Annotated in this window: 96 protein-coding genes and 1 pseudogene (2 of these 97 only partly in view); 45 read left to right on the top strand and 52 right to left on the bottom strand. The window is 70.2% G+C overall.

Annotation, left to right across the window (positions count from 1 at the left end; genetic code table 11):
• The 7 genes from ACFVQ0_RS11860 to ACFVQ0_RS11830 all read right to left on the bottom strand — a co-directional run.
• Positions 1-145, bottom strand: partial view of an ABC transporter permease gene (locus ACFVQ0_RS11860; RefSeq protein WP_390087780.1) — the beginning only. The gene continues 788 nt to the left of window position 1, outside the view; 145 of the gene's 933 nt are visible here — the first part of the coding sequence; it begins with the start codon at positions 143-145; the stop codon falls past the left edge of the window.
• 168 nt (positions 146-313) lie between these two features.
• Positions 314-1,954: an ABC transporter substrate-binding protein gene (locus tag ACFVQ0_RS11855; protein ID WP_390086940.1), complete on the bottom strand. Its 1,641-nt coding sequence runs from the start codon at positions 1,952-1,954 to the stop codon at positions 314-316.
• A gap of 601 nt (positions 1,955-2,555) precedes the next feature.
• On the bottom strand, positions 2,556-4,427 hold the full coding sequence (gene typA / locus ACFVQ0_RS11850) for a translational GTPase TypA (protein ID WP_390086938.1): 1,872 nt from the start codon (positions 4,425-4,427) through the stop codon (positions 2,556-2,558).
• Positions 4,428-4,955: 528 nt separating this feature from the next.
• Positions 4,956-7,373 (bottom strand): ABC transporter family substrate-binding protein, encoded by a 2,418-nt coding sequence (locus ACFVQ0_RS11845; protein ID WP_390086936.1) that lies wholly within the window; start codon positions 7,371-7,373, stop codon positions 4,956-4,958.
• A gap of 317 nt (positions 7,374-7,690) precedes the next feature.
• Positions 7,691-8,242 carry an isochorismatase family protein gene (locus ACFVQ0_RS11840; protein WP_390086934.1) on the bottom strand — a complete coding sequence of 184 codons (552 nt, stop codon included), beginning with the start codon at positions 8,240-8,242 and terminating at the stop codon, positions 7,691-7,693.
• Positions 8,243-8,277: 35 nt separating this feature from the next.
• The gene (locus tag ACFVQ0_RS11835; protein ID WP_390086932.1) at positions 8,278-9,726 is read right to left on the bottom strand and encodes an MFS transporter; all 1,449 of its coding nucleotides are present in this window, start codon (positions 9,724-9,726) and stop codon (positions 8,278-8,280) included.
• Positions 9,723-10,178: a MarR family winged helix-turn-helix transcriptional regulator gene (locus ACFVQ0_RS11830; RefSeq protein WP_390086930.1), complete on the bottom strand. Its 456-nt coding sequence runs from the start codon at positions 10,176-10,178 to the stop codon at positions 9,723-9,725. The genes ACFVQ0_RS11835 and ACFVQ0_RS11830 overlap by 4 nt, the downstream gene beginning before the upstream one ends.
• 158 nt (positions 10,179-10,336) lie before the next feature.
• Between ACFVQ0_RS11830 and ACFVQ0_RS11825 the strand changes: the two genes are divergently transcribed.
• Entirely contained in the window at positions 10,337-11,392 is a 1,056-nt protein-coding gene (locus ACFVQ0_RS11825) for a LacI family DNA-binding transcriptional regulator (RefSeq protein ID WP_390086928.1), read from the top strand.
• A gap of 124 nt (positions 11,393-11,516) precedes the next feature.
• Here ACFVQ0_RS11825 and ACFVQ0_RS11820 read toward each other — a convergent pair whose 3' ends face one another.
• Positions 11,517-12,497 carry an acetylxylan esterase gene (locus ACFVQ0_RS11820; RefSeq protein ID WP_390086926.1) on the bottom strand — a complete coding sequence of 327 codons (981 nt, stop codon included), beginning with the start codon at positions 12,495-12,497 and terminating at the stop codon, positions 11,517-11,519.
• Between the two features lie 257 nt (positions 12,498-12,754).
• On the opposite strand from ACFVQ0_RS11820, the gene ACFVQ0_RS11815 reads away from it, so the two are divergent.
• The 5 genes from ACFVQ0_RS11815 to ACFVQ0_RS11795 all read left to right on the top strand — a co-directional run bounded on the left by ACFVQ0_RS11815 (position 12,755) and on the right by ACFVQ0_RS11795 (position 18,986).
• Positions 12,755-14,005, top strand: coding sequence for a sugar ABC transporter substrate-binding protein (locus ACFVQ0_RS11815; RefSeq protein ID WP_390086924.1), 1,251 nt, complete (start codon positions 12,755-12,757; stop codon positions 14,003-14,005).
• 5 nt (positions 14,006-14,010) lie between these two features.
• Positions 14,011-15,003 (top strand): carbohydrate ABC transporter permease, encoded by a 993-nt coding sequence (locus ACFVQ0_RS11810; protein ID WP_390086922.1) that lies wholly within the window; start codon positions 14,011-14,013, stop codon positions 15,001-15,003.
• Entirely contained in the window at positions 15,000-15,911 is a 912-nt protein-coding gene (locus ACFVQ0_RS11805) for a carbohydrate ABC transporter permease (RefSeq protein WP_390086920.1), read from the top strand. Before ACFVQ0_RS11810 ends, ACFVQ0_RS11805 begins: the two co-directional genes overlap by 4 nt.
• 114 nt (positions 15,912-16,025) lie before the next feature.
• The gene (locus ACFVQ0_RS11800; RefSeq protein WP_390086918.1) at positions 16,026-17,228 is read left to right on the top strand and encodes a glycoside hydrolase family 1 protein; all 1,203 of its coding nucleotides are present in this window, start codon (positions 16,026-16,028) and stop codon (positions 17,226-17,228) included.
• Between the two features lie 249 nt (positions 17,229-17,477).
• The gene (locus ACFVQ0_RS11795) at positions 17,478-18,986 is read left to right on the top strand and encodes a glucoamylase family protein (protein WP_390086916.1); all 1,509 of its coding nucleotides are present in this window, start codon (positions 17,478-17,480) and stop codon (positions 18,984-18,986) included.
• A 28-nt stretch (positions 18,987-19,014) separates the two neighbouring features.
• On the opposite strand, the gene ACFVQ0_RS11790 is transcribed toward ACFVQ0_RS11795, so the two are convergent.
• Positions 19,015-20,058 carry a hypothetical protein gene (locus ACFVQ0_RS11790; RefSeq protein ID WP_390087778.1) on the bottom strand — a complete coding sequence of 348 codons (1,044 nt, stop codon included), beginning with the start codon at positions 20,056-20,058 and terminating at the stop codon, positions 19,015-19,017.
• Positions 20,059-20,272: 214 nt separating this feature from the next.
• Between ACFVQ0_RS11790 and ACFVQ0_RS11785 the strand changes: the two genes are divergently transcribed.
• Together ACFVQ0_RS11785 and ACFVQ0_RS11780 are read left to right on the top strand one after the other, a co-directional pair.
• Positions 20,273-22,411: a TPM domain-containing protein gene (locus tag ACFVQ0_RS11785; protein WP_390087776.1), complete on the top strand. Its 2,139-nt coding sequence runs from the start codon at positions 20,273-20,275 to the stop codon at positions 22,409-22,411.
• Positions 22,412-22,545: 134 nt separating this feature from the next.
• On the top strand, positions 22,546-23,259 hold the full coding sequence (locus ACFVQ0_RS11780) for a PspA/IM30 family protein (RefSeq protein ID WP_390086914.1): 714 nt from the start codon (positions 22,546-22,548) through the stop codon (positions 23,257-23,259).
• 36 nt (positions 23,260-23,295) lie between these two features.
• On the opposite strand, the gene ACFVQ0_RS11775 is transcribed toward ACFVQ0_RS11780, so the two are convergent.
• The 6 genes from ACFVQ0_RS11775 to ACFVQ0_RS11750 form a co-directional block, all read right to left on the bottom strand.
• The gene (locus tag ACFVQ0_RS11775; protein ID WP_390087775.1) at positions 23,296-25,989 is read right to left on the bottom strand and encodes a SpoIIE family protein phosphatase; all 2,694 of its coding nucleotides are present in this window, start codon (positions 25,987-25,989) and stop codon (positions 23,296-23,298) included.
• Between the two features lie 193 nt (positions 25,990-26,182).
• A complete protein-coding gene (locus tag ACFVQ0_RS11770) occupies positions 26,183-26,611 on the bottom strand; it encodes an ATP-binding protein (protein ID WP_390086912.1) in 429 nt (142 codons plus the stop codon).
• Positions 26,612-26,801: 190 nt separating this feature from the next.
• Entirely contained in the window at positions 26,802-27,206 is a 405-nt protein-coding gene (locus ACFVQ0_RS11765) for a (deoxy)nucleoside triphosphate pyrophosphohydrolase (RefSeq protein ID WP_390086910.1), read from the bottom strand.
• Between the two features lie 54 nt (positions 27,207-27,260).
• Positions 27,261-27,488: an SPOR domain-containing protein gene (locus tag ACFVQ0_RS11760; RefSeq protein ID WP_390086908.1), complete on the bottom strand. Its 228-nt coding sequence runs from the start codon at positions 27,486-27,488 to the stop codon at positions 27,261-27,263.
• A 234-nt stretch (positions 27,489-27,722) separates the two neighbouring features.
• Positions 27,723-29,540: a purine-cytosine permease family protein gene (locus ACFVQ0_RS11755; RefSeq protein WP_390086906.1), complete on the bottom strand. Its 1,818-nt coding sequence runs from the start codon at positions 29,538-29,540 to the stop codon at positions 27,723-27,725.
• 193 nt (positions 29,541-29,733) lie between these two features.
• Positions 29,734-30,486: a GntR family transcriptional regulator gene (locus ACFVQ0_RS11750; RefSeq protein ID WP_390086904.1), complete on the bottom strand. Its 753-nt coding sequence runs from the start codon at positions 30,484-30,486 to the stop codon at positions 29,734-29,736.
• Positions 30,487-30,685: 199 nt separating this feature from the next.
• Between ACFVQ0_RS11750 and ACFVQ0_RS11745 the strand changes: the two genes are divergently transcribed.
• On the top strand, positions 30,686-31,786 hold the full coding sequence (locus ACFVQ0_RS11745; RefSeq protein WP_390086902.1) for a threonine synthase: 1,101 nt from the start codon (positions 30,686-30,688) through the stop codon (positions 31,784-31,786).
• A gap of 69 nt (positions 31,787-31,855) precedes the next feature.
• Here ACFVQ0_RS11745 and ACFVQ0_RS11740 read toward each other — a convergent pair whose 3' ends face one another.
• Complete coding sequence (locus tag ACFVQ0_RS11740; protein WP_390086900.1) at positions 31,856-32,500, bottom strand: hypothetical protein; 645 nt, start codon at positions 32,498-32,500, stop codon at positions 31,856-31,858.
• 213 nt (positions 32,501-32,713) lie between these two features.
• Between ACFVQ0_RS11740 and ACFVQ0_RS11735 the strand changes: the two genes are divergently transcribed.
• Both ACFVQ0_RS11735 and ACFVQ0_RS11730 read left to right on the top strand, forming a co-directional pair.
• Positions 32,714-35,380 carry a discoidin domain-containing protein gene (locus ACFVQ0_RS11735; protein ID WP_390086898.1) on the top strand — a complete coding sequence of 889 codons (2,667 nt, stop codon included), beginning with the start codon at positions 32,714-32,716 and terminating at the stop codon, positions 35,378-35,380.
• A gap of 78 nt (positions 35,381-35,458) precedes the next feature.
• A complete protein-coding gene (locus ACFVQ0_RS11730) occupies positions 35,459-36,349 on the top strand; it encodes an LLM class F420-dependent oxidoreductase (RefSeq protein WP_390086896.1) in 891 nt (296 codons plus the stop codon).
• 40 nt (positions 36,350-36,389) lie between these two features.
• Here ACFVQ0_RS11730 and ACFVQ0_RS11725 read toward each other — a convergent pair whose 3' ends face one another.
• Together ACFVQ0_RS11725 and ACFVQ0_RS11720 are read right to left on the bottom strand one after the other, a co-directional pair.
• The gene (locus ACFVQ0_RS11725; RefSeq protein ID WP_390086894.1) at positions 36,390-36,929 is read right to left on the bottom strand and encodes an SRPBCC domain-containing protein; all 540 of its coding nucleotides are present in this window, start codon (positions 36,927-36,929) and stop codon (positions 36,390-36,392) included.
• Entirely contained in the window at positions 36,926-37,246 is a 321-nt protein-coding gene (locus tag ACFVQ0_RS11720; protein WP_390086892.1) for an ArsR/SmtB family transcription factor, read from the bottom strand. The genes ACFVQ0_RS11725 and ACFVQ0_RS11720 overlap by 4 nt, the downstream gene beginning before the upstream one ends.
• 190 nt (positions 37,247-37,436) lie before the next feature.
• Here ACFVQ0_RS11720 and ACFVQ0_RS11715 point away from each other — a divergent pair, with 190 nt between their 5' ends.
• A complete protein-coding gene (locus ACFVQ0_RS11715; RefSeq protein WP_390086890.1) occupies positions 37,437-38,399 on the top strand; it encodes a LysR family transcriptional regulator in 963 nt (320 codons plus the stop codon).
• A gap of 41 nt (positions 38,400-38,440) precedes the next feature.
• Here ACFVQ0_RS11715 and ACFVQ0_RS11710 read toward each other — a convergent pair whose 3' ends face one another.
• Together ACFVQ0_RS11710 and ACFVQ0_RS11705 are read right to left on the bottom strand one after the other, a co-directional pair.
• Entirely contained in the window at positions 38,441-39,295 is an 855-nt protein-coding gene (locus ACFVQ0_RS11710; RefSeq protein ID WP_390086888.1) for an SDR family oxidoreductase, read from the bottom strand.
• 203 nt (positions 39,296-39,498) lie between these two features.
• Entirely contained in the window at positions 39,499-40,494 is a 996-nt protein-coding gene (locus ACFVQ0_RS11705; protein ID WP_390086886.1) for an aldo/keto reductase, read from the bottom strand.
• A gap of 138 nt (positions 40,495-40,632) precedes the next feature.
• On the opposite strand from ACFVQ0_RS11705, the gene ACFVQ0_RS11700 reads away from it, so the two are divergent.
• From ACFVQ0_RS11700 to ACFVQ0_RS11685, 4 genes are all read left to right on the top strand, one after another.
• The gene (locus tag ACFVQ0_RS11700) at positions 40,633-41,493 is read left to right on the top strand and encodes a helix-turn-helix transcriptional regulator (RefSeq protein WP_390086884.1); all 861 of its coding nucleotides are present in this window, start codon (positions 40,633-40,635) and stop codon (positions 41,491-41,493) included.
• 163 nt (positions 41,494-41,656) lie between these two features.
• The gene (locus tag ACFVQ0_RS11695; RefSeq protein WP_390086882.1) at positions 41,657-42,658 is read left to right on the top strand and encodes a hypothetical protein; all 1,002 of its coding nucleotides are present in this window, start codon (positions 41,657-41,659) and stop codon (positions 42,656-42,658) included.
• Entirely contained in the window at positions 42,648-46,205 is a 3,558-nt protein-coding gene (locus ACFVQ0_RS11690; protein WP_390086880.1) for a CHAT domain-containing protein, read from the top strand. Before ACFVQ0_RS11695 ends, ACFVQ0_RS11690 begins: the two co-directional genes overlap by 11 nt.
• 1 nt (position 46,206) lies before the next feature.
• Complete coding sequence (locus tag ACFVQ0_RS11685) at positions 46,207-46,704, top strand: hypothetical protein (RefSeq protein ID WP_390086878.1); 498 nt, start codon at positions 46,207-46,209, stop codon at positions 46,702-46,704.
• 39 nt (positions 46,705-46,743) lie between these two features.
• Here ACFVQ0_RS11685 and ACFVQ0_RS11680 read toward each other — a convergent pair whose 3' ends face one another.
• Positions 46,744-48,573, bottom strand: a complete 1,830-nt coding sequence (locus ACFVQ0_RS11680) for an alkyl/aryl-sulfatase (RefSeq protein WP_390086876.1) — start codon at positions 48,571-48,573, stop codon at positions 46,744-46,746.
• 87 nt (positions 48,574-48,660) lie between these two features.
• Between ACFVQ0_RS11680 and ACFVQ0_RS11675 the strand changes: the two genes are divergently transcribed.
• Together ACFVQ0_RS11675 and ACFVQ0_RS11670 are read left to right on the top strand one after the other, a co-directional pair.
• Positions 48,661-49,359, top strand: coding sequence for an ArsR/SmtB family transcription factor (locus tag ACFVQ0_RS11675; RefSeq protein ID WP_390086874.1), 699 nt, complete (start codon positions 48,661-48,663; stop codon positions 49,357-49,359).
• 77 nt (positions 49,360-49,436) lie between these two features.
• Positions 49,437-50,003 (top strand): nuclear transport factor 2 family protein, encoded by a 567-nt coding sequence (locus tag ACFVQ0_RS11670; protein WP_390086872.1) that lies wholly within the window; start codon positions 49,437-49,439, stop codon positions 50,001-50,003.
• 73 nt (positions 50,004-50,076) lie between these two features.
• Here the strand turns inward: ACFVQ0_RS11670 and ACFVQ0_RS11665 are convergent, their stop codons facing one another.
• The 8 genes from ACFVQ0_RS11665 to ychF form a co-directional block, all read right to left on the bottom strand.
• On the bottom strand, positions 50,077-51,057 hold the full coding sequence (locus tag ACFVQ0_RS11665; protein WP_390086870.1) for a tyrosine-type recombinase/integrase: 981 nt from the start codon (positions 51,055-51,057) through the stop codon (positions 50,077-50,079).
• Between the two features lie 413 nt (positions 51,058-51,470).
• Positions 51,471-51,872, bottom strand: coding sequence for a hypothetical protein (locus tag ACFVQ0_RS11660; RefSeq protein ID WP_390086868.1), 402 nt, complete (start codon positions 51,870-51,872; stop codon positions 51,471-51,473).
• A gap of 390 nt (positions 51,873-52,262) precedes the next feature.
• Positions 52,263-53,108, bottom strand: coding sequence for an endonuclease NucS domain-containing protein (locus ACFVQ0_RS11655; RefSeq protein ID WP_390086867.1), 846 nt, complete (start codon positions 53,106-53,108; stop codon positions 52,263-52,265).
• Between the two features lie 59 nt (positions 53,109-53,167).
• A complete protein-coding gene (locus ACFVQ0_RS11650; RefSeq protein WP_390086865.1) occupies positions 53,168-53,914 on the bottom strand; it encodes a hypothetical protein in 747 nt (248 codons plus the stop codon).
• Positions 53,915-54,334: 420 nt separating this feature from the next.
• The gene (locus ACFVQ0_RS11645; RefSeq protein WP_390087773.1) at positions 54,335-55,924 is read right to left on the bottom strand and encodes an N-6 DNA methylase; all 1,590 of its coding nucleotides are present in this window, start codon (positions 55,922-55,924) and stop codon (positions 54,335-54,337) included.
• 32 nt (positions 55,925-55,956) lie between these two features.
• The gene (locus ACFVQ0_RS11640) at positions 55,957-57,456 is read right to left on the bottom strand and encodes a restriction endonuclease subunit S (protein WP_390086863.1); all 1,500 of its coding nucleotides are present in this window, start codon (positions 57,454-57,456) and stop codon (positions 55,957-55,959) included.
• A gap of 62 nt (positions 57,457-57,518) precedes the next feature.
• Positions 57,519-61,031: a DEAD/DEAH box helicase family protein gene (locus tag ACFVQ0_RS11635; RefSeq protein WP_390086861.1), complete on the bottom strand. Its 3,513-nt coding sequence runs from the start codon at positions 61,029-61,031 to the stop codon at positions 57,519-57,521.
• 439 nt (positions 61,032-61,470) lie between these two features.
• The gene (ychF, locus tag ACFVQ0_RS11630; protein ID WP_390086859.1) at positions 61,471-62,559 is read right to left on the bottom strand and encodes a redox-regulated ATPase YchF; all 1,089 of its coding nucleotides are present in this window, start codon (positions 62,557-62,559) and stop codon (positions 61,471-61,473) included.
• Between the two features lie 358 nt (positions 62,560-62,917).
• Here ychF and ACFVQ0_RS11625 point away from each other — a divergent pair, with 358 nt between their 5' ends.
• Positions 62,918-63,475 (top strand): DUF6542 domain-containing protein, encoded by a 558-nt coding sequence (locus tag ACFVQ0_RS11625; RefSeq protein ID WP_390087771.1) that lies wholly within the window; start codon positions 62,918-62,920, stop codon positions 63,473-63,475.
• A 63-nt stretch (positions 63,476-63,538) separates the two neighbouring features.
• On the opposite strand, the gene ppgK is transcribed toward ACFVQ0_RS11625, so the two are convergent.
• Both ppgK and ACFVQ0_RS11615 read right to left on the bottom strand, forming a co-directional pair.
• A complete protein-coding gene (gene ppgK, locus ACFVQ0_RS11620) occupies positions 63,539-64,276 on the bottom strand; it encodes a polyphosphate--glucose phosphotransferase (RefSeq protein WP_390086857.1) in 738 nt (245 codons plus the stop codon).
• Between the two features lie 79 nt (positions 64,277-64,355).
• On the bottom strand, positions 64,356-65,345 hold the full coding sequence (locus tag ACFVQ0_RS11615; protein ID WP_390086855.1) for a 4-hydroxy-3-methylbut-2-enyl diphosphate reductase: 990 nt from the start codon (positions 65,343-65,345) through the stop codon (positions 64,356-64,358).
• A gap of 74 nt (positions 65,346-65,419) precedes the next feature.
• Between ACFVQ0_RS11615 and ACFVQ0_RS11610 the strand changes: the two genes are divergently transcribed.
• From ACFVQ0_RS11610 to ACFVQ0_RS11595, 4 genes are all read left to right on the top strand, one after another.
• Entirely contained in the window at positions 65,420-66,814 is a 1,395-nt protein-coding gene (locus ACFVQ0_RS11610; protein WP_390086853.1) for an APC family permease, read from the top strand.
• 60 nt (positions 66,815-66,874) lie between these two features.
• A complete protein-coding gene (gene xseA, locus ACFVQ0_RS11605; protein WP_390086851.1) occupies positions 66,875-68,086 on the top strand; it encodes an exodeoxyribonuclease VII large subunit in 1,212 nt (403 codons plus the stop codon).
• Between the two features lie 87 nt (positions 68,087-68,173).
• Positions 68,174-68,449: an exodeoxyribonuclease VII small subunit gene (locus ACFVQ0_RS11600; protein WP_390086849.1), complete on the top strand. Its 276-nt coding sequence runs from the start codon at positions 68,174-68,176 to the stop codon at positions 68,447-68,449.
• Between the two features lie 200 nt (positions 68,450-68,649).
• Positions 68,650-69,240: a malonic semialdehyde reductase gene (locus ACFVQ0_RS11595; protein WP_389219408.1), complete on the top strand. Its 591-nt coding sequence runs from the start codon at positions 68,650-68,652 to the stop codon at positions 69,238-69,240.
• Positions 69,241-69,339: 99 nt separating this feature from the next.
• On the opposite strand, the gene ACFVQ0_RS11590 is transcribed toward ACFVQ0_RS11595, so the two are convergent.
• Positions 69,340-69,858 carry a DUF4245 domain-containing protein gene (locus tag ACFVQ0_RS11590; RefSeq protein ID WP_390086847.1) on the bottom strand — a complete coding sequence of 173 codons (519 nt, stop codon included), beginning with the start codon at positions 69,856-69,858 and terminating at the stop codon, positions 69,340-69,342.
• Between the two features lie 141 nt (positions 69,859-69,999).
• On the opposite strand from ACFVQ0_RS11590, the gene glpX reads away from it, so the two are divergent.
• Complete coding sequence (glpX, locus tag ACFVQ0_RS11585) at positions 70,000-71,031, top strand: class II fructose-bisphosphatase (RefSeq protein WP_390086846.1); 1,032 nt, start codon at positions 70,000-70,002, stop codon at positions 71,029-71,031.
• Positions 71,032-71,152: 121 nt separating this feature from the next.
• On the opposite strand, the gene ACFVQ0_RS11580 is transcribed toward glpX, so the two are convergent.
• Together ACFVQ0_RS11580 and ACFVQ0_RS11575 are read right to left on the bottom strand one after the other, a co-directional pair.
• On the bottom strand, positions 71,153-71,524 hold the full coding sequence (locus ACFVQ0_RS11580; RefSeq protein WP_390086844.1) for a WhiB family transcriptional regulator: 372 nt from the start codon (positions 71,522-71,524) through the stop codon (positions 71,153-71,155).
• Positions 71,525-71,685: 161 nt separating this feature from the next.
• A complete protein-coding gene (locus ACFVQ0_RS11575) occupies positions 71,686-72,357 on the bottom strand; it encodes a DUF1707 domain-containing protein (RefSeq protein ID WP_390086842.1) in 672 nt (223 codons plus the stop codon).
• A gap of 358 nt (positions 72,358-72,715) precedes the next feature.
• Between ACFVQ0_RS11575 and ACFVQ0_RS11570 the strand changes: the two genes are divergently transcribed.
• Positions 72,716-74,383 carry a fumarate hydratase gene (locus ACFVQ0_RS11570; RefSeq protein WP_390086840.1) on the top strand — a complete coding sequence of 556 codons (1,668 nt, stop codon included), beginning with the start codon at positions 72,716-72,718 and terminating at the stop codon, positions 74,381-74,383.
• Positions 74,384-74,423: 40 nt separating this feature from the next.
• Here the strand turns inward: ACFVQ0_RS11570 and ACFVQ0_RS11565 are convergent, their stop codons facing one another.
• On the bottom strand, positions 74,424-75,452 hold the full coding sequence (locus tag ACFVQ0_RS11565; protein WP_390086838.1) for a LuxR C-terminal-related transcriptional regulator: 1,029 nt from the start codon (positions 75,450-75,452) through the stop codon (positions 74,424-74,426).
• Positions 75,453-75,609: 157 nt separating this feature from the next.
• Between ACFVQ0_RS11565 and ACFVQ0_RS11560 the strand changes: the two genes are divergently transcribed.
• Positions 75,610-76,854: an MFS transporter gene (locus ACFVQ0_RS11560; RefSeq protein ID WP_390087769.1), complete on the top strand. Its 1,245-nt coding sequence runs from the start codon at positions 75,610-75,612 to the stop codon at positions 76,852-76,854.
• A 298-nt stretch (positions 76,855-77,152) separates the two neighbouring features.
• The gene (locus ACFVQ0_RS11555) at positions 77,153-78,454 is read left to right on the top strand and encodes a M18 family aminopeptidase (RefSeq protein WP_390086836.1); all 1,302 of its coding nucleotides are present in this window, start codon (positions 77,153-77,155) and stop codon (positions 78,452-78,454) included.
• Between the two features lie 56 nt (positions 78,455-78,510).
• Here the strand turns inward: ACFVQ0_RS11555 and ACFVQ0_RS11550 are convergent, their stop codons facing one another.
• A complete protein-coding gene (locus ACFVQ0_RS11550; RefSeq protein WP_390086834.1) occupies positions 78,511-80,037 on the bottom strand; it encodes a ricin-type beta-trefoil lectin domain protein in 1,527 nt (508 codons plus the stop codon).
• A 107-nt stretch (positions 80,038-80,144) separates the two neighbouring features.
• Between ACFVQ0_RS11550 and ACFVQ0_RS11545 the strand changes: the two genes are divergently transcribed.
• The 3 genes from ACFVQ0_RS11545 (at position 80,145) to ACFVQ0_RS11535 (ending at position 84,590) form a co-directional block, all read left to right on the top strand.
• Positions 80,145-81,548, top strand: a complete 1,404-nt coding sequence (locus ACFVQ0_RS11545; protein ID WP_390086832.1) for a class II fumarate hydratase — start codon at positions 80,145-80,147, stop codon at positions 81,546-81,548.
• Positions 81,549-81,589: 41 nt separating this feature from the next.
• Positions 81,590-82,309 carry a DUF402 domain-containing protein gene (locus ACFVQ0_RS11540; RefSeq protein WP_390086830.1) on the top strand — a complete coding sequence of 240 codons (720 nt, stop codon included), beginning with the start codon at positions 81,590-81,592 and terminating at the stop codon, positions 82,307-82,309.
• A gap of 385 nt (positions 82,310-82,694) precedes the next feature.
• Positions 82,695-84,590 carry a SpoIIE family protein phosphatase gene (locus ACFVQ0_RS11535; RefSeq protein WP_390086829.1) on the top strand — a complete coding sequence of 632 codons (1,896 nt, stop codon included), beginning with the start codon at positions 82,695-82,697 and terminating at the stop codon, positions 84,588-84,590.
• Between the two features lie 141 nt (positions 84,591-84,731).
• On the opposite strand, the gene ACFVQ0_RS11530 is transcribed toward ACFVQ0_RS11535, so the two are convergent.
• Entirely contained in the window at positions 84,732-87,026 is a 2,295-nt protein-coding gene (locus ACFVQ0_RS11530; RefSeq protein WP_390086827.1) for a transglycosylase domain-containing protein, read from the bottom strand.
• 222 nt (positions 87,027-87,248) lie between these two features.
• Here ACFVQ0_RS11530 and ACFVQ0_RS11525 point away from each other — a divergent pair, with 222 nt between their 5' ends.
• From ACFVQ0_RS11525 to ACFVQ0_RS11505, 5 genes are all read left to right on the top strand, one after another.
• Positions 87,249-88,220 (top strand): SPFH domain-containing protein, encoded by a 972-nt coding sequence (locus ACFVQ0_RS11525; RefSeq protein ID WP_390086825.1) that lies wholly within the window; start codon positions 87,249-87,251, stop codon positions 88,218-88,220.
• Positions 88,221-88,261: 41 nt separating this feature from the next.
• A complete protein-coding gene (locus tag ACFVQ0_RS11520) occupies positions 88,262-88,450 on the top strand; it encodes a hypothetical protein (RefSeq protein ID WP_390087767.1) in 189 nt (62 codons plus the stop codon).
• A 114-nt stretch (positions 88,451-88,564) separates the two neighbouring features.
• Positions 88,565-89,089, top strand: coding sequence for a PadR family transcriptional regulator (locus tag ACFVQ0_RS11515; RefSeq protein ID WP_390086823.1), 525 nt, complete (start codon positions 88,565-88,567; stop codon positions 89,087-89,089).
• Positions 89,086-89,772 (top strand): ABC transporter ATP-binding protein, encoded by a 687-nt coding sequence (locus tag ACFVQ0_RS11510; RefSeq protein WP_390086821.1) that lies wholly within the window; start codon positions 89,086-89,088, stop codon positions 89,770-89,772. Before ACFVQ0_RS11515 ends, ACFVQ0_RS11510 begins: the two co-directional genes overlap by 4 nt.
• Entirely contained in the window at positions 89,769-92,165 is a 2,397-nt protein-coding gene (locus ACFVQ0_RS11505) for an ABC transporter permease (RefSeq protein ID WP_390086819.1), read from the top strand. The genes ACFVQ0_RS11510 and ACFVQ0_RS11505 overlap by 4 nt, the downstream gene beginning before the upstream one ends.
• 30 nt (positions 92,166-92,195) lie before the next feature.
• Here the strand turns inward: ACFVQ0_RS11505 and ACFVQ0_RS11500 are convergent, their stop codons facing one another.
• Complete coding sequence (locus ACFVQ0_RS11500; protein ID WP_390086817.1) at positions 92,196-93,161, bottom strand: hydrogen peroxide-inducible genes activator; 966 nt, start codon at positions 93,159-93,161, stop codon at positions 92,196-92,198.
• Between the two features lie 132 nt (positions 93,162-93,293).
• Between ACFVQ0_RS11500 and ACFVQ0_RS11495 the strand changes: the two genes are divergently transcribed.
• Both ACFVQ0_RS11495 and ACFVQ0_RS11490 read left to right on the top strand, forming a co-directional pair.
• Positions 93,294-93,848 carry a peroxiredoxin gene (locus tag ACFVQ0_RS11495; protein WP_073744729.1) on the top strand — a complete coding sequence of 185 codons (555 nt, stop codon included), beginning with the start codon at positions 93,294-93,296 and terminating at the stop codon, positions 93,846-93,848.
• Positions 93,849-93,858: 10 nt separating this feature from the next.
• Positions 93,859-94,392 (top strand): alkyl hydroperoxide reductase, encoded by a 534-nt coding sequence (locus tag ACFVQ0_RS11490; RefSeq protein ID WP_356418744.1) that lies wholly within the window; start codon positions 93,859-93,861, stop codon positions 94,390-94,392.
• Between the two features lie 83 nt (positions 94,393-94,475).
• Here the strand turns inward: ACFVQ0_RS11490 and ACFVQ0_RS11485 are convergent, their stop codons facing one another.
• The 4 genes from ACFVQ0_RS11485 to ACFVQ0_RS11470 all read right to left on the bottom strand — a co-directional run bounded on the left by ACFVQ0_RS11485 (position 94,476) and on the right by ACFVQ0_RS11470 (position 99,567).
• Positions 94,476-95,885: an AI-2E family transporter gene (locus ACFVQ0_RS11485; RefSeq protein ID WP_390086815.1), complete on the bottom strand. Its 1,410-nt coding sequence runs from the start codon at positions 95,883-95,885 to the stop codon at positions 94,476-94,478.
• Positions 95,886-96,036: 151 nt separating this feature from the next.
• Complete coding sequence (locus tag ACFVQ0_RS11480) at positions 96,037-96,747, bottom strand: transglycosylase SLT domain-containing protein (protein WP_311303499.1); 711 nt, start codon at positions 96,745-96,747, stop codon at positions 96,037-96,039.
• A 390-nt stretch (positions 96,748-97,137) separates the two neighbouring features.
• Positions 97,138-98,460, bottom strand: a complete 1,323-nt coding sequence (locus ACFVQ0_RS11475) for a PhoH family protein (RefSeq protein WP_024492152.1) — start codon at positions 98,458-98,460, stop codon at positions 97,138-97,140.
• 345 nt (positions 98,461-98,805) lie between these two features.
• Positions 98,806-99,567 (bottom strand): isoprenyl transferase, encoded by a 762-nt coding sequence (locus tag ACFVQ0_RS11470; protein ID WP_024492153.1) that lies wholly within the window; start codon positions 99,565-99,567, stop codon positions 98,806-98,808.
• 190 nt (positions 99,568-99,757) lie between these two features.
• Here ACFVQ0_RS11470 and mgrA point away from each other — a divergent pair, with 190 nt between their 5' ends.
• Entirely contained in the window at positions 99,758-100,798 is a 1,041-nt protein-coding gene (gene mgrA, locus ACFVQ0_RS11465; RefSeq protein WP_390086813.1) for an L-glyceraldehyde 3-phosphate reductase, read from the top strand.
• A gap of 322 nt (positions 100,799-101,120) precedes the next feature.
• Here mgrA and ACFVQ0_RS11460 read toward each other — a convergent pair whose 3' ends face one another.
• The 3 genes from ACFVQ0_RS11460 to ACFVQ0_RS11450 all read right to left on the bottom strand — a co-directional run bounded on the left by ACFVQ0_RS11460 (position 101,121) and on the right by ACFVQ0_RS11450 (position 103,398).
• On the bottom strand, positions 101,121-101,579 hold the full coding sequence (locus ACFVQ0_RS11460) for a hypothetical protein (RefSeq protein ID WP_390086811.1): 459 nt from the start codon (positions 101,577-101,579) through the stop codon (positions 101,121-101,123).
• 62 nt (positions 101,580-101,641) lie between these two features.
• Positions 101,642-102,463, bottom strand: coding sequence for a class I SAM-dependent methyltransferase (locus ACFVQ0_RS11455; protein ID WP_390086809.1), 822 nt, complete (start codon positions 102,461-102,463; stop codon positions 101,642-101,644).
• A 62-nt stretch (positions 102,464-102,525) separates the two neighbouring features.
• Positions 102,526-103,398: a prepilin peptidase gene (locus ACFVQ0_RS11450; protein WP_390086807.1), complete on the bottom strand. Its 873-nt coding sequence runs from the start codon at positions 103,396-103,398 to the stop codon at positions 102,526-102,528.
• A gap of 58 nt (positions 103,399-103,456) precedes the next feature.
• On the opposite strand from ACFVQ0_RS11450, the gene ACFVQ0_RS11445 reads away from it, so the two are divergent.
• Entirely contained in the window at positions 103,457-103,855 is a 399-nt protein-coding gene (locus ACFVQ0_RS11445) for a DUF192 domain-containing protein (protein ID WP_390086805.1), read from the top strand.
• Positions 103,856-103,868: 13 nt separating this feature from the next.
• On the opposite strand, the gene ACFVQ0_RS11440 is transcribed toward ACFVQ0_RS11445, so the two are convergent.
• Both ACFVQ0_RS11440 and ACFVQ0_RS11435 read right to left on the bottom strand, forming a co-directional pair.
• Positions 103,869-105,086, bottom strand: a complete 1,218-nt coding sequence (locus ACFVQ0_RS11440; RefSeq protein WP_390086803.1) for a glycosyltransferase family 39 protein — start codon at positions 105,084-105,086, stop codon at positions 103,869-103,871.
• Positions 105,087-105,144: 58 nt separating this feature from the next.
• A pseudogene (locus tag ACFVQ0_RS11435) lies at positions 105,145-105,739 on the bottom strand (hypothetical protein).
• Positions 105,740-105,993: 254 nt separating this feature from the next.
• Here ACFVQ0_RS11435 and ACFVQ0_RS11430 point away from each other — a divergent pair.
• On the top strand, positions 105,994-106,497 hold the full coding sequence (locus tag ACFVQ0_RS11430; RefSeq protein ID WP_390086801.1) for a DinB family protein: 504 nt from the start codon (positions 105,994-105,996) through the stop codon (positions 106,495-106,497).
• Here the strand turns inward: ACFVQ0_RS11430 and ACFVQ0_RS11425 are convergent.
• Both ACFVQ0_RS11425 and ACFVQ0_RS11420 read right to left on the bottom strand, forming a co-directional pair.
• Positions 106,494-107,453, bottom strand: coding sequence for a YihY/virulence factor BrkB family protein (locus ACFVQ0_RS11425; RefSeq protein WP_390086799.1), 960 nt, complete (start codon positions 107,451-107,453; stop codon positions 106,494-106,496). The genes ACFVQ0_RS11430 and ACFVQ0_RS11425 overlap by 4 nt on opposite strands.
• Positions 107,454-107,611: 158 nt before the next feature.
• Entirely contained in the window at positions 107,612-108,574 is a 963-nt protein-coding gene (locus ACFVQ0_RS11420; RefSeq protein ID WP_390086797.1) for an SMP-30/gluconolactonase/LRE family protein, read from the bottom strand.
• 187 nt (positions 108,575-108,761) lie between these two features.
• Here ACFVQ0_RS11420 and ACFVQ0_RS11415 point away from each other — a divergent pair, with 187 nt between their 5' ends.
• Positions 108,762-109,679, top strand: a complete 918-nt coding sequence (locus ACFVQ0_RS11415; RefSeq protein ID WP_390086795.1) for a helix-turn-helix domain-containing protein — start codon at positions 108,762-108,764, stop codon at positions 109,677-109,679.
• 49 nt (positions 109,680-109,728) lie between these two features.
• On the opposite strand, the gene ACFVQ0_RS11410 is transcribed toward ACFVQ0_RS11415, so the two are convergent.
• Positions 109,729-110,655, bottom strand: a complete 927-nt coding sequence (locus ACFVQ0_RS11410; RefSeq protein ID WP_390086792.1) for a nitroreductase/quinone reductase family protein — start codon at positions 110,653-110,655, stop codon at positions 109,729-109,731.
• Positions 110,656-110,974: 319 nt separating this feature from the next.
• On the opposite strand from ACFVQ0_RS11410, the gene ACFVQ0_RS11405 reads away from it, so the two are divergent.
• A complete protein-coding gene (locus ACFVQ0_RS11405; protein ID WP_390086790.1) occupies positions 110,975-111,358 on the top strand; it encodes a VOC family protein in 384 nt (127 codons plus the stop codon).
• Positions 111,359-111,367: 9 nt separating this feature from the next.
• Here the strand turns inward: ACFVQ0_RS11405 and ACFVQ0_RS11400 are convergent, their stop codons facing one another.
• A complete protein-coding gene (locus ACFVQ0_RS11400; RefSeq protein WP_390086788.1) occupies positions 111,368-111,811 on the bottom strand; it encodes a hypothetical protein in 444 nt (147 codons plus the stop codon).
• 91 nt (positions 111,812-111,902) lie between these two features.
• Positions 111,903-112,367: an ATP-binding protein gene (locus ACFVQ0_RS11395; protein WP_390086786.1), complete on the bottom strand. Its 465-nt coding sequence runs from the start codon at positions 112,365-112,367 to the stop codon at positions 111,903-111,905.
• A gap of 369 nt (positions 112,368-112,736) precedes the next feature.
• On the opposite strand from ACFVQ0_RS11395, the gene ACFVQ0_RS11390 reads away from it, so the two are divergent.
• From ACFVQ0_RS11390 to ACFVQ0_RS11380, 3 genes are all read left to right on the top strand, one after another.
• Positions 112,737-113,603: a helix-turn-helix domain-containing protein gene (locus ACFVQ0_RS11390; protein WP_390086784.1), complete on the top strand. Its 867-nt coding sequence runs from the start codon at positions 112,737-112,739 to the stop codon at positions 113,601-113,603.
• Positions 113,600-113,851, top strand: a complete 252-nt coding sequence (locus tag ACFVQ0_RS11385) for a DUF397 domain-containing protein (protein ID WP_024494753.1) — start codon at positions 113,600-113,602, stop codon at positions 113,849-113,851. Before ACFVQ0_RS11390 ends, ACFVQ0_RS11385 begins: the two co-directional genes overlap by 4 nt.
• A gap of 82 nt (positions 113,852-113,933) precedes the next feature.
• Positions 113,934-114,130 carry the 5' portion of an SAM-dependent methyltransferase gene (locus tag ACFVQ0_RS11380; RefSeq protein ID WP_390086782.1) on the top strand. 619 nt of this gene lie beyond the right edge of the window, so the window shows 197 of its 816 coding nt (coding positions 1-197); its start codon is at positions 113,934-113,936; its stop codon lies off the right edge, out of view.

The raw sequence follows: 114,130 nt of genomic DNA, 5'->3' as shown, positions 1-114,130 counted from the left end.
GTGTGGCCGGATCGACACCCTTGTCCCCGAAGAGCCCGCGCACGGGGTCGCCGGGCAGCGTGTAGACCATCAGGAAGATCAGCAGCGTTGTCCCGAGGAAGACCGGGATCATCTGGAGCAGTCGTCGTGCGACATAGCGCCCCATCATGCCTCCATGTAATAGGCAAGCAGCAGCCAACGGGCCCTCCCCCGCACCCGACTTCCCCCTGAGGGTTCGTCGGATGCGTGGAAGGGCCCCCCGGCCACGGCGTGCGGACAGGCGCGGACCGTCTTTCAGCGGCCCCGCGCCCGCGCGCGGACTACGTCGGTGTGGTTACTTCTTGACTTCGATCTTGGTCAGGATCGGGTCGCCGTCCTGCGCGTAATCGACGTTCTGGACCTTCTCCGAGTAACCGGCGTTGACCTTGTAGTACCAGAGCGGGATGGAGGGCATGTAGTTCACCAGCTCCTTCTCGATCTTCTGGTAGGCCGCGACGGACGCGTCGAGGGAAGCCGCGGAGTCGGCCTTCTTGATCTCCGCGTCAAGGCCCTTGTTCGAGAAGTCACCCTGGTTACCGGCTGCGCCGGTACGGAACAGGTCCGAGATGAAGTTCGCGTTCACCGGGTAGTCGAGCACCCAGCCGGAGCGGTAGAGGGACTTGACCTCCTTGGCGTCACGCGCGTTCGTGTCGGCCTGGAAGTCGGCCTTCGAGTCGGTGGTGCAAGCGACTCCGGTGGACTGCTTGATGCTGTTGCAGACCGCCTCGACCCATTCCTTGTGGCCGCCGTCGGCGTTGAACTGGATCGAGATCTTGTTGCCCGGAACGCCGCCACCCTCCTTGATGAGAGCCTTGGCCTTCGCCGGGTCGTACTTGGTGACGTCGCCCGCGGCGTCCTTCTGGTAGCCGAGAACACCCTGGGCGACCCAGCCGGTGGCCGGCTCGCGCGTGCCCTGGAGCACCGTCTTGGTGATGGTGTCGCGGTCGATACCCATCGACAGGCCCTGCAGGACCTTCGGGTCGATGTCCTTGAACTGCTTGGTGTAGAACGCGACGGCGATCGTCTGGATGGACGAGTACGGCTTGTCCACCGCGCGGTCACCGAGGTCGGAACGGTAGACCGGGAGGTCCTTCGGGCCGATCTGACGCAGGACGTCGACGTTGCCCGACTTCAGGTCCTCGTAGGCGGTTTCGAGGGTGGTGTAGTTCTTGAAGATCACACCACCGTTCTTCGCCTTGTCGGCACCCTTGTAGTCGTCGTTGCGGACGACCTTGATCTGCTTCTTGTGGTCCCAGCTGACGAACTTGTACGCGCCGTTGCCGACCGGCTTCTCGCCGGCGGCCTTCGGGTCCGCGTAGAAGGACTCGGGCAGCGGGGAGAAGACCGTGTAGCCGAGCTTGTACGAGAAGTACGGCAGCGGCGAGTTCAGCTCGATGGTGAACGTGTAGTCGTCCACCTTCTTCAGACCGGACATGGCGTCCGACTTCGGCTTGGCCTTGGCGTCATCGGGGTGGACGTCGGAGAAGCCCTTGATGTCACCGAACCAGGACGCGTTGGTCTGGTTGTTCTTGATGTTCGCGGCCCAGTTCCAGGCCTTGATGTACGACTCGGCCGTGACCGGGGTCCCGTCGTGGAACTTCCAGTCCTTCTTGAGCTTGACCGTCCAGAGCTTGCTGTCCTTGGTGTCGACAGACTCGGCGTTGATCATCTCAAGCTTGCCGGACGGGTCGTAGTCGACCAGCTGCGAGAAGATCGAGTCGGTGACGATGCTGCCGTTCGACTCCATCGTGTTGGCCGGCTGCAGCGGGTTCTGCGGCTCACCGACCTCGACGGAGAAGATGCCGTCAGCGTTGACAGCTCCCTTGGAGCCGCCCTTGCCCTTGTCGGCGTCGTCATCCCCGCCGCCGCAAGCGGTCGCAGCCAGGGCGATGATGGCCGCTCCCGCGACCCACTTGGCGCTCTTGGCACCACGCATGGGTTCCTCCTCATGAGTCCACTTTTGACTACAAGAAGGGCACTGGATTGATACACCGACACCCCTGACGGTGATCGTTTCAGTGCCCTGAGTGTGCTCGTGAGTCGGCACTCCCCACAGTGCGTGACCCATTGACCCGAGCTCAATGGAGCCAACTATTAAGTACGACTGGGCTGTAAACCACACTTAAAGGGTCTCGGTTTGACAACATCCCCTGGGCGCGCGGATCAAAATACGGACAAAATGACCCCAGACAGACACACCCGAAACGGACTGTTAACACATGTTCCGGAGAGCGACGCCCGATATCCGGACGGATGGTCCACAAAATCGGGTTGACCTCGCGAGCACATCGGCACTGCCCGGCACCCGGCGAATCACGGGGGGCGGCGCGGCCGGCCGGCGGCCTGAAGCGGACTGAGGCCCGCCGGTTACGGATAGTTCCAGGGTAAGCCAATGGGCGGGCGCTCATGGCTTGTTCACGTCCGTCCCGCACCCCGTCACGCGTCTGTCACGCCGCCCGCGCGGCGGGCACGGCAAAGGGGCCCGGCACCGCGTGGTGAGCGGTGCCGGGCCCCTTCTGGCGTGCCGTGCGACGGGGTCAGCGCTTGGCGCGCGACGCGGAGCGGCCGCGCTCCTTCTGGTCCAGGACGACCTTGCGGATACGCACGGTCTCCGGGGTCACCTCGATGCACTCGTCGTCGCGGCAGAACTCCAGGGACTGCTCAAGCGACAGCTTGCGGGCCGGCACCACGTTCTCCGTGGTGTCCGCGGAAGCCGCACGCATGTTGGTGAGCTTCTTCTCCTTGGTGATGTTCACGTCCATGTCGTCGGAGCGCGAGTTCTCACCGATGATCATGCCCTCGTAGACCTCCGTGGTGGCCTCCGTGAAGATGACACCGCGCTCCTGGAGGTTGACCATCGCGAACGGCGTCACGACGCCCGCGCGGTCCGCGACCAGCGAGCCGTTGTGACGGGTACGCAGGTCACCGAACCACGGCTCGTGACCCTCGAAGAGCGAGTGCGCGATGCCGGTGCCGCGGGTCTGGGTCAGGAACTCCGTACGGAAGCCGATGAGGCCGCGGGACGGGACGATCCACTCCATGCGGACCCAGCCCGAACCGTGGTTCGTCATCGTCTCCATGCGGCCCTTGCGGGTCGCCATGAGCTGCGTGATCGCGCCGAGGTGCTCCTCGGGCGAGTCGATGGTCATGCGCTCGATGGGCTCGTACGTCTTGCCCTCGACCTGCTTGGTGACGACCTGCGGCTTGCCGACCGTCAGCTCGAAGCCCTCGCGGCGCATGGTCTCGATGAGGATCGCCAGCGCGAGCTCACCACGGCCCTGGACCTCCCAGGCGTCGGGGCGCTCGGTGTCCAGGACGCGCAGCGAGACGTTACCGACCAGCTCGCGGTCCAGACGGTCCTTGATCTGACGGGCGGTGACCTTGTGGCCCTTGCCGCCCTTGCCGACCAGCGGCGAGGTGTTCGCACCGATGGTCATCGAGATGGCGGGCTCGTCGACCGTGATCAGCGGCAGCGCGATCGGGTTCTCGGGGTCGGCCAGGGTCTCGCCGATCATGATGTCCGGGATACCGGCGATCGCGCAGATGTCGCCGGGGCCGGCCTTCTCCGCGGGCTTGCGGGTGAGCGCCTCGGTCATCAGCAGCTCGGTGATGCGCACGTTGGAGATCGAACCGTCGCGCTTGATCCAGGCGACCGTCTGGCCCTTGCGCAGCTCGCCCTGCTCGACACGGCAGAGCGCGATACGGCCGAGGAAGTTGTCGGCGTCGAGGTTGGTGACGTGGGCCTGGAGGGGGGCCTCGTCGTCGTACTCGGGGGCCGGGACCGCCGAGAGGATCGTGCTGAAGAACGGCTCCAGGCTGTCGCTGTCCGGCGGGACGGAACCGTCCTCCGGCTTGGTCAGCGAGGCGACGCCGTCACGGGCGCAGGCGTAGACGATCGGGAACTCGATCTGGTCCTCGTCGGCGTCCAGGTCCAGGAAGAGGTCGTACGTCTCGTCGATGACCTCGGCGATCCGGGAGTCCGGGCGGTCCGTCTTGTTGATGCAGAGGATGACCGGGAGCTTGGCGGTCAGGGCCTTGCGGAGCACGAAGCGGGTCTGCGGGAGCGGGCCCTCGGACGCGTCGACCAGCAGGACGACCGCGTCCACCATCGACAGGCCGCGCTCGACCTCGCCACCGAAGTCGGCGTGGCCGGGGGTGTCGATGATGTTGATGGTGATGACGTCGCCGCCATCCTTGGGGTGGTACTTGACGGCCGTGTTCTTGGCCAGGATCGTGATGCCCTTCTCACGCTCCAGGTCGTTCGAGTCCATCATGCGTTCGTCGAGGTTCTCGGCGGCGTGCGCGGCGAAGGCGCCGGCCTGCCTGAGCATGGCGTCGACCAGCGTGGTCTTGCCGTGGTCGACGTGGGCGACGATGGCTACGTTACGGATGTCGTGGCGCGTGGGCATGGGTGGCTTGCGCTTCTCTCGGATCGGGGATTCAGGCGTCTTAGTCGGTCTTGAGTCCTCGTACGCCCGCCGGGCGGACGCGCCACGGCTAGTCCCATGGTACGGGCCGGTCGCCCCTGCGGCTTCCCGGGCAAGTCATACCGGCCATGGAGGGGGCCCTGTGCCACGCGGGAGAGCGCGTGTCCACTTCGTGTTCGCGCCCCCGTGATCAGGCGTTCCGGCGGTTTTCACCGGTGGCCGTGCAGGTGGCCGGGTACGTGGCCGGCCGGGCGAACTCGGATGCGAACGGGAGCACGGAGGCGGGTGCGGACGCGGCCCGGCGGCCTCGGAGGTGGGGCTCCGAGGCCGCGGCTCCGAGGGGGAGCTCGGAGCGCTGCCTGTGCGCCGCGGCCGTCGGGGTTGGGGCCCCGAGGCCGGGAGGCGGAGCGGCTACCCGGGTCAGCGGGTGCACACAGCCTTGCCCGCCGGCAGGCCGGCGGGCAAGGGAATTGAGCCAGTTCTGAGCTTTCGGAACCCCGCGCTGACCTGCTATTTCCTGGGAGCGGCGGGGGCGCCGGCCGCCTGCGGCTTCTTGAAGCCGATGTCCTGGTAGTGGGGCACTCCGAAGCCGAAGGCGCCGACGTTGGCCAGCTTCTTGTCGGTCGCGACGAGCTGCGGTCGCTGGTAGAGCGGAATCGATCCCGCCGCGGCCCAGATCCGGGCGTCGGCCTGCTTCATCAGCTTCGTGGCCGCGCTCTCGTCGAGTTCCCCGGCCGCCTGGTCGAAGAGCTGGTCGATGTGGTCGGAGCCGACGCGGGTGTAGTTCTGCTCGACGAGCAGCGAGCCGTCGGTGGCCGGTACCGGCTTGGCGAAGATCGGGCGGTCGTCGGTGGCCGGATAGGCGGTCGCGGGCCAGGAGTAGAGCGCCATGTCGTAGTCACCGGAGGCGACGTGGTCCCGGAAGTAGCTCTCGTCGGAGACCTTGGTGATCTCGGTACGGATCCCGATCGTGTCGAGCATCGCGGCGATCTTCTCCCCGACGCTGCGCAGCGACTCGGAGCCCGGCCCTGAGGGCAGGACGAACCTCAGGGACAGCGGCTTGCCGTTCTTGCCGAGCGGGCCGCGGGCCGCGTCGGGCGCCTGGGCGGGCGCCGCGGTGCCGACCGGTGCGTAGGCTCCGGCGGCGCCACCGGGCTGCCGGTCCTGGGCGGCGATCCTGGCCGGGGCGTCCTCGGAGGTGCCCGTCTCGCCCAGCCGTCCGGCCTGGCGCAGCAGCGCGGCGCTCTGCACGGCGGCGGCGGGGGCCGGGGCGATGACGCGGGTGACGGCGCCCTCGGCCTCACCGGGCTTGCTGTCGTCGCCGACGATGTACAGGCCGTCGTCTTTGGCGGGCTCGCGGCCGGCGGCGTCGTCCTTCTTGCCGTCGTCGGTCTTGCCGTCGTCCTTCTTGCCGTCGTCCTTCTTCTCTTCTTCCTTCTTTTCCCTGGCGGCCTTCTCGTCCGCGGCCTTCTTGTCCTCGGCCGCCTTCTTGTCGGCCTCTGTCTTCTTGTCCGTCTGCTTCTCGCCCTCGCTGCCGGCCTTGGTGCCCTCCGTCTTTCTGAGGGCGCCCTCCCGCGTCCAGCCCGCGTCGGCCAGCAGGGCCTGCGCCTCCTTGGTGTCCTGACCGCCGAGTGCGCCGCTGCTGTCCTTGTAGCCGGGCTGTCCGGCCAGGGCCAGGTGACTGCCGAGCGGGGTCGCGGGCAGGCCGAGGGGCTTGAGTACGGTGTCGACGAGCTGCTGACGGTCCAGAGCGCGGGCCACCGCGCGGCGTACCCGGTCGTCGGCGAGCGGGCCGGTCTCGCCGTTCAGGGCCAGCTGGGTGTAGGCGGGTTCCAGGGACTTGCGGACCACGTAGCCGCGCAGGTCCTTCTGCTCGGTGGCGTACGCCTCTGCCGCCCGCGCCTGCTCGTCCCTGGCCGCCTGTGCCCGCGTGGCCGCTTCCTCGTCGGAGCCGTGCGCCAGTGCCCAGGACCGCAGGGCCGCGGCCGGGGTGGTCCCGGAGCCGGGGCCGTGGGCGGGCGGTCCGCTGTTGCCGGCGTCCCGGGCGGCCTGGGCGATGCGGTGGGCCGCCGCCGGGTCGATGTCCGCGACGTCGATCTTTCCCTCGGTGAGCGCCTCGGTGCGGTCCTGCGGCTTGACCGCCTTGAAGACCAGCGAGTCGAGCTTGGCGGGACTGCCCCACCAGCGCGGGTTGCGGGTCAGCGTGACGGAGCCCGTCTCCTTGTCCACGTCGCGCAGCCGGAAGGGTCCTGCGGTCGCCTTGATCGTGGACCGCGCCCCCTCGTTGAAAGCGTCCGGTGAGCCCGTCACCTGCTTCGGGTACAGCGGCGAGAAGAGGGAACGCCAGTCCGCGTACGGCTTGGCGAAGGTGACCCTGACCTCAAGGTCGTCGGCGCCGCGCTCGATCTTCTCGATGCGCTCGTAGCCGGCGTTGCGGGCCGTCCAGAACGCGGAGTCCTTGCCGCTCAGCGCCCGCCACTGCGCGACGAAGTCCGGTGCCCCGATCTCCCGGCCGTCGCTCCAGACCGCCTGCTGGTTGAGCCGGTAGAGCACCACCTGCCGGGGCTCGTTCTCGACGACCTTCGCGGATTCCAGGTAGTCGGGGTTCAGCTGCGGACGGCCCTTGGCGTCCAGTGGGAAGAGCGTCGGCAGCAGGGCGCCGGTGATCCGGCCGGTGGCGCTGTCGGCGTCCGCCTGGAAGGCGTTGAGGGTGGCGGGCATCGCGTCGATCGCCCAGTTGACCGTGCCGCCGTCCGCGACCTGGGTACGGGCGGCGGGCGCGACGTCCTGCGGGACGGCGGAGGTGGGCGCTTCCTCGGTGCCGGAGCTGCAGCCTGCCAGCACGGGGAGCGTGAGCACTCCCGTGGTCAGGAGCGCGAGCGAGCGGCGCTTTCGGGCTGCCCCGCGCGGGACGCCGACGTGGGACATGGCTGATACCTCCGGAGACGACCCGGACCACCCGTACGCGAATGGACCGGAATATGCGTGTTTGGTGGCATTTGCAGTTGATCACACTGGTTCCGTTCATCCACTGAAGGCGCCCACGCGCGAGGGGTGCCGCAGACACGGCGCAGCCGGGCCGAAGCTCACCCGGGCGGCGGAACCGGACACCGGCCGGAATCCGCCGTTCCAGGTAGCTGCAACTAGCATGCCCATGTCAATCAATGACTGCGGAAGTGCCGCCACGACCCGCCGGGATCCGGCGGCGGGACCCGTCGTCCTGAGGGGTCCCGCCGCGCGGTCGGTCAGCCCAGGAGCTTGATGATGGCGTCGGTGGTGTCGGTCTCACCGAGGCGCGGGAAGATCCGCTGGACGCTGTTGTCGTGGGCCTCGGCGCTCATGTCGGTCACCGCGTCCGTCGCGACGGTGACGTGGTAGCCGTGCTCGTACGCCGAGCGGGCGGTGGACTCGACGCCGATGCTCGTCGCGATCCCGGCCACCACGACCTGGGTCACGCCGCGCCGGCGCAGCTGAAGGTCGAGGTCGGTGCCGTAGAAGGCGCCCCAGGTCAGCTTGGTGACGACGATGTCGCCCTCCTGCGGGCCGAGCTCGGGGACGATGTCGGCCCAGTCGGCGGCGGGCTGACCGGAGCGGGCGGGACCCTCGGTGCGGCCGGGGGCGCCGCCGGTGACGCGGACCAGGACGACCGGGAGGCCCTTGGCCCGGAACGCGTCGGCGAGGGTCGCGGCGTGTGCGACGACATCGGCGCTGGGGTGGGCGGTGGGCAGACCGGTGATGCCCTTCTGGAGGTCGACGACGACCAGCGCGGTCTTCGGGTCGAGAGTGGTGGCGCTCATGGTGGTGCTCCTTGCTGAGTGGTGCGGAACGGTTGTCAGGTACGGCCGCGCAGGGCGCGGTCGGTGACGGTGAGAACGATGAGGAGGACGCCCAGCACGGCGGCGACGCCGGCCATCAGGTGCAGGCCCCGGTCGCCGGTGGACTGTCCGTACGCGAGGGCGATCAGGCTGGACGCGGTGATGGCCCCGATGTACTGGGCGGTGCGCTGGAGGCCCGCGGCGGAACCGATGGACTCGGCCGGGGCGTAGGCCTGCACGGCGGCCTGGTTGCTCGTACCGATCAGCCCCTGCGGGATGCCGAAGCAGGCCCCGGCGAGCAGCAGGACGGCGAGCGGGGTGTCCCCGGAGAGGAACATCAGCAGGCCCGCGCCGGCGGTGAGCAGTACGCAGGCCAGGGTGAGCGGGCCACGGATGCCCTTCGTGCGGGCGCCGAGCAGTGAGCAGACGAGCGCGGCGACGGACATCGGCAGCATCAGCAGGCCGGTGTGCCCGGACGAATAGCCACGGGCTTCCTCCAGCCACTGGGTGTATCCGTACATCACGCAGTAGATCAGCAGATAGCTGACTCCGTGCCGCAGGTACGTCCGCGACAGGGCGGCGTTTCCCGCCAGCATCCGCAGGTCGATGAAGGGGTTCGGGCGTCGCAGCTGCCACCGCACCAGCGCGGCGCCGAGCACCGCGAAGGGCGCGAGGAGCCACCACATCGGGTGGGCGAGGTCGAGCAGGAAGAAGACGAGCACGGTCAGGGCGGTGGTGAAGAGCCCGATGCCGAGCGGGTCGAGGTCGAGCCGTGGCCTGCTGCCGTCGGCGGCCCGTCGGCGCGGCGGGTCGGCCGGGATCCAGAGCAGGGCGGCACCGAAGGCGATGAGCGCGACGGGCACGTTGACGGCGAAGATGCCGCGCCAGCCGACGACCATGACGAGCAGCCCGCCGAGCGTGGGACCGACGGCCGCGCTGCCGAGCGCCGCGAAGGAGAGCCGGGCCAGGACAGAACGCGGGGTGGCCCGGCCGATCCGGGCGGACTCGTCGCGCAGCACCGCCATCGCGGCCGGATAGGCGGCCGACGTACCGATGCCGAGCAGCAGCCGGGACACGATCAGCCAGCCGAAGCCCGGCGCCACCGTCCCGACCAGTCCGGACGCGATGACGACGAGCAGCCCGGCGAGGAAGACGCGGCGGGGGCCGAGCACGTCGGCGAGTCTGCCCAGTACGGGCTGGGCCACGGCGCTCGCGAGATACAGGACGGAGATCAGCCACGCGGTGTCGGCCGCTCCGATGTCGAAGTGGTGCCCGATCGCCACCAGGGCCGTGGAGATCATGGTGGTGTTGAGCGGGTTGAGCAGCGAGCCGATCAGCAGCGGGGCGGTGAGCCGGCCACTGAACCCTGGCACGACGCCCCGGTCCGGTGCCGGTGCGGGTGTCCGTGGCGCCTGGGATACCGCCGGCGCCTGGGGTATCGCGGGGACGGGGCCGCTGCCGGTCATGAACCGACCAGGCGGTCGAGGAGGACCGTCGCCTCGGCCACGGTGCGGCGCTCGGCCCCGTCGAGTTCGGCGGCGATGGCCTCGGCGAGCCAGTTGCGCTTCGCGGCCCGGACCTGGGCGAGCGTCGCACGTCCGTCGACGGTGATCGACATGACCGACTTGCGCCCGTCGTCCGGATCGGGCGCCCGTTCGACGAGCCCCTGCTCCTCCAGCGCGCCCAGGGTGAGCCGCATGGACTGCGGACGTACGAACTCCGCGCGGGCCAGTGCGGCCGTGGTGGCCGGGCCCCCGTCCTCCAGCCGGGCCAGCACCGATCGCTGGGTCGGCGTGAGCAGACTCTCCGAGGACGACGAACGCAGCCGCCGCAGCAGCCTGCCGACAACACCCGCGAGATCGTTCGCGACCTGCTCGGCCGTGGGGTCGACGGGGGTGGCAGCGGGCGGTCGTGTCATGCGACCACCGTAAAGATGTACAGGCCATCTTGCAAGGTTGCCTGTCGATTCCGGGATGGCCTTGCTCCCGTCCGGCCCCGCGATCTAGGGTGAATGCGCTTTCAAAAGGCGTATGCCGATATGTGTCGGCACGGAAGAAGAAGCGGACGGACGGTCGAGTGAGCGCCCCAACGGTGTACGACGTCGCCGAGCGGTCGGGCGTCTCCATTGCCACGGTTTCACGGGTCTACCGCACCCCCGATTCGGTGCGCGCCCAGACCCGTGAGCGGGTCCTGGAGGCGGCGCGCGAGCTCGGCTACGTACCGAGCGGGAACGCCCGGGGCCTGGCCAGCCGTACCACCGGTGTGCTCGGGCTCTGTTTCCCCGACTACGCCGACCCGGACGCCGAGGCCGACGCGGAGGCGGACAGCGACGCCGACGACGCGGTGATGCTCTACTCCGACCAGATCATCCGCGGCATGGAGCGGGCCGCGCGGCGGCACGGGTACGCCCTGCTGATCGCGGCGTCGTTGGAGGGCGGACCGGAGAGCCTGGTCGCGAAGGTCGCGGGACGGGTCGACGGCTTCGCCGTCCTCGCGCAGACCGTGCCGACCGAGGACCTTGAGGTGATATCGCGCCGGCTGCCGGTCGTGATGCTCGCCGGCCCCCGCGAGATCGACCACCTCGACCACATCGTCGTCGCCAACGCCGACGGCGAACGCGAACTGACGCGCCACCTGATCGAGGATCACGGGCTGCGCCGACTCGCCTTCATCGCCGGCGACACCGACTCCCCGGACGCCGAGGCACGCTTCCGCGGCTTCCGGGAGGCGTGCCGGGACGCCGGGATCCCGGTGCCGGACGCGCCGAGCGTGCGGACGACGATGATGACGCAGGCCGAGGGCGCGGGGGCCGCGGAACAGCTGCTGGACGCGGGCGGGGAGCGGCCGGAGGCGATGCTCTTCGCCAACGACCAGATGGCGGTGGGCGCCCTGCGCGCACTGGCCAGACGCGGCGTGCGGGTGCCCGAGGACATGGCGGTGACCGGCTTCGACGGCATCCCGCTCAGCCGGATCGTCCAGCCGCCGCTGACGACGGTGCGCCAGCCGATCCGGCAACTCGGCGAGCAGGCGGTCGAACTGCTGGTGCAGCGGCTGAACAACGCGGGCCGCGAACCGGTCTCGCTCACCCTCCCGGTCGCCCCGATCCGCCGCAGGAGCTGCGGCTGCGGCTGACCGGCCCGGGGCGCGTGACACCGGCCGGGCAGCGCGCGGCCCCCGTGCCCTGCGCGCACGCCCCCGTCCCACGTCACCCGTCACCCCTGGCTCAGAGGTCTCCTCCCTCTCACGCGCACGCCCGTCACCGCCCCAGCCGCTCCCCGAAGAACCGCGTACGGCCGGCACTGAGCGCGGCCGCCTCTTCGGCCAGCCCGGGATGCTCGAAGTGCCCCGCGCTCAGCACCAGCAACTCACGCTCCCCCGCCAGCGCGTTGTACACCGCGAACTGCCCCGGCGGCGGCACGGACGGGTCGAACAGAGCCGCGGCCACCAGTGTCGGCTGCTCCAGGAACCCGGCGGCCGTCGCGGCGTCGAAGTAGCTCAGCACCTCGGTGACCTCGGGATGCTCCCGGTGATACCCCCGGACCGACTCCCCGCTCCCCGCGCACGGCAGCGTGAGCCGCAGCGGGTGGTTCCCGAACGTGGGGACCGTCAGCTGCGCGGCACCGAAGCGGTCGTCCCACGGCAGGGCCAGCGCGCCGAGGCCCCCGCCGAAGCTCTCCCCGAGGTAGCCGAGCGGACCCGCCCCCGCGAGCTCGGGGACCAGCTCCCGCAGCGCGGAGGCCGCGCACCACAGGTCCGCCACGCAGTCACCGATCACATACGTCTCGCGTGACTCGATGCCGTGCAGCACATGCGCTCCGGAGACGTCCGGGACGCCCGGCACGAGACCGCGCGCCCCCATGCCCCGCACACAGGGCAGGATCGCGGCGGAGCCGGGCAGGGGCAGCGGCACATCGGGCCCCGGCTCCTGCCGGCCGCCGTATCCGTGACCGATGACGAACCCGTGGCGCGCCGGCCCGTCCGCGGGCAGCGCCAGCCAGCCCCCCAGACGCACCCCGCCGACCGAGGTGAACGTCACTCCGTGGATCCGGACACCGTCGCGTTCGCTCTCCAGCGGCCCGATCTCCGGTGCCGTGGCGACCTCGCGGGCCGCCGCGTGCCGGGATCGCCAGAAATCCGCGAAGTCGTCCGGTGCGGAGGGCGCCGGGATGGCCAGCAGTTCGTCGAGCGTGCGCCCGTAAGACGGGTCAAAAGGGAATTCATGGACGAATGAAGACATGGTCACGACAATATCGCCTCTCGCTCGGCGCGCTCCGGGCCGCAGGCGACCATGTTTCCTAAGCGTGCGAAATCGGTCACATCGCTCTCTTTTTCGCAAACAGCACACTTACCGTTCCAAGTTGAACATTCAGATATCCAATACGTTGCACGAGTGTGACCTAGCACCCTCTTGCGGATTCCCGAATCTCTGCCGCAGAGTGATGTATGCGCTTACAGGCAGCGCATACATCCGGATTGCTCAAGGAGGAGCCCTCCATGCCCCGCATCGCCAGAACCGCCTCCACCGGTATCGGTATCGCCGTCGTGCTCGCTCTCGGTCTGACCGCGTGCGGCAGCTCCGGTGGCGACGATGTCGCCGCGGACAAGAAGCAGACGCTCACTGTCTGGGCCATGGGGGCCGAGGGCGAGAAGCTCGCGGATGTGGCCAAGGTCTACGAGAAGGCCAACCCGAACGTCACCGTGAAGGTGACCCCGGTCGGCTGGGACGTCGCCCACCAGAAGCTGGTCTCCGCGGCCGCCGCCGGCAGCATGCCGGACGTGGCGCAGATGGGCGGCAGCTACATGGGCGAGTTCTCCGAGCTCGGGGTCCTGGAGCCGGTCGACACCAAGACCTTCCAGGAGAAGGACTTCTTCCCGGCCGGCTGGAAGCAGGGCGAGGTGGACGGCCAGGCGTACGGCGTGCCGTGGTACGTCGACACCCGCGTCCTCTACTACCGCACCGACCTGGCCGAGAAGGCCGGCATCACCAAGGCTCCGACCAACTGGAAGGAGATGCAGGACCTCGCCACCGCCTACCAGAAGAAGGCGGGCACCAAGTGGGGCCTGTCCATCCAGCCCAGCGGACTGGACACGGTGCAGAACTTCTACTCCTTCCTGTACTCGGCCGGCGGCGAGATAGTCAACGACAAGGGCGATGTCGTCATCGACAGCACCGCGGCCGTCAAGGCGCTCAAGGAGTACGGCTCGTACTTCTCCAAGGGCCTCTCCAACAAGTCCGTACAGCCCGGCTACGACGTGGTGAAGGACTTCGGCAACGGCCGTGTCCCGATGTTCTTCGGCGGCCCCTGGCACGTCACCCTGCTGAACGAGGGCCAGCCGCAGCTGAAGGGCAAGTGGGCGGTGGCCAACGTCCCCACCGACAAGTCCTCCGTCTCCATGGCCGGTGGCTCCTCCCTGGTGATCTCCAAGGACAGCGAGCACAAGGCCGCCGCCACCCAGTTCATCAAGTACCTGACGGACACCAAGGGCCAGGCCGACTGGTACAAGCGCACCAAGGACCTCCCGGCCAACACCGCCGCCTGGACCTCCGGTGCCCTCGCCAACGACGCTGATCTGCAGATCTTCAAGAAGCAGATGGACACCGCCAAGTCCTCCCCGTCGCTGTCCAACTGGACCGAGGTCACCGACAAGGTCGACCAGGCCATCGCGAAGGTGACCCAGGGCAAGGCGTCCGCCGAGGACGCGCTGAAGACGGCGCAGTCCCAGATCGAAGGCCTCGTGAAGTAGGAGCCATGAGCACCACGACCGGAAAGGCCGAAGAGTCGGCCAAGGTGCAGGCCGGACCGGGGACCGCGAAGTCCCCGGCCGCCGGGCCCAAGGGTTCGCGAAGCCGCAGGAAGCCCTCGCTGGGTATGCAGAACATGGCCGGCTGGCTGTTCTCCACTCCCTTCCTCGTTCTCTTCCTCGTCTTCATGGCCGTCCCGATCATCGCCACCCTGGTGATGAGTTTCACGGACTTCGGGCTGCGCAATGTGACGCACCCGCTGGACGCGAACTTCATCGGATTCGAGAACTACACCAAGCTGTTCAGCGACGAGAAGTTCCTCAAGTCGCTGTTCAACACGGCGTACTTCGTGGTCATCGGCGTCCCGCTGACGATCTTCCTCGGACTGATCGTCGCCGTGCTGCTGAACAACGGCATCGACCGGGCCCGGACCTTCTTCCGCGTCGGCTTCTACGCCCCGGTCGTCACCACCATCGTCGCCGTCGCCGTCGTCTGGCGCTTCGTGCTCGATCCGAGCGACGGTCTCGTCGCGGGCCTCTTCTCCGAAGTGGGGCTCACCGCTCCGGACTTCCTGGGCTCCGAGAAGCTCGCCATGCCGTCGATGATCGCGATGGCGGTCTGGCGCAACGTCGGCACGGTCATGGTGCTCTTCATCGCGGGTCTGCAGGCCATTCCCACCGAGGTACGGGAAGCCGCGCGACTGGACGGTGCCGGCATCTGGCAGGAGTTCAGGGGCATCACCATTCCGCTCCTGCGGCCCACGATGCTCTACGCCACCGTGATCACCACGATCGGCTACCTCAATGTCTTCGAGGAACCCTTCGTGATGACGCAGGGCGGGCCCTCGGACTCGACGCTCACCGTCTCGCTGAACATGTACCGCGAGGGCTTCAACTTCTTCCACATGGGCTATGCGAGCGCCATGGCGTATGTCCTCTTCGTAGTGATCATGGGCATCACGGTGCTGCAGCTCCGACTGCTGAAGGACAACACGAAATGAGCGCCACCAATGCACCGGGCGCCGTCTCGACGGCGCCGTCGAAGGAGCCCGGGAAGTCGGCGCGGAAGGCCGGCGGCCGGGAGCCCAGGTCCCTGAAGCGGATCTTCGTCTACGTCCTGCTGTCGATCGGTCTGCTGATCATGTCGGCGCCGTTCCTGTGGATGGCTCTGTCCTCGTTCAAGACGACCAGCGAGCTGACCGCGAGCCCGCCCGTCTGGATCCCGACCGAATGGACCCTGGACAACTTCCGGGACCTGCTCGACAAGCTCGATCTGCCGCTGTACTTCATGAACTCGGTGATCGTGGCGGTGCTGGTCACCGTCTCGAACCTGGTCTTCTGCTCGATGCTCGGCTACGCCCTGGCCAAGCTGAAGTTCGCCGGCCGCAACAAGATCTTCGGTCTGGTTCTCGGCGCCCTCATGGTGCCCGGCAACCTGATGCTGCTGCCGCTCTTCGTCCTGATGAGCAAGCTGCAACTGATCGACTCCTACGCCGGGCTGGTCCTGCCGTTCGCAGCCGGGGCCTTCGGCGTCTTCCTGATGCGGCAGTTCATGCAGTCGATCCCGGACGAACTGCTGGAAGCGGCCCGGATGGACGGCGCCGGTGAGTGGTACATCTTCTGGCGCATCGTGATGCCGCTGGTGAAGCCCGCCCTGGCGACGCTGTCGATCTTCACGTTCCTCGGTTCCTGGAACAACTTCGTCTGGCCGCTCATCGCGACGAACGACCCCGACAAATACACCCTTCCGGTCGCCCTGGCCACCTTCGCCACCGACCCGAACAAGGCGGGTGGCTCCAACGGCATGCTGATGGCCGGCTCCTTCCTGATCGTGCTGCCGGTCCTGGTCGTGTTCATCGCGCTCCAGCGGCACTTCACGCAGGGCATCGCCACCGCGGGCATGAAGTAGTCCGCTACCGGGGGCGGCCCTGACCCGCCCCCGGCCGCCCCTCCCATACGCAAGTGGCCCGCACCCGCACACCCGCCGGCCGCTCCCCTCACTGCACCAGAAAGACAGTTTGCGATGACTCACACCCAGGTCCCGTTCCCCGAAGGCTTCCTGTGGGGCGCCTCCACGGCCGCCCACCAGATCGAGGGCAACAACACCAACAGCGACTGGTGGGTCAAGGAGCACACCGCGGGCACCCACATCCAGGAGCCCAGCCTGGACGCCTGCGACAGCTACCACCGCTGGCACGAGGACATGGACGTCCTGGCCGGACTGGGCTTCACCGACTACCGGTTCTCCATCGAGTGGGCCCGTATCGAGCCCGCCGAGGGGCAGTTCTCCCGGGCCGAGATCGCCCACTACCGCCGTATGGTCGAGGGCGCCATCGAGCGCGGACTGCGCCCCATGATCACCCTGCACCACTTCACCGTGCCGCAGTGGTTCGAGGCCCGCGGCGGCTTCACCGCGGAGGGCGCGACGGAGCTGTTCGCCCGCTACGTCGCCGCCTGCGCACCCGTGATCAGCGAGGGCGTCAGCCACGTCTGCACCATCAACGAGCCGAACATGATCGCCGTAATGGCGGGCCAGGCCAAGCGCGGCGACATCGGCTTCCCGCCCGCCGGTCTGCCGACCCCCGACGACGAGACCACTCAGGCCGTCATCGCCGCCCACCACGCGGCCGTCAAGGAGGTCAAGGCGATCAACGCCGACATCCAGGTCGGCTGGACCATCGCCAACCAGGTCTACCAGGCCCTGCCCGGCGCCGAGGAGATCACCGCCGCCTACCGCCACCCGCGCGAGGACATCTTCATCGAGGCCGCCCGGGGCGACGACTGGATCGGGGTGCAGTCCTACACCCGGACCAGGATCGGCACGGACGGACCGATCCCCACCGCCGACGACGTGGAGCGCACCCTCACGCAGTGGGAGTACTACCCCTCCGCCGTGGGACACGCGCTGCGCCACACCGCCGAGGTCGTCGGCCACGACATGCCTCTGATCGTCACCGAGAACGGCATCGCGACCGACAAGGACAGCCGCCGGATCGACTACTACACCGGTGCCCTGAACGAGGTCGCGTCCGCCATCCAGGACGGACTGCGCGTCGAGGGCTACCTCGCGTGGAGCGCCCTGGACAACTACGAGTGGGGCTCCTACGCGCCGACCTTCGGCCTCATCGGGTGGAACCCGGAGACCTTCGAGCGGCTGCCGAAGCCGTCCGCCGCCTGGCTGGGCGAGATGGGCCGCACCCGCACGCTGCCGCGTATCGCCGACTGACGTCGGTCCTCCGACCGGGAGCCCCCTGACGGCTCCCCACCGTGCGGGGTCCGGCGTCACCTGACAGCCGCCGGGCCCCGCACCGGTATTCCGGGCGTGACCCCAGCCCCACAGCACGGGACACACCGAAAGCCACGCCCGCGAACTGCGCCACAGGCGCAGCACCACCCCCGGGCGGCACTCCTCCGCCGCATCGAGCACGCCACGAAAATCCCCCATCCCCCTTCTGCCAACGGGAGCTGGACCTTCATGGACCGTCGCACGTTTCTCACCACCACCGGGACCGGGGCTGCCGCTCTGTCCCTCGGGGCCGCGCCCGTGTCCCCGGCGCATGCCGTTCCCACCGCTCGGTCCGTGCCATCGGCGGACGCCGCTCATCTTGTTCATGCCTTGGATACACCGCTGCTGCTGCGCTGGTTCCGCGATACGTATCACTCGATCGAGGCAATGACGACCGACCTGGGTCTCGCCGTCGACAAGATCGACGTGACCGGTCCGGGCGGTCCCGTTCAGTCACGCCAGACCTCGCCCACCAATATCGGCTGCGGCCTGTGGTCGACCGTCGCCGCCGGCGGCCTCGGGGTGATCAGCGACGCCACGATGCGGCGCAGGCTGGAGCGTACGGTCCGGTCCGTGGAGAAGCTGGAGCGTCATCACGGCTTCTGGCTCAACTGGTACGACGCGCACGACGGTTCGGTACTGACCGAGTGGCCCGGTACCGGGGACCCCGTCCGTCCGTTCCTCTCCTCCGTCGACAACGCCTGGCTGATCACCGGTCTGCGCATCGCCGCGGATGCCGCGCCGGCGCTGCGGCCCCGCATCGGCCGCATCCTGGCGGACGCCGACTGGTCCTACTACTACACGCCCTTCGATCCGGCCGACCCGGTCGCCGGACCCGGCCAGCTGCGCGGCGGCTTCTGGACCGACACCGGGGAACCCACGGGCCATCACTACGGCGCGCTCAACACCGAGCCCCGGATGGCCAGCTACCTGGGCATCGCGGACGGAACGCTGCCCGCCGACCACTACTGGCACCTGCTGCGCACCATGCTTCCCGGGAATGAGCAGGAGCAACAGCCACAGGGCAGCTACGTGGCGATGGACGGCATCCGCGTCTGGCAGGGTCACTACACGCACGGCGGCCGCAAGTTCGTCCCCACCTGGGGCGGGTCGATGTTCGAGGCGCTGATGGTTCCGCTGTTCGTGCCGGAACCGGAATGGTCACCGCAGTCGTGGGGCCGCACCCATCAGCGGTATGTACGGAGCCAGATCGAGCACGGCAGGTCAGAAGCGGAGTACGGGTACTGGGGCTTCTCCCCCGCCGACATTCCCGAGGGCGGATACCAGGAGTACGGGGTCGACGCCCTCGGCATGCAGCTCGACGGCTACGCCTCCAACACGGACCGCACCTACACCACGGACGGCGAACCGCTGCCGCCCCCGTCGGCGTTCACCAATGGTGTCGTCACGCCGCACGCCTCGTTCCTCGCCCTGCTCTACGCACCGGCGGAGGCGGTGGCGAACCTTCGGGCCCTGGACCGCGATTTCGGTGCCTATCACGACGGCTACGGGTTCCGGGACTCCGTCAACGTCTCCACCGGACGGGTCAGCGACTATCAGCTCGCCCTCGACCAGGGCATGATCGCCGCGGCGCTGGCCCAGGCGATCCGCCCGGGACTGCTGCAGCAGCCGTTCCGGACCGGCGGGTTCCGTTCCCGGGTACGGCCGCTGCTCGCCAAGGAGCGCTTCAGCATCTGAGCCCGGCGGCCGCCCACCGACGGGCAGGTCAGTGCCAGCCCTCCCGGTACGCCGCCCAGTCGCCGTCCCGTGCCGCGAAGTCGACGTAGAGCGCGACCCCGAACCGTTCCCGGCCGCGGTCCGTGCGCCCCAGCCCCAGCCTGGTGCCGCGGACGGCGGCCGCGACCGTCTCCGCCGAAGCGTGGTGGCCCAGGTCGTTCTCGTGGAAGAACGGCAGCCCCATCAGCAGGTCGGTGTCGCGCGGCGTCACTTCGAGGGCCAGAGAGGTCTGTTCGGCGACGTACCCGCCGAACAGGCCCTCCAGCGGCATCCAGGTGTCGTACGACATGACGGCGATCTGGTCGACCCTGCGGGCCACCTGGCCGAAGTACTTCTGCGACCACCACTTGCCCCGGCCGGAGAGCGCGCCGAGGACGGTCTGCGCGGCGGGCAGTGGGTCTATCTGGTGGGCCGCCACGGACAGCGGCACCGCGCGCGCCCGGGTGAGGGCGCGCAGGTCGTCCAGGAGCGAGAGGTAGTGGGCGTCGCCGGAGTGCAGTGGTTCCAGGTCGAAGTGCACACCGTCGAATCCGGCGTCCAGGATCTGCCGCGCGGATCCGACGACCGCGTCGCGGGACGCGGCGCGCTCCAGATGCAGCCCCTCGTCCCCCTCTGACGCGAGCCTGTCACCGAGCCAGGCCTGGACCCGGATGCCGGGCATGGTGCGGTGCACGGCCTCGATCAGCCAGCGCGCCCGGGGGTAGCGGGAGGCGGGCAGGGTGCCGTCGTGTTCCAGGGGCCCGGCGTGGACGTACAGGTCCTTGATGCCCGTCCCCTTGATCCGGGCGGCGAACGCGTCGAGGTCGGCGTCCTTCTTCCGGCCGTCGACCCAGGCGTGCCCGAGCCAGATGGCGTCGCGGCCCCGGGTCCGGGTGCCGTCCCCGGGGTCGCCGGTGAAGTTGAGCCGCAGGGCGACGCCCGCGGTGAGGACCGGCACCACGAGCACCAGGACCAGCCCCAGCGCGATCCGTCTCGGCCACGTCCCGAAGAGCCGGGCCGTACCCCTTCTTACCGCCGCTGCCGTCCGCCTCATTCGTCCACGCACGCGCGCCCCCTGTGTCCCGGTGGTTGTCCCGGTCGGTGTACTCCGGCTGTACGAACACCGGGGCGTGCCGCTCGGCGGGCACGCCCGTACGAGAAGCAGGACGCGCCAGGCCCCGGGGCCGTTCCCGGGCCGGCCGGACAGGTCACCGGCCGGGTCGCGAGCCCCCGGAGGTGGACATAGCCTCACAAACGTGACGCCGCCTGTGAGCCGAACCCGGACCCTCATACCGGGCCGGGCCCTGCTCGCCGTCCTGATGACGGTGTGCTGGCTGGCCCTTCCCGCCGCGCTGACCGCGCGCGCCGACGATCCCGTCACACTGGCCCGGGACGGACAGATCACCGACCGGGTCGGCGCACTGGGGAACCGGAAGGGCCAGGTCGTCGCGGCCCTCGACCAGCTCTACGACAAGCGCCGCGTCCAGCTCTTCGTGGTGTACGTCCGTGACTTCTCCGGACGGTCCCCGCAGAGCTGGGCCGACGAGACGGCCGACCGCAACGGCCTCGGCCGCGACGACGTCCTGCTCGCCGTCGCCACCCATGACCGGCAGTACGCGTACTCGGTCGACCAGGACTCCCGCTTCACCGACGCCCAGCTCCAGGATGTGGCGTCGACCGCCATCGAGCCGGCCCTCAGGGAGAACGACTGGGCGGGCGCCGCGATCGGTGCCGCCAACGGTTACTCCGCCGTCCTGGCCGGCGCGGCAGTACCCACTCCGAAGATCACCCCGGGTGCCGACGACCCAGGTACGGGGGACTCCGGCGGGACGAACGCGGGGGACCTGATCCTCCCGGGCGTCGTCGTGATCGCGGCCCTCGCGGCCGCCGCCTACGCGTACACCCGCCGGAAGCGGCGCACGGCCACCCGCACGACGCCCGGCGCGACCGGCTGGGGGCCTGGAGACGCCGACCGGGGCCCATCAGCGGAACCACTCACTCCGCTGCCGGAGCTCGATGCCCGGGCCAAGGAGACGCTGGTCGCCACGGACGACGCGGTCCGCACCAGCGACGAAGAGCTCGGGTTCGCCACGGCCCAGTTCGGAGAAGAGGCCGCGGCCCCCTTCACCGAGGCCGTCGCCTACGCCAGGGGTGAACTCACGGCCGCATTCCGCTTGCGCCAGCAGCTCGACGACGCCATTCCGGAGGACGACGCCACCCGACGGCGCATGCTGGACGAGATCCTCAACCGCTGCGCGGACGCCAACACCCGCCTGGACGCGGTCTCCGAGGACTTCGACCGGCTCCGTGCGCTCGAACGCAACGCCCCGCAGGCCCTCGCCGCGGCCGAGACCGCGTTCCGTTCACTCGCGGGCCGGGTCTCCACGGCCGAGGCGACCCTCGTCTCCATGCGTGGTCGGTACGCGGATTCGGCCTCCGCCCCCGTCGCGGGCGCTGTCGAACAGGCCAAGGACCGGCTCGTCTTCACCACGTCTTCGCTCAACCAGGCCCGGCAGGCGGTGGACGGCGGCGACAACGCGGCCGCCGCCGTATATGTACGGGCCGCCGAGGGCGCGGTCGGCCAGGCCGCCACTCTCGTCGATGCCGTCGACCGGCGCGCCGGGGAGATCGAGGAGGCTGCGGGCAAGCTGTCGGCCGCGCTCACGGAGACGGAGACGGACCTGGCCGACGCAGGCGGGCTGCTGGAAGGAACCGCAGAGGGGGTTTCCACGGCGGACCTCCGGGGGCGGATCGCCCGCGCCACAGCCGTGATCCGCGACGTGCGGGAAGAGCTGGGGGCCGGTCCGTACGACCCGATCGAGGCGCTGCGCCGGGTGGAGGAGGCGGACGCGGCGCTGGACGAGGCGCTGGCCGGCGCCCGCGAGCGTGAGCAGGGCAACCGGCGGGCCCGCTCACTCCTCGACCAGACGATGCTGACCGCGCGCTCGACGATCGGTGCCGCCGCCGACTACATCAGCACCCACCGGGGCGCGGTCGGCAGCCAGGCGAGGACCCGGCTGGCGGAGGCGCAGCGGCGGCTGGAGCGGGCCGGCGAACTGGCCGGGGCGGACGACGCTCAGGGGGCGCTGGCCGAGGCGCACCAGGCGGACTCGCTGGCCGGGCAGGCACAGAGCATGGCGGAACAGGACGTACGGGCATACGGGAACCGCAATGGACCGGGCGGTGTACAAGGAGTGGGCAGTGGGGGCGGGGGCATGGGCGGTGCGGTCCTCGGCGGAATCATCCTCGGCGGACTCCTGGGTGGCGGCGGCCGGGGAGGCGGATTCGGGGGCGGTGGATTCGGAGGAGGGGGGATGGGCGGAGGGGGGTTCGGCGGGGGCGGTGGGCCCGGCAGTTTCGGCGGCGGGGGCACCCGCGGGCGGCGGGGCGGGGGCGGCCGGTTCTGACAGGTTCCGCATGTAAGCGGCACTGAAGACAGCAGCCCGGAACAGAGCGGCACTTGGGCGAAGCACTACTGAGCGAGCACCACCGGGCAAGACAGCACTGGGCGATGCAGCACTGGACACACAGGAGAGGTGCCATGAGCAAGCAGACCATTCTCGGACGCGTCACGCAGCTGGCGAAGGCAAACATCAACGCGCTCCTCGACCAGGCCGAGGATCCGCAGAAGATGCTGGACCAGCTGATCCGCGACTACACGTCCAATATCTCGGAGGCCGAACAGGCCGTGGCGGCCACGATCGGCAACCTGCGGCTGATGGAGCAGGACCACCGGGAGGATGTCGAGACCGCCAGGGAGTGGGGCGAGAAGGCGCTCGCCGCCAGCCGCAAGGCGGATGAGCTGCGTAGGGGCGGATCGGCGGCCGATGCCGACAAGTTCGACAACCTGGCCAAGGTCGCGCTCGGCCGGCAGCTCCAGTCGGAGAAGGAGGCGAAGACGGCGGAGCCGACCATCGCCTCGCAGACGGAGGTGGTGGACAAGCTCAAGTCTGGCCTGGATCAGATGAAGGCCAAGCTGGCGGAGCTGAAGGCCAAGCGGGACGAGCTGGTCGCGCGGGCCAAGTCCGCACAGGCGCAGAACCAGATGATGGACTCCGTCAAGAACATCAATGTCCTCGACCCGACCAGTGAGATCAGCCGGTTCGAGGACAAGGTGCGGCGCGAGGAGGCGAAGGCGGTGGGCAAGCAGGAGCTTGCCGCGTCGTCGCTGGACGCCCAGTTCGAGCAGTTGGACACGCTGGGGGCCAGCGCGGAGGTCGAGGCGCGTCTCGCGGCCCTGAAGACGGCCTCATGAGTCCGGTCCGGTCCGTGATCAGCATGATGAGAACGATCAGAACATGCTCAGAAGCTCCTCGACCGTGCGCTCGGCGGCGGGCCGGCCGTCGGGCAGCGGCAGTTCGAACCAGACCGTCTTGCCTCGCGGCGTACGGCGTGATCCCCAGGCCGCGCTCAGCAGGCCGACCAGTTGCAGGCCACGACCGCCCTCATCCGTATCGCGTGCCCGCCTCCGCCGCGGCTGGACGAGACCCGCGTCCCATACCTCGCACACGAGGGTACGGTCGCGCAGCAGCCGGAGCCTGATCTCGCCCTCGCCGTACCGCAGGGCGTTGGTGACGAGTTCGCTGACGAGCAGTTCGGTGGTGTCCACCAGGTCGTCGAGGTCCCAGGCGAGCAGCTGGCCTCGGGCGAGCTCGCGGGCACGGCCGACCGAGCGGGGTTCGCGGGGCAGCCGCCAGTCCCCGACGGCTTCGGTGGGCAGCCCCTGGATGCGGGCCATCAGCAGGGCGATGTCGTCCTCGCCGTGGCGGGTGTCGAGAGTGCTCAGTACGCGGTCGCAGACGTCCTCAAGGAGCGGCGCGGGTTCGACGAGGGCGCCGCGCAGCGCTTCCAGTCCTTCGTCCAGCGGATGGTCGCGGGACTCGACGAGACCATCCGTGTAGAGGGCGAGGAGGGCGCCCTCCTTGAGTTCGACCTCGACTTCCTCGAAGGGCTCGCCGCCGACACCGAGCGGCATGCCGGGCGGGACGTCGAGCAGGAGCGCCGGTTCACCCGGCTCGACCACGACAGGGGGAAGATGTCCGGCATTGGCGAACGTGCACCGTCGGGTGACCGGGTCGTAGACGGCGTAGATACAGGTCGCCAGATAGACCTCGGAGAGGTCTGCCTCCCGGGACTTGTGCGCGGCCCGCGAGGGCCACTGGGCGCCGCCGGTCCCGTCGGAGGAGGTACTGCCACCGGGGGTGCCGAGACCTCGGGCGACTTCATCGAGCGCGGAGAGCACCTCTGCGGGTTCCAGGTCGAGGAGGGCCAGGGTCCTTACGGCGGTGCGCAGTTCCCCCATGGCCACCGCGGCGCGCAGGCCGCGGCCCATCACATCACCGACGACCAGGGCGGTGCGGTGCCCGGGAAGTTCGATCACGTCGAACCAGTCGCCGCCCACCTCGGTCGCGGTGTTGCCGGGCAGATAGCGGCAGGCGATGTCGAGGCCGGCGGCCTCGGGGTCGCCGGGGGGCAGCAGGCTGCGCTGAAGTATCAGGGCGCGCTCGTGCTCGCGCCGGTAGAGGCGGGCGTTGTCCATGCAGACGGCGGCGCGGGCGGCGAGTTCGGTGGCCAGCGCCCGGTCCCGTTCCCCGAAGGGCTCGCTGCCCTTCGTACGGGAGAACTGCACGAGGCCGACCACGGTGTCGTGAGCGACCATCGGCACCGCGAAGGTGGACTGGACGAATCCGCGGTCGTCGCCGGGCACGTCCTCGATGTGGCCGGTGCGCAGAGCTATGGCGCACGGCGAGTTGAACGGGTAACGGTGCACCGCTCCAAGCGCGGGCGGTGCACCGTTGCCCGCGACCGGTTGGTTCAGCGCGGCGTCATCACCGTAACCGGCGCCCCGCCCGTGACTGGGCCCAGGGCCGACAGCCGTGCCGGACCCGCTGCCGGGCATCGCATCGGGTGTCACGTCGGACATGGCGTCCGGCATCACGTCGGGCATGGCGCCAGGCATGGCGTCCGGCATCGCATCCGAAACAGCGCTGGCGAAGGCGACGCGGCGCAGTTCGGCGGAGCCGCCGACCGATTCCTGACGCGGCGAGCTCCAGCTGCCGGGCGGCGCCTCCTCACCGGTGAGGAGTGATTGGTAGAGGTCGACGGATGCCAGGTCGCAGAAGCCCGGTACGGCGACGTCGAGGAGTTCGCGGGCGGTGGTCTCCAGGTCGAGGGAGTTGCCGATGCGGGCGCTGGCCTCGTTGAGCAGTGCGAGGTTGCGCCTGGCGCTGGCGGCCTCACGGGCGGCTATATGGCGCCGGGTGACATCGGTGGCGATTCCGGCGATGCCGATGGGGCGGCCCGATCCGTTGTGAACCCGGTAGAGGTTCATCGACCAGTGCCGACGCTCCGGTTCACCCGGGACGGTGCCGACGAGTTGGAGGTCGGTGACGGCTTCGCCGGTCGTCAGCACGCGGCTGAGGGTGGCGGCCAGCCGGTCGGCCTCCGTGCCGGCGAGATAGTCGTGGACGGTGCGGCCGCGGTGGTCGTCGGCCCGGCCGCCGAAGACGGTGGCGAAGCGCTGGTTGGCACGCAGCACCGTGAAGTCGGTACCGAACAGTACGAACCCGAAAGGAGATTGGCCGAAAATCGCCTGCGAGGCCGCGAGGTCGGTCTCGATGCCGCGCAGCGCGCGGACGTCCACGACGATGCAGACCGCGGCCCGTTCACCCGTCGCCGTCTCACTCGGCATCACATAGATCTCGGCGAGGCCGTGGAGTGCGCCCTCGCCGGGCATACGGAAGGGGACGAGTCCCGTCCACTCCTTGCCGTCGAGCACTTCGCCGATCCGGCGATGGCCCTCACGGCGCAGCTCACCGGGCATGAAGGCCTCGACCGGGTCCTTGCCCAGCGCCTCGTGCGCGGCCACGCCGAAGAGACCGGCGGCCCGGCGGCTCCACTGCTCGATCAGACCATCGGGGCCGATCGAGAAGGAGGCGACCCTGATGTAGTCGTAGATCGAGCCCGGCGGACTGCTCTGCCACACCACGTCGCCCGCTGTCACAGGTATTTCGCTCACGCGACCGTCCCCTCCAGCTCACACACCGGACCGGTCCTGCCCGCAGTATTCAGCACTACGGCCCTCACCGACACGGCGTTCACGATCACAGCACGGTCTCAGTCCCTTTCAGCCAGGTTCTGTACAACCTCTGGTGATCGCTGTTCGTCCCACCCCACTCCTAACCAGGCAGGGCCAGCTCGAACCACACCGTCTTGCCACTCTTTCCGCACCTGATTCCCCATCGCCTCGCTGAACCGGCAACCAGCTGCAGTCCTCTGCCGCCCTCGTCGTCCGGCCCCGCCGTACGTTCGGTGGGCGGATCCGGAAGCGGATCGGAGACTTCCACCAACAGACCGGCATGGGCGGCGGGGCCGTCACCGTTGAGATGAGGCCGCGCCACTCGCACAACGATGGGGCCCGACGCATAGCGCATGGAGTTGGTGACCAGCTCGCTGACCAGGAGTACAGCGACATCCCCGACCGCCGTGTCCAGCCCCCAGCCGCGCAGCGCCTCATGGACAGCGTGCCGCGCCGTGCGCACGGCGCCGGGAACAGCCGGAAAGCTCCACTCGGCGCAGTCGCCTTTGGTATCGATCACGCCGATCACTTCCCAAGACCAGCAACGGAGAACGTCCTACTTCGGGGGTTAAACAGGACATACCCGATATTCAACGCGGAATACCGGTCGGCGACGACACGTGGGGCGTACGGGTGTAAGGCCATGCGCACGAACGGGTGTACGCGGAAAGAAAGGGCGCACGGGCCCTGCGGTGCGCGCCGCACGGCAAACACCCCGCTCAGTGGTGTGCGCCGTCGGCCAGTCGCCGTAGGGCTTCGGCCACTGCGGGCCGGTCCTGGTCCAGCCAGTCGACCGATTCGCCCTCATCGGGGCCGAGCCAGCGCAGCTCGTCGTGGTCCTGAAGAGGCGCGGGCACGCCGGACACCAGACGGGCCGTCCACACCCGGAGCACGTAGCCGGGCTTGAGCGGCCACTGACCGGGGACGCGCTCCAGCGGTTCCGTCTCGATGCCGAGCTCCTCGCGGAGTTCGCGCACGAGCGCCTGCTCACCGCTCTCCCCCGGCTCCACCTTGCCGCCGGGCAGTTCCCATCGGCCGGCCAGCTCGGGCGGGGCGCTACGCCGCGCGGCGAGCAGCCGCCCCCGGTCGAACACGGCTCCGGCCACCACCACGCGATCACTCATGCCCCGGAGCGTAATGCCCGGCCGGCCGGCCCCGGAGGGCGCGGCGCACGAGCGCTACGGCCGCGCGGCCTGCCCCGCCCGCTCGACCCAGTAGAGCTGCTTGTGGCCGCGGACATCGAGCTTGTCGGCGGTTCGCTGGGCCTCGTCCTGCGTGGCGTACCTGCCCACGCGGTAGCGGTTGCCGTTGTCGTCCTGCCGTATCACCAGCCAAGGGAGCACGGCACCGCTGTCGCTCATCGTCGCCCTCCCGAGCATTGCGCCCCTCCCCTGAACGGCGTGCATGTTTCTAAGGATCCCCAGGAAACCGCAGTACGCATATGCCCGAGCGTACGCCTGACCTTCACACAACGAATACGGAATTGCACAAAGAGATACCGATCCGGCCAGGTGTGGACCAAGCACCAGGGGGCGCATCCAACTGGCTGCGCCCCCTGGCCGGTTCGGACCGGTTCACGCCGGCCCGCCTCCCAACTGCACGGAGCGGGTCGGACGGGTCCGGAGGACGGCCTGGGCGGCCTACACCCGGCTCGCGTTCGCCGCCGCGCTCTCCCCCGCGCCGTCGCGCAGTACGGGCATCGGCATGAGGACCGGGCCGCTGGCCGGTTCCTTGCGGCAGACGTCCCCGCATTCCGCGTCCAACGAACAGCACAGCGAGCAGATCGGGCCGGACTGCACGGGACAGTCCGCGATGTCCGGGAGCTCGTAGGCCGTTTCGCAGACCGAGCAGGTGTGGGTGGCGGTGATGTCCGCGACGTCGACTCCCGGACCGTTCACCGGATTGGGCCGGGCCAGGTAGTACCTGCCCCCGGTCGCCCGGGCGATCAGCGGACAGAGGGTCAGCGAGAGACCGGCCGCGATGAAGGTGGAGAAGGCCTCCGCGTACGTACCGAACAGCCCGAAGAAGGCAAGGATCGAGACGGTCGAGGCGATCACCATCGCGCCGAATCCCGCCGGGTTCACCGCGTACAGGTAGGCCCTCTTGAATTCGATGTACGGAGGGCTCAGACCGATCCGCTTGTTGATGACCAGGTCGGCGGCGACCGCCGCGATCCATGCGATGCCGACGTTCGAGTAGAAGCCCAGCAGTTTGTTGAGGGCGGCGAACATGTTCATCTCCATCAGCGTCAGCGCGATGACGAGATTGAGGAAGATGTACCAGACCCGGCCGGGGTGACGGTGGGTGATCCGGGAGAAGAAGTTCGACCAGGACAGCGAGCCGCTGTAGGCGTTGGTCACGTTGATCTTGATCTGCGACACGATCACGAAGAGCGCGGCGGCCGGCAGGGCGAACGAGCCGAGCCAGGGCTTCAACGCCTCGATCTGCGGTGCGATCGGCTCCAGCGCGTGCGTCTTGCCGACCGCTTCGAGTGCGACGAAGGCGAGCAGCGCACCGCCGAGCTGCTTGGCCGCGCCGATGATCACCCAGCCGGGACCGGCGGCGAGGACCGCGATGTTCCAGCGGCGCTTGTTGGCCTCCGTCTTCGCCGGCATGAAGCGCAGGTAGTCGGCCTGCTCACCGATCTGCGCGATGAGCGAGAGCGCGACGCCCGTGCCGAGCCCGAACCCGACCCAGGAGAATCCCGAACCCGCGCCTTCCGTCCCGCCGAAGGAGCCGAACGCGCCCCAGGCGTCCGGCGCCTCGAAGGCGAGGACGACGAACGGCAGCACCATGCCGATGATCCAGATCGGCTGGGTCCAGGCCTGGACCTTGGCGAGGGCTCCCATCCCCCGGAAGACGATCGGGATGACGATCAGCGTGGTGATCAGATAGCCCGCCTGGACCGGCAGGCCGATGGCCTGATGCATGGCCTGCGCCATGATCGAGCCTTCGAGGGCGAAGAAGATGAAGGTGAAGGACGCGTAGATCAGCGAGGTCAGCGTCGAACCGAAGTAGCCGAATCCGGCGCCCCGGGTGACCAGATCCATGTCCAGGCCGTACTTCGCACAGGCTCGGGCGATAGGTATGCCGGTGAGGAAAATGATCGTCGCCGCCGCCATGATCGAGGCGAACCCGCTGGTGAAGCCGTAGGTGAAGACGATCGAGGCACCGATGGCGAAGTCGGCCAGATAGGCGATACCGCCGAGTGCGGTGCCCGCGACCGTGCCGGGCGACCAGCGCCGGAACGAATGCGGTGCGTAGCGGAGGGAGTAGTCCTCACGGCTCTCGTCGGCGGCGAGCTTGGCGTAACTGCGCCGGGGCGGCGGGGATCCGGCTCCGCCTCCCGGGGCCCCCGGAGCGACCTCGTGCGGGCCCGCCGGGGCGCCATCCGGGGCTCCTGGGGCGGCGGCCGCCTCAAGAGCCCCGGTCGTCTGGGGTATGGCTGTGTCCGTCATCGGTGACTTCCCGTTCGTCAGTCCGGTGTGCGGGTTCGAACGGGAAGTTAGGAGCAGGACATGACAAGCCGTCACGGGAGACGATTGCCCGGCTGTTACGGGACCCGCGCGGACGTTAATTCGTCGTCACGGCCGCCGGACGGGTTCCACCGGCTATCGGTCATCCAGCAGGAACGGCCCTTCCGGTGACCGGTCATCGGACGGGCAGGTGGTAGGCGATCCGATAGCGGTCGGCCGGCACCACCACATCGGCGGTCTCGACCGGCCGCCCCGACGCGTAGTACGTGCGCTCGATCACCATCACGACGTGTCCCGGCACACCGCCGAGCGCCAGGAGCTCCTCCGCAAGCCCCGGGCGCGCGCCGACCTGCTCGGCCACGTTGTCCACGACCACATCGATCGCGGCCATCCGCTCGACCACCCCGCAGCCGCCCAGCGGGCCCTCCTCCGGCAGCATCACCGGCGTGCGCCCCGTGACCGCGAGGGGCTCCCAGGAGGTCGAGAGCATCATCGGCTCGCCCGACTCCCGGAACACGTAGCGCGTACGCATCACCCGGTCGCCCGGCTCGATCCCGAGCCGTTCGGCGATCTCCGGACTCGCCCCCTCCTGTTCGCTCCGTGACTCCCAGGTCCCCCGCGCCCCCTCGGCCGTCTGCTCCTGCCGGAACGGGCTGGCACCGGTCTCGGACCGGAAGCCGGAACGGGCGATCCGCCGCGGGACCGGGCGCTCGCGCACATACGTACCGGAACCGGAGCGGCCCTCGACCAGCCCCTCGGCCATCAGCACTTTGCGCGCTTCCAGCGCGACCGTGTCCGAGACCCCGTACTCCTCGCGGATACGCGCCTGGGACGGCAGGCGCGTATGCGGCGGCAGCGAACCGTTGGCGATCTTCTCTCTCAGATCGCTCGCAACGCGCAGATAGGCGGGCTGCTCACCGAAAGTCACAGGCCACTCCCCAAGAGGTTGACAGACCGCAACAGCGTCGCAACCGCCGGTTCAGCACCGCAAGCGCAGGCCAGAGATTCACTCGAAGTGATGATTCATGATCGCTGTGCGCATACCCCGGCATCCGCCCGGCGCCGCGCCGAACAAGCCCCCCTGGGACGCTGACCTCTCCGCGCGCCCTCCTGAGATGCTGACCGCCATGGCCACCTCTTACCTCTGCCCGCAGGACGGAACCCGTGCCGACGTCTCCTCGCTGACTTGGTGCTGCCCCGCCTGCCGCGGCCCCTGGGACCTCGATTTCCGGATCGCGGGCCCCGTACACGCCGGTGCGCTGCCCGGGCGGGTCAACTCCCTCTGGCGCTACGAGGAGGTGCTGCCGCTCGCCGCGCCCACCACCACTCTCGGTGAGGGCCGCACCCCGCTCGTGCCGCTCACCGGTACGGTCTCGGCCAAACTCGACTTCCTCATGCCGACGCTCTCCTTCAAGGACCGCGGTGCGGTGATGCTCTCCGAACTGGCCCGGAGCCTCGCCCCCGCGCGCGTCGTGGCGGACAGCAGCGGCAACGCGGGCACCGCCGTCGCGGCCTACTGCGCCCGCGCCGGGCTGCCGTGCACGGTGTACGTCCCCGAGGGCACGTCCCCGAAGAAGACCGAGCAGATCCGGGCCCACGGAGCCCGGCTGGAAATCGTCCCCGGTGACCGCGAGGCCACCGCCCTGGCCGCCCGAGCCGCCGCCGACGCACCTGGCACCTTCTACGCCTCGCACGTGTTCAACCCGTACTTCCTGCACGGCACGAAGACCTACGTGTACGAGCTGTGGGAGGACCTCGGCGGCAGGCTCCCCGACGCGATCGCCGTACCGGTCGGCAACGGCACCCTGCTCCTCGGCGCGGCCCTGGCCATCACGGAGCTCCGCGACCAGGGCCTGATCGACACCCGCCCGGCCCTCATCGCCGTACAGGCCGAGGCCGTCTCCCCACTGGCCGAAGCCTTCCGCGCCGGGGCGGACGACCTCCTCGACAGTCCGGCCGGGGCCCTCTCCCCCACCCTCGCCGAAGGCATCGCCATCCCGCGTCCGCCGCGCGCCCGCGCGATCCTGGCGGCGGTGCGCGAGTCGGGCGGCACCTTCCTGACCGTGACCGAGGACCAGATCCGCGACGCCCAGCTGGATCTGGCCGCCCGTGGCTTCTACGTGGAGACGACCGGGGTCGCGTGCTGGGCCGCGGTCGGCGGCTGGAAGGACCGCAGCGTCGTCGTACCGCTGTGCGGCGCGGGCCTCAAGACGGGCCTCGCGGCCTGATCCAGCCAGGGGCCCGCGTCCGGCTCCCCGACACACCACCTGGCCGCCTGGCCGCCCGGCCGGCAGACCCTAGCCGTGCAGCCAGATCCGCAGCGGACCGACCGGCTCGAAGCCGTGCCGAAGGGCGGTCTCCAGGTCTTCGCCGTGTTCGTAGCCGACCACAGGTGCTGCCGGAAACAGCGAGCGCACCGCGCCCAGAATCCCCGGCCAGGCCGCGTCGGGGCCGCCGTTCAGCGCGAAGACGTTCGAGACCCCGACCACCTGGTCGCTCCGGCTCGCCACCGCTCCGGCGACCACGTCGCCGTCGGGGGACTTTCCGGCGAGCACGAACGTCGCCGGGTCATCGAGCAGTTCGGGCCGGAAGAGATCCGCGTTGCCGTCCCCGTCGTCCCAGGCGTGCGCCCAGGCGCGGAGCTTGTCCCGGGTGTCGGCCACCTCCCAGCCGAGGTCCGGCACGGTGGCGGGAGCACTTGCCGGAAGGTGGATCCACTGGCCCTCGAACAGCACCTGGAATCCCGCCTCCACCAGGTCGAGGTCGGCGAAGCTGTCCTTGACCGAGGCCCCGGACGTCGTGGTGTCGATCCCGGTCGCCACCGCTGACGGCTCGGCGCCCGGCACCAGCGTGACCGCGTCGGGGTAGTAGAGCGGTGTACGGGCCGGGGCCGTCCAGGCCTGAGCCCCGAACGTGGTCGTCAAACCGTGCGACCGGCTCATAGCCGCACACCATTCGGCGTTGTTGCGAGCAGCGGCGCGGGCCAGAAGCTGTTTCGTCGTCACAGGTGCGGATCGTGGAACATCGGGAGCCGGGTGTCCAACGGGTTTCCGCTGCCCATAGGAAGGGCCCCGCCGTGGGCGCCCTCCTTGGCTACTGCCGCATCAGCCGTTCACTCATATCAGCCTTTCACCCGCGCGCCGTGCGTCACTGTGATGTGCCCGTTTCCTTACGTTCGTACCGTGCGCCCCTCGCGAATCGCCCTTGTCACGTCTCTGGTCGCCTGCGCCCTGATCGCGCCCCTGCCTCCCGCCGTCTACGCCTCGCACCAGGCCCTGCACCCCTCAGCCGTCGGCCCCGCTGCCGGCCCCGCTGCCGGTCCTGATCCGGGTACGCGGCCCGCCTGCGGCCGGGACACCGACCCCGCCTGGGCCCCGACGTCCACCACGTTCGGCGAGGCCAAGGGCTACGACCCCTACGTGGGCAACGGATACCTGGGCCACCGCGTGCCCGCCGCCGGCGCCGGATACGCGGAGCCGGGCCAGAAGACCGGCTGGCCGCTGTACACCCCGCGCTACGACGGGGCCTTCGTCGCCGGGCTCTTCGGCCGGGACGAGAAACTGGCCGCCGGACGCGAAGTGGTCGCCGCACTGCCGAGCTGGACCAACCTCGATGTGCGGGTGGGCGACGAGACGTACGGCTCCGCCACTCCGGCGGGCCGGATCTCCCGGTACCGCCAGACGGTGTTCCTGCGCTGCGGTCTGGTGCGTACGTCGCTGCGCTGGACGACCTCCGACGGCCGCGCGACCGACCTGACGTACGAGGTGCTGGCCGACCGCGCCTCCGTACACACCGGTGCAGTCCGACTGCGCATGACCCCGCACTGGAGCGGCACGGCGACGGTCACCGGCCGGCTCGACCCGCGGGGCGCACGCCGGATCGCGCTCGATGACGACGGGACGTTCCGCACTCGGGGCACCGGAACGGCGGGCGCGATCGTGCAGACGATGCGCCGGGGTGCACCGGATGCGGATGGGGCCCGGGTGAGCGCCGGGCGCACGTACACATTCGAGAAGTACGTGGGGATCGACACCGCGCTCACCTCGCGCGCCCCGCGCACCACCGCCCGTGACGCCTCCCGGCGCGGGGCGCGGCTCGGCTGGTCCGCGGTCCTCGCGGAGAGCGCCGCCGTCTGGCGCCGGGACTGGTCCGCGGACGTGTCCGTACCGGGCAGCCCGGAGCTCCAGAAGTGGCTCCGCTCCGCGCAGTACGGTCTCCTCGCCGCCACCCGCGCCGGTTCCCGCGACAGCATCGCCCCGGCCGGGCTGACCAGCGACAACTACGCGGGCATGGTGTTCTGGGACGCCGAGACGTGGATGTACCCCGGGCTGCTCGCCACCCGTCCCGAGCTGGCCCGTTCGGTGGTCGAGTACCGCTACCGCACCCGGGGCCAGGCCCGTACCAACGCCGAGAAGCTGGGGTTCAAGGGGCTGTTCTACCCCTGGACGAGCGCGAGCAAGGGCAACCTCTGGTCCGAGTGCCAGAGCTGGAACCCGCCGCACTGCGTCACGCAGAACCATCTCCAGGGCGATGTCTCCCTGGCCGTCTGGCAGTACTACCTGGCCACCGGCGACCGCGACTGGCTGGCCGGCCACGGCTGGCAACTGCTGCGGGGCATCGCGGACTTCTGGGCCTCGCGCGCCACCGCGAACGACGACGGCAGTTACTCCGTGAAGGAGGTGGCGGGCCCGGACGAGTACAGCAACGGCGTCACGGACGGGGTGTTCACCAACGCCGTCGCCGCCACCGCCCTGCGCAACGCCACCCGCGCGGCCGGGCTCCTCGGCCACCCCGCCCCGGCCGAGTGGAACAAGGTCGCGGACGGTCTGCGCATTCCGTACGACCCGGAGCGCAAGCTCTTCCTCCAGTACGCGGGCTACGACGGCTCGACGATCAAGCAGGCCGACACCGTGCTGCTCGTCTACCCGCTGGAGTGGCCGATGGAGCCGGGTGCGGCAGCCGCCACGCTCGACTACTACGCGGCCCGCACCGATCCGGACGGCCCGGCGATGACGGACTCGGTCCATGCGATCGACGCGGCCGCGATCGGGGAGCCGGGGTGTGCGACGTACACCTATCTTCAGCGTGCTGTGCGCCCGTTCATGCGCGGCCCGTACGCCCTCTTCAGTGAGGCGCGGGGCGCGAAAGCGGGCGCGCAGGACCCCCTGTCGGGGTTTCCCGCCGAGGACTTCCTCACCGGCAAGGGCGGCTTCCTACAGGTGTTCACGCACGGGCTGACGGGGCTGCGGCTGCGCGAGGACGGGGTCCGGCTGGACCCGATGCTGCCGCCGCAACTGCGCGAGGGGGTCAGGCTGACGGGGCTGCGCTATCAGGGGCGTACGTACGACATCGCGATCGGCCCCAGGACGACGGAGGTCCGGCTGACCTCGGGCGCCCCGTTCACGCTCCACACGCCCGCCGGAGCGCGCCTCCTGTCCACCGCGCTCACCCTGCCGACCCGCCGCCCCGATCTCGCCCCGACCACCGACGCGTCCCGCTGCCGCCCGGCGACGGCCACCTCAGAGGCCCCCGGCCTGTACGCGCAGGCGGCGGTGGACGGCAGCACGGCCACGGCCTGGTCCCCGGACGGAGCGACGGGCACGCTGACCGTGGACCTGGAGCGGACCGGCGCGGTGACGGCCTTCGCGCCGGAGTGGACGGACGTGCGCCCCGCCTCGTACCGGCTGGAGACCTCGGCGGACGGGCGGCACTGGGAGCCGTACCGGTCGGGGGCCGTCGCCCGCGAGGTGCGGGTGACGGTCCGCTCCTCGGATGCGGACGAGCCCACGGGCGTACGGGAGCTGAGGGTCACCCAGCCGTAGCGGGGCCGCTGTCGCGTGCACATGGATGAATCCCGGTCCGGCCGGGAATAGCGGGCTCTGGTGCCTGTTGGCCACAGCATGACTTCTGAGAAGCGTGAGGCGTTCGGACGGATCGGTATCTGGAGCGGCGCCCTGCACGCGTCGCGGGTGGACGACGCGGGGAAGCGAGCGATCGCGGAGGCCGTCGCGGAGCTCGAAGAGCTGGGGTACGGCACGCTCTGGATCGGCGGCAGTCCGTCACCGGAGGACGCGGCCTCGCTCGTCGACGCCACCAGCAGGGCCACCGTCGCCACCGGCATCCTGAGCATCTGGGACCACGCGGCGCAGGACGTGGCGGCCCGGATCGCGGCTATCGACGAGAAGGCGCGCGGGCGGTTCGTCCTCGGCCTGGGCGTCAGCCACGGCCCGATGGTGCCGCAGTACGCGAAGCCGTACAGCGCGATGGTCACCTACCTCGACGCGCTGGACACCGCCGCCCCGCCCGTGGACTCCGGACACCGGGTCCTGGCGGCGCTCGGCCCGAAGATGCTGAAGCTCGCGGCCGACAGGGCCTTGGGCGCGCACCCCTACCTCGTCACCGCAGAGCACACGGCGGAAGCGCGCGAGGCGCTCGGCCCGGACGCGTTGCTCGCCCCGGAACTGTCCGTCGTGCTCGATACCGACGCCGACCGGGCCCGCACCACCGCCCGGAACATGCTGGGGATGTACCTCCAGCTGCCCAACTACACCGAGAACCTGCTGCGCCTGGGGTTCGCGGAGAGCGACTTCGCGGACGGCGGCAGCGCCCGCCTGCTCGGCGCCCTCTTCGCTCTGGGGGACGCCGAGCAGGTGAAGGCGCGGGCCCAGCAGTATCTCGACGCCGGCGCCGACCACGTCGCCCTCCAGGTGCTCACCGCGGACGAGGGCGGCGCGGGACTGCCGAGGGCCCAGTGGCGCGAACTGGCCGAAGCCTTCGGCGAGGAGCTGTAGTCGGCGGTGCGGCCGGGCAGCGGCGCGTACCTCCGGGCTCTCAGCTCCCGTTCGGAGGGCCCTGCTGGGGGCCGAGGGCCGGTTCGAACGCGGCGGTGTAGCGGTCGAAGTGCCCCTTCCAGGCATCGGTGGCGATGGATTCGCCGGCGAGGTGGCCGAGGCAGATCTGCCAGCCGGCCGCGTTGCGGGCGGCGATGCCAGGGGGCGTCTCATCGGTGAACACCAGGCGGGTGCGACCGCCCGGCTCCGGTGTCAGGTGGAAGCGGAGGGTCTCCTCGCCCCAGGTGTAGGCGAGGACGCGGGGCGCTTCCGCTTCCAGGACGACGCCGGTGAGGGTCATGTCGGTGCCGGGGAACGGGAAGCTGATCCTGGCGCCGGGCTCCCAGGCGTCGGCGATGACCTCGCACGGAAACCAGGCCCCGAGCTCCTCGCGGTCGGTGATCGCGTGCCAGACCGCCTCGGGAGGCTTGGCCAGGACCCGTTCGAAGCGCAGGACCGGCCGCTCGCCGTCCGTACTCAGCGTGGCGTCGGCGGTATCGGTGGGATCGTTCCGGCCTGTGGGGTCTCCGGAATTGTTCATGACGCTCCTTCCTCCAGATGCCGGTCCAGCCGGTCCAGACTCACGCTCCACAGCCTGCGGTAGGAGGCGAGCCACGCATCGAGCTCGGCCAGCGGCTCCGGGCGTATCCGGTACAGCCGCCGCTGAGCGTCGACTCTGGCCTCGACCAGTCCGGCATCGCGCAGAGTGCGCAGATGCTTGGAGACGGCCGGCTGCGTCAGCCCCAGCTCGTCGACCAGCTCACCGACGGGCCGCTCGCCATCCTTGAGGAGGTCGAGAATGCGCCGCCGGTTGGGCTCGGCGAGCACGGCGATGACGTCACTTGCCGGGGTACTCACCAGACCAATATACGACCTCAGCTATATGCCAGCAATGGCATGTAAGTGGTCCGGCCAGGACCTCCGGCCCACGCCCGACCCGGAAGGCGCTCACCTACGATGGCAGCGACGACCGGACGGCAAGACGACTAGACGTTGAGACGACGACAGTGCGGGCTCCCGGGCCCACCGCGGGGAGGAACGGCAGCCGATGAGCCTTCGCCAGTTCGAGTACGCCCTGGCCGTCGCGGAGGAGGGCTCGGTGACGGCGGCGGCGGAGCTGCTGCACGTCGCCCAGCCGTCGATGTCCCAGCAGATCCGCAGCCTGGAGCGGGACCTCGGCGTGCAGCTGTTCGCCCGTACGCCGACCGGGCTGGTCCCCACCGTGGTCGGCCGCGCGTTCCTGCGGGAGGCCGAGGTCGCCGTGAGCGCGTCGCGTCGGGCGAGGGCGACGGCGCGGGCCGGGGCGGAAGACCTGGCGGGCGAGCTGACGGTCGCGGCACAACTGGGCTTCGGCACCCGGCAGCTCCCCGGCGCCCTCGGCACGCTGCGCCGCCGCTTCCCCCGGCTGGAGATCACCGTCTTCGAGGAGCCGAGCTCCGCCGAGCTGGAGCAGCTGTGCCGTCGGGGCGTGCTGGACCTCGCGCTGATGGCGGCGTGCGAGCGGAGCCCGGCCGACGCCCACCGCCTCGGGGCCGAGGAGTTCGTCGTGGTGCTGGGCGCCGGGCATCCGCAGCTTGCCGCGGACCGGGTCGACCTGCGCGAACTGGAGGGCGAACCGTGGGTGAGGTTCGACCGCGACAGCGCGCTCGACGCCGTGCTGCAGAACGTGCTGCGGGAGACCAGCACGAGCCCGGTCACGGCCGCCCGTGTGTCGCAGACGGCGACGGCCGTGCGCTGGGCCGCGCAGGGGCTGGGCCCCACGCTCGTCCCGGCCTCCGCGGTGCCCCACGGTCACGAGCACCTCGTGCGCCCGGTGTTCCCGGTCGTGTCCCAGCCCGTCATCGCGGTCGTCAGGCAGGGCGCGGGGCCCGCCGAGAAGGCCCTGCTCGACCTTCTGCGGCAGGAGACCTGGCCCGAAGCCGATTCCAATTCCGATTCCGACCCCAAAGTCGATTCCGATCCCAGAGTCGATTCCGATCCCAAAGTCGACTCCTTCTCCAAATCTGCTTAATCCCCATCGAACGGAACCGGAGTCGGAGCCATTTCTCCGCCTCAGCCCCTGGGGAATTCACCGCCGTCCACGATGAGATTGCTCGCCGTCAGCCACTTCGCCCGGTCGGACAGCAGGAACAGCACCGCGTCCGCGATGTCCTCGGGCAGCCCGTCGCGCCCCAGCGGTGTGGTGTCGGCGGCGTTGGTCGGGCCGGGTGCCCCGCCCATGCGCGCGGACACCTCCGCCCACTGTTCGCGGGTCGCCTCGCCGCCGGGGGTGGTGGTCCGGCCGGGAGACACGGCGTTGACCCGGATCCCGAACGGTGCCAGCTCCACGGCCAGGCCCTTGCTGTAGTTCTCCAGCGCCGCCTTCGCCGCCGTGTAGTGCAGGAACGGACCCACCGGGGCGAGGACCGCCGCCGAGGAGACGTGCACGATCCTCCCCGACCGCCGCTCCCGCATCCCCGGCACCAGCAGCGCGTCCAGCCGCACCGACGCCAGGTAGTTCAGGTCCAGCGCGTCCTGCCACTCCTCGTCGGGGATGGCCAGGGCCCCTTCGTGGGGTCGCGCCCCGCCCGCGTTGTGAACCAGGATGTCCACCCCGCCGAGCATCTCCCGCGCTGCCGCGGCGAGCGCCTCCGCCCCCGCCCAGGTCCGCACATCGGCCGCCACGAAGGCGGCCCCGTCCGGCACCGTGCCCGTCGCGGACCTGGCGGTCGTCAGGACCTCGGCGCCCGCGTCCAGGAGCCGGCGGGCGACGGCCGCCCCGATGCCGCGAGAACCTCCCGTGACCAGCGCACGCTTACCCGCCAGTTCCCGCGTCCCCGATTCGGATTCGGTCCCGGGACCATTCCCCGGCACATTCCCAGAACCGTTCTCGAATTCGTTCCCGGTTCCATTCTCGACTGTGGTCATGCCACCGGCCCTCTCGATCGTATGTGAGTCAGTTCAACGAAATGGGGTTTACACCTCGTCGCGCTGGTTCACCGTACGACCGGAATGGAATGCGGGACAAAGACGGAAAAGCAGCAGGCGCTATAGAGAATTCCTATGCCGCATCAGCCGCCCCGCGGCCGCCTCCCCACCGGCCACTTCGCGCGCGCCGGTTCACCAGGCGTTCAGTTGCCCGCGCCGAGGCCGGACATGAAGGCGGACGGATACCGGTCTCCACGTGCCGCGCCGAGCGGCACCGCCTTCTCGATCTCCGCGAGGTCGTCGTCGGTGAGGCGCACCTCCAGCGCGGGCAGCGCCTCGGCCAGCCGCTCACGGGTGCGCGCTCCCACCAGGGGCACGATGTCCTCGCCCTGTGCGGCCACCCACGCGATGGCCAGCTGGGCGACGGTGCATCCCTTCGCCCCGGCGACCCGGCGCAGCGCCTCCACGAGGGCGAGGTTGTGCTCCACGTTGTCCGCGGAGAACCGCGGACTGTGGCCGCGCCCGTCACTGGGGTCGGCGGCGCGGCCGGCGGACCAGTGTCCGGAGATCAGGCCCCGGCTCAGCACGCCGTACGCGGTCATTCCGATGCCCAGCTCCCGAAGCGTGGGCAGGATCTCGGCCTCCACCGCACGGGAGATCAGCGAGTACTCGATCTGCAGGTCAGCGACCGGCTGCACGGCGTGCGCCCGGCGGATCGTCTCCGCACCGACCTCCGAGAGTCCCAGGTGGCGTACGTATCCGGCGTCGATCATCTCCTTGATCGCGCCCACCGTCTCCTCGATCGGCACGTCCGGGTCCAACCGGGCCGGCCGGTAGATGTCGATGTGGTCGACGCCCAGCCGGGTCAGCGAGTAGGCCAGGAAGTTCTTGACCGCCTCGGGGCGGCCGTCCGTACCGCCGAACGCCGGGCCGGGGCCGCGCAGCATGCCGAATTTGACGCTCAGCCGGTAGCTGTCCCGGTCCCGGCCGCGCAGGGCCTCGGCGAGCAGCAGTTCGTTGTGGCCCATGCCGTAGAAGTCGCCCGTGTCGATCAGCGTCACACCGGCGTCCAGCGCGGCGTGCACCGTGGCGATGCTCTCCGCGCGGTCGGCGGCGCCGTACGCGCCGGACATGCCCATGGCTCCCAGGCCGAGGGCGGAAACGGTCGGGCCGTCGTGGCCCAGGGTTCGCGTATGCATCGCAGTCTCCTTCGTCGTCGGATTCGCCGTCGGTACTCCTTCCACTGTGGGCGGGATCGGGCGGAAGTGGCAGAGGAGCGTTTATCCAGGGAGCGCCACTCCCTGGATGCCCGGCCGTCCGGGCGCGACCATGGAGGTATGCAACGTGAACAGCTCGGCGACTTCCTGCGCCGCCGCCGCGAGTCGATCCGCCCGGAGGAGGCGGGCGTCACCGCCGGCCCCCGCCGCCGCACCAGCGGTCTGCGCCGCGAGGAGGTGGCGATGCTCGCGGGCATGTCGACGGATTACGTCGTACGCCTGGAACAGGGCCGCAGCAGTCAGCCGTCGGTCCAGCTCCTGGGCGCCCTGGCCCGAGCGCTGCGGCTGTCGGAGGACGAGCGTGACCACTTGTTCCACCTGGCCGGTCACCAGCCGCCGCCCGCCGACGGAGTCGCCCGGCTGGCCCGCGCCGGCCTGATGCGCATGATCGATCTGCTCGGCGACACCCCCGCCGCGGTCCTGTCCGACCTGGGCGAGATCCTCGCTCAGAACCGGACGGCCGCCCTGCTCACGGGCGACCACGTCGATCTCTCCGGCGACCGCCGCTACGCCGTCTACCGCTGGTTCACCGACCCGGCCGCGCGGGCCGGCGCCCCGGCAGAGGAGCGGGAGCACCGCAGCCGCCAGCTCGTGGCCGACCTGCGCGCGGTGGCCGGCCGCCGTTCCGGCGACCCGACGGTCACCGGTCTGATCGAGCGGCTGCGGGCCGCGAGTGACGACTTCGGCCGACTGTGGGCCGAGCACGAGGTCTCGGTCCGGCGCGCCGACCGCAAGACGTTCCTGCACCCCCTGGTGGGACCGATGCTCATGGACTGCGAGACCCTGCTCACGCCCGATCAGCGCCAGCAGCTGCTGGTACTCACCCCGGCGGACCCCGAGACCCGCGAGCGGCTGGACCTGCTGCGGGTGCTGGGCACCCAGTCCTTCCCCACGGAGCACACCGACCCGTCCGCACGGTGACCCGCGCCCGCGCCAGTACCCGTACCCGTACCCGTACCCGCCAGAGTCGTGAACGGCTGTGCGATCGAGTGCGTGATCGTCAACACTCCATACTTTTATGGCTACTTGCTCACCCTTACCGGGCACGCGAGGATAGCGGCCGGTACTGACGGGGGTGGCGGACGTGCGCGATGCGGCGACGGTGCTGGGCTGGGAAGCTCCCTTCGACGCGGAGGAACTGCCGCGGAAGTGGGTCGGGCGGCTGCCGGTGCCCCAGGCGTCGTCGCAGGAACGGATACGCGCACTGGAGCCGTTCTTCAAGGCCGCGACGCGCGGTCCGGTGCACCAGCACCTGCTGGGGATCGCGATGCTCCGTGCCGGGCAGGTCTTCGGGGCGACCGGGGCGCTGCTCTCGGCGCTCGGCGCGGATCCCCGGCGGCGTGGCGCATGGGTGGACGCGGCCTGCGCGTACGCGGCCGTGGAGCGGCCGGAGATGGCGATGTGGCTGCTGGCGCACGTGGTGCCCGGGTTCAGCACGGTGAGCCCCAACGCCTCGCCTTATCCGACGGATTCACGGCGCTCCGCAGAAGCCAACAACCGGCTGGTCGCGTTGCGCGACCTGCACCGGCAACGCACCGACGAGCTGCGCTTCCTCGGGCTGCGGACGGCGGCGGACGAGGAGATCCGCGGACGGCTCGGCGAGGAACCGCTGGGCACCGACCGGCTGTTGCTGCACACAGCCGCGCTGATCTCCCTCGGGGAGGCGCAGGACGCGCTCCGCCCCTTCGACCGGGCGGCGGCGCTGCTGGAACAGGACGCGCTGCCGGTGGTCGGGACGACGTTGGAGCAACTGGCGCGGATCCGCATCGCGGCCGGTCCGGCGCGGGAGCGGGACGAGGTGCTGGCGCGGCTGCGGCGGACCGCGCCCCAGTCGATGGTGCTGGCGCGCCTGCATCAACCGACGCTCCTGGAACGGGACATGCACGAGCAGGAGGCCCGGTTCGAGGCCCTGCTGCTGGCGACGGAGGTGGAGCGCGGGCAGCAGAGCCTGCGTGAGCCGTTGGAGCAGCTGCGGTTGCGCGCCCGTGCCCCCGAGCATCCTGAACCGTACCGGGAGGCCTTGGCCCGGCACGGCGGCGACGGACGAAGCGGCCACGTACGGAACGGGGGGCACCATGGCGGATGACGAGGACTTGGAGGCGCGGCCTCTGCAGATCGCGCTGCGGGCCCTGTCGGCGCCCACGTACGACGAGGTACTCGACCAGTTCGCCGCGATGCCGCCCGGCGGGTACGAAGAGGCGGCGGCGTTCCTGCGGCAGCACGCGGAGACGGTCGGCTCATTCGGGCACGAACACGGACACGAACACGGGGGCGGCCACGGGGGCGGCCACGAGTCGATGGCCGAACTGGCCCTGTTCCTCGCCGAGCGGTGCGAGGCCCTGGGGGCGCGTACGTCCACCGCCGCCAGGGAGCCGGCCGACTCCGGCGGCGGCGAGGGATTCCCCCGGCTGCTGTACCGCGCCTGCGCGGCCGAGGGGGTGCTGGGCGCCTACCGGGAGCTGGCGGGGCACAGCGCACTGTTTCCGGCCGAGCCGGTGCGGGCCGCGGTGCGGCTGCTGGCGGAGTGGGGCTCGGACCGGACCCGCAACGCCCACGCCATCGCCGCGCTGGGACTCCTTACCGAGGACGGGCCGAGCCAGGTGACGGCCCGCGCCGACTGGGCGAACCACCTGCTGCACAAGGGGCGGCACCGCAGGGCGCTCTACCACGCGGCTCGCGCGCTCTCGCTGCAACAGGCGGTGGGCGACGCGCATTCGATGGTGAACACCTACCTGCAATTGGCCTCTGTGTACCGCACGATGGGCGACCTGCCGCACCGGGCGGAGGTGCTGACGCAGGCCGCCGGGGCCGTCGACAGGGAGGCGACGGTCTCCGCCGTGGAGGAGGCGGCGGTGCGCTTCCAGCTCGCGGACACCCTCATCTCGCTGCACCGCTACCGGGAGGCCGTGCTCCCGCTGGAGCGCGCGGAGGCGCTGGCGGCGCGTCCGGAGAACGACTCGGACGGGTCCTTCATGCCCTCGCGCTGGGACCTCCTCAGCTGCCGGGCCCGGGTGGCGGAGGCGCTCGGCGCACTGGGAGCGGCCGCCGATGCCTACCGCGCCCTGCTGGAGCTGCCCGAGATGTCGACGCGGGCCGCGCCGCGCGCGTCGACGCTGTACTGCCTGGTCTCCTGCCTGCGGCGCACCCACCGCCAGTGGGAGGCGTTCGAGCTCCTCAGCAACGAGCTGGAGCGGGCCGAACAGCAGGGCGCGGGATATCTGAACCTGGTGTCGCTGCGCTGCACCCTGGCCGGGCTGCTGTTCTCCGGCACCGATCCGCGCCTCCCCCGCGACCTGCTGTCGCTGGAGACACAGCTGGTACAGGGCCTCTTCGACTCGGCCGGCTCGACCTACCCGTGCTTCGGCGAGCTGTTCGTCACCATGGGCGACCTGGACCTGTCAGAGGGCCACGAAGCCGGCGCTGCCGAGTGTTACCGCTATGCCCTGTACGTCTCAGGAGACACCGAAGACGCAGGGAACGCAGGGGCTGCAGGGGCCGCAGGGGCTGCAGGGGCCGCAGGAACCGCAGGTGACGCAGGAGGCACCGGAAGCACCGGAAGCACCGGAGACGGCGGAGACGGCGGAACCACCGGAGGCAGCAGAGACTTCCAGCAGCCGGGGCAGCTTCCGGAGCGGCTTCGCGAACGCATGCTGTTCTCGCGGCTGCTGCCCCTGGGCGGCCCTTCCGACCCGATCGCTTTCGCCCTGTCCAAACTGCGCGAGCGCATGCTGCGCCTCTTCCCCGAGGGGGCGCACGACCTGCCGGACACGCGCCTGCTGGCCCTGCAACGGTTGTGCGGCATCGAGCGCGATCCGGCGCGACGGGCGCGGATGGCGGACCGGCTCGCGGCGGGGCTGCGCCGCGCGCAGGAGCGGAACGTTCCCCGTACGTTGCAGAACCTGGCGGTGCCGGTGTGCGAGGCGGTCGCGGAGGTACGCGGTCCGCTGGTCGCGGTCGAGCTGCTGGAGGAGGTCCTCGCCTTCCACGACGAGCAGGGCCGGCTCCCGGACCCGGCCCTGCCGCTGGGCCTGGCCCGGCTGCTGACGCGGGTGCCGGGCGGTCACCGGCGGGCCTTCGAGGTGCTGTGGCACCACCGCGGTCTGCGGCTGCGCGCGCGGGAGTCGCATCCGCTGCTGCAGGACGCGGACCAGGCCGCCGGTCTGGTGCTCCCGCTCTACGAGGCGCTGCTGTCCCTGCTGTTCGAGTACGGCGACGACCTGCCGCTGCCCGAGAGCCGGCCGCCCACGCTCCTCGCCTTCGAACTGCACGAGGAGGCGAAGGCCCGTGGCATGGCCGATGACCTGGTGCGGATGCCCCTGGCCAAGCCGTCCCGGGTACCGCAGCGGCTGTGGGACGCGGAGGAGCGACTGCTGCACGCGCAACGGCAGCTGGCGGGCGGGGAGCGCCCGGACCGGGCCTGGACCTGGCGCGAATGCGCGCGGGCGCTCGCGCCGCTCTACGACGCGCTGGAGCCGTTCGCGCCGGAGTACGTACGGCTGCGCCGGGCAGAACCGGCGGGCTTCGAGCAGGCGTTGAGGCTGCTGGACGAGGCGGCCCCGGCGGAGGGCATGGTGCTGGCCTCGTACTTCACCGGCGAGGCCGAGTCCTTCTGCTTCGTGCTGGCGTCCGGCGAGAGCGCACTGCGGTGGCACCGCATCCCGGCGGGGCGGGCCCAGCTGCACAGCGCCGCCGAGAGAATCCGTCTCACGGTCGACGGCGACCGCTCCGCCTTCCCCGCCGTCCCGCCGATCAAGCCACGGCGGCCGGTACCGCTGCCGCTGGAGGGGCTGGCGGAGCTGCTACTGCCGTTCCATGAACTGCTGGCGGACCGCGGGCTGCTGTGTGTGGCGCCGCACGGGCCGCTGTCCGTGCTGCCGCTCGGGGCGCTGCGGCTGCCGGACGGGCGGTACTGCGTGGAGCAGGCGGCGCTGGTGTACACCCCGAGCATCTCGGGCCTGGCCGCTCTGCGCGCCGCGCAACGGTCCGGTTCGGGGACCGCGCTGTGCGTGCGGGTGGCGGCGGAGGAGGACCTGCGGGGCGGCGGCAGCGACTTCGAGGCCGAATCGCTCCCGGCCGGGCACGGCTGGCGGCTGTCCTCGCTCACCGGACCGGAGGCCACCCCGCAGGAGGTCCTCGCCGGCATCGAGCAGGCCGACCTCGCCTACATCGCCTGCCACGGCCACCAGGACCACAGCGACCCGGAGAACTCCGCCCTGCTGCTCTCCGACGGCACGGAGCGCCCCAGCCGGCACACCGATCCAGCCTCGCGGCGGGCCAGGCGGACCTTCCTGCGGGCCCGCGATCTGGCCGACTCGCGTACCCCGTCCCACGTGGTACTGCGCGCCTGCTCGGTCGGCTGGCACGAGCCGGACCACCCGGGCGAGGACTTCACCGGCCTCCCCCGCGCCCTGCTGCGCGGCGGCACCCGCACGGTCCTGGCCCCCATCTGGCAGGTCGACGGCGCCAGCTCCGCAGCCCTGCTCGACGAGGTGACCGGTGCGGTGATGAGCGGCCGCCCGATGTGGCGCGCCCTGTGGGACGCCCAGCGGCGCATGCTCGCGGACGCCGACCACGCCTACCTGTCCCACCCCTACCACTGGGCGGCGTTCGTCCCGCTCGGGGACTGGAGCTGACATGGCCGTAGACGTCCACGCCGCGAGGGCCGCCGCCCTGCCCGACCGCAGCGCGCTGCTCGCGCTGGAGGAGGCGGCGTACGAGCTGGGCCGCACCTTCCCGACCGGTGTGACGAGCGCGCCGGAGGCGATGCGGATCCTCCAGGAGCTCTTCGCGCAGGCCGGTGCCGGGGCTCCGCCGTCCGGGGCGGACGATCCCCCGGCAGCCGCCCGCCGCGTGCTGGCCGCGCTCGCGGGCGAGGAGGGGGCGCGGGCGCTGGTCGAGGGGATCCTGGCCGACCCTCCGGAGGACGACCAGATGGGCGGCGAGGACATCGTCGCCGACCTGACCGTCCTCAGCGGTGTCATCGCGTTCCTGCGCCTGCACGTCAGCTTCCGCTTCAAGCGCGACAACGGCCGCAACACGGTGGAGTTCCGGCTGGAGAAGAAGCCCCTCAGCGACGGCGCCCTCACCGCCCTCGTCCGCGCCGTCCTCAGCCTGATGAACCGCGAGCCGTGACCCCCCGTCGCCGGGCCTCGGTGGTCATGGCGTCGGTCGTCACGGCGTGACGATGGCGAAGTCGGGGTCGGGGGTGTCGAGCAGACCCACGAGGGTCGCGAGCACCCGCGGGTCGCCCTGGACGCGCACGTCGTCGAGGCCCTCGCCGGCCAGGACCGCGAGCAGTCGGGGCTTGGTGAGGGTCAGGACCAGGTCGGCGGCCGGGCCCGTCCCGTCCGCCTCCGGGGCGGTCTCCGTGCTGCGGTAGGTGAGGGCTCCGTTGGAGAGCAGAAGGTGCCAGGTGCGGCCCTCGTCGGTGACGTTCCAGGTCATGGTGAGCTGTTCGTCCCACGCGCGCGGGCCGTCGACGCGGATGGCCAGGGAGTCGATGAGCATGTCGACGGTGAGGGCCATCGCCATCTCGGGGTTGGTGGTCTCCAGCGCGGTGTGCGCGATCGCGCCGCGCAGTTCCTGGGCGCCCATCAGGTAGAAGTTGCGCCAGGGGCCGTTCTCCGCGCCGAAGCCGAGCTTCTCGTACACCGCGGCCAGCGCCTGCTTGGCGATCGCGTCCGTCGGGGCCGCGAAGACCGCGTGCCCCAGCAGCGTCGCGGCGAACCGGAGGTCCCCGGAGGCGGCGTACTCCTCGCCCTTGGCGATCAGCGCGGGCACGCCGCCGTAGTCGGCGGCGAACCGCTTGGCCTGCTCGACGGGCGGGTGCTCCCACAGGTGGGCGGGGTTGCCGTCGAACCAGCCCATGTAGCGCTGGTAGATGGCCTTGACGTTGTGGCTGACCGAACCGTAGTAGCCGCGGTTCGCCCACCGCTTCGCGATCACCGGGGGAAGCTCCATCCGCTCGGCGATCTCCGTGCCGGTCAGCCCCTGGTTGGTCATGCGCAGGGTCTGGTCGTGCAGGTACGCCCACATGTCCCGCTGGCCGGCCAGGTGCTCGATGATGCGGTCCCGGCCCCAGGTGGGCCAGTGGTGGGAGGCGAACGCGACCTCGGCCCGGTCACCGAACAGCGTGATCGTCTCGCCCAGGTAGTGGGCCCAGATGCGGGTGTCCCGGACCACCGCGCCGCGCAGGGTCAGAATGTTGTGCATGTTGTGGGTCGCGTTCTCCGCCATGCACAGGGCGCGCCGGTCGGGAAAGTAGAAGTTCATCTCCGAGGGCGCCTCGGTGTCCGGCGTCATCTGGAACACGATCCGCACACCGTCGACGGTCTCCTCCTGACCGGTGCGGGTGATGTCCACGGTCGGCGGCACGAGGGTGATCGTCCCCTTGGACGTCGTCATGCCCAGCCCGGCACTGATCTGACCGGCGGGGCCCTTGGCCAGCTCGGCACCGTACATGTAGACCGCGCGACGGGTCATCGCGCCGCCGGCGTACACGTTCTCCGCGACCGCGTGCTCCAGGAACCCGGCCGGGGCGATCACCGGCACGGGAGCGTGGCCGTGCGGCAGCACCCCGCGGGAGCCGCCGAAGTGGTCGCCGTGGGAGTGGGTGTAGATCAGCCCGGTGACCGGGCGGTCACCGCGGTGCTCGCGGTACAGCGCGAGCGCGGCGGCCGCGGTCTCGGCGGAGATCAGCGGGTCGATGACGACGACCCCGGTGTCGCCCTCGACCAGCGTCATGTTCGACAGGTCCAGGTTGCGGACCTGGTAGATCCCCTCGACCACCTCGAACAGTCCCTGTTTGTTGCACAGTTGACTCTGCCGCCAGAGGCTCGGGTGCGCACTGGCGGGGCAGTCGCCGTCAAGAAACGCGTACGCCTCCCCGTCCCAGATCACCCGGCCGTCGTCCGTCCGGACGACCGCGGGTGAGAGGGCTGCGACGAAGCCCCGGTCGGCGTCCTCGAAGTCGGACCTGTCGGCGTAATCGAGATCACTCATAGAGAACGAATAGCCCATTAATCACCCATTTACACGTAAACACATCACGTGTCCCGCGACATCTCCCCGGGTCGGTACCTTCACGAGGTGACCGGTTCACCGGACTTGGCCGCCGTTGCCGCGCTGATCGGCGATCGCACGCGCGCGAAGATCCTTCTGGCGCTGCTGGACAGCGGCCCGATGGCGGCCTCGCGCCTGGCCGACCGGGCGAAGGTCTCGGCCCCGCTCGCCAGCGCGCATCTACGCAAGCTCATGGCCGGCGGCCTGTTGGCGGTCCAGCCGCACGGGCGTCAGCGCTTCTACCGACTCAGCGGTCAGGCCGTCGCCGACGCCATCGAAGCCCTGCTGCTCGTGGCGCCCACTGCCCCCGCACGCTCCTACCGCGATGTGGCCGAGAGCGCCGCACTGCGTCGCGGAAGGATGTGTCACGACCACATCGGCGGCAGAACCGGCGTGGCATTGACGAGAGGACTGCTGGACGGCCGCTTCCTCGAATGCCGGGGTACCGTCCCACACCTCACACGCCACGGAGCGCGGGCCTTCGGCCGCCTTGAGATCGACGTCGCCGAGCTGGCCCGGCACCGACGCCCGCTCACCCGCGCCTGCCTCGACTGGAGCGAGCAGGGCCACCACCTCGGCGGGAGTCTCGGAGCCGCCCTCGCGTCGGAGTTCTTCCGCCGGGGCTGGTTGCACACGAGCGAGACCAGCCGCGCCGTCTCGGTGAGCGAACGTGGCCGCGAGGTCCTGGTCGAGAACTTCCAGCTGCACGCCTGCGGCCAGGGCTGAACGCCCCGCCGATGGGAGCGTGTCAGCACACGAAGACTTCAACCGGCGTTTAACCGATCCGGACCTAGCGTTGCGGCATGACTGACGACGACGTTGTGCGCTCACTGATCGAGCGGGTGGACCGCCTCCAGATCCGCGCCGAACTCGCCGACCTGGTCGGCCGCTACGGTCATCTGCTCGACGACCGCGACTGGGACGGTATTACCTCCTGTTTCGCGCGGGACGGCCGCCTGACGTTCGTAGGCGGAGAGGTGGTCGGGCGCGAACAGCTGGACTCCTTCTACCGTGCCCAACTGCCGAAGAACGAGTTCACGTTCCACTACCGGCACTCCAACGTGTTCACACTCATCGACGACGAACGGGCCACCGGCGTGGTCAGCGCCCACGCGGAGCACGGCCGCGACGGCACCTGCGTCCTGGCCGCCGTGCGCTACTACGACGACTACGTCAAGGAGGACGGCTCCTGGCGCCTCGCGCGCCGGGAGATCCGGTCCCGCTACTGCCTCGGCTGGCCCGAGATGGCAGGCGACTTCCACGAGGGCGCACACAGCGCACTGATGCGGGACACTCCACCCCTTCCGGGCCCGGTACCCGAACCGCTTGCCGACCAGAGACCCACGCCCGTCCGGCACGGAGATCGATGAGGAAACGGGTAAGGGGCCCACTCCCGAAGGAGTCGGCCCCTTGTCACCTGCGAACTTGCCGACAGGCCCTAGCTCACAGTGATGTCGTGATCACACGCTGAAGCGGAACCTGTAGTGCAGAGCTCCCACCTGCGGAAACGCGGGTTTTGCAGGGGGCATCCCAGCACCATCCCAGCACGGGCGCTCTATCCCAGCACCATGCAGGCCAGCCAGCCCCCGTACGCCTACACAGCTCGACCGCCAGCGCTCGAGCCCGCCTCCTCTGAGGTAAGGACGTCAGATCCGGGGGCACGGGCCGCATGGAGCGCTGCAAGATTTCTCGGCAGCGCTCCCACGCGCTGGGCAGCAGATGCCCGTAGATGTCGACCGTCGTCTTGACCGAACGGTGCCCCAGCCAGCGTGACACCTCGTGGATCGGCACACCATTGGCCAGGGCGGTGGAGGCGAAGAAGTGCCGCAGGCTACGAGGCGAGTACTTGGCCTTGCCGTCCAGATCGACCAAGCCGGCCAAGAGGCATGCCTTCTTGAACTGGTAGCCGTAGGACGACGCGATGGACGGCATCACCCCGGCGCCAGGCTGACGCGGAGCGAAGAAGCTCTCAAGTCGAATCCGATTACCATTCTGCCCGGCAAAAACCACGGGCACCGGCTTCCACCTGCGGATATGAGCATCAATCTCCTGCTCGACGAACAGGGCGGTGGGAATGTCTCGGCACTCCTTCTCCAGCCGATGCTTGAGGGGGACGAAGGGTGTCTGGCAGTCCTCGCGGTGCGCCTTGGCACTGACCTGCCATCGGATCCTGACGAAGCCAGACCGCCTGCACTCGGTGGAGAAGGCCAGGGCCTCGCTGGGTCGCTGGCCGGTGCCGGACTGAAGATAGACGGCGAGGCGGAACTGTGGCGTGATGTGCGCAGCGATGAGATCAACCTCAGCTGGCGTCGGCACTGCGTCCTCGTCCACCACCACAGCATCCCTACGGGATACCCGGATGCCCCGGGCAGGATTCTCAGTGATGCGTTTATCGACGACGGCCGCTTCCATGATGGCGGCCACATCACCATGCGGTCGTTCACTGTCGATGCAGCCAGCCCTGCACCGCCTCGGTAGATGTCCTTGACGAACCTCTCAAAGTCCCGCCGCGCCAACCCAGCCAGCGGCTTACGACCAAGACTCGGCACGAGATGATTGCGAACGAACCCTTCGTAGTTATACAACGGGTCGCCTCACCGATGACGCGTCGCTCAAGCCACTCCCCGGCCCAGACCGACAAGGGCACAGCGCTACGAGCAGGATCGACGCGCACGCGAGTCTGCTAATCCTGCTCCACAGCAGCAGCGAAGGCGTCCGCACCGTCCAAGCCGACCCTCCGCGGAAACGACTTCTCCCGCTGCCGCCCCCGTCTGCCGCCCAACTCCCAATGCCGCACGGTCCATACATGACCGCACCTTGGACGCAAGCAGGGGTAGTTACCGTCGCGGGCATCCCTCTTGCACCTCTGAAAGACGCTCGCCAACCGCGTGGTACTCCCTGGCCACGATCTCAGCCTCGCGGGAGTGCCTGGCGATGTACTGCCCAACTGAGACGATCTCGCCATCAGCCGCGATGTTGGTGAACGCTTGCCTGTATTCGGGAGGATGCGAGGCCGAGGAATAGAATCGAGCACCCTGCTCGTGCTGCACCCAGATGCGGTGCTCGTCGGATTCAGATGCCTCAGACCGGGCGGGGCCGGTGCTTTCCAGGAGTACGTAGTGCAGCCCGAGGAGATCTAGGAGCTCGCGGTCGCGTTCCCACACCGTTCCCGCGTTCATATTACTCATGAGGAACAGGGGGTCTCGGCATACGAGCTGTACTGCATCGGGGAGCGACATGCCTCACCCGTTCCAACAAAGGGCGCTGCGCAGTGAACTGCGCAGCCCGTGTCGGGATACAGCTTCACCCATGACCATCGGCAGAAGCTCCTCCATCCGGTCGGGCCAACCGTGGATGATTGCTTGTAGGAGATTGCACGGGTTGTAGACGTGCAGCCCAATATCCCCGTCACCGACCTTTGGGCTCACTTCGTCTAGCCAGCTCTCCACCAGTGACTCCCGCTCATGGGTGCCGGCGAGGCTCTGCCGAAAGGCCTTCCAGCGGCTGGATACTTGCGGGCTGACGGTACCCGCATAGAGGACCTGACTGTCTCCTCGCTCGTCCCCGGTGAGGAATCGGAACAGGTCTTGCTGCTCGAAGGCAGCAGTATCGTCGTAAGCGCCAGCACCTCAGAAGCCTCGTATGGCCCAGTTGGGGTTTTCGGCAAGATTCTTAAGCAGTCCTGGCTGAGCAGATTCCATGTTCATGCCGCGCATCTCGCTGCGCGCAAGGCGATTGCAGATGGCACACAGGGCGAGGTACTCAGCCTGATACTCGGCGGCAAAAGGCTCTGGCCCGCCGTAACCGTCCAGGAGTTCTTCCGAGGCGATTTCCTCGTTCACCCGGCCTACCGCAAGGTACAGGCCGAAAGGCGCAGGGATGTAGTGCTTCTCCGCCACCCGGTCCAGATCCGCCGCTAGCAGGCCGAGCGCCCCAAGCTCGTCCGCAACCTTACTGATGATCTTCCAGCCCAAATCGCACTGGTCCTCCGGGGTGAAGAAGAACAGGTTGTGGATGGGGGTAACCCGAGGCTCGAACGCCCGAGGCAGTACCTCCACCCGCTCGGCTCCTTCAGGGGCACCGGTACCGTCCAGGAGGAGCCGGTACCCGCGGAGATCATGGCTCCAGTCACGTGCCGCGTGACTGACAGCGACGAGGAGCTCATTCCAGTCATCTGGCATGGCCACGATCACGGCGCGGATTCGGTCCGGCGCAAGGTTCCTCTCCCGGCAGAGAAGCTCCGTGTACTTTTTGACTTCGTGCAAGGCCTGTCGTGCGCTGGACCGGGACCGCTTCAGTTCTGTGACCACCCACATCTGATGGCGATCGCGAGCCAGGATGTCGATGCTGCCCCTCGTGCCGTGGGCATTGGGGAGCGGGTACTCCTCGAGCTGAACCGGACGGAGCCCCGGCTCGATCAACTCTAGGTTCCTCACGAGCGCGTTGCGCAGAACATTCTCAAGGGGCGGTCGCATGGCCGAAGGCTAAAAATAGAGGACTGACAAGGACCCGAGTCCGCAGGGCTCAACAGCGATCAGTCAGTCTCGTGCAGCTGTTCTCCACCCGCCGCTTCCGAAGCCCCCACCGAAGTCGGGTCTGGAGCTGGAGGGCCAGAGGGACTGGAAGCCTCTCCCTCCAGTGCGTACGCGAGCGCGAGCGCGATCCGCTCGATCCAGTTCAGAGCGTCCGTGACATCAGCCTCGCTGATCGGCCGGCGCTGCTTGAGGTCACCGTCGATCAGGTCCGCGTCGTGTGCAATCTGGTTTCGACGGCGAAGCAGCAGGATGTACTTACCGCGCAGCCGCTTCTCATCGTATGAAGTGCGGTACTGGCTCCACCGGTTGACCCACTTCGCAGCCTCCCGCCACACCTTGGCGTCAGTGACGAGCGCCATCACCTTGGCGATGGCGTCCGGGTTCTGCAAAGTCTGCCGGGCGATGTCCTGGCGCACCCTCTCTGCAACCACCTCAGAGGTGGTCGATTCGCCCCGCTGTACCCTCTCCAGGCAATGCAGCGGCAACGGGTAGTCACGGAGCTTCCGCGGCATGTCGGGGTCGCCCTTGGCGGCCTCCTCGGCGACCCGGCGCAACACCTCTTCCTGTACCCAGTGTTCGAGGGCGGCGATGGACTGCACCCAGGCAGCCCGATAGAAATCGTCGGTGTCGATGCCCTTGGGGCTGAGCACCTCCAGTGCCTGTCCTGCTCGCACCATCTGGCGTGCGTACGAGAGGTTCGTGACGAACGACTCGAACTGGCGGGTCTGAGGGTGTGCGATGACCATTAATACCTCGTTGCGGCGCGTGGAAGGGGGGAGCGTCGGGACATGGACTTCTAGTATTCCCTGCACTGTACTGAGGCCCTCAAGTGGCTTTGCGCACCGTGCTCGGTGGTGGCTTGATCTGATCGACTCGGCTGCAAGGTCCGACCCTTCATTCCCTTACGGGGCAGGATGCTGGAACGCTCCGCAGTACGTACGGGGGCGCCCAAGCTCGCATACAGGAATTACCTCAAGTTTCGCGCTAACTGAGGTGTGTCAGCCTTGGCACCTGTCGCGGCTACTTCAGCATCGAGGCCGGTGCATCGTGGAAGCCCTCAGCATCGCCCCCTCGGCTGACAGCAATCCCACGGGAACGCCGGAGAGGTGCAAGGCACTTGGCGTTGCAGCTCTCCGGCTGGTTGACGACGAACCTTCAGACCGCCGTCAGATCTCTTCCGCCTCCGGTACGTCCACATCAGCGCCCAGTGACTTTGCGATGGCAGTGAACTCGGCGAGGGCAGACTGGAGATCGCGCACGATCTCCTCGGCGATGACCTCCGGCTCCAGGTCGCTGTCCGCGTCCTCCAAGGCCGGGTCCTTCATCCACGTGATGTCGAGATTGACCTTGTCGCGTCCGATCAGTTCCTCATACGCGTAAGGCCTCCAGCAACCGTTCTCCTCCTCGTCCGCGACGCGGGCGGTCAGGGGCTCACCTGCCTTGTACCGGGCGACGAAGTCGTCCAGGTGGGCACGGGTCAGCGGGCGCTGCTTCATGGTGAAGTGCTGGCCTGTGCGGAAGTCGTAGACCCAAGTAACGGTGGTGTGCGGTTTACCGTCGGCGCGCGGGGGCTTCTTGTCGAAGAACAGGACGTTGGCCTTGACACCGCCCGCGTAGAAAATGCCGGTGGGCAGGCGCAGGATCGTGTGCAGGTCGAACTCGTCGAGGAGCTTGCGGCGAATCTTCTCACCCGCGCCGCCCTCGAAGAGGACGTTGTCCGGGAGAACGACGGCAGCCCGGCCATTGACTGCCGTCAACGACATGATGTGCTGCAGGAAGTTGAGCTGCTTGTTGGTCGTGGTGGCCGTGAAGTCGTCACGGTCGTACTGGACGTCCTCCTTCTCCACCTCGCCGTCCTGGCCGATCACGGTGATCGCGGACTTGCGCCCGAAGGGCGGGTTGGCGAGGACGAGGGAGGCGTGCCTCCCGCTCGGCTTCTCAGCGAGCGCGTCGCCGACGTCGATCAGGCTCGGGCCGTCGCTCTTGCCGATCCCGTGGAGGAGCATGTTCATGGCGGCGAGGCGGGCGGTGCCGGTGACCAGCTCGTTGCCCCAGATCTTGGACCCGCTGTCGTACGCCTTACGGGCATCGATATCCATGTCGCGGACGTGATGCCGGGTGACGTACGCGTGCGCCGCGATCAGGAAGCCGCCGGTGCCGCAGGCAGGGTCGGTGATGGTGTCGTCTGGGCCCGGCCGGGTCACGTCCACCATGGCATCGATGAGCGCGCGCGGGGTGAAGTACTGGCCGGCGCCGGTCTTGGTGTCCGAGGCGCCCTTGGCGAGCAGGCCCTCGTAGGCATCGCCCTTGAGGTCGGTGCCGGTGACCGTCCACTCCTCGCGGCCGATCAGCTCGACGACCAGCTTTTCGAGCAGCGCGGGCTTGGTGATCCGGTTCTGAGCGTCGGCGAAGATCGTGCCGATGGTGGTGTGGGGTTTGCGGCCCAAGTGCTCCAGGATGGCGCGGTAGTGCGCTTCGAGCTCGGGACCGCGCTTGCTGACCAGCGACTTCCAGTTGTAGTCAGCGGGCACAAGGACGCTGAGGTCGCGTCCACCCCACTCGTCGTTCTCGATCTCGTCGACCATCTTCAGGAAGAGCAGGTAAGAGAGCTGCTCGACGTACTCGATAGTGGACATGCCGTTGTCACGGAGGACGTTGCAGTAGTTCCAGAGCTTCGCGACCAGCGTGTTGGTCTGCGCGGCGGCCTTCTTCGACTTCGGCGTCTCGGTGAGGGGGACGCCCTCGGAGGAGGGGATGCTTGCGTCGTCTGGGGTGGAGACGAGGGCGGTCACTGGAAGAGCTCCTGCTGAACGGTGGCGGAGGGGGCGGGGGTTGGGGCGGGAGCCGCGGGGGCATCTGCGATGGCGCGGTCACGCGAGGCGGCCGTCCTACGCGGGCTGGCCTCGGGCTTGGCCCTACGGGCGGGCTTGGCAGCCTCGCGCGCGGCGGCGATGCGGGCGAGGAGGACGGCGGCGGATTCATCAGCGGGGTCCTGCGGGAGCAGCTTGCCGGAGAACGCCTTCCGGAGAAGCGCTGACCTCAATGTCGCGGCACGCTTGATCCCCACCTCAAGGGCAGCCCCAACACGCGCAAGCCCTTCGAGTTGATCAGTGACTTGCTGAAGAATCTCAATCTGCTCACCCGCAGGAGGAACTGGGATTGGCAGGTTCCTGATCTTTTTCAGGCTGATCGAAGCAAGGTTGGTCGTCTGCTTCCCGTTCAGTTCAAACCATCGCGCCGAGCTGTTCGCATGGTGCGCAAGGAGCTTCGGCAGGACACCCCCCCCGCGAACCCTCGCACGGAAGACATGGTTCTGATGAATAGCATCCTCGACTTCATCTTGCCAAATCCAACCGCGGCCAAGCTTGTCGCGATCTCCGCCTTCATTCATCAGTACGTCCCCGCTCTGGAGACGCAGATCATCAGCCTTCCTGTCCGGAACTCGAATTGTTGCTACATGATCCAGGTTGAGCCATCCACGCTGCACGTTAGCGACTCGCAGATATGGAACTTCAGTGAAATCAGGGTCGTCCTGCTTCTTCTTATCTTTGGTGACTCCACCCACAACATCAGCGATATCACCAAGCCGCTCCCAGGACCAGCTAGCTGGAATTCTGGGCAGGTCCCGGTCGACTGCATCTGTCTGACGCGGCGGGGGCGCGGTTTCCTCGCCAGCAGGAACAGCCCGAGATGCTGCGAAGTTCGCCACGCGCGCCGCCAGCAGACGAACTCGCACCAGATCCCCCCGAAGCACCTGCTCGGCCGCATCGAGCCGGGAGAGCTGCTCTTCGAGGGCCTCGACGATGCGGTGCTGTTCAGCCAGAGGAGGGAGAGGAAGAGGAATTTCCTGAATTGTGCGGGATGAAAGATGCTTGACGGTAACGGCTGACGTGAGGTCTTGAATCGCCTTCAAATACCCCTGCAGAACATACATCAAGAAGCGCCCATCGAAGAGCTCCTCATCTCGAACCACCAGCTTGCAGACGCGCTGATTCAGAAGGGCCTCTTCGCCTTTCCACCGCGCCACCCTGAAATCGCCGTCCATTCCCACCAATAGATCCCCACGCGAGACCATAAAGACAGAATCGAAATCCCCATCGAAGAACGTGCTAGTTGCGCCTGAAAGGAGATCTCGAATTCGAACGACAGGAGTGCCTCGACGGTCTACATTGAATCCGCTTGAGCGAAACGGAAAGCCATTGACGATCTCCACAATATCGCCACATTTCACGCGCTCCCATGATGGATGTTTCGCAAGTTGTCCCGGTCTGCCCCCCTTCTCCGCCATTAGCACAATCTCGGCGGGGCTAACGGTTAGCGCCACGTTCCCTCACAGTCCTCAAATGGCACCTAGGCCAATTCCCGATTCAGCTCGTCCAACAGTTCCAGCGCCTGGCTCCTGCCACCGAAGGCGTTCGCGAAGCCCGGGCCGCCACCCTTCTCAGAGAACGGCATGTGGCCGAAGTCCTCACGTTCCATGCCCAGGTCGACTACGATCGCGTCCTTGATTCGGCGCAGCCACCACAACTGGTCATCTGTGAATTCCGCACCCGCCTGACTCTGCCGCAGCAGCCAGCCCTCGAAGCGCTCCTCGACCACCGTACGGTACGGGCGAAGCTCGTCGTCCGCGCCAAGCGTGTAGCGGACGAGATTCATCAGGTCCCCCAGGCCAGCCGTCTTCGACAGTGATTCGGCCGCCTCGCCTAGCAGCGCGTAGTGGTCCCAGATGACCTTCGGAGTCCAGTTGCGCTTGGTCGCCTTGATGGCCGCCATCAGTTCCTTCAGGTGGGCCCGCGCCTCTTGCGGTCGGACCCGAGATCCGCTGCCGAGGATCACCTGGAGGGCGATCGCCTCCGCCGCCGCCTCGTCGCGCTTGCGGCTGTCCAGGAGCTGGCGCCATTCCGCCAGCTCCTTTGCCGCCCGCTCCTCCCTCGGGACCTCGTTCATCTTCAGCGTGACATCGGTCGTCGCGTCGTAAGTGAGGTCGTGCTGCTGCTTGATGCCGATGATCAGCTTCCGCAGTTCCGGGTGGGCGGTCAGGGTCTCCACCGAGTCGTGGACTAGTCGCCGCGCGTGGTCCGCGCCGCCCTCCCGGTATGCCCGATCCTGGGTGTCAACGTCTACCCCGTTGGCGATCTTCCGGACCATCTTCGCCAGTGGCACTCCGCCCGACGCCTGCTCGATCCGCTCCCGCTCTTCTTTCGTGAGCTTGCGGTCAAGCCGGGCTAGTCGACGCCCAAGCGTCTCAGCCTGTTCGGCCGTCAGCGAGCGGCTGCCCGCCTTGTCCATCAGTTTGGCCAGGCTGAGGCTGCCGCCGTCCGGAGGCAGCATCGGACGGGTGTCGACCAGCGGCGAGGCGGTGACGCCCACTGCGTCGACCAGGACGAAACGGTCCTTGGCGAGGTCGGCTGCCGGGTCTGGGGTGACCGCCTTCAGGTCGTCGGCGTCGATCGTGCGGGCGCCGCGTCCCTTCATCTGCTCGAAGAGGACGGGGCTACGAACGGCCCGCAGGAAGATCACGCATTCCAGGGCCTTAACGTCCGTACCCGTGGCGATCATGTCGACCGTGACGGCGACCCGCAGCATCGGCGAATTCCGCAGGTCATTGACGAGCTGCTCGGGGTCGTCACCCTTGTCCCGGGAGCGGTAAGTGATCTTCTTGGCAAAGGCGTCTCCGCGCCCGAAGACCTCCTTGACCTGCTTGAGCACTTCGTCCGCATGGTCGTCGCTCGCCGCGAAGACCAGCGTCTTGGGCAGTTCGGTCCGATCCGGGAACCAGCGCTGCCAGTTGTTCTTGTACGCGGTGAGGACGGCCCGGATCTCGTCCTCGGCGATCACTGTGCGGCCGATCTGGCCGACCGTGTACGTGAAGTCCTCGTCCAGCTCCTCGTAACGCTGGGCGCGGGTTTTGCGGTCGCGGATACGGACCGTCGTCCCCTTGTCGATCTTCGCGCCGCCGTCCTCCCGTATCGAGGAGTCCATGGTGACCACGTCGAAGTCGACGTTGACGCCGTCGGCGACGGCCTGTTCGTAGGTGTACTCGGAGACCATGTTGCCATCGAAGAAGCCTTTGGTCTGCCGAGTCGGGGTGGCGGTGAGACCGACAAGGTGGGCGTCGAAGTAGTCCAGGACGCCGCGCCACAGCCCGTAGATGGAGCGGTGGCACTCGTCGATGACGATCAAGTCGAAGGACTCGATCGGGACGGCCGGGTTGTACTCGACGGTGACCGGGCGGTCGGTCATGTAGTTCTCGTCGAGGGTGGAGGAGTCCTCGCGGTCCTCTGCCTCGGTGGTGTCCTCCAGCGGCTCACCCTTGAGGAGCGCGTACATGCGCTGGATGGTGGAGACGACGACGGAGGACGTCTCCTGGAGACCGGACCGGCCTAGCGAGTCGACGTTGTAGAGGTCGGTGAACTTACGGTTCTCGTCCGGTGTCTTGTAGCGGTCGAACTCGGCCTTGGCCTGGCGGCCGAGGTTGTTGCGGTCGACGAGGAAGAGGATGCGGCGCGCACGCGCATGCTTGAGCAGCCGGTACGACTCGGTGACCGCGGTGTAGGTCTTGCCTGCGCCGGTGGCCATCTGGATCAGCGCGCGTGGCTTGTCCTGGGCAAGTGATCCCTCCAGGCCCACGACCGCCTCTTCCTGGGCCGTACGCAGGTCGTGCGACTCCAGGACCGGCAGCGCGGTGCGCAGGGCGGCCCGGAAGGTGGGGGTGTCCGGGTGCTCGGTGGCGCGCTTCATCCAGGCCGCGAAAGACTCCGGGCGGTGGAAGGCGAAGACCGGGCGGGAGCGGGCGTGCGGGTCGAGGCGGTTGAGGAAGAACGTCTCGGCGCCGGTGGTGGCGTAGCGGAAGGCGAACGGTTCCTGCTCACGCCAGACCGCCATGGAGTGTTCGTTGAGAACGCCGCCCGCATACCGCTCGTTCTGCGCGAGGGCGCCGGCCAGGGCGGTGCCCTCGCGCTTGGCCTCAATGACGCCGACGATCATGCCGTCGACGTAGAGGACGTAGTCGGCGCGACCGGTGGCCAGACTGAACTCCCGGACCGCGACGCCTCGGGAGGCGAGGGGGTTGAGGTCGCTGTAGTGCTGGACCGTCCAGCCCGCCTGGGCAAGCATCTCGTCGATACGGACGCGGGCCTGCACTTCGTTGAGCGGTTCGGGCCGCTGGGCGCGCTCAACGATCGCCTCACGAGCATTGACGGTGACCGACCGGGGCTTGAGGCGCTCCTGGTCATAACGGTCCTGGTAGGCGCGCCGGAGCCGCTCGATCTCATCCCGGTGGCGGGCCACCTCCGCCTCGGACTCGGCACGGGCCCGCTCAGCCGCCTCGGTCAGCCTCTCGGCCTCCTCCCGGCCACGCCGCTCGGCCTCCAGCCGGTCACCGACCTCGCTGAGGCGGGTTCGGGACTCGGCGAGGGTGCGCTGGTAGTGACCGAGCGCCTCGCGGAGCTCGGCCAGCTCGGCGGATCCGCCCGCCACCTCGCTCGGCAGCTGGGGCGGCACGAACGCGGCGATCTCTCGTACGTTGTCGATCGCCCGGGAGAAGAACTGGCCGAGCTGGAAGCAGAGTTCGACGGCCTTGAGCGCTTTACTGGTGTCAAAGAGGTGATTGTGCGCGGCGTCGTTGCGCCCACGGCGGAGCGTGTCGAAGGCATCTCTGGTGCGGCCAGGGAGCAGGCCGGCGCGCTGGAGTCCGGCCAGCCGGTCGATCTGCCGGGTTCCCTCAATGCGCACCCCGGCCCGCTGCACCAGCTCCGCGGCGAGCAACTCGCCGAACTGGCCAGAGGCGACGTACGAGACATTAGGGTTGGTGAAAACGGACTGCTCGGCCTGCGCGCCGTAGATGGCCAACAGGGGTTGCATCGCGTAAAGCCGCCCGAAGTTGGGCGACTTCCGAGCCGCTGCCTTCAGCTGCTCCGGGACTTGCTCACGACGCCGTGCCTGCCCGCTCATACGCTGCCGCTCCTCGACCAGGCCACATCCGGCCCTCACCTTTGACAAGACCTCTCAGCATATGTCCAACCAAGCGCTCCGCTCTGGCAAATGAACCGATCACGACAAGATCGACTGCCCCACAACCGCCCACCCTCAAGGGTTGGTGTGCGTTCGGGGTCCAGCACGGGACAGCATCCTGGGGGTGGCCACAAGTGCCGACAGGTGCTCCAATCCGGCCCTCCGGGGCAGCGTCCAGCGCCCATTCCACCGTCCGATCCTCGCCGAGCCGCAAAAGGGGCCGTCCTGTATTGACGGGCCCCTCTTGTCCTGCACCTTTACAGAGCGGGAATTTTAATTGAAGCTTCAATTAAACATTGAAGCGGAACTCAACTACGTCCCCGTCCTGCATGACGTAGTCCTTGCCTTCCATCCGGGCCTTGCCCTTGGCGCGGGCCTCGGCGACCGAGCCCGTTTCGACCAGGTCGTCGAAGGAGATGATCTCCGCCTTGATGAAGCCCTTCTGGAAGTCGGTGTGGATCACACCGGCCGCCTCGGGGGCCGTGGCGCCCTTCTTGATCGTCCAGGCGCGGGCTTCCTTCGGGCCTGCGGTGAGGTAGGTCTGCAGGCCCAGGGTGTCGAAGCCGACGCGGCCGAGGGTGGCGAGGCCGGGCTCTTCCTGGCCCATGGACTGGAGGAGCTCCAGGGCCTCGTCGTCGTCGAGCTCGATCAGTTCGGACTCGATCTTGGCGTTGAGGAAGATCGCCTCGGCGGGGGCCACCAGGGCGCGCTGCTCGTTCTTGAAGTCCTCGTCGACCAGCTCGTCCTCGTCGACGTTGAAGACGTAGAGGAAGGGCTTGGTGGTGAGCAGGTGCAGCTCGTGGAGGAGGCGGCCCTTCTCGGTGGAGGCCGTGATGCCCGCGTGGAAGAGGGTGTCGCCCGCTTCGAGGATCTTCTGGGCCTCCTCGACGGCGGCCAGGACGGCGACCTTCTCCTTCTGGAGGCGGGCCTCCTTCGTGAGGCGCGGGACGGCCTTCTCGACGGACTGGAGGTCGGCGAGGATCAGCTCGGTGTTGATCGTCTCGATGTCGTCCTTGGGCGAGACCTTGCCGTCGACGTGGACGACGTTCTCGTCCTTGAAGGCGCGGATGACCTGGCAGATCGCGTCCGACTCGCGGATGTTCGCGAGGAACTTGTTGCCCAGGCCCTCCCCCTCGCTCGCCCCGCGCACGATGCCCGCGATGTCGACGAAGTCGACCGTCGCCGGGAGCAGCTTCTGGGAGCTGAAGATCTCCGCGAGCTTGTTCAGGCGGGGGTCGGGCACGCCGACGACGCCGACGTTCGGCTCGATCGTGGCGAACGGGTAGTTGGCCGCCAGCACGTCGTTCTTGGTCAGGGCGTTGAACAGGGTCGACTTGCCGACATTCGGCAGGCCGACGATTCCGATCGTGAGCGACACGGTGGCGACTTCCCTAGGGGGTGGGCGGGCTGGGCAGTGAGGTCCGGCCCCGGTGGGCCGATTCTCCAGTTTACGGGCGGGGGCGAGCGCGTAACCACGGGTCCCGCCGGGTGCCGATCCGGTTCCCATTGGGCCGTGTGGCATCGAACTCATCGCCAAGGTCACCCAAAGCGCGTGTCCCGCACGTGATTACTGCCGCCCGGCGACCTACGTTGTCCCGGTGGAGCAGCACAGGACACGTCCCCCGCAGCGCAGCCAGACTCAGCAGGCCCCGCTGTCCCCGCTCGGGACCAAGGGAGCCAACGTAGGCAACGGAGCGAAGGGAGCGGTCGGCGAGAGCGCCGCCGTCTATCGGGTGATGAGCACACCCGCGGGCCGGGCGCGCCCGGTGCCGCCCGCCGTGCTCGCCCTGCGGCGGCTGCCGAACCCCAGGCTCACGGGTATCGGCGCCGGGCTCTTCGCGGCCGCCACCATGTTCGTGCTGGCCTGTGCGGACTGGCTGCTGTTCGACGGTTCAGCCGTGGTGTTCGGTGTGCTGTTCCTGCCGGTCAGCGCGCTCACCGCGTTCTGGGTGCGCCCCGCGGACCTGGTGACCGCGCCGATCAGCGTGCCGATCGCGTTCGCCGTCGGGATCATCCCGATCTCGGGCGGCACCGGCGGCTTCGGCGGGCAGATGATGGCCGTCGTCACCGCGCTCGCCGTCCACGCCGGCTGGCTGTACGGCGGCACGCTCGTCGCCGGGCTCATCGCGACCGTACGCAAGGTCCGACTGATGCGGGCCCGGCAGCGGCGGATGCTGCTGGCCGCACAGACCGCGCGGGCGGGAGGCGCCCAGCAGTCCGCACGGCAGACGCCGCGCGCCGCCGCCCAGCCTCCCCGGGCCGCCGGGCAGGCCCCCCGCCGCCGCCAGCGCTGACCCGTACAGGCGCGGGCAGCCGGATGTGGCCGGTGCCGGGCGGAAACGCCTCGGTACGGGCTCTCAGCTTCCTGCCGCCGCCATGGCCGCGCCCACGATGCCGGCGTTGTTCTGGAGCTCCGCCGGGACCATCTCGGCCCGTACGTGCTCGATCAGCGGCAGGAACTTGTCCGCCTTGCGGCTGACACCGCCGCCGATGATGAACAGCTCGGGCGAGAACAGCATCTCCAGGTGGACCAGGTACTTCTGCACCCGGTGCGCCCAGTGGTGCCAGCTGAGGTCCTCGTCCTCCTTGGCCTTCGTCGAGGCGTGCTTCTCCGCGTCGTGGCCGTGCAGCTCCAGATGACCCAGCTCGGTGTTGGGCACGAGCCTGCCGTCGATGAAGAGCGCGCTGCCGATGCCCGTACCGAGCGTCAGCATGATGACCGTGCCCTTGCGGCCGCGCCCGGCGCCGAAGGTCATCTCCGCGATGCCGGCCGCGTCCGCGTCGTTCAGTACGGTGACCGGCAGGCCCAGCTTGTCGCTGAGCAGCGTGCGGGCGTCCAGGTCGATCCAGCCCTTGTCGACATTGGCCGCGGAGCGGGTGACGCCGCTGGTGACCACGCCCGGGAATGTGATGCCCACCGGGCCCGACCAGTCGAAATGCCCGACCACCTCGGCCACGCACCCGGCAACGTCATCGGGTGTGGCCGGGTGCGGTGTGAGTACTTTGTGGCGCTCCCGCGCCAGGTCTCCGCGGTCCAGGTCCACGGGAGCACCCTTGATCCCGGATCCGCCGATGTCCACGCCGAAGATCTCCATGTGATCCACGGTACGGGCACCGGGCCCCGCCCACTTCCCGGAGCGGAAACCCGGGGCGGAAACCCGGGGCGGGCGGCCTTTACTCCGCCGACAGTGCCGCCGCCTCCGCGCGCAGGTCCCGGCGGAGCTCCTTCGGCAGCGAGAAGATGATCGACTCCTCGGCCGCCTTCACGATCTCCACGTCCTCGAAGCCCCGCTCGGACAGCCAGGCCAGCACACCGTCGACCAGCACCTCAGGGACGGACGCGCCCGAGGTGACGCCGACCGTGGAGACGCCGTCCAGCCAGGCCTCGTCGATCTCGTCGGCGGAGTCCACCAGGTGCGAGTCGCCCGCGCCCGCGCCGAGGGCGACCTCGACCAGGCGGACCGAGTTGGAGGAGTTCTTGGAGCCGACGACGATCACCAGGTCGGCGTCCGCGCCCATCTGCTTCACCGCGATCTGGCGGTTCTGCGTGGCGTAGCAGATGTCGTCGCTGGGCGGCGAGATCAGGAGCGGGAACTTCTCCTTGAGCGCGCCGACGGTCTCCATCGTCTCGTCGACCGAGAGCGTGGTCTGGGAGAGCCAGACGACCCGGGACGGGTCGCGGACCTCTACGTTCGCGACGTCCTCGGGGCCGTCCACCAGCGTGATGTGCTCGGGGGCCTCGCCGGAGGTGCCGATGACCTCCTCGTGGCCCTCGTGGCCGATGAGGAGGATGTCGAAGTCGTCCTGTGCGAAGCGGACGGCTTCCTTGTGGACCTTGGTGACCAGGGGGCAGGTCGCGTCGATCGTGGCGAGCTTCCGCTCGGCCGCCTCCTCGTGCACGGTCGGCGCGACGCCGTGCGCGGAGAACATCACGATCGAGCCCTCGGGGACCTCCGCCGTCTCCTCGACGAAGATCGCACCCTTCTTCTCCAGGGTCTGCACGACGTATTTGTTGTGGACGATCTCGTGGCGCACGTAGACCGGTGAGCCGTACTGCTCCAGAGCCTTCTCCACGGCGATCACGGCACGGTCCACGCCCGCGCAGTAGCCACGGGGAGCGGCGAGCAGGACGCGTCGGGGTGTCGTAGCAGTCATGGGCACCATCGTAAGGCCGTACCGAACAGGCGCGGGGCCGACGGGGTCGGGAGACTGATCATCACGCGAACAACGGAGGACTCATGGCCGGCAGCGGCATCGGCAGCGATTCCGGCAGTGGTACGGATTCCACCAGTGGCAGCACCGCGGAGCGGGCGGGGCTGCGGCGGACGCTGGGGTTCCGGGATCTGGTGGTCTACGGGCTGCTGTTCATCGCCCCGATGGCCCCGGTCGGCGTCTTCGGCACGCTCGACGCGAAATCGCACGGCGCGGTGGCGCTGGTCTACATCGCGGCGACCGTGGTGATGGCGTTCACCGCCTTCAGCTACGCCCAGATGGTGCGGGTCGCTCCGTTGGCGGGTTCGGTGTTCGCGTACGCGCGCAAGGGGCTCGGGGAGGGGCCGGGGTTCATCGCGGGGTGGATGGCGATGCTCGACTACCTGCTCATCCCCGCCGTCGCCTATCTCTTCTCCGGGATCGCGATGAACTCGCTGGTGCCGGAGGTGTCGCGGTGGGTGTGGACCGCGCTGGCGGTGGTCATCACGACGCTGCTGAACCTCTGGGGCGTGCGGGCGGCGGCCCGGGTCGGCTTCGCGGTGCTCGCCATGGAGATCGTGGTGCTGCTGGTGTTCCTGGTGTCCGCCGTGGTGGTGCTCGTGCAGGACGGGGCGCACCGCGGCTGGCTGACGCCGCTCAACGGCGACGCGGGGTTCTCCGCCTCCGCCGTGCTGGGCGCGGTGTCCGTGGCCGTGCTGTCGTACCTGGGCTTCGACGCCATCGCCACGTTCGCGGAGGAGGTGACGGGCGGTTCGGCGAAGGTGGCGCGGGCGCTGCTGTTCTGTCTGGTGCTGGCGGGGTTCCTGTTCGTGGCGCAGGCGTACCTGGCGGCGCTGCTGGAGCCGATGTCGTCGGCGGAGCTGGCCGCCGATCCGGCCGCCCAGGGTTCGGCCTTCTACGACACGGTGGACTCCGCCGTCGGGTCCTGGCTGCACGATCTGGTGGCGGTCAGCAAGGCGATCGGGGCGGCGTTCGCGGCGCTGGCCGGGCAGGCGGCCGCGGGCCGGCTGCTGTTCGCGATGGCCCGTGAGCGCCGGCTGCCGACGCTGCTGTCCAAGGTCGATCCGCGCTCGGGGGTGCCCCGTATCGCGATCCTGATCGCGGCGGTGGTGACGCTGGTGGCGGCGGTCTGGGCGGCCCGGCGCGACGACGGCCTCGACCATCTGGTGTCGGTCGTGGACGTGGGCGCGCTGACCGCGTTCGTGCTGCTGCACGCCTCGGTGGTCGGCTGGTTCGTGGTGCGCCGGATGGAGGGTGCGCCGAGCTGGTGGCGGCACGTCCTGATCCCGGTGGTGGGCGCGGGCGTGCTGATCGCGGTGATCGTGGAGGCGACGTCGAGCGCGCAGGTGGTGGGGGCCTGCTGGTTCGTGGTGGGGCTCGCGGTGCTCCTGGTGCAGCGCGGGCGCCGGGCGGCGGGATGAGGTCGGAGCTGTCGCCGCTGGACCGGCCGGCTGTCGGTGGTGCCGGATACGCTCGCTCGCATGGCTCTCCAAACATCACCGGAAGCTCCGCTGCCCGTCGGTGACGTGTCACGGCTCATCGGCGGCTGGATCGACCGGCTCGGTGCCGTCTGGGTCGAGGGACAGATCACCCAGCTGTCGCGGCGTCCGGGTGCCGGTGTGGTGTTCCTGACGCTGCGCGACCCCTCGCACGACATCTCGGTGAGCGTGACGTGCTTCCGGCAGGTCTTCGACCGGATCGCGGACGTGGTCACGGAGGGGGCGCGGGTCGTCGTCCTCGCGAAGCCCGAGTGGTACGCGCCGCGCGGTCAGCTCTCGCTGCGCGCCACGGAGATACGGCCGGTCGGCATCGGCGAGCTGCTGGTCCGGCTGGAGCAGCTGAAGAAGTCACTGGCCGGGGAGGGCCTCTTCGCCCTGGACCGCAAGAAGCCGCTGCCCTTCCTGCCGCAGCTGATCGGGCTCGTCTGCGGGCGGGCCTCCGCGGCGGAGCGCGATGTCCTGGAGAACACCCGGCGCCGCTGGCCCGCGGTCCGCTTCGAGGTCCGCAACACCGCCGTTCAGGGGGTGCACGCGGTGAATCAGGTGGTCCGGGCGGTGCGGGAGCTGGACGCGCTCCCGGAGGTCGACGTGATCGTCGTGGCGCGCGGCGGTGGCAGCGTGGAGGACCTGCTGCCGTTCTCGGACGAGCAGCTGATCCGTACGGTCGCGGAGTGCCGCACCCCGGTGGTCTCGGCCATCGGGCACGAGCCGGACTCCCCCCTCCTCGACCTGGTCGCGGATGTACGGGCCTCCACCCCGACGGACGCGGCGAAGCGGATCGTGCCCGACGTGAGCGAGGAGCTGGACCGGGTCCAGCAGCTGCGGGACCGGGCGCTGCGGACGGTACGGGGGCTGCTCGACCGGGAGGAGCGGGGTCTGGCGCACGCGCTGGGCCGGCCCTCGATGGAGCGTCCGCAGCGGATGGTGGACGAGCGCGAGGCGGAGATCGACGCGCTGATCGGGCGCGGCCGGCGGGTGCTGGGGCATCTGCTGGACCGCGCGGATTCGGAGCTCGCCCACACCAGGGCGCGGGTGGTCGCGCTGTCGCCCGCGGCGACCCTGGAGCGCGGTTACGCGGTGCTCCAGCGGGCGGACGGGCACGTGGTGCGCGATCCCGCCGACGCCGGGGCGGCCGGGGACGCGCTGCGGGCCCGGGTGTCCGGGGGCGAGTTCGTGGTGCGGGTCGACGGGTGAGCGACACCTTCCGGGGCCGGCGGACAGCGCCCCGGAGGCCGGCCGGGGCCGGGATGGACGGACATGCCGACGCATAGGGTGGATCACATGACGGACGACGGGACGACGACGGCTGCGGCCACGGGCACGCTCGGTTACGAGCAGGCGCGCGACGAGCTGATCGAGGTGGTGCGCCGGCTGGAGGCGGGCGGGACGAGCCTGGAGGAGTCCCTGGCCCTGTGGGAGCGGGGCGAGGAGCTGGCGAAGGTGTGCCGGCACTGGCTGGAGGGCGCGCGCGCCCGGCTGGACGCGGCGCTGGCGGGGCCCGCCGGTCCCGGCGACGAGAGCGGCACCGGGGACGGCACGGGGGCCGACGCGGGCTGAGTCCGGCCCTTCCGGCGGCAGGGCGCGGGGGCCGCGTACGGGGGCGCGGAGTACGAGGCGGGGGCAATCGGCACTGGCTGTGGAGTGAATCACTCCGCCGCCGTTTTAGTTGAAAGTTAACCTACCTCTCCCGTACGGTGATCTACGTCGTTGACCTACGTCGTTCGATCCCCGTGTACGTCCGGAAGGTAATACGCAAGATGTCCCTCGTTCTTGACCCCGCCGCCCAGGACCTCCTCTTCCGCGAGGCCCGCACCGCCAACACCTTCACCGACGAGCCGGTGACCGAGGAGCAGGTCCAGGCGATCTACGACCTGGTCAAGTACGGCCCGACCGCGTTCAACCAGTCGCCGCTGCGCGTCGTCCTGGTCCGCTCGGACGACGCCCGCGCGCGCCTCGTCCAGCACATGGCCGAGGGCAACCAGCCCAAGACCTCGACCGCCCCGCTGGTCGCGATCCTGGCCACCGACAACGAGTTCCACGAGGAGCTCCCGGCGCTGCTCCCGCACTTCCCGCAGGCCAAGGACGCGTTCTTCTCCGAGCGCCCGGTCCGCGAGTCCGCCGCCGCGCTGAACGGCGCGCTGCAGGCCGCCTACTTCATCATCGGCGTCCGCGCCGCCGGCCTGGCCGCCGGCCCGATGACCGGCTACGACGCCGCGGGCATCGAGAAGGAGTTCCTGGACGGCGACCACAACGTGCTGATGGTCGTCAACATCGGCAAGCCGGGCGAGGACGCCTGGTTCCCGCGTCTGCCGCGCCTGGCCTACGACGAGGTCATCAAGAGCGTCTGAGCCGCACCGGCCGAACACTTCCGGCCGAAACGGACACACGGGAGAGTCCCCGGAGCACCGCTCCGGGGACTCTCCCGTTTCCGTACGCCCCCGAAGGCGTCAGGAGGTCTTGAGCGCGGCAGCCATCTCCGCCAGCCGCTCCGGCGAAGCGGAGCCGGTGACGACCGTGGTCGCCCCCTTGTCCTCGCGCACGAGGGCGTCGTACTTCGGGCCCTCCCAGTGCTGCCAGGACTCACCGGCGACCTGCTGGGTGCGGCCGGTGTTCTTCGCGTTCTGGCTGACGTCGGTGATGTACTTCTTCGCCGGGGACGTGGACTGCTCCACCGCGACGTACCCGCCGTCCGGATCGAGGAAGCCCAGGTGCCAGCTGTTGCCGGCCTCGCTCTCGTACCTGACGGAGGTCGGCTTCCACTTCTGCGCCAGACCGCTGGGGGCCGCCACCGGGTAGGGAGCCGCGCGCCGCGCGGTCAGGAGCTCGACACGGTAGTCGACCGCCTTCACCGGATCGGCATTCTCGTCGTGCGGGACGAAGATGTAGACGACCCCCGCCACGGCGGCGATCACCGCCAACGACAGGAACATGTCCCGCACTGTCTGCTTGCCTCGCTTGCTTGCCACGGGTCCATCGTCGCATCAGCCCCCGCCCGGCCGAACCGGGGGCGCCCGCTCATAAGTGACCCGGTCTGCTCATTTTATCGACCTGACGATAGAGTCACATCACCCTCATCCGGTCGTCGTCGTACAGAAAGGTGCGCTCCGATGTCCGAGCATCATCTGCCGTCCCAGCTGGAGGTCTCCCCGGAGGCCCCCGACCGCAACCTCGCCCTGGAGCTCGTCCGGGTCACAGAGGCCGCCGCCATGGCCGCCGGGCGCTGGGTCGGCCGCGGGGACAAGATCGGCGCCGACGGCGCCGCCGTGAAGGCCATGCGGACCCTCGTCTCCACCGTGTCGATGAACGGCATCGTCGTCATCGGTGAAGGCGAGAAGGACGAAGCCCCCATGCTGTTCAACGGCGAACGGGTCGGTGACGGCACCGGCGCCGAGGTCGACATCGCCGTCGACCCGATCGACGGCACGACCCTGAACGCCAAGGGCATGCCGAACGCCATCGCCGTACTGGCCGCCGCCGACCGGGGCGCGATGTTCGACCCGTCCGCGGTCTTCTACATGGACAAGCTGGTCACCGGGCCGGAGGCGGCCGACTTCGTCGACATCAACGCCCCCGTCTCGGTGAACATCCGGCGGGTCGCGAAGGCGAAGAACTCCACCCCGGAGGACGTCACCGTCGTCATCCTGGACCGCCCGCGCCACGAGGGCATCGTCAAGGAGATCCGGGAGACCGGCGCACGGATCAAGTTCATCTCCGACGGGGATGTCGCGGGCTCCATCATGGCCGCCCGCGACGGCACCGGCGTCGACCTGCTGATGGGGATCGGCGGCACGCCCGAGGGCATCATCTCGGCCTGCGCCATAAAGTGCCTCGGCGGTGTCATCCAGGGCAAGCTCTGGCCGAAGGACGCGGCCGAGCGCCAGCGCGCGCTGGACGCCGGGCACGACCTGGACCGGGTGCTGTCCACGGACGACCTGGTCAGCGGCGACAACGTGTTCTTCGTGGCGACCGGCATCACGGACGGCGAACTCATGCGCGGCGTGCGGTACCGCGCGGAGACGGCGACCACCGAGTCGATCGTGATGCGGTCCAAGTCGGGCACCATCCGGAAGATCGACTCGACCCACCGGCTGTCGAAGCTGCGGGCCTACAGCGCGATCGACTTCGACCGGGCGAAGTGACCTGGGGCCCGTCGGCCCGTTCACGTGAAGGGGCGCCCCCCATGTGCGGTGGGGGCGCCCCTTCACGTGTGTACGGCGTCATGCGCGTACGGATACGCGTGTGTACGGACGCGGTGTGCCCTCAGCCCGCGGCGGCGATGTGCCCGGCCGCGCCGGACGCCTTGAGCTCGGCCTCCCGCCGGCGGCGGCGGGCGAGGGCCACGCGGCGCTCGGCGGCCGTGAGACCGCCCCACACCCCGTACGGCTCGGGCTGCACCAGGGCGTGTTCCCGGCACTCGACCATCACCGGACAGCGCGCGCAGACCCGCTTCGCGGACTCCTCGCGCGAGAGCCTGGCAGCGGTCGGCTCCTTCGACGGGGCGAAGAACAGCCCGGCTTCGTCCCGGCGGCACACCGCCTCCGAATGCCAGGGGCCTGCCTGATCCTCCCGAGCGGGATTCCGCTGGGAAGGCACGGCGGCGACCTGCAGGGGCTGATGCGGCAGTTGCAGCACGGTCCACTCCTGACGACGGCTTCGCGGGCGAGAAGACGATGCAGCTCTCCCTACCCGCTGTGCGCGCGCCTATGCACTGAGTGGCACTCAGGTCCGGTCCACGGAATTGCGGTCGATCTCGATTTCGGCTGAAATCCGTTCCTCCCGCGCCCGCCTCTCCGTCACTGACCGAGGTGTTTGCGCAACCGGTCCTGGAGATCCGTAATGAACTTGCCGCGCTTGGGCTTTGCCTCGACGCTGCCGAACACCGAATAACCGTTGACCACCACCACGGGCGCCTCCGGATCCCCGGATTCCAGAGTCACGACTTCGAAATTCCCGAAGATTCCCGTTCCGCTGCCGCGCAGCGAGATGTTCTCCGGGACCCGGATCTCGACACTGCCGAAGATGGAGGTCGCGTTGATCACGGTCAGACGCTGTCCGAAAAGCGCCTCGGTCAGATCGATCTCCACACTGCCGAACAACGAGAACGCGTTCGTCCGGCCGCCGACCCGCCAGCGCCCCCTGCGGGTGGAGCTGCTGAAGACCGCGACCAGGTTCTCGGCCGGACCCGCCGCCTCCCCCGGGCCGTGCGCGTACGACGTGGCGGCGGCGGGCCTGGCTGCCGCGCCGCCCGGCGCGGGCAGGTCCCGTACCAGCGGCTCCAGTTCACCGACGGTCTTGGCGCGGTAGACCGCGTCGACCCGCTCGCCGTGCTCCTCCGCGGTCAGCCGGCCCTCGGCCATGGCTTCCCGCAGGATGTCCGCGATCCGGTCGCGGTCGGCGTCCGAGGCGCGGATGACGTCGGGTTCCGCCGGTGCGGTGGGCTGCTGGGGGTGCTTTTCGAGGTCCACCGGCCCAGCGTACCCAAACGCGATAGATCGCGACTAGGGTCTGTCCGGCGGATCAGGGTCGGAAAGGGCGCGGTGTCTGGTGCGGTGCATCGCAAGGCGCCGGAGCGTCCTCATCGCGGAGCGATTAGGGCGTTTCGGTAACGCGGCGAGGTGCCGTGCCAGACACCGTGACCCCGGCCATGATCCGCCGGACAGACCCTAGGCCTTGGGCGGTGACGGCGGGGCGTGAGGCACCGCCGCGTCGGGTCCCTCTGGGTGAGCCTTACCTCACAGGCTCACCGCTCCTGCGGGGTCCTACCCTGGTGGGTGCGCTGCCCAAGGGAGGGCAGCCGCTGTCACCGAGTGAGGAATGGCCGTAATGCCAGAGTTTGCGTACTCCGATCTGCTCCCCCTGGGAGAGGACACCACGCCGTATCGTCTGGTCACCTCCGAGGGTGTCTCCACCTTCGAGGCCGACGGCCGTACGTTCCTCAAGGTCGATCCGGCGGCGCTGCGCACCCTGGCCGCGGAGGCCATGCACGATATCTCGCACTACCTGCGGCCCGCGCACCTGGCGCAGCTGCGGCGGATCGTGGACGACCCCGAGGCCTCGTCCAACGACAAGTTCGTCGCGCTCGACCTGCTGAAGAACGCGAACATCGCCGCGGCGGGCGTGCTGCCGATGTGCCAGGACACCGGCACCGCGATCGTCATGGGCAAGCGCGGGCAGAACGTGCTCACCGAGGGCGGTGACGAGGAGGCGCTGTCGCACGGCATCTTCGACGCGTACACCAAGCTCAACCTGCGCTACTCGCAGATGGCCCCGCTGAACATGTGGGACGAGAAGAACACCGGCTCCAACCTCCCGGCCCAGATCGAGCTGTACGCGACCGACGGCGGCGCGTACAAGTTCCTCTTCATGGCCAAGGGCGGCGGCTCGGCCAACAAGTCGTTCCTCTTCCAGGAGACCAAGGCGGTCCTCAACGAGGCCTCCATGATGAAGTTCCTGGAGGAGAAGATCCGCTCCCTGGGGACGGCGGCCTGCCCGCCGTACCACCTGGCGATCGTGGTCGGCGGTACGTCGGCCGAGTTCGCGATGAAGACCGCGAAGTACGCCTCCGCGCACTACCTGGACGAGCTGCCTGCCGAGGGCTCCCCCACCGGTCACGGCTTCCGGGACAAGGAGCTGGAGGAGAAGGTCTTCGAGCTGACGCAGAAGATCGGCATCGGGGCGCAGTTCGGCGGCAAGTACTTCTGCCACGACGTGCGCGTGGTGCGCCTGCCCCGGCACGGCGCCTCGCTGCCCGTCGCGATCGCCGTGTCCTGCTCGGCCGACCGCCAGGCCACCGCGAAGATCACCGCGGAGGGCGTCTTCCTGGAGCAGCTGGAGAAGGACCCGGCGCGCTTCCTCCCCGACACCACCGACGAGCACCTGGACGAGGCGGGTGACGTCGTACGCATCGACCTCAACCGCCCGATGGACGAGATCCTCGCCGAGCTGACCAAGTACCCCGTCAAGACCCGGCTCTCGCTGACCGGCCCGCTGGTCGTGGCGCGCGACATCGCGCACGCCAAGATCAAGGAGCGCCTCGACGCGGGCGAGGACATGCCGCAGTACCTGAAGGACCACCCGGTCTACTACGCGGGCCCGGCGAAGACGCCCGAGGGGTACGCCTCCGGTTCGTTCGGTCCGACGACCGCCGGGCGGATGGACAGCTACGTCGCGCAGTTCCAGGCGGCGGGCGGCTCCAAGGTGATGCTGGCGAAGGGCAACCGGTCCAAGCAGGTCACCGACGCGTGCGACGCGCACGGCGGCTTCTACCTCGGCTCGATCGGCGGCCCCGCGGCGCGCCTCGCGCAGGACTGCATCAAGAAGGTCGAGGTCGTCGAGTACGAGGAGCTCGGCATGGAGGCGGTCTGGAAGATCGAGGTCGAGGACTTCCCGGCGTTCGTCGTCGTGGACGACAAGGGCAACGACTTCTTCACCGAGCCGGCCCCGGCCCCGACGTTCACCAGCATCCCGGTGCGCGGCCCCGGCCTCGCCTGACGGACGTAAGCGTGGGGGGCCGCCCGGCGGGGCGGTCCCCTCAGCCGTCGAGCAGCCCCGATGTCGCGACCAGGTAGCCGAGTTGGGCCCGGCTGGTGCTGCCGAGCTGCTCGGAGACCTTCCGCATGTGCTCGGCCACGCTGCGGCGGCTCATCCCGATCCGGCGGGCTATCGAGGCGTCCGTCTCGCCGTTGACCACCGCCCGCAGGATGGCGCGTTGCAGGTCGGACGTGACGACGGGGGTGCGCAGCGGCGCCCGCTCCGGGCGGACCGGCACCGCGCGGGCCCAGGCCTCGTCGAAGGCGCGGGCCAGGAACCGCACCAGTGACGGGTGCTGGACGCGCAGGGCGTGGTGCGGTTCGTCGGAGAACGGGACGAACGCCAGGTCCCGGTCGAACACGATCACCCGGTCGACCACCTCCGCGAGCGTCCTGACCTCCGCTCCCGCAGCGGTCACCTGCTCGATGTACGCGAGGGTCGTACGGTCCGAGCGGACGGTGTGCTGGTAGATCGTCCGCTGCCGGATGCCCCGCCGCAGGTTGCTCAGGTCCCTGGTCAGTGCCTCCTGGAGCACGCGTGCCGGGCGGCTGCCGCCGGGTTGTGCGGTGCGGACCTGTTCCCGGCAGCCGCCCACCCCGGCCTCCAGCGCCCTGCTGATGACGGCCTCCCCGGACAGCCGGGTGAGCGCGGGCTGTTCGCTGCGGCGCACGTCCGCGTACAGGGTCTCGAAGACGGAGAGCGCGGCGCGGGTGGCGCGCAGCGCGCGGCGGCGTTCGAGGAGCTCCTCCCGGAGCGGGGCGAGCGCGGTGTAGGACGCGGTCTCCGGTGGCACGGGGATCATGAATCCCGGTGAGCCCCGGTCGGCCACCATCAGATGCAGGTCCCGCAGGCAGCCGGCCACCTCGTCCTGCGGTAGAGATCCGGCCACCAGTGCGCGCCGGTACGTCGCGAGCGCGCTCTCGCAGGGGTGTTCCGGGCCGGCCCCGGTCCCGGCCCCGCCCCGTGCGGTGCCGGCCGCCGACGATTCGCGGCAATCGCATGCCGGTGGGCTGGAATGATCGTCCTTCACAAGTATGCAGATTACCTTTGTACACAAGGGATGACGGCGGGGAGTTCGACGGTTCGGCGACTATGAACGGGTGACGCCCGGCCCCGACAACACCCTCAGCCGGCCGAGCGCCGAATCGGCCGACTCGCGGTACGGAGTGCGGCGTTATCGATTCCTGGTGGCCGGCTACGCCATCTCCTCGTACGGCACCTTCCTGAATATGGTGGCGCTCAATCTGTTCGTCTATGAGACGACCGGACGGGCTCTCGCCATGGGGCTGTTCATGGCCGTGCGACTGGCGTCCGGATTTGCCGCCGGGCTGACGGCAGGCGGTCTGCTCGCCCGATTCACCGCGAAGAGCGTGATGCTCTGGACGAATATCGCGCAGGCGTCGGTGATGCTGCTGCTGGTGCTCGCGCCGGACGGGCTGCGGACGGCCGCACTGATCGCGGTCTCCGTGGTGGTCGGCTCCTGCGGGACCCTGTTCATGGTGTCCCTGCGCAGCTCCATTCCAGAGCTGGTCGGCGAGGACCGCCGCTCATGGGCCAACTCCCTGTCGATCACCGGTCGTTCACTGGCCATGGTGGCGGGTTTCGCCTCTGCGGGCGTCGTCGTCTCGCTCGTCGGGTACACCGCCGCGTTCGTCGTGGACACGGCCACCTTCGCGGTCTGCGCGGTGACGGTGGCCCTGCTGCCCATCCCGGGTGGCGGCAAGGGGCGCGACGGAAGCGGGAACCGGGGACGGCCGGTGCCGGACGCGGCGTCCGCCGCCGCACCGGGGGCGGAGGGTGCGCCCGCCCGTCGGCGCGGGCCCGTCGCGCTCGCCGCCCTGGCCGCCGCGCCCGGTCTGGCGCTGATGGTGGTGCTGCGGGGTGTGGACGCGCTGGGCTCGTCCTCGCACAACGCGGCGCTCCCGGTCTACTCCAGCGAGCTGGACGACGCGCGCCCCGCCGTGTTCGTCAGCGCCTTCTGGTGCCTGTGGGCGCTCGGCAACATCGTGGTGCAGCAGCTGATCCAGCGGTACGCGCGCCGCACCGGCCGGTCCGTGGGGGCGCTGGGCTTCGGCTGGGGCACCTGCCTCATGTCGGCGTCGTTCATCCTGGCCTTCGCGGGGTTCCCGATGGTGGCCACGGCCGTGATCGCGCTGGTGGCGGGGGCCGCCGACGGGCTCACGGAGGTCTCGTACACCTCGCATCTGCAGACCCTGCCGGCCGGGCTGCGCGCGCACGCCTTCGGGCTCTCCGCCACGGTGGAGAACCTCGGGTTCGGCGCCGGGATGATCCTGGTCGCGGCGGCGCTCGACCACTACACCCCGCTGACGGTCGTCGGCTGGTCCCACGGCGCCGCGATCGTGTTCGCCGCGGTGTTCCTGATCCGGGTCGCGGGCCTGCGCACCTCTTCGTCCGGCCCGACGACCCAGTGACCCGTACGGCTGAATTCAGCCAAATCCGCGACGGGCCGTACAGCGCCACCGTCGGGGCCACCGGCTGCGGACACCCGCGCCGCACCGCCGCATTCGCGCAGCGGGCCGCAGGCCGGGCTTGCGAGGTGCCCGGCCGGTGCGGTGAGTTGTCCGCCTCGCGGGAGAACCCGTCCCGCCCGACCGTGCCGCCCTGCCGCCCGGTGCGGACGCCGCCGCGCGACCCGGCAGAACGCCTTCACGCCCGAACACCCTTACGCCGAAACACCCTCACGTCCCACACCGGAAAGGCGGAGACCGCATGACGCCGGTCCAGCACCGCAGCCACGTCGACGATCTGCTCTCCTTCATCAGGGCGAGCCCCTCCCCGTACCACGCCGTCGCGAGCGCCGCGCAGCGGCTGGAGAAGGCCGGCTTCCGTGAACTGCGCGGCACGGACGACTGGACGGGCACCACGGGCGGCAGCTTCGTCCTCCGGGGCGGCGCGCTGATCGCCTGGTACGCGCCCGAGGGCACCCCCGCCCACACCCCGTTCCGGATCATCGGCACCCACACCGACTCGCCGAACCTGCGGATCAAGCCCACCCCCGACACCGGCTCCGCCGGCTGGCGGCAGATCGCGGTGGAGATCTACGGCGGGGTCCCGCTCAACACCTGGCTCGACCGGGACCTGGGCATCTCCGGACGGCTCGCCCTGCGCGGCCCCGGCTCCACGACCGACTCCCGGCTCGTCCAGATCGACGAACCGCTCCTGCGGGTGCCCCAGCTGGCCATCCACCTGGACCGGTCCGTCAACGAGGGCCTGGCCCTGGACCCGCAGCGCCACATCGCCCCGGTCTGGTCGCTCGGCGCCGCGCAGGAGGGGGCGCTGCTGCGCCGGGTCGCGGCGGCGGCGGAGGCGGAGCCGGACGAGGTGCTGGGCTGGGACCTGATGCTCCACGACATCCAGCCGCCCGGATACCTGGGCGCGGAGCGGGAGTTCGTGGTCTCCTCCCGGCTGGACAACCTGATCTCGGTGCACGCCGGTGTCACGGCGCTGGCGGCCGCGACGACGGCGGCCGGGGAGCCCGGGTACATCCCGGTCCTGGCGGCCTTCGACCACGAGGAGGTCGGCAGCGGCTCCGACACGGGTGCCCAGAGCCCGCTGCTGGAGCGCGTCCTGAGCCGTTCGGTCAGCGCGCGCGGCGGCAGCCCGGAGGACTGGTCGCGGGCGCTGGCCGGTGCCTTCTGCCTCTCGGCGGACATGGCGCACGCCGTGCACCCCAACTACGCGGAGCGGCACGACCCGGACCACCACCCGCTGCCCAACAGCGGCCCCACGGTCAAGGTCAACGTCAACCAGCGCTACGCCACCGACTCGACCGGCATCGCGGTGTTCGCTGCGGCCTGCGAGCGGGCGGGCGCCCCGTGGCAGCCGTTCGTCTCGAACAACGCGATGCCGTGCGGTACGTCGATCGGCCCGCTCACCGCGGCCCGGCTGGGTGTCCCGACCGTGGACGTGGGGGTACCCGGGCTGTCGATGCACTCGGCGCGCGAGCTGTGCGGGGCAGAGGACCCGGGCCACCTGGCGGCGATCCTGGGCGCGTTCGTGACGGCCGGCTGACCCGGAGCGCGGGGAGGGACCGCGTACCGCCCCTCCCCGCGCCCGCGGACCCCGGTCTACGCGAAGCGCTGGCTCGCGCTCCCGTCGCAGGGCTGGAGCCTCAGCGGGTCGTGCGCGCCCGCCAGCGTCGCGCACAGCCCCGTGGCGGCGGCCGGGCTCAGGGTGCCCGACTGCCGGACGAACCGCTGGTTGGCGGCGCCCGAGCAGTTGTAGAGGATGAGGGCGGCGCCCGCCGTGTACTTCGCGCCCGGTACGTCCAGGCAGCGGTCGTGGCTCAGAGCCGTACGGACGGTCCGCGTGCCCGAGTCGTACCACCAGTCCTGGTTGCGGCCGCCGTGGCAGTCCCAGCCGGTCACCCCGGTGTTGTTACGGGTGACGGAGGCGGGGACGTCCAGACAGGCGCCGGTGGAGGCGTTGGTCAGCGGCTTGAAGACGTCGTCCCAGGCGGCGGGCTGCAGCACGGGGGTGCCGGTGCTGGCCGGGTCGGCGCAGCTCGCCTCGCGCAGCCCCGAGTTGTAGATCTGGGTCAGGCAGGAGGCGAAGGCTCCGTGGCCCGCCGCGTTCGGGTGGAAGGACTGCCGCAGGGAGTTGGAGTCCGGCGGGAAGTGCGACAGGTCGATGAAGAGGCCGCGGGCCCAGGTCGACTCGCTGCACACCTCGTGGCCGTGGAAGAGCCGGGAGTTGTCGAGGTAGACGGCTCCGGTGTCGGCGGCCGCCTTGCGCATGCCGCGCTCGAAGGCGGGAACGGCGGTGTTACGGCCCCAGGCGGCGTCGGAGTCGTATCCGGCGCAGCCGCCGGGAAGCTTGCCGGGGAAGTTGGGGTTGTCGTAGAAGTCGGGTCCGATCGGGCTCGGGTAGCCCATGACGACGAGCTTGTAGTCGCTGTTGGCGTATCCCGCGTTCGACATGACGGTGCGCAGGTCGCCCACGGTCTTCTCGACCTTGGGGACGAGTCCGTCGACGCGGGCCTGCCAGCCGCCGGAGTACTTGGGCTCGCAGGTGCCCTGGATGAGGACCCAGCGCTCGACGCAGTCCGTCATGACCGGACCGAACTGGAGGTCGTCATTGGCACCGGCCACCAGCACGACCATCTTGATGCGGGTGTTGCGCGCCTTGATGGCGAGGTTGTCGCTCTGCACCAGCTCGTCGGCGTACTGCTTCGAACCGCCGATGACGATGTTGCCGGTGTACGCGCCGGAGCAGGAGACGTTGTACGTGACGTCGGCCGGGATGCCGGTGCGGTGGATGGCGGAGTCGGGCGAGCGGTGGCACCAGTTGTCGGGGCCGTTGGTGCCCGCCTCGTACGTGCCGACGCCCTCGCCCGAGATCTCGCTGTCGCCGAGCGAGATCAGCCCGGTCTTGCGCTGCGCGAGCGGGCGCTCGGCCGGGTCGCCGTACAGCCGGGTGGCTTCCGCGGCGCGGATGGCCTCCAGTTCGGGCGACAGCGGGGTGGATGCGGTAGTGGTGGTGGCGGACTGCGCCGCGGCCGCCGGACCTGCGGTGGCGGCCATCCCGCCCAGGGCCGCCGCCGTGGCGGCGACGGCCGCGACGGTACAGCGGAGTCTGAACCTTGTGCGCCTCATTGCGCCTCCCGAGTTTGTTGTTACCCACGGTATTTACTGGTCGGTAGGCGACTTGGGAATACATAGAACAAGACAAGTGCTCATCTTTTTCAGGAGGTTGAACCGGAGTGAACGACGTCACTACAGGTGGAAAGCACCGCATCGAGCACGATTCGATGGGCGAGGTGAAGGTCCCCGCGGACGCCAAGTGGCGGGCCCAGACGCAGCGCGCCGTGGAGAACTTCCCGATCTCCGGGCAGCGCCTGGAGCGGGCCCACATCGAGGCGCTCGCCCGCATCAAGGGCGCCGCCGCCAAGGTGAACGCCGAGCTCAAGGTGGTCGACCCGGAGATCGCGCGGGCCATCCAGGACGCGGCGGCCGAGGTCGCCGAGGGCCGCTGGGACGCGCACTTCCCGATCGACGTCTTCCAGACCGGCTCGGGCACCTCGTCGAACATGAACACCAACGAGGTGCTGGCCACCCTCGCCACCGAGCGGCTGGGCCGTGACGTCCATCCCAACGACCACGTCAACGCCTCGCAGTCCTCCAACGACGTCTTCCCGTCCTCCATCCACATCGCCGCGACGGGCGCGGTGACCGGCGAGCTGATCCCCGCCCTGGACCACCTCGCGGCCGCCCTGGAGCGCAAGTCCGCCGAGTTCGCGACGGTCGTGAAGTCGGGCCGCACGCACCTGATGGACGCGACGCCGGTGACCCTGGGCCAGGAGTTCGGCGGGTACGCCGCGCAGATCCGCTACGGCATCGAGCGGCTGCACTCCTCGCTCCCCCGCCTCGCGGAGCTGCCGCTGGGCGGCACGGCGGTCGGCACCGGCATCAACACCCCGCCCGGCTTCTCGGCCGCGGTGATCGCGGAGGTCGCCCGCGTCACCGGGCTGCCGCTCACCGAGGCCCGCGACCACTTCGAGGCGCAGGGCGCGCGGGACGGCCTGGTGGAGACGTCCGGCCAGCTCCGTACCATCGGGGTCTCGCTCACCAAGATCTCCAACGACCTGCGCTGGATGGCCTCCGGGCCGCGCACCGGACTGGCCGAGATCAGCCTGCCCGACCTCCAGCCGGGCTCGTCGATCATGCCCGGGAAGGTCAATCCGGTCATTCCGGAGGCGGTGCTGATGGTCGCCGCCCAGGTGACGGGGAACGACGCGACGGTCGCAGCGGCGGGCGCCGCGGGCAACTTCGAGCTGAACGTGATGCTCCCGGTCATCGCGAAGAACCTGCTGGAGTCGGTCCGGCTGCTCGCGAACGTCTCCCGGCTGCTCGCGGACCGCACGGTCGACGGCATCACCGCGAACGTGGAGCGGGCCAGGGAGTACGCGGAGTCCTCGCCGTCCGTCGTCACCCCGCTGAACAAGTACATCGGGTACGAGGGGGCCGCCAAGGTCGCCAAGAAGTCCCTGGCCGAGCGCAGGACGATCCGCGAGGTGGTGCTGGCCTCGGGTTACGTCGAGCGCGGGGACCTCACCGTGGAGCAGCTGGACGAGGCGCTGGACGTACTGCGGATGACCCGCCCGTGACGCGCACCGCCCCTGGTCTCCGGTCCCTCTAGGATCTCTCCATGACAGGTACCGGAGAGACCGAGCGCTGGGCGCCGGGTGATCAGATCCTGTGGCGCTACCGCGGCAACGGACCGCTGCGGCACGGTCCCGCGCCCGGCCCGGTGCCCAACCCGGTGCACATCTGCCGGCCCGTCACCGTGGTGCGGGACACCGAGGACCTGCTCGCCGTCTGGGTGGCGCCCGGCACCGAGTGCGTGAAGCCGGTCCTGGTGGACGGCACCGACGTGCACGCGGAGCCGCTCGCCACCCGGTACACCTCGCCGCGCACCACCGCCCGCACGCCCTGGCTGGGCAACGGGGTGCTGAAGCTGGCCAGGCCCGGCGAGCCGTGGTCGGTCTGGCTGTTCTGGGATCAGGGCTGGGAGTTCCGCAGCTGGTACGTGAACCTGGAGGAGCCGCGGACCCGCTGGGCCGGCGGCATCGACTCCGAGGACCACTTCCTGGACATCTCGGTCTACCCGGACCGCAGCTGGCTCTGGCGCGACGAGGACGAGTTCGCGCAGGCCCAGCGGGTCGGCCTGATGACCCCCGCGACCGCCCGGCGGGTGCGGGAGGCGGGGCACGCGGCGGTCGGCGTGATCCGCGACTGGGGGGCGCCGTTCCGGGACGGCTGGGAGGACTGGCGGCCCGATCCGCGATGGCGGGTACCCGCGCTTCCGGACGACTGGGACCGGCTCCCGGATGACTGGGACCGTACCCCCTCCGCCATGCCGTCGTGAGACCCTTGATGCACCCCAGGGGGGCAAACGTAGGATCGTCCCGAGGACGGACGGTCCACCCCACCCCCCGGGCGCCGCAGACGAGCTGACCGTAAATCATCGAGTCATCGCACTGGTTGCACGTTTCATGACCGCATCAGTCGTATGAGTCGCACGAGTTGCCCGCATCGCATGAGCCACTACGAGGGGGTGGAGACGTGCACACTGTCCGCCGCTCCACCGCCGAAAACGTTGTCACCGCCACCGTTCGCGGACGTCCGGTTTCGGCCCGGCGTTCCGGGGCATGCGGTGTCAGCCGTTGTTATTGCCGCTCATGCCGGGGCACAGTAGCGCCCCACAAGGTGATTGCCTCATACAACCGGCCCGGACGGACGGAACCCCAAGCGTGACGGAGCACCCCACCTCCCACGAAGGCCGGCAGCCTCTCGCCGCCCGGCCGCAGGAGCGCGCCCGGCCCCGGCAGCGGGATGCCGCCTCTGCCATCCCCGGCCCCGCCAAGGGCCCCGGTCCGGCCGCTGCCGGAACAGGCCCGGCGCCCGGCCCCGACCCCCAGGCGGCGGCCCGCCGCGAGGGCGACCGGCTGCGCTTCGTGGGTGCCGCGACCCGCCGGATCGCCCGCGGGATAGATCTGGACGAGATCGTGCTGGGCCTGTGCCGGGCCAGCGTGCCGACGTTCTCCGACGCCATACTCGTCTACCTCCGCGACCCGCTACCGGTCGGCGACGAGCGCCCCGTCCACCCGTTCGTGCTGCGGCTGCGCCGCTCCGACCGGCTGCGGCTGAGCGACGAACTCCCCGACGGGCTGCCGGAGAGCGAGCGGCTCCGGCCGGCCGTCATCGATCCGCAGACCGATCTGACGCCCGCCGCCGAACTGTGCGAGGTCCGGCCCGGCGGTGCGCTGGCCGAGGTGCTGCGCGGGGTGCGGCCGGTCTTCGGTGACTCCGCGGCGGCCCGTGCCGCCCTGCCCGAGCTGCTCGGCGCCGGGCGCACCGTGCCGTCCGGCCACCGGGCGATCCTGGCCCCGCTGCGCGGCCGGCGCCGGGTGATCGGCGCGGCGGTCTTCCTGCGCGGCACCGAACGCCCGCCGTTCGAGGCCAACGACCTGCTGGTCGCGGCCCAGCTGGCGACGCACACCGCGCTCGGCATCGACAAGGCGGTGCTCTACGGGCGCGAGGCCTACATCGCGGACGAGCTCCAGCGCACCATGCTGCCCGACTCGCTGCCGCAGCCCACCGGGGTCCGGCTCGCGTCCCGCTATCTGCCTGCCGCGGAGACGGCCCGGGTCGGCGGCGACTGGTACGACGCGATCCCGCTGCCCGGCAGCCGGGTCGCCCTGGTCGTCGGTGACGTCATGGGCCACTCCATGACCTCCGCCGCGATCATGGGCCAGCTGCGCACCACCGCGCAGACCCTGGCCGGGCTCGACCTGCCGCCGCAGGAGGTGCTGCACCACCTCGACGAGCAGGCCCAACGGCTCGGCAGCGACCGCATGGCGACCTGCCTCTACGCGGTGTACGACCCCGTCGCGCACCGCATCACCATCGCCAACGCGGGCCACCCGCCGCCCGTGCTCCTCCATCTCGGTGGCCGCGCCGAGGTGCTGCGGGTACCGCCGGGGGCCCCGATCGGCGTCGGCGGAGTGGACTTCGAGGCCGTCGAGCTGGACGCGCCCGCGGGCGCCACCCTGCTCCTCTACACCGACGGCCTGGTCGAGTCGCGGCTCCGGGACGTGTGGACGGGCATCGAGCAGCTGCGCGAACGGCTGGCCACCACCGCCCGGCTGACCGGGCCCGACCACTCGCCGCCGCTGGAGGCCCTCTGCGACGACGTGCTGGACATGCTCGGCCCCGGCGACCGGGACGACGACATCGCGCTGCTCGCCGCCCGCTTCGACGGGATCGCGCCGAGCGACGTCGCGTACTGGTTCCTGGAGCCGGAGGACGCCGCTCCCGGCCGGGCCCGCAGGCTGGCCCGCCGCGCGCTCAGCCGCTGGGGTCTGGAGGATCTCTCGGACTCGGTGGAGCTGCTGGTCAGCGAGGTGGTGACCAATGCCGTGCGGTACGCGGAGCGGCCGGTGACGCTGCGGCTGCTGCGGACCGACATCCTGCGCTGCGAGGTCGGCGACGACTCCCCGCAGCTGCCCCGCCAGCGCCGCGCCCGCGATATGGACGAGGGCGGCCGCGGTCTGTTCCTGGTGAACCGGCTGGCCCGGCGGTGGGGTGCGACGCGCCTGTCGACGGGCAAGGTCGTCTGGTTCGAGATGCCGACCCGGGGACAGTAGGAGCGGCGGCCGGTCCGAACATTTCCGGCCATCTCCTGGACGGTGTGATCGGTCCGAACGCCGAACGCCGGAACGGGCGGTGTACGAGGAATCCTCCTCGTACACCGCCCGTTCCGTCGTTCCGGCGACCGGATCAGCGCGTCACTGCGTCAGGCTGTTGTCGCCGTTCGGCAGGTCGCCACCGGGGTCCACCGGCACCTCGGCCGAGTCGCTGGGGTCCGGATCGGTCGACGGGTCCGGGGGCGGGTCGCTCGTCGGGTCGTCCGACGGGGAGGCCGGCGGCGTCGACGGGGACTTGCTCTCCTTCGGCGGACGGGACGACTCGGACGGGCTGGACGGCGTGTCCGAGGGCGAGACCTCGTCCGAGGGCGAGGTGGTCGGGCTCGGGGTGGTGGACGGGCTCGGCGGGGTGACCGCGGCGCCCATGTCGGTGTCCAGGTCGAACTCGCCCGGGTCGCCCATCGCCTGGGCGGTGAAGCTCGCCCAGATATCGGCGGGGAAACCGCCACCGTTGACCCGGCCGCCGCCGCCGGCACCCTTCAGGGGCACCTGGGCGCCCTTGCCGACCTTCTTGCCGTCGTCACTCGTGCGGGGGTAGGCGGCCTCGCCGAAGAGGCCCACCGAGGTGACCAGTCGGGGAGTGTAGCCGGTGAACCAGGCCGACTTGTTGTCGTCCGAGGTGCCGGTCTTGCCCGCGATCTGCTGGTCGGCCAGTCCCTCCGCGTTGCGGACCGCCTCGCGCGCCGTACCGTCGTCGACCACACCGGTCAGCACGGAGGTCACGGAGTCCGCGGCCTGGCGCTTGATGACCTGTTCTCCGATCGCGTCGGGCAGCTCGATCGGTGACTCGCCCTGCTTCTGGGCCGACTTCACGATCTGCGGCGTGACCTTCTTGCCGTGGTTGTCGAGGGTGGCGTAGACCCCGGCCATCTCCATCGGGCTCGCGCCCATGGAGCCGAGGGTCTGGGCCGGCACCGCGTCGAGCTTCTCCACATCCATGCCGAGCTTGCCCGCGGTCTGCATCACGCGGTCCATCCCGACGTCCACGCCCATCTGCGCGAAGACGGAGTTGATGGACTTGTTCATCGCGGTCTGGACGGTGACCTGGCCGTAGTCCTGGTCGTCCTCGTTCTCCGGTGAGAACGCGATGTCGCTGCCCTCGACAGGGCGCTTGCTGGTGCCGTCGTAGCGGGTGTCGGCGGTGATCCGCTGGTTGTCCTGGGTCTGCGACTCCTGGTCGAGCGCCGCCGCGAGGATGACCGGCTTGAAGGTGGAGGCGGGCTGGTAGTCGCGCCGGGTGGCGTTGGAGATGTAGTGCTGGGTCAGCCCGCGTCCGCCGTACATGGCGAGCACGCCGCCGGTCTTCGGGTCGACCGAGACCGCACCGGCCTGGACGTCCTGGTCGAGCTTGCGCCCCTTGGTGTCCAGCTTGTCGGTCAGCTTGGCCTTGACCGACTTCTCCAGCTCCGCCTGCTTCTTCTTGTCGATGTTGACGGTGATCGTCCAGCCGCCCGCGTCGAACTGCGCGTCGGTGATGTTCTCCTGCTTCTGCACCGCCGCACGCGCCGCGGCGACGATGTAGCCCTTCTGGCCGGTGAGCCCCTCCGGCGGCTTCGGGGTCTGCGGGATCTTGAACTTCATCCCCTGGCGCTTGCCCGAGTCCAGCCAGTGCTGGTCGACCATGTTGTCCAGGACGTAGTTCCAGCGCTCCTTGACGAGCGCCTTCCCGTTGTCGCTGGCGACGGCCCAGTCGTACTGGCTCGGCGCCTGGAGCAGTGCGGCGAGGTAGGCGCCCTCCGCGACGTCCAGGTCCTTGGCGTCCTTGTTGTAGTACGCCTGTGCCGCGGCCTGGATCCCGTAGGCGCCGCGGCCGTAGTAGCTGGTGTTGATGTAACCGGCGAGGATCTCGCTCTTGCTGCGCTTCTGGTCGACCTTCAGCGAGATGACCAGCTCTTTGAGCTTCCGGGAGACCGTCTGGTCGGCGTCGAGGTAGTAGTTCTTGACGTACTGCTGGGTGATGGTCGAGCCACCCTGCTTGCCCTTGCCGGAAACGGTGTTGACCAGGCCGCGGGCGGTGCCCTTGAAGTCGACGCCGTGATCGTCGTAGAAGGACTTGTTCTCCGCGGCCACGAAGGTCCGCTGGACGTCCTTGGGGACCTCCGCGAGGCTGACGATCTCCCGGTTGACCTGTCCCGTACGGGCCAGCAGTGTGCCGTCGGAGTACTTGTAGACGTTGGACTGGAGCTTGGCCTGTGCGTTGCCCTCCGGCACCTGCACCACCATGTAGAGCACGGCGAACGCGCCCATGCCCAGCAGGATGAGCCCGAAGGCCGCGCCCAGAAGTTTTCGCCAGGTGAAGAGTCTGCGTATGCCGCCGCTCTTCACGGCCCGCCGCGACCCGCGCCGCTGGGCTCGTCGCGCATCCGCTCGACCCATTGCTGTGTTGCTCCCGCTTCTCTGCTCGACCGGATCAGCCCGGACCAGCCAGCTAACACCGTTGGCAACGACAGAAAGCCAACGATCCACCCTTTTCCGGACGTGACAATCAGCACCCGCTTACAAGGGAACCGACTCATGAGAGGTGCGCAGGGTTGCCACATCAGTTAATGTGTAATCACATTGCTAGCGCTGAGCTAGCCCACACAAACGGGGGATTCCATGACTGATCCACACGTCCCGGCCACGCCCGCCACGCCGTCGGCCGACCTCACCCCGGACGCGCCGCAGATGCCGGAACCGCAGGTCCGGGAGACGACGGCGCACAGCATCCCGGGCGGCATCGGCCTGCTGCTGACGGTGATCGGAGTGATCGTCGGCGTCGGTCTCGCCATCGTCGGCGGCGTCGTCGGGTCGAACGGGAACAACGGCGTCGGCATCCCGGTCTGCGTCTTCGGGGTACTGCTCGCCATCGCCTCGTTCTTCTGCATGGGCGGTGTGAAGATGGTCGCACCGGGCGAGGCCCGGGTCATCCAGCTCTTCGGCCGGTACGTGGGCACGATCCGCTCCGACGGCCTGCGCTGGATCAACCCGCTGACCTCCAGCCGCAAGATCTCCACCCGCGTCCGCAACCACGAGACCGCGGTCCTCAAGGTCAACGACGCCTACGGCAACCCGATCGAGCTGGCCGCGATCGTCGTCTGGAAGGTCGAGGACACCGCGCAGGCGCTCTTCGAGGTCGACGACTTCCTGGAGTTCGTCGCCACCCAGACCGAGTCGGCCGTCCGGCACATCGCGATCGAGTACCCGTACGACGCCCACGACGAGGGCGGCCTCTCGCTCCGGGGCAACGCGGAGGAGATCACCGAGAAGCTGGCCGTGGAGCTGACGGCGCGGGTGCAGGCGGCGGGCGTCCGGATCATCGAGTCCCGCTTCAGCCACCTCGCGTACGCCCCCGAGATCGCCTCCGCGATGCTCCAGCGCCAGCAGGCCGGCGCGGTCGTCGCGGCCCGGCAGCAGATCGTCGAGGGCGCCGTCGGCATGGTCGAGATGGCGCTGACCCGGATCGCCGAGCAGGACATCGTCGAGCTCGACTCGGAGCGCAAGGCCGCCATGGTCAGCAATCTGATGGTGGTCCTGTGCGGTGACCGGGCCGCGCAGCCGGTCCTCAACACGGGCACGCTCTACCAGTGACCGAGCAACCGCCGCGGCGCGGGCCGCAGCAGCGCAAGCAGATGCTGCTGCGGCTGGACCCAGCGGTACACGACGCGCTGGCGCGCTGGGCGTCGGACGAGCTGCGCAGCGCGAACGCGCAGATCGAGTTCCTGCTGCGGCGGGCCCTCGCGGAGGCGGGGCGGCTGCCGGGCGGGGCGGCGCCGATCCCGCGCCGGGGGCGCCCGCCGAAGGCCCCCGGCACGCAGTGACCCCCCGGGGGCCCGGACGTCCGGGCCCCCGGTCCCGTCTCCCGGCACGGGCCCCCGCAGGGGCGGCGGAGCCGGTATACACGGCAGGTATACACACCGTGTACAGTGCTCCGCATGTCTATCGGCCACACCCTGCTCGGGCTCCTTGAGTCCGGCCCCCGCCACGGTTACGACCTCAAGCGGACGTTCGACGAGAAGTTCGGTCACGACCGCCCGCTGCACTACGGACAGGTCTACTCGACCATGTCCAGGCTCCTCAAGAACGGCCTCGTGGAGGTCGACGGTGTGGAGGCCGGCGGCGGCCCGGAGCGCAAGCGCTACGCCATCACCGACGCCGGCATCACCGATGTCGCCGCCTGGCTGGCGCAGCCGGAGAAGCCGGAACCGTACCTCCAGTCGACCCTGTACACCAAGGTCGTGCTGGCCATGCTCACCGGCCGCAGCGCCGCCGACGTACTGGACGCCCAGCGCTCCGAGCACCTGCGCCTGATGCGGATCCTCACCGACCGCAAGCGCCGCGGCGACCTCGCCGACCAGCTGATCTGCGATCACGCCCTGTTCCACCTCGAAGCGGATCTGCGCTGGCTGGAACTGACCGCCGCACGGCTCGACAAGCTCGCGGAGGTGGTGGCCCCGTGACCCCCGTCGGCTCCCTGCTCACCGCGCACGACCTGCACAAGACCTACGGCTCGACCCCGGCGCTCGACGGCGCCTCCTTCTCCGTCCACCCCGGCGAGGTCGTCGCCGTGATGGGCCCCTCCGGATCCGGCAAGTCCACCCTGCTGCACTGCCTCGCCGGAATCATCACGCCCGACTCCGGGACCATCACCTACGCCGGCCGCGAGCTGTCCGCGATGTCCGACGCGGAGCGCAGCGCCCTGCGCCGCAGCGAGTTCGGCTTCGTGTTCCAGTTCGGCCAGCTCGTCCCCGAGCTGACCTGCGTGGAGAACGTCGCCCTGCCGCTCCGGCTGAACGGCACCCGGCGCAAGGCCGCCGAGCGCACCGCCCTGGAGTGGATGGAGCGCCTGGAGGTCGACGACCTCGGCGCCAAGCGCCCCGGCGAGGTGTCCGGCGGCCAGGGCCAGCGCGTCGCCGTGGCCCGTGCGCTGGCCGCCTCCCCGAAGGTGATCTTCGCGGACGAGCCGACCGGCGCCCTGGACTCCCTCAACGGTGAACGCGTCATGCAGCTGCTCACAGAGGCGGCCAGGTCCGCCGGTGTCGCCGTGGTCCTGGTGACCCACGAGGCCCGCGTCGCCGCCTACTCCGACCGCGACGTCACCGTGCGCGACGGCCGGGCCCGCGACATGGAGCACGCCGTATGACGCTGCTCGACGAGAAGAGGACCCCGGCCGGTCCGGTGCCCCCTCCCGAAGCCCCCTCCCGTACCGCTCCCTGGCTGCGTGATCTCGCGCTCGGCATCAGGTTCGCCGCCGCCGGCGGCCGCGAGGGCTGGGTCCGTACCCTGCTCACCGCCGTCGGCGTGGGAATCGGCGTGGCCCTGCTGCTCACCGCGTCCTCCGTGCCGCACATGCTCGACGAACGGTCCGCCCGGGACCAGGCCCGCTCCGAGACCAAGATCTCCGAGTCCCCCGACGCCTCGGCGAAGAAGTCGGACAGCTCGGTCCTGCGGATCGAGGCGAGCACCGAGTTCCGCGACCGTTCCATCACGGGCTTCCTCATGCGCGCCGACGGCGCCCACCCGGTCGTCCCGCCGGGCATCCCCGCCCTCCCCGCCCCCGGCGAGATGGTGGTCTCCCCCGCACTCGGGAAGCTCCTCGACTCCCCGGACAGTGCGCTGCTCAGGGAGCGGCTGCCGTACAAGGTGACCGGCACCATCGCGGACGCGGGGCTGCGCTCACCCAACGAGCTGTGGTTCTACGCCGGCAGCTCGACCCTGACCAGCGCCTCCGGCGGCCACCGGATCGCCGGGTACGGCAACCCGGGGCCGTCCGATCCGCTGCCCCCGATGCTCATCGTGCTGGTCATCATGGTCTGCGTGGTGCTGCTGGCGCCCGTGGCCATCTTCATCGCGACCGCCGTGCGCTTCGGCGGCGACCGCCGCGATCGCCGGCTGGCCGCCCTGCGGCTGGTCGGTACGGACATCCGGATGACCCGCAGGATCGCGGCCGGTGAGGCGTTGTTCGGCTCGGTGCTCGGCCTTCTCATCGGGCTGGCCATCTTCCTGGTGGGGCGCCGGTTCGTCGGCAACGTCGAGGTCTGGGACGCCAGCGCCTTCCCCTCCGACCTGGCCCCCGACGCCCGGCTGTGTGCGGTGATCGCCCTCGCGGTTCCGCTCACGGCGGTGCTCGTCACCCTGGGAGCCATGCGCTCCGTGGTCATCGAGCCGCTCGGCGTCGTACGCAACAGCCGGGGCCGCAAGCGCCGCCTCTGGTGGCGGCTGCTGCTGCCGGTCGCCGGACTCGCGGTCTTCGGGCTCTCCGGCAAGGTCGATGAGTACAGCCCCGTCAATCCGTACGAGATCGCCGGAGGGGCGGTGCTGGTCCTGGTCGGCCTCGCCCTGCTCCTGCCCTGGCTGGTCGAGGCCTGCGTCAAGCGGCTGCGCGGCGGACCGATTCCCTGGCAGCTGGCCACCCGCCGGCTCCAGCTGAGCAGCGGGGCGGCCTCCCGCGCGGTCAGCGGTGTCACCGTCGCCGTGGCCGGTGCGGTGGCCCTGCAGATGCTGTTCGCCGCGATGAACGACGACTTCAACAGGATGACCGGCCAGGACCCGTCCCGCGCCCAGTTCTACAGCCAGTCCGAGATCGTCAGGGGCGACGCCGCCCTGCACAGCATCAAGGAGTTCCGCGCCACCAAGGGCGTCGTCCAGGTCATCGGCACGGTCGAGGCGTACGCGACCAAGCCGGGGAAGTACAAGGACGACGACATCCAGCCCACCACCTCGTTCACCGTCGGGGACTGCGCGACCCTGCGCGAGCTGGCCCGGATCACGTCCTGCCGGGACGGCGACACCTTCGTCGCCCACCCCAAGGACAAGGGGCAGGCGGACTGGGTCGACCAGACCGCCCGCAAGGGCAAGGTGGTCGAGTTCGACTCCTACAGCAGTAGCAGGACGGTGCGCTGGACCCTGCCGGCCGACTCCCCGACCGTCGCGGCCCGGACCGACCCGATGGGCGAGGAACACTCGGGCATCCTGGTCACTCCGGGAGCCGTCGACGCACGGACCCTGCCGGGAGCCTCGACCATCTCGCAGATCCGCATCGACGAGGACGTCCCGGACGCCGCCGAGTACGTACGCAACACAGCGGCGCGGCTCGACCCCGGCATGCGTCTGGCCACCCTCAACTCGGTCGAGCGCGACCGGCAGTACGCGAGCATCCAGACCGGCCTCCAGGTCGGCGCGACCGCCACGCTGCTGCTGATCGCCGCGTCCATGCTGGTCTCCCAGCTGGAGCAGTTGCGGGAGCGCAAGCGGCTGCTGTCGGTCCTGGTCGCGTTCGGCACCCGGCGGACCACGCTGGGCTGGTCGGTGCTGTGGCAGACCGCGGTCCCGGTGGTGATCGGGCTCGCGGTGGCGGTGGCGGGCGGTCTCGCCCTCGGCGCCACCCTGTGCTGGATGGTCGGCAAGGAGGTGACCCACTGGTGGCTGTTCGTGCCGCTGGCGGGCGCGGGCGCGGCCCTCATCCTCCTGGTCACCCTGCTCTCGCTGCCCGCGCTGTGGCGCATGATGCGCCCCGGCGGGCTGCGCAGCGAGTAGGACCGGCCGCGACGGCCTCCCGGACCCGCATCAGGTCCGGGGGGCCGTCGCCACGCGTACCGGCAGCGCCGCCATCGCCCCGCGCAGGGCCGCCGCGAACTCCTCGAACTCCTCGTGCCGGGCCGCCCCCGTCCGCATGCCGAGGGCCACTCGCCGGGCGGGTGCCGGCTCCGCGAAGTACCCGGTGGTGAGCGCCTCGTTGCGGGCGGTCTCGACCGTCACCGCGGTGCGCGGCAGCAGCGTCACCCCGAGCCCGCCGGCCACGAGCTGCACCAGGGTGGAGAGCCCGGCGGCGGTCGTGGTGACCGGCGCGCCCTCGGTACGGCCCGCCTCCCGGCAGATGTCGAGCGCCTGGTCGCGCAGGCAGTGCCCCTCGTCGAGCAGCAGCAGCGGCAGCTCCCTGAGCGCCTCGCGCGGGATGTCGGCCCGTCCGCCGAGCCAGTGGCTGCGCTCCATGACCAGGACGAAGTCCTCCTCGAAGAGCGGGAGTTCGCTCACCCCAGGCACCCCGAGCGGCACCGCGAGCAGCAGCAGGTCGAGCCGGCCGGCCGCCAGCCCCTCCAGCAGCGACGAGGTCTGCTCCTCGTGCACCTGGAGGTCGAGCTCCGGATAGCGGTCGTGGACCAGCCGCAGCACGGTCGGCAGCAGGTACGGGGCGACGGTCGGGATCACGCCCAGCCTGAGCACCCCGGTGAAGGGCGCCCGCACCGCCGCGGCCTCCTCCATCAGCTCACCGACGGCCTCCAGCACGGCGCGGGCCCGCACCGCGAGCCGCTCCCCGGCCGGCGAGAGCAGTACCTTGCGCGTCGTACGCTCGATGAGCTGGACACCCAGTGCCTCCTCCAGCGCGGACACGGCCCCGGAGAGCGCGGGCTGACTCATCCCGATTGCTGCCGCCGCGTCCCGGAAGTGCAGATGCTCCGCCACGGCGGTGAAGGCGCGCAGCTGCGAGAGGCTGGGCTGTTTGGGCCGGTTGCCCTGGTTCATCTGCGCCACTGATAGGCACCTCCGATCATCCCGACCGAGTGTAGCTATTTCCGTGATCAATGCACTCTGTGCCAAGGTGGGCATCGTCCAACCCTCAGGAACACCCCCAAAAAGGGTTTTCCTACGCTGCAAGGAGAGCGCGTGCTCACTGTCGGTGACAAGTTCCCCGAGTTCGACCTGACCGCTTGTGTTTCGCTGGAGAGCGGCAAGGAGTTCGAGCAGATCAACCACAAGACCTATGAGGGTCAGTGGAAGATCGTCTTCGCGTGGCCGAAGGACTTCACGTTCGTCTGCCCCACGGAGATCGCCGCGTTCGGCAAGCTGAACGAGGAGTTCGCCGACCGTGACGCCCAGATCCTCGGCTTCTCCGGTGACTCCGAGTTCGTGCACCACGCCTGGCGCAAGGACCACCCGGACCTGACCGACCTGCCCTTCCCGATGCTGGCCGACTCCAAGCACGAGCTCATGCGTGACCTCGGCATCGAGGGCGAGGACGGCTTCGCGCAGCGCGCCGTCTTCATCGTCGACCAGAACAACGAGATCCAGTTCACGATGGTGACCGCCGGTTCCGTGGGCCGTAACCCCAAGGAGGTCCTGCGGGTCCTCGACGCCCTGCAGACCGACGAGCTGTGCCCCTGCAACTGGACCAAGGGCGAGAACACCCTGGACCCGGTCGCGCTCCTCTCGGGCGAGTGAGCTGATACCGATGGCACTCGACGAACTGAAGTCCGCCATACCGGACTTCGCCAAGGACCTGAAGCTGAACCTCGGTTCGGTCATCGGCAACAGCGAACTGCCGCAGCAGCAGCTCTGGGGCACCGTCCTCGCCTGCGCGATCGCCTCGCGCTCGCCGAAGGTGCTGCGCGAGCTGGAGCCCGAGGCGAAGGCCAACCTCTCCGCGGAGGCGTACACCGCCGCGAAGTCGGCCGCCGCCGTCATGGCGATGAACAACGTCTTCTACCGGACCCGGCACCTGCTGTCGGACCCGGAGTACGGGAACCTCCGTGCGGGCCTGCGGATGAACGTGATCGGCAACCCCGGCGTGGAGAAGGTCGACTTCGAGCTGTGGTCGCTCGCCGTCTCCGCGATCAACGGCTGCGGCCAGTGCCTGGACTCCCACGAGCAGGTGCTGCGCAAGGCCGGCGTGGACCGTGAGACCATTCAGGAAGCCGTCAAGATCGCCTCGGTGATCCAGGCGGTCGGTGTGACGCTCGACGCCGAGGCAGTCCTCGCCGAGTAGCACCCGCGGTACCCCTGATACGAGAAGGGCCCCCAGGACGACCGACCGTCCCGGGGGCCCTTCTTCTGTGTCGGTCCAGGCCGTCAGACCTGCTTCGGCTCCTCCGCCACCGGCTCCTCCTCGCCGCCGTCGCCGGTCTCCTCCGGCGGCGATCCGGGGGCCGGGGTCGGCGCGGTGTCCAGGGCGGTCGCGCCGTGCGGCGGCGGCGAGTGGCGCCTGGACTCCTCCTGCCCGTACGCCCGCAGGTAGCCGACCACCGTATTGGTCACCGCGACCAGCGGCACCGCGACGACGGCGCCCCCGATGCCCGCGATCATGCCGCCCGCGGCGACCGAGAGCACCACCGCCAGCGGGTGCACGCGCACCGCGCGGCCCAGGATGAACGGCTGGAGGATGTGGCCCTCGATCTGCTGGACCGCGAGGACCACGGCCAGCACCAGCAGTGCCGTGAACACGCCCTGGGTGACGAGGGCGACGACCACCGCCAGCGCCCCGGAGACCACCGCCCCGACGAGCGGGATGAAGGCGAACAGGAAGATGAAGACGGCCAGCGGTACGGCCAGCGGCACATTGAGGAAGTAGATCCCGAGGCCGATGAAGATCGCGTCGATCAGCGCGACGATGACCGTGCCCCGCACATAGGCGGTCAGCGTGCGCCAGGCGCGCGGACCCGCTCCGGCGACACCCGGCCGCGCCTGCGCGGGCACGAGCTTCAGCACCCAGTGCCAGATGCGCTTGCCGTCGTACAGCAGGAAGAGCGTGGAGAACATCGCCAGCAGCATCCCGGTGAGGAACTCCACCATCACGGTGACGCCCTGGAGTCCGGCCGAGGTGATCGCCTCTGTGTTGGTGCCGACGGTGTCGCTGAGGTTCTTCGCGACGTCGTTGATCTGCTTGTCGGTGACGTGGAAGGGGCTGTCCAGCAGCCAGTTCTTCAGGTCCGCGATACCGGTCTGGACCTGGTCGGACAGGGTGTCCAGATTGTCCATCACCTGCCACACCACGAACCAGCCGACCAGGCCCATGATCACGAAGCCCAGGATCGCGGTGCCCGCCGTGGCCAGCCCGCGCGGCAGCCCGGCCCGGTGCAGCCGCTCGACGGTCGGCTGGAGCATCGCGGTGACGAGCAGCGCGGCGGCGAACGCCAGCACCACCAGCTGCACCGCGCTGATGACCCGCATGAGCACCCACAGGGTGCCCGCGAGGACGAGCAGCCGCCAGCCCGCCTCCGCCGCGACCCGCATCCCCCAGGGGATCGCCGCGACCGGATCGGGGCGCGCGGCGACATCGGGGGCGTACGCGGGCGGCGGAGGCACATGGTCCGCGGCGCCCGTCTCGGCCCCGCTCCCCGGCTCCGCGCCGGCCGTCACCGACGAGACGCGCGCGGCCCTGTCGTCCTCGTCGTCGGCCTCGACGCGTCGTTCCTCCAGCCGCTCACCGATCTTGGTGAGTTCGGCCCCCAGCTGTCCGAGCCATCCCGGCAGTTTTGACATAACGGTTCCTCTACCCCCGTCCGCTCTCCCCACCGCTCCCCCCGGGAACGGTCCCGCATGACCGTACATGCGCGAAGCCCCTCACCGTAGGACGGCGAGGGGCTTCGAGAGGTTGAGACGGAACCGACGAGGGCTCCGGGCCGGGCAACTCCTAGTACGACTGGTGCTGCAGCCAGAAGGACCAGGCGCCGCACGGGCTGCCGTAGCGGCCGTTCATGTAGCTGAGGCCCCACTTGATCTGGGTGGCCGGGTTGGTCTGCCAGTCGGCACCGGCGGACGCCATCTTCGAACCGGGGTACGCCTGGACGAGGCCGTAGGCACCGGAGGACGGGTTGGTGGCCCGGTAGTTCCAGGTCGACTCGTGGTTCACGATGTTGCTGAAGCACTGGAACTGGTCGGCGGGCACGATCTGCCGCGCCATCGCCTGGATCTCGGCCACGCTGTAAGAGCCCTGGACGGCGAACGAGCTGGCGCTGCGGACCTCGGAGCGGCTGGCGCGGTCCGCCTTCTCCTGGCGCTCCTTCTCCTGGCGCTCCTTCTCCAGCTTGTCCTCGGCCGCCTGCTTCTTGGTCTTGGCGTCCTTGGCGGCCTGGATGCGGGCTGATTCCTCCGCGGACTTCTTCGCCGTCGCGTCGGCCGCGGACGCCTGGGCGTCGGCCTGCTGCGTCAGGGAAGCGGTCTGCACCTGGGCCTGCTGGCCCGCGGGGATGTCGGCGAGCAGCGTGGTGTCGGCTGCGGTGGCCTCGAAGTTGTTGTCGTCGACAGCAGGGGTACTGCCCGCTGCAACTCCAACGACGGCGCCTACGGTGGTTACCGCTGTGGCAGATGCCACGGCGAACCCCCGGACCGAGATCCGGCTCACACGGTGTCCTTCCAGCATCGCCCGCTTAGGTGACCTCGCGGGCGCAATCGTGCCCCTGACACTGGCCTCCCTACTGCTTGGGTCACGGGAGGCACGGGCCCGGTGGGCGACTCCCCGGAGGGAGCGCCGCGTGGTACTCGCGGGCGGCATACGGACGGCGGTTGTTGAGTTGTGTGGTGCGTTGCACCTCTGGTGGTGCGGGTGTGCCGTATGCGGGGCCTGACGGAAGCAAGACTCTGCCGGAACGGGCCGCTACGAAGCAATTCTCTGTTGCGTGTGAAAGCTCACACCCCGTTTGGAGCAAGTGAATTACGGAAATGCCGCCGCAACACGGTGCCGCCCGGCTAAGCTCCTTCGCTCGCCGGGCGGCACCAACTGTTGTATCCCGTGTCAGATCTGGCCTTCCTCCAGCATTTCGGTCACCAGCGCGGCGATCGGCGAGCGCTCGGACCGGGTGAGCGTGGTGTGCGCGAAGAGCGGATGGCCCTTCAGCTTCTCGACCACGGCGACCACTCCGTCGTACCGGCCGACCCGGAGGTTGTCCCGCTGGGCCACGTCATGCGTGAGCACCACCCGCGAATTCGCCCCGATCCGGGACAACACGGTCAGCAGGACGTTCCGTTCGAGCGACTGGGCCTCGTCGACGATCACGAAGGCGTCGTGGAGGGACCGGCCCCGGATATGGGTGAGCGGCAGCACCTCCAGCATCCCGCGCCCCAGGACCTCCTCGATGACCTCGCGCCCGGCGACCGCGGAGAGCGTGTCGAAGACGGCCTGTGCCCAGGGCCCCATCTTCTCGGCCTCGGATCCGGGCAGATAGCCGAGGTCCTGGCCGCCGACCGCGTACAGCGGGCGGAAGACCATCACCTTCTTGTGCTGCCCGCGCTCCAGTACGGCCTCCAGACCGGCGCAGAGCGCCAGCGCGGACTTGCCGGTGCCGGCCCGGCCGCCGAGCGAGACGATGCCGACGTCCTGGTCCAGCAGCAGATCCAGCGCGATGCGCTGCTCCGCGCTGCGGCCGTGGATGCCGAAGGCCTCCCGGTCGCCCCGGACGAGCCGGACGTTGCCCTCCGGTGTCACCCGGCCGAGCGCCTTGCCGCGCTCGGACTGGAGGACCAGTCCGGTGTGCACGGGCAGATCGGCGGCCTCGGGGACGTACAGCGTCTCCTCTGAGAAGAGGAGGTCCACCTGCTCGGCGGAGAGGGACAGCTCGCCCATCCCCGTCCAGCCAGCGTCGGTGATGGCGAGTTCGGCGCGGTACTCCTCAGCGAGGAGGCCGACCGAAGAGGCCTTGATCCGGAGCGGCAGGTCCTTGGAGACGACCGTGACGTCGTACCCCTCGGCCTGCAGATTGCGTGCTACCGCGAGAATCCGTGAGTCGTTGTCCCCCAACCGGTAGCCGGCGGGCAGTACGCCGGGATCGGAATGGTTGAGTTCGACGCGCAGCGTCCCGCCCAGATCCCCGAGGGGGATCGGGGCATCCAGCCGGCCGTACCGGACCCGGAAATCGTCCAGCAGGCGCAGGGCCTGCCGGGCGAAGTACCCCAGCTCCGGATGGTGCCGTTTGGCCTCCAGTTCCGTGACCACGACGATCGGGAGCACGACTTCGTGCTCGTCGAAGCGGGACATGGCGTTCGGATCGGCCAGCAGGACGCTGGTGTCGAGAACATAGGTGCGCCTGTCGGGCATGCGGCGCTTTGTGCTGGTCACCACGGAAGGACGTACCCCCTCGGACGAGGTTGGGGTGCGACGGCGTCGCGGAGCATCCCAAAGGGAGAGGACGGACCGGGCTTCGGCCACCTTGCGCGGGCCGAGCGCCGGCCCTCGACGTCAGCCGCACTGTATGTACGGTCCTTCGTGTGCAAAGGGCCTCCCGGGCGAGCGGACTCCATGCCGCTCACTTGGTGACGACATCCGCCTGGTTCCTGACCGGACGTCGACCTGTCAGGGGTATGCCCTCGAACACGCGAAGCCATGCAGACCGAACCGCTCAAGCCCGCCCTTGCTCCCCGACTTCACCTGCACGACGGCGGGGGCGAGCCGGGCGGAAATACGGCGTCAGCCGCCGTAGCGGCGGTGCCTGGCCGCGTAGTCACGCAGGGCGCGCAGGAAGTCGACCCGGCGGAAGGCGGGCCAGAAGACCTCGCAGAAGTAGTACTCCGAATGGGCGCTCTGCCAGAGCATGAAGCCCGACAGACGCTGTTCCCCGCTGGTGCGGATCACCAGGTCCGGATCGGGCTGGCCACGGGTGTAGAGGTGCTCGGAGATCAGGTCGGTGGAGACGATCTCCGCGAGGTCCTCGAAGGACGTGCCCTTGGCGGAGTGGTCGAGGAGCAGCGAGCGCACGGCGTCCGCGATCTCCTGCCGGCCCCCGTAGCCGACGGCGACGTTGACCAGTATTCCGTCGACCCCGATCGTGGCCTGTTCGGCCTCCTTGAGGACCGTCTGGGTGTGTGCGGGCAGCAGGTCGAGCGTGCCGACGTGGTGGACCCGCCAGCGGCCGTCCGCGACGAGGTCGCGCACGGTGTTCTCGATGATGCCGAGGAGCGGGATGAGCTCGGACTCGGGCCGGTCGAAGTTGTCCGTGGAGAGCATCCAGAGCGTGACGACCTCTACGTCCGTCTCGCTGCACCAGCCGAGGAGCTCCTTGATCTTGTCCGCGCCCGCCTGGTGGCCCTCCGCGGCCGTACCGCCGGAGGCCTTCGCCCAGCGCCGGTTCCCGTCGAGGATGACCCCGATGTGCTTGGGCACCTGGGCGTGATCGAGGCGGGCCTCCACCCGGCGGGCGTAGAGCCCGTACACCAGGTCGCGCAAGTTCACTGAGTCCACCTCTCGGTTCCGTGCGGGCCCGCCCGCCGCCTCGCCCGGGGCTGTCCCCCTGGGGATCGTCGCACCGGTAGGGGGCCGATCGCCCCGCCGTGCCGTGGCAGTCCCGAAGCCGCCACATTACTGCGCAGGCGCCGCACCGGCCCAACCCGGCCTGTCACAAGTCCGTGATAAAGAGGGAAACGTGACTGAATCCTCTTCCTATTACCGGGCCGCCGACACGCGCTACGACTCCATGGAGTACCGGCGCACCGGCCGCAGCGGCCTCAAGCTCCCCGCCGTCTCGCTCGGCCTCTGGCACAACTTCGGCGACGACCGCGCGCTGGACTCCCAGCGCGCCATCCTGCGCCGCGCTTTCGACCTCGGGGTGACCCACTTCGACCTGGCCAACAACTACGGCCCGCCGCCCGGCTCCGCCGAGCTGAACTTCGGGAAGCTCTTCCGGCAGGACTTCGCCCCGTACCGCGACGAACTGGTGATCTCCACCAAGGCCGGGTACGACATGCACCCCGGCCCCTACGGCGAGTGGGGCTCGCGCAAGTACCTGCTGTCCTCGCTCGACGCCTCGCTGAAGCGGATGGGCCTCGACTACGTCGACATCTTCTACTCGCACCGCTTCGACCCCGACACCCCGCTGGAGGAGACGATGGGGGCCCTGGCCTCCGCCGTGCGGCAGGGCAAGGCGCTGTACGTGGGGGTGTCCTCGTACAACTCCGAGCAGACCGCGGAGGCGGCCCGGCTGCTCCGGGAGATGGGTGTCCCGGCCCTGATCCACCAGCCGTCCTACTCGATGATCAACCGCTGGACGGAGGAGGACGGGCTGCTGGACACGCTGGAGGCGGCCGGTATGGGCTGCATCTCCTTCGTGCCGCTCGCCCAGGGGCTGCTGACCAACAAGTACCTGAAGGGCATCCCGGAGGGTTCGCGCGCCACCCAGGGCAAGTCCCTCAACCCGGACCTGCTCTCCGACGAGGTGGTGCGCCGGCTCAACGGGCTGAACGACATCGCGCGCGGGCGCGGCCAGTCGCTGGCCCAGCTGGCCCTCAACTGGGTGCTGCGCGACAGCCGTATGACGTCGGCTCTGATCGGCGCTTCGAGCGTGCGGCAGCTGGAGGAGAACGTAGCGGCGCTGGCCGGTCCGGCTCTGACGGCGGCGGAGCTGAAGGAGATCGACACCTTCGCCGTGGACACCGCGGGCACGAACATCTGGGCCGGACGGGCCTGACGGCCGGGCCCCGTCTGCGCCGGGGCACGAAACCGGGGCGCGAAACCGGGGCACAAAAAACGGGCCGGTCCGTGGGGGGGGGTTACGGACCGGCCCGAGGGGGGGTTTCCACCATAACCCTTCGTAAGTGCTGCTGCGTGCATCGCCGCCAAATAATTACTCTCCGGATGTGCGGGGCTCCGTTGTGAGCACGGAATACGGGCCTCCGGGCCCCCTGGACCTGCGCGGACGCCCGGCGGCGCCGCCTTGACGCCCGAGGCGCCCACGAGACATCCACAGGACGTGCACATTCCGGTCGCCGGTCGCGGGTAGCCGGTCGCCGTCAGGTCGTGGAGGCCGCGCCCCGGTGGCCCCGGGTGAACCTGATGCCCACGGTGTCCCCGCCGACGACCACGAAGCGGCCGCCCTCGCAGCGGATGACGGCCTCGTGGACCTCGCCCCGGTCGTCCCGGCGCTCCTCCGTACTCAGCACCGTCCAGCCGCCGTCGGGCGGCTGCGGCAGGTTCGCCATCGTGGCGAACTCCCACTGGGCGGCCGGTACGCACCAGTCGGGAAGGTGCGGCCAGGTGCCGGAACCGACGTGCAGGGTGCCGTCGGAGGCGCAGGTCAGCAGCACCGACTGGCTGTCGGACAGCAGGAATTCGACGGCCTCCGGCTCCCCCATCCGGCCCTCCGGGCGGTAGAACACACCGAGGACGCCGACGATCCGGGCACCTCTGAGCCATTCGGCGTTCCCCTGCCGCGGGCCTCTCGTGGCTTCCTCGTCGCTGCCGACCCTCATGGCCTGGCTCCTTCCCCGTGCGCTCAGCGACCAGAGTGCCATCCCTCGGGCACGGGGAGGGGCTACGCGGCCGAGTCCGGCCGCCCGGGTTTGCGGGCCTCGATCAGAAAGCGGGTCGTGTGGGCGACGAACGGCCCCTCGTCCTCGATCAGCCGGTGCAGCGCGGCGAGTTGCGGCCGGTACCGCTCGACGGTGAAGCCCGGCACCATCCAGATCACCTTGCGCAGGAAGTAGACGACCGCGCCGATGTCGAGGAACTCGGTGCGCAGCCGCTCGAACCGCAGGTCGACGACTTCGAGACCGGCCGCCTGCGCGGCGGCGCGCGCCTGTTCCGGGTCGCGGCCGCCCCGCACCTCCGGCGGCTGCGGGCCGAGGAAGTACTCGACGAGCTCGAAGACGCTGGCGGGGCCCACCTGTTGGGAGAAGTACGTGCCGCCGGGCGCCAGGACCCGGGCGATCTCGTCCCACCAGGTGGTCACCGGATGCCGGCTGACGACCAGGTCGAACGCCGCGTCGCCGAACGGCAGCGGCGGCTCGTCCGCGTCCGCCACCACGGCCGCGCCGAGCGGATGCAGCAGGGCGGTGGCGCGGGCGATGTTCGGCGGCCAGGACTCGGTGGCGACGGTCAGCGGCGGCAGCTTCGGCGCGGCGGCGAGGACCTCACCGCCGCCGGTCTGGATGTCGAGCGCGGCGCTCGCCCGGCCCAGCCGCTCCCCCATGGCGCGGGCATAGCCCCAGGAGGGCCGCTCCTCGGTGGCCCGGCCGTCGAGCCAGGAGAAGTCCCAGCCCTCGACGGAGACGGTGTCCGCCTCCGTGACGAGAGCGTCGAACCGGGCGCGCCGGGCCGCCTCCGCCGTTTGCTTGTCTTCCGGTGTTCCGTGCATACGGAAAGGATCCCAGCCGGCCCCCGCCGCACGCGACCGGATATCGGCCGCCCGGCAGCCGCTCAGGCGGCCAGTCCGCCGAGGAGGACCCCCAGCAGCGCCCCGGCGATCATGAACGGCCCGAACGGGATGCCCGTCCTGCGCCCGGCGCGCCGCATGATCATCAGCGCCAGGCCGTACACCGCGCCGAACAGGAACCCGGCGAAGCCCCCGGCGAAGACCACGGCCCAGCCGTACCAGCCGAGTACCACGCCCAGCGAGAGCGCGAGCTTCACGTCGCCGAAGCCCATTCCGTTCGGGTTGACGAGGAAGAGCAGGAGGTAGAAGGCGCCGAGGCCGACGCCGCCGAGCAGCGCGGACAGCCAGGAGCCGCCGTGCTCCGGCAGCAGCGCGGCGACGCCCAGGAGCGCGGCGGCCGCCCCGGCGGCCGGCAGCGTCAGCTGGTCCGGCAGCCGGTGGACGCGGCGGTCGATGGCCGCGAGGAGTACGGCGACGGGCGCGAGCAGCAGCCATGCGGCGAGCTCGGGACGGGCCCCGGTGGTCGCGGCGACGACGGCGCAGCAGAGGGCGGAGACGACGGGGGCGAGAAGGGCGGGCGCGTAGCGCGGCCCGTGGCGGTGCCACAGCGTGGCGGGCGGGGTATCCGGGGCGTCGCCGGTGTCCGGGGCGTCCAGAGCCTCCGGGGCCTCGCCGGTGTCCGGGCCGCCGGTTTCCGTAGGTACGGCGACCGTTGCCCCCGCCCCGGCCGCCGCGCAGGCGGGGCAGCGCGCGGGGCCGAGCCAGCCCCGGCCCGGCCCGGTGAGGGCGTGTCCGGCCGGGCAGGCGTCCCGCCACGCGTCCTCCGGTTCGACGGAGAACCGGTAGGCGGCGCGCGGGACCAGCAGTCCGGTCGCGGCGCCCCAGAGGGCGGCGACCGCTATCAGCGTGGCGTACACCTCACCGACCCTAGGCCACTCTGTTACCGCCCGGGGGAAGGCAGTTGGCGCTACCGTCATGGACATGGCCCGATGGCGCAATGGCAATGGAACGCTGACGTTCGCGGACCCGGAAGGGGAACGGGAGACGGAGATACCGCTGCGGATCGCGGCCTCCTACCGGCACCGGAGCCGTGGACTGCTCGGGCAGGACGGCATCGAGGGCGCGCTGCTGATCACCCCGTGCGGGAGTGTGCACTCCTTCCGCATGCGGTTCACGATCGATGTGGCCTATCTGGACCGGAAGTTGAACGTGGTGGCGGTCCACACGATGAAGCCGGGGCGGCTGGGCCTCCCCCGGCTCCGCGCCCGGCACGTGATCGAGGCCGAGGCGGGCGCGATGGCGAGGTGGGGGCTGCGGCCGGGCGTGCGCGTGGAGATCACGCAGGGCGACGGCCCCTCGGCGACGCGGCCGTGAGCACGGGCCCGGCTCACGGCGGGCCGGAGCCCAGCAGTGTCCACGCCCCGTACGCGGCGGAGGCGGCGGCGAGCACCGCGAGGACCGTCACCGTACGGGCCGTGGAGCGCAGCCGCAGCAGGGCGACGGCGGGCGGCAGGAGGAGCGGGAACGCCGGCATCATCAGCCGGGGCCGGGAGCCGAAGTAGCCGGAGCCGATCAGCGAGATGACGACGACGGCGATGCCGTAGACGAGCACGGGCAGCGGCTGGCGCTGCCGCACGCACAGGTAGACCAGCCACCCGAGCCCGGCCAGCGCCGCGCACAGCCCGAGCGCCCCCGGCAGCGGAAGGCCGAGGATGAACGCGGCGAGGGCGGCGCCGCCGTCGATGCTGTTGCCCCACTGGGCCTGGACGTCGAAGTAGGCGAACGTGCTGCCCTCGCGCACGGCGACGAACACCACGTACCCGAGCCACCCCAGCGGCGCGAGGACCACCCCGGCGAGCATCCGGCCGTTGCGGCGGACGATGCCGTCGGTGTCGCCCGCCCGGTACTCGCGTACGAGCGTGACGGCGGCGGTGATCGCGAGGGCGGCGATGAGCGCGGCGGCGGAGGGGCGGGTCAGCCCGGCCAGTACGCACAGCGCACCGGCCACGATCCACCGCCGGGTCAGCACGGCGTACAGCGCCCAGGCGGCGAGCGCGGTGAACAGGGTCTCGGTGTACGCCATCGACTGGACGAACGCCGTCGGGTACACCCCCCACAGCGCGGCCAGCGCCACCCCGGCCCGGCGCCCGTACAGCCGCGCTCCGACGGCGAAGATCCCCCAGGCCGCGAGAAGACCCGCCAGCCACGCGACCAGCAGTCCGGCGCCCGCGAGACCGAGCGGCGTCACCTCCGCGATGCCGCGTTCCAGTGCGGGCAGCAGCGGGAAGAATGCCAGGTCGGAGTGGATGGCGCCGTCGGGGAGCGTGACGGTGTAGCTGTAGCCGTGCTCGGCGACCCGCTGGTACCAGACCGAGTCCCACCGCTCGGCGAGCAGGTGGAAGGCGTCCTTGCCCGCTGCGGAGGCGGCCACCCGGAAGACGATGAGTCCGAAGAGCCGCACGGCCGCGTAGGCACCGAGCGCGGGCGCCGCGCAGGCGAGCGCGGCGGCGGCCCGGGCACGGAGCGACCGGGGGTCCCGCACGGGCCGCGAGGGCTGTGGGGGCGGCCGGGGGTCGGTGACCTGTGGGGAGGGTTCTGCGGACATACGGCCGATTATCGCCGTTCCGGGTTCCTCTCCCGTCGCCGCCCGTCGGGGCCGGGGCTCACCGGCTGGGGACCTCGCTCCCGTAGACGACCCAGGGCGACTGCTCGAAGGAGCCCACCCCGAACAGCTGCGGCTGTCTGGACGCGACCTCGGACCGGACGGCCAGGGTGTCCGGCCAGCAGTCGAAGTACACCGAACCCTTCACGATGAACCCCCTCCAGTCCGTCGCCGCCGACGCCCCCCTCACGGTCGACCACGAAGCCGACGCACAGGACGGAGGCCCTGCCTATCGCCTCCCGTATCGCACGGACGACCGCCTCGCCCTCGTCGCGGCTGAGCGCGCCGAGGGCGAACTGCAGCGCGACCGTCCCGTCGTCCGTCCGCCGGACCCGGACCGGGATCTCGGCTCCGCTGCTCACCCAGAGCAGGAAGTCGACCTGGTCCAGCCGTTGCAGACCGGCCAGGAGCACCAGCTGGTCCCTGGTCACCCATGACTGGGTGACCGGCGGCGCGGCCCCCGGGCTGATGAGCGTGATGCGCCGGGTGGCCGGGTGCGCGGGACATACACCGGCCGCCTCCAGATCCGCGAGCAGCGATTCCGCGTCGGGGCGGCTCCAGCCCACGTGATACGAGTAGAAGAATCCGTCACTCATGACAGCACACCCCCATGTGAAGTGTGGCCACCCGCCCACCCGGACAGGCCGGTTGAGGGGCGGCCGCAGCTCGCGGCTGGTCGGTCACGAGCCTAGTCAGCCCCGCTGCCGGGTGCGTGGGTCCTGGGGCCCACACGTGGACCCCAAGAAAGGGGGCCCCGTGGCACGAGGGCGCGGCGGTGCGCCTGTACCAGCGGCCCGGCCGGGTCTTAAACGTTGGACAGACCGTCGGTGACCCGCCAGGGTGTACCGCGATGACACGCACCGATGCACCTTCCGCCTGGGACGAGCGCACCCAGCTGACCACCTTCCTCGACTACGCACGAGCGTCCGCACTGGCCAAGTGCGAGGGCCTCACTCAGGAGGACGCGTGCAGGGCCCCACTGCCGGGCTCGCCGCTGATGACGATCGCGGGTGTGGTCAACCACCTCCGCTGGGTCGAGTACGCCTGGTTCGAGATCGACTTCCTCGGCGGCCCGGACGAGGGTCCGTGGACCGAGGAGGATCCGGACCGCGAGATGCGCATCGCCGTGGACATGCCTCTCGCCGTCGTACTCGCGGAGTACGAGGAGCAGTCCGCCCGGTACCGCGAGCTCGTCGCCGCCCATGACCTGGACACCCGGGCCAAGCGTCCGCGCTCCGACGGCCACTGCCCCGATCTGCGCTGGATCCTGCTGCACCTCATCGAGGAGACCGCCCGGCACAACGGCCACCTCGACATCATCCGGGAGATCGTCGACGGCACCACGGGGTCCTAGGGCGCGCCTTCGCCCCCGGCGCCGTCCCCGGTCCTGTCGTGGCCGTCGGTCCGGGGGCGGATGCCGGTGCGCGCCACCCGGTTCAGCTCCACGTTGAACTGGGCGCCCGTCAGCAGCGCCAGGTTGGTGAACCACACCCAGATCAGGAACACCACCAGCCCGGCCAGCGACCCGTACAGCCGGCTGTAGGAGCCGATGTACGTCGCGTACAGCGCGAATCCCGCCGAGGCCACCAGCCACAGGAGCGCGGCCAGTACGCCTCCCGGCAGGGCCCGGCGCGATCCGCGCGCCGACGCCGGACCGGTCCGGAAGAGGACCGTGATCAGGCAGGCGACCAGACAGAGCAGCACGGGCCACTTCAGTACCGCCCACACCGCGTCCCCCAGGTGCGCCAGGCCGATCCGGTGCCCCAGCCAGCGGGCCAGCGGCCCGGAGAGCACGAGGGCGAAGGCGCTGGTCATCAGGAGCAGCAGCAGCCCGATCGCCGTCGCCACGATGATGTGTGCCTTGCGCAGGGCGGGCCGGGTGTCCGGTACCCCGTGCATCGCGTGCAGCGCCCGCCGGAACACGGCCAGGTAGCTGGACGCGGACCAGACCGCGCTGAGCGTCCCGGTCGCGACCAGCAGCCACACCGCCGTCCGCTGCTGCGTGGCCGCCACGAGCGGCTGGCGCAGCGCGGCGCCGGACTCCGCGGGGGCGAAGGCGGTGATGTCCGCGATCAGCGCGTCGGTGGCCCGGGGGTTGGCCAGCCCGATGACGGAGACCGTCACCAGGAGCGCCGGGAGCAGCGCGAGTATGGCGTAGTACGTCAGCGCCGCCGCCCAGTCCGACAGGTCGTCGTTCCACAGGGAGACGGGTGTCCGCCGCAGCGCGACGGACCAGCGCCGCGCGGGCCCGGGATGCCCCGTGGCCCGGGGCGGCGCCCCGGTTGCGGTGTCGCTTGTCTTACTGAACACGGATGGGTCTCCGGAGGGGGACGTGGAAGGGCGGACGGCACGGCCGGGGCCGCCTCCCGCCGCGCGGAGGCGGGGGAACGCGGGAGGCGCCCTGTGCTGCCTATCCTCTTCTGCTCCGGTTTGCCGCTGTCAATCCGGGCCCCGTCGCGACCGGGCCCTCAGTGGTGGTCGCGGATGCGGGCGGTGAGCAGGTTGGGGTCCTGTCCGGTGAGGTAGGCGGCCGAGGTCACGTACGCGGTGTCGCCGCGTACGGCGACGGCCGTGGGGTTCTGGAGCCCGTCCCGGGGGCCGAGCACGATGCTGTGGCTGCCGTCGGGCTCGATCAGGGCGACCTCGCCGGTCTGGTTGAGCGCGGCGAGAATCCGGTCGCCGCCGCCGACGAAGGCGAAGTCGTCGATTCCGGCCAGCTGCGCGGCCCTGACCCGGGCGGGGCCCGCCGTGCCGTCGTGCCGCACGGGGTAGCTGAGGACCGTGCCCCGGTCCAGGTTGGAGACCCAGACGGCGCCGTTGTGCACCTTCAGGCCGTTGGCGCCGAGGAAGGTGGTGGGGGCCAGCTCGGCACCGTCCGCCCAGACCGTCGCGCGGCCGCCGCCCGCCGGTACCCGCCAGATGACGCCCCGGACCGAGTCGGTGATGTAGAGCCGGCCGGAGTCCAGCGCGAGTCCGTTGGGCAGTCCGTCGGCGGGCAGCGCGGCGATCCGCTCCGGGTGGCCGCCCGGAGTGAGCCGCCAGACGCCGGTGAGGTCTGCGGTGCCCGTGGCGTACAGGAAGTACAGCGTGCCGTGCGCGTCCCTGACCAGGCCGGTGACCAGGGGGAAGCCGAGCGCCGGGGTGTTCACGCCCTTGTCGGCCGGCACGGGCAGGGTGGCCAGCACCCGGACCTCGCCGTCGCGGGTGACCCTGGCTATCCGGCCTGCGGCGGAGAGCGAGAGGTCGATGCCGCCGCCGGGTTCCAGGGCGATGTTCTCCGGCATCTCCTTGCCGTCGAGATCGAAGTGCTGGGTGATCCGGGCGTGCGACAGGGGCGCGGTGGCGGCCGTGGCGGAGCCGGCCCAGCCGACCGTGAGGGCGACCGTCGCGATGGCGGCGGCCAGTGCGTTGCGTGCGGACTTCGCGGACATCTCGGTTCCTTGCGTGGTGGGGAGGTTCCAGTGGGTGGGGCACGGGGGCGGCCGGTCCCGTGGTCCGGCGACCGGGTCCGCTCCCGGCCCCAACTGTCTGTCCGGGCGGCGGTGGGCAACCAGCCCCGGCTCTGCCTATCCCCGGCAGGGGCAGGCTGCCGCGGGCCGGGCGCTGGATACTCGGGCCATGGACGCTCACGGACAGCTCGGCACCTTCCTCCAGGCGCGGCGGGCCCAGTTGCGGCCCGTCGATGTCGGGCTGCCGACCTACGGGGACCGGCGGCGGGTTCCGGGACTGCGGCGTGAGGAGCTGGCCCTGCTGGCAGGCGTCAGCGCCTCGTACTACACGCGCCTTGAGCAGGGCGTGTCCTGTCACGCCTCCGTCGAGGTGCTGGACGCGATCGCCCGCGCCCTGCGCCTGGAGGAGACCGAACGCCAGCATCTGCGGGACCTGGCCACCGCCTGCCGCCACCGGGTCCCGGCCCGGCGGTCCCCGGCCGAGCGGGTGGCCCCGGCCGTGCGCGACCTGGTGCGGTCGCTCGGCGAGGTGCCCGTCGTGGTGACCGGGCGCCGCAGCGACGTCCTGGCCTGGAACGCCGCCGGGCACGCGCTGCTGGCCGGGCATCTGGACCCGGCCGGGCCCGAACGCCCGGCGGACCGGCCCAACATGGCGCGGCTCGTCTTCCTGGACGCCCACACCCGTGAGCTGTACGCGGACTGGACGGCGAAGGCGCGCGCCGTGGTCGGCAATCTGCGGCTGGTCGCGGGACGGCATCCGCAGGACGCCCGGCTGACCTCACTCATCGGTGAACTGACCACGGGAAGCGCCGAGTTCGCGGGCATGTGGGCCGATCACCGGGTGCGCGCGTGCGATACCGCGGAGTACGAGCTGCGGCATCCGCTCGTCGGCTCCCTGACGGTCACCCAGCAGACGCTGCGGGCCCCGGCGGAGCCCGAACAGTCCCTGGTCGTGGTGACCACCGCCGCCGGCTCGGCCTCGGAGGCGGCCCTGAGACTGCTCGTGCAGGCCACGACTGCCGGGGCCGCCGCCGGGGGCACCGCCAGGGAGGCCCGGTCGACCCGTTCGGGCGGCAGCGCGGCGTAGGTGACACGCCGCGGATGCCGCACCGGACGGCGCCGGGCCCTGGCTCACATCAGCTCGGGCCGGTGGCCGCCTCCGCGGGAGGGGCGGGCGGCCAGGGCACGTCCGCCAGGAGGGGGACGATCGTCTCCTCCTCGTAGTCGAGGTGCGCGTTCAGCTCCGCCGACATCTGTGCCAACTCGGCCCGGAACCGGTCCGGTTCCGCGATCGCGATACCGGCGAGCAGCTCCACGAGCGCCGTCTGGATCCGGGCGACGGCGCGGTGCTCGACGTCGAGCCTGGCGAAGGTGTCGCCCAGATGCGGGTGGTACCGCGCGATCCCCGGGAACAGGTGCCCGTCCTCGCTGGTGTGGTGGAACTCAAGGGCCTGGCAGAACGCCAGGCAGCGCTGCCTGATCTGCAGCCCGAGGCTCGGCGCCGGTGGCTCGCCCGGTCCGCGCCGGTCCGCGCGCCCGGCGAAGTGGGCGTCCGCCTCCGCCGCCACCTGGCGCAGCTGGCCGCGCAGCCAGGTGTGGACCTCCATGACCTTGTCGGCCAGGGTGCGGACCTCACCGGGCCGCCACCCCTCGGGATCGGCGCGCTCCAGCACGACGACGGGCAGCACCCGATCCGTCCGGGCCTGGTAGTTGCCGTACCCGGGGGCGCGCTTCACCGCGTGCGCGAACAGTTCGTCGCGCCGGTCCCCCTCCGCGGGGACCGCGAGGGCCTGGAAGGTGCTGGTCCCGATCTCCACCCGGACCACCGGGTGGGCGAGGAGGTTGTGGTACCAGTCGGGGTGGCTCGGCGCGCCGAGGGCGGAGCCGATGAGCAGGATCAGCTCGCCGTGCCGGACGTAGCCGAGCGGCGTGGTGCGCTCGGTTCCCGACCGGGCGCCGGTGGTCGTCAGGAGCAGGAGGTCGCCGCCTTCGAAGGGGCCACCGACCTTGCCCCCGTTGGCGCGGAACTCCTCGATGATCGTTTCATTGAAAGACGTGGGCATACGGATGTGTGTCTCCGGAGCTTCAGTGATTCCGCAGTGACTGCGGTCATGGCGTGTGATGTGGTGACGTGCCCAGGGCGAAGCGACCGCACAGCCTCTGCTGCTGGAGAGGGTGCGGTGGCGTTCGGTCAGGCGCGGGGAGCGGAGTGTGAACTCATAACGGACCCCTGAGTGAAGGGTGCTCGCCCGATCACCGGCCGGCCCACTGCTCTTTGGCCGGCGTCACGCGACACCGCGTCCATTACACGTATCCGCGGGCCACCTGTCAACGCGCCCGCCGCCGCTGGCGGACCGGGCCGCGCTCAGGCAGGCTGAGGGGATGGTCTCGGTAGTACAGAACGTCGCGATCGACTGCTCGGACGCCTACGAACTGGCTTGTTTCTGGAGTGAGGTGACCGGCTGCCCGCTGCACCCGCAGGACGGACCGGGTGACCGGGAGATCCAGGTGATGCTCCCCGAGGGCCCACTGCTGTACTTCAACCAGGTGCCGGAACCGAAGACGGTCAAGAACCGGATCCACCTGTGCCTGCGCCCGACGACTTCGCGCGAGGAGGAGACCGAGCGGCTGCTGTCGCTCGGAGCCACTCTGGTCACCGACCGCAGGGAACCCGACGGTGCGGGCTGGGCCGTCCTCGCCGATCCCGAGGGCAATGAGTTCTGCGTCCTGCGCAGCGAGTCGGACCGCGCCGCGACGGCTCCCTGAGCCCCCGCGTCAGCGGGCCTCCTCCCTCTTCGGCTCGCTCCTGGACACGCTCCTCGGCTCGCTGCTCGGCTCGCTCTTCGACTCGCTCTTCGACGACGACAGGGGCGCCCAGGTGTAGCGGACGCGGACGCCCTGGTCCTGGAGCCAGGCGGTCTCGCGGCGGCGCAGTTCGGGCGCGGACTCCGGGGCGATGGCGCTGGGCCAGCGGACGAGCACCTCGGTGACATGGCCGGTTCTCACCAGTTGTCTCACCCGGCGCCACCCTCTGCGCTGGGCCGGGTCGGGCTCGCCGTAGGTGTCGGTGACGACCTCGGAGATCGTCAGCCCGCGCTCCTGGGCGAACTGGTGGCCCTCTCTCCGGGCGCGCTGCGTGGCCGCGCCGGGGGCTCGGGGGGCCCGGTCGGCGCATACGTACAGCACTACCGGAGTCGCGGTTTCACCGTGGGGGGTCATGGGTGCCTTCTGTCGTTGGATCGAGGAACGGGGATTCCTCGCCGCGCACAGGGGGCGTAGCGGGGGCTGTGCTGTGCCGATACCCATGGCTTCAGGGGTTGGCCGCCAACTCCGCCCAGACGACCTTCCCTTCGGCCCGCGCCGAACGTGTGGAGCCCCAGCGGTCCGCGAGTTGACGCACGAGGAGCAGGCCGCGCCCGTTCTCCTCGTCCGGTCCCGCGAGGTGGCTGGAGGGGCGGACCGGGGTGCGGTCCTCGTCGTGGAGTTCGATACGCAGGCGCCGCTCGTCGCCCGTCAGCGTGAGCCCGCACAGGACACGGCCGCTGTTGGTGTGCAGTACGGCGTTCGTGGTCAGCTCGGAGACGAGCAGCACCGCGTCGCAGCACGTGTCGCCGGGCACCTTCCAGGCGCGGAGCCGGTCCCGCACGGTGTCGCGGGCGGATCTCGCGCTGGTGCGCAGGGCGGGCAGGCCGAACCAGAACTCCCGGCAGGGCCCCATCGGGGCTAAGGCGGAGGTCGAGGGCGGGGCGGGGGCGGAGGACGTGGGCAGAGTCACGGGTGTCGCCTTCCAGTGCCTTCCGGGGGGCAGGCGCGGTATGGGGGTGCGGGCAGCGGCCCGGGGGGTGAGGGGCGGATGCGGCGGCGTGACCCCTGCGGCAGGGGGCCGAGGCGGGCACCCTGCGACGGGGTACCGACAACGACGACGACGGCGATAACGCCGACGACGGCATCGGCATCACGTGGCCCGTACGGACCGGATGCTGCGCCAGAGCTGCGACTTGACCACTCACATGTCAACTATCGCGTGATAGCACTCACGCTGCAACCGACTCCCTGATAATTTCAGCAGCGCGGGTATCACCCTGGCGTCGTCATCAAGCCACTGTCAGAATGGTGTTGTTGATGAAGCCTCAGGAGGTTGGGCGTGAGCGAAAGCCGTTCCGGCACCAGCGCGCCGACAGTCCTGCGCATGATCCTCGGACGCCGGCTCCAGGACATGCGTCTCGCGGCCGGTGCCTCATTGGAGGACGCGGCGAAGGCGCTGCGGGTGACACCCCTGACGATCCGCCGGCTGGAGAAGGCCGAGGTCGCGCTGAAGCCTCTCTACGTGGAGAAGCTGCTGGAGACCTTCGGCGCGGACCGCCAGGAGATAGACGAGTTCGTCGATCTGGCCGAGCAGGCCAACGAGCCCGGCTGGTGGCACTCCTACCGCGACGCCGTGCCCAGCTGGTTCACCGCCTATGTCAGCCTGGAGACCGGCGCCCAGACCCTGCGTACGTATGAACCCCAGTACGTGACCGGCCTCCTGCAGACGCACGACTACGCCCGTGCGGTGCTGCGCGGCGGGCTGCCGAACGGCAGCGACGAGGAGCTGACCCGTCGTGTGGAGCTGCGGCTGCGCCGCCAGAGCCTGCTTGAGCGGGAGGACGCCCCCACGCTGTGGGTGGTCATGGAGGAGGCCGTCCTGCACCGGACGGTGGGCAGCGCCGACGTGATGCGGGAGCAGATCGAACGGCTCCTGGACGTGTCCGAGCTGCCCCATGTCAGCCTCGACGTGGTGTCGTTCGACGCGGGTGCGCACGTCGGGGCGTGCGCGCCGTTCACATACTTCCGGTTCGCGGAACCCGAGCTGCCGGACATCGTCTACAGCGAAATCCTCTCCGCCTCCGTCTATCTGGACCAACGGGCGGACGTCGTCTCCCACCTTGAGGCGCATTCCCGTATGGCGCTGCTGACGTCGTCCGAGGACAGCAGAGCGCTCTTGAACCGCATGCGCAAGGAGTACTCGTGACGATCACCGACAAGTGCGTCTACAACGGAATGTCGGCCCGCGACCTCGGCGAACAGGGCTGGGAGCGTCCCTGGAGCGGGCCGAACGGCGGTCAGTGCGTCGAGACGAAGAAGCTCGCCGACGGCCGGGTCGCCGTACGGCAGTCGACCGACCCGGCCGGGCCGGCGCTGATCTACGCGCCCGAGGAGATCGCCGCGTTCCTCCGCGGGGTCAAAGAGGGCCTGGCCGATCACTTGGCCACCGGGTGAACCGGTGGCGGAAGGAAGGGACGGCGACACCGGTCCCGTCCCTGGCCTGCGGGCTGACAGACACACGGACGAAGGGGAGCACATGACCACCAGGCAGGCCGGCCGGGACCTCGACACGAGCAGGCCGCACTCGGCCCGGATGTACGACTACTTCCTCGGTGGCAAGGACCACTTCGAGATAGACAAGAAGGCGGCCCTGGTCGCCGCGGAGGCCCACCCCGGCCTCTTCGTGACCGCCCGCGAGAACCGGGCGTTCATGCACCGGGCCACCCGTGTCCT

The sequence above is a fragment of the Streptomyces sp. NPDC057900 genome (assembly GCF_042887885.1).
In the GTDB taxonomy this organism is placed as follows: Bacteria; Actinomycetota; Actinomycetes; order Streptomycetales; family Streptomycetaceae; genus Streptomyces.
Note: the sequence above shows the minus strand (reverse complement) of the source record. Positions and strands in the feature narration are given on the sequence as shown.

Bases quoted from the DNA above. Each gene is read 5' to 3' on its own strand.
- ACFVQ0_RS11795 (WP_390086916.1), top strand. From the start codon at position 17,478: ATGGACCGTCGCACGTTTCTCACCACCACCGGGACCGGGGCTGCCGCT.
- ACFVQ0_RS11505 (WP_390086819.1), top strand. From the start codon at position 89,769: ATGACGCTGCTCGACGAGAAGAGGACCCCGGCCGGTCCGGTGCCCCCT.
- glpX (WP_390086846.1), top strand. From the start codon at position 70,000: ATGTCCGAGCATCATCTGCCGTCCCAGCTGGAGGTCTCCCCGGAGGCC.
- ACFVQ0_RS11680 (WP_390086876.1), bottom strand. From the start codon at position 48,573: ATGAGTGATCTCGATTACGCCGACAGGTCCGACTTCGAGGACGCCGAC.
- ACFVQ0_RS11840 (WP_390086934.1), bottom strand. From the start codon at position 8,242: ATGAGCGCCACCACTCTCGACCCGAAGACCGCGCTGGTCGTCGTCGAC.
- ACFVQ0_RS11530 (WP_390086827.1), bottom strand. From the start codon at position 87,026: ATGGGTCGAGCGGATGCGCGACGAGCCCAGCGGCGCGGGTCGCGGCGG.
- ACFVQ0_RS11805 (WP_390086920.1), top strand. From the start codon at position 15,000: ATGAGCGCCACCAATGCACCGGGCGCCGTCTCGACGGCGCCGTCGAAG.
- ACFVQ0_RS11820 (WP_390086926.1), bottom strand. From the start codon at position 12,497: ATGTCTTCATTCGTCCATGAATTCCCTTTTGACCCGTCTTACGGGCGC.
- ACFVQ0_RS11765 (WP_390086910.1), bottom strand. From the start codon at position 27,206: ATGAGTGATCGCGTGGTGGTGGCCGGAGCCGTGTTCGACCGGGGGCGG.
- ACFVQ0_RS11410 (WP_390086792.1), bottom strand. From the start codon at position 110,655: ATGCCCACGTCTTTCAATGAAACGATCATCGAGGAGTTCCGCGCCAAC.
- ACFVQ0_RS11810 (WP_390086922.1), top strand. From the start codon at position 14,011: ATGAGCACCACGACCGGAAAGGCCGAAGAGTCGGCCAAGGTGCAGGCC.
- ACFVQ0_RS11400 (WP_390086788.1), bottom strand. From the start codon at position 111,811: ATGACCCCCCACGGTGAAACCGCGACTCCGGTAGTGCTGTACGTATGC.
- ACFVQ0_RS11780 (WP_390086914.1), top strand. From the start codon at position 22,546: ATGAGCAAGCAGACCATTCTCGGACGCGTCACGCAGCTGGCGAAGGCA.
- ACFVQ0_RS11740 (WP_390086900.1), bottom strand. From the start codon at position 32,500: ATGAGCCGGTCGCACGGTTTGACGACCACGTTCGGGGCTCAGGCCTGG.
- ACFVQ0_RS11670 (WP_390086872.1), top strand. From the start codon at position 49,437: ATGACTGACGACGACGTTGTGCGCTCACTGATCGAGCGGGTGGACCGC.
- ACFVQ0_RS11515 (WP_390086823.1), top strand. From the start codon at position 88,565: ATGTCTATCGGCCACACCCTGCTCGGGCTCCTTGAGTCCGGCCCCCGC.
- ACFVQ0_RS11685 (WP_390086878.1), top strand. From the start codon at position 46,207: ATGGCCGTAGACGTCCACGCCGCGAGGGCCGCCGCCCTGCCCGACCGC.
- ACFVQ0_RS11635 (WP_390086861.1), bottom strand. From the start codon at position 61,031: ATGCAACCCCTGTTGGCCATCTACGGCGCGCAGGCCGAGCAGTCCGTT.
- ACFVQ0_RS11570 (WP_390086840.1), top strand. From the start codon at position 72,716: ATGCCAGAGTTTGCGTACTCCGATCTGCTCCCCCTGGGAGAGGACACC.
- ACFVQ0_RS11690 (WP_390086880.1), top strand. From the start codon at position 42,648: ATGGCGGATGACGAGGACTTGGAGGCGCGGCCTCTGCAGATCGCGCTG.
- ACFVQ0_RS11440 (WP_390086803.1), bottom strand. From the start codon at position 105,086: ATGTCCGCAGAACCCTCCCCACAGGTCACCGACCCCCGGCCGCCCCCA.
- ACFVQ0_RS11550 (WP_390086834.1), bottom strand. From the start codon at position 80,037: ATGAGGCGCACAAGGTTCAGACTCCGCTGTACCGTCGCGGCCGTCGCC.
- ACFVQ0_RS11520 (WP_390087767.1), top strand. From the start codon at position 88,262: ATGCTGCTGCGGCTGGACCCAGCGGTACACGACGCGCTGGCGCGCTGG.
- ACFVQ0_RS11595 (WP_389219408.1), top strand. From the start codon at position 68,650: ATGTCCCTCGTTCTTGACCCCGCCGCCCAGGACCTCCTCTTCCGCGAG.
- ACFVQ0_RS11725 (WP_390086894.1), bottom strand. From the start codon at position 36,929: ATGAACAATTCCGGAGACCCCACAGGCCGGAACGATCCCACCGATACC.
- ACFVQ0_RS11800 (WP_390086918.1), top strand. From the start codon at position 16,026: ATGACTCACACCCAGGTCCCGTTCCCCGAAGGCTTCCTGTGGGGCGCC.
- ACFVQ0_RS11855 (WP_390086940.1), bottom strand. From the start codon at position 1,954: ATGCGTGGTGCCAAGAGCGCCAAGTGGGTCGCGGGAGCGGCCATCATC.
- ACFVQ0_RS11835 (WP_390086932.1), bottom strand. From the start codon at position 9,726: ATGACCGGCAGCGGCCCCGTCCCCGCGATACCCCAGGCGCCGGCGGTA.
- ACFVQ0_RS11405 (WP_390086790.1), top strand. From the start codon at position 110,975: ATGGTCTCGGTAGTACAGAACGTCGCGATCGACTGCTCGGACGCCTAC.
- ACFVQ0_RS11525 (WP_390086825.1), top strand. From the start codon at position 87,249: ATGACTGATCCACACGTCCCGGCCACGCCCGCCACGCCGTCGGCCGAC.
- ACFVQ0_RS11460 (WP_390086811.1), bottom strand. From the start codon at position 101,579: ATGAGGGTCGGCAGCGACGAGGAAGCCACGAGAGGCCCGCGGCAGGGG.
- ACFVQ0_RS11735 (WP_390086898.1), top strand. From the start codon at position 32,714: ATGTGCCCGTTTCCTTACGTTCGTACCGTGCGCCCCTCGCGAATCGCC.
- ACFVQ0_RS11430 (WP_390086801.1), top strand. From the start codon at position 105,994: ATGACACGCACCGATGCACCTTCCGCCTGGGACGAGCGCACCCAGCTG.
- ACFVQ0_RS11730 (WP_390086896.1), top strand. From the start codon at position 35,459: ATGACTTCTGAGAAGCGTGAGGCGTTCGGACGGATCGGTATCTGGAGC.
- ACFVQ0_RS11615 (WP_390086855.1), bottom strand. From the start codon at position 65,345: ATGGTGCCCATGACTGCTACGACACCCCGACGCGTCCTGCTCGCCGCT.
- ACFVQ0_RS11830 (WP_390086930.1), bottom strand. From the start codon at position 10,178: ATGACACGACCGCCCGCTGCCACCCCCGTCGACCCCACGGCCGAGCAG.
- ACFVQ0_RS11700 (WP_390086884.1), top strand. From the start codon at position 40,633: ATGCAACGTGAACAGCTCGGCGACTTCCTGCGCCGCCGCCGCGAGTCG.
- ACFVQ0_RS11705 (WP_390086886.1), bottom strand. From the start codon at position 40,494: ATGCATACGCGAACCCTGGGCCACGACGGCCCGACCGTTTCCGCCCTC.
- ACFVQ0_RS11845 (WP_390086936.1), bottom strand. From the start codon at position 7,373: ATGTCCCACGTCGGCGTCCCGCGCGGGGCAGCCCGAAAGCGCCGCTCG.
- ACFVQ0_RS11455 (WP_390086809.1), bottom strand. From the start codon at position 102,463: ATGCACGGAACACCGGAAGACAAGCAAACGGCGGAGGCGGCCCGGCGC.
- ACFVQ0_RS11715 (WP_390086890.1), top strand. From the start codon at position 37,437: ATGAGCCTTCGCCAGTTCGAGTACGCCCTGGCCGTCGCGGAGGAGGGC.
- ACFVQ0_RS11485 (WP_390086815.1), bottom strand. From the start codon at position 95,885: ATGTCAAAACTGCCGGGATGGCTCGGACAGCTGGGGGCCGAACTCACC.
- ACFVQ0_RS11610 (WP_390086853.1), top strand. From the start codon at position 65,420: ATGGCCGGCAGCGGCATCGGCAGCGATTCCGGCAGTGGTACGGATTCC.
- ACFVQ0_RS11790 (WP_390087778.1), bottom strand. From the start codon at position 20,058: ATGAGGCGGACGGCAGCGGCGGTAAGAAGGGGTACGGCCCGGCTCTTC.
- typA (WP_390086938.1), bottom strand. From the start codon at position 4,427: ATGCCCACGCGCCACGACATCCGTAACGTAGCCATCGTCGCCCACGTC.
- ACFVQ0_RS11445 (WP_390086805.1), top strand. From the start codon at position 103,457: ATGGACATGGCCCGATGGCGCAATGGCAATGGAACGCTGACGTTCGCG.
- ACFVQ0_RS11555 (WP_390086836.1), top strand. From the start codon at position 77,153: ATGACGCCGGTCCAGCACCGCAGCCACGTCGACGATCTGCTCTCCTTC.
- ACFVQ0_RS11540 (WP_390086830.1), top strand. From the start codon at position 81,590: ATGACAGGTACCGGAGAGACCGAGCGCTGGGCGCCGGGTGATCAGATC.
- ACFVQ0_RS11755 (WP_390086906.1), bottom strand. From the start codon at position 29,540: ATGACGGACACAGCCATACCCCAGACGACCGGGGCTCTTGAGGCGGCC.
- ACFVQ0_RS11600 (WP_390086849.1), top strand. From the start codon at position 68,174: ATGACGGACGACGGGACGACGACGGCTGCGGCCACGGGCACGCTCGGT.
- ACFVQ0_RS11710 (WP_390086888.1), bottom strand. From the start codon at position 39,295: ATGACCACAGTCGAGAATGGAACCGGGAACGAATTCGAGAACGGTTCT.
- ACFVQ0_RS11660 (WP_390086868.1), bottom strand. From the start codon at position 51,872: ATGTCGCTCCCCGATGCAGTACAGCTCGTATGCCGAGACCCCCTGTTC.
- ACFVQ0_RS11415 (WP_390086795.1), top strand. From the start codon at position 108,762: ATGGACGCTCACGGACAGCTCGGCACCTTCCTCCAGGCGCGGCGGGCC.
- ACFVQ0_RS11815 (WP_390086924.1), top strand. From the start codon at position 12,755: ATGCCCCGCATCGCCAGAACCGCCTCCACCGGTATCGGTATCGCCGTC.
- ACFVQ0_RS11650 (WP_390086865.1), bottom strand. From the start codon at position 53,914: ATGGTCATCGCACACCCTCAGACCCGCCAGTTCGAGTCGTTCGTCACG.
- ACFVQ0_RS11745 (WP_390086902.1), top strand. From the start codon at position 30,686: ATGGCCACCTCTTACCTCTGCCCGCAGGACGGAACCCGTGCCGACGTC.
- ACFVQ0_RS11420 (WP_390086797.1), bottom strand. From the start codon at position 108,574: ATGTCCGCGAAGTCCGCACGCAACGCACTGGCCGCCGCCATCGCGACG.
- xseA (WP_390086851.1), top strand. From the start codon at position 66,875: ATGGCTCTCCAAACATCACCGGAAGCTCCGCTGCCCGTCGGTGACGTG.
- ACFVQ0_RS11625 (WP_390087771.1), top strand. From the start codon at position 62,918: ATGAGCACACCCGCGGGCCGGGCGCGCCCGGTGCCGCCCGCCGTGCTC.
- ACFVQ0_RS11490 (WP_356418744.1), top strand. From the start codon at position 93,859: ATGGCACTCGACGAACTGAAGTCCGCCATACCGGACTTCGCCAAGGAC.
- ppgK (WP_390086857.1), bottom strand. From the start codon at position 64,276: ATGGAGATCTTCGGCGTGGACATCGGCGGATCCGGGATCAAGGGTGCT.
- ACFVQ0_RS11640 (WP_390086863.1), bottom strand. From the start codon at position 57,456: ATGGCGGAGAAGGGGGGCAGACCGGGACAACTTGCGAAACATCCATCA.
- ACFVQ0_RS11655 (WP_390086867.1), bottom strand. From the start codon at position 53,108: ATGCGACCGCCCCTTGAGAATGTTCTGCGCAACGCGCTCGTGAGGAAC.
- ACFVQ0_RS11760 (WP_390086908.1), bottom strand. From the start codon at position 27,488: ATGCACGCCGTTCAGGGGAGGGGCGCAATGCTCGGGAGGGCGACGATG.